The organism is [Scytonema hofmanni] UTEX 2349 (assembly GCF_000582685.1).
GTDB lineage: Bacteria > Cyanobacteriota > Cyanobacteriia > Cyanobacteriales > Nostocaceae > Hassallia > Hassallia hofmanni.
The window spans coordinates 4723870-4833089 of record NZ_KK073768.1 but is presented as its reverse complement, the minus strand read 5'-3'; the positions used below and the strand labels follow the sequence as shown (position 1 = coordinate 4833089).

102 protein-coding genes, 1 tRNA gene and 1 pseudogene are annotated in these 109220 nt (G+C 41.5%); 51 read left to right on the top strand and 53 right to left on the bottom strand.

Features of this window, described 5'->3' with window-relative positions:
- Positions 1-553: IS5 family transposase (locus TOL9009_RS0127095; protein WP_029636268.1), on the top strand; the 553-nt coding region annotated here is incomplete at its 5' end.
- A gap of 309 nt (positions 554-862) precedes the next feature.
- Here the strand turns inward: TOL9009_RS0127095 and TOL9009_RS0127090 are convergent.
- The 3 genes from TOL9009_RS0127090 to TOL9009_RS0127085 form a co-directional block, all read right to left on the bottom strand.
- Positions 863-2509 carry an ABC1 kinase family protein gene (locus TOL9009_RS0127090; RefSeq protein ID WP_029636266.1) on the bottom strand — a complete coding sequence of 549 codons (1647 nt, stop codon included), beginning with the start codon at positions 2507-2509 and terminating at the stop codon, positions 863-865.
- An 83-nt stretch (positions 2510-2592) separates the two neighbouring features.
- Positions 2593-2841 (bottom strand): membrane protein insertion efficiency factor YidD, encoded by a 249-nt coding sequence (yidD, locus tag TOL9009_RS43905; protein ID WP_242055636.1) that lies wholly within the window; start codon positions 2839-2841, stop codon positions 2593-2595.
- A 253-nt stretch (positions 2842-3094) separates the two neighbouring features.
- Positions 3095-4162 (bottom strand): mannose-1-phosphate guanylyltransferase, encoded by a 1068-nt coding sequence (locus tag TOL9009_RS0127085; RefSeq protein ID WP_029636264.1) that lies wholly within the window; start codon positions 4160-4162, stop codon positions 3095-3097.
- 116 nt (positions 4163-4278) lie between these two features.
- On the opposite strand from TOL9009_RS0127085, the gene TOL9009_RS0127080 reads away from it, so the two are divergent.
- The 6 genes from TOL9009_RS0127080 to TOL9009_RS0127055 all read left to right on the top strand — a co-directional run bounded on the left by TOL9009_RS0127080 (position 4279) and on the right by TOL9009_RS0127055 (position 9647).
- Complete coding sequence (locus TOL9009_RS0127080; RefSeq protein ID WP_029636262.1) at positions 4279-5751, top strand: LCP family protein; 1473 nt, start codon at positions 4279-4281, stop codon at positions 5749-5751.
- Between the two features lie 167 nt (positions 5752-5918).
- The gene (locus TOL9009_RS0127075; protein WP_029636260.1) at positions 5919-6425 is read left to right on the top strand and encodes a pentapeptide repeat-containing protein; all 507 of its coding nucleotides are present in this window, start codon (positions 5919-5921) and stop codon (positions 6423-6425) included.
- A 138-nt stretch (positions 6426-6563) separates the two neighbouring features.
- Positions 6564-8180 (top strand): murein biosynthesis integral membrane protein MurJ, encoded by a 1617-nt coding sequence (gene murJ / locus TOL9009_RS0127070; protein WP_029636258.1) that lies wholly within the window; start codon positions 6564-6566, stop codon positions 8178-8180.
- Entirely contained in the window at positions 8180-8506 is a 327-nt protein-coding gene (locus TOL9009_RS0127065) for a hypothetical protein (RefSeq protein ID WP_242055632.1), read from the top strand. The genes murJ and TOL9009_RS0127065 overlap by 1 nt, the downstream gene beginning before the upstream one ends.
- Entirely contained in the window at positions 8496-8750 is a 255-nt protein-coding gene (locus TOL9009_RS49715; protein ID WP_051503043.1) for a type II toxin-antitoxin system VapC family toxin, read from the top strand. Before TOL9009_RS0127065 ends, TOL9009_RS49715 begins: the two co-directional genes overlap by 11 nt.
- A gap of 366 nt (positions 8751-9116) precedes the next feature.
- Positions 9117-9647, top strand: coding sequence for a histidine kinase (locus tag TOL9009_RS0127055; protein WP_029636254.1), 531 nt, complete (start codon positions 9117-9119; stop codon positions 9645-9647).
- 310 nt (positions 9648-9957) lie between these two features.
- Here TOL9009_RS0127055 and TOL9009_RS0127050 read toward each other — a convergent pair whose 3' ends face one another.
- From TOL9009_RS0127050 to TOL9009_RS0127030, 6 genes and pseudogenes are all read right to left on the bottom strand, one after another.
- Positions 9958-12246 (bottom strand): FdhF/YdeP family oxidoreductase, encoded by a 2289-nt coding sequence (locus TOL9009_RS0127050; protein WP_029636253.1) that lies wholly within the window; start codon positions 12244-12246, stop codon positions 9958-9960.
- Complete coding sequence (locus TOL9009_RS43900) at positions 12243-12416, bottom strand: type II toxin-antitoxin system HicB family antitoxin (RefSeq protein WP_072022168.1); 174 nt, start codon at positions 12414-12416, stop codon at positions 12243-12245. Before TOL9009_RS43900 ends, TOL9009_RS0127050 begins: the two co-directional genes overlap by 4 nt.
- Before the next feature lie 145 nt (positions 12417-12561).
- On the bottom strand, positions 12562-14313 hold the full coding sequence (locus TOL9009_RS0127040) for a DnaJ domain-containing protein (protein ID WP_029636252.1): 1752 nt from the start codon (positions 14311-14313) through the stop codon (positions 12562-12564).
- Between the two features lie 94 nt (positions 14314-14407).
- The gene (locus TOL9009_RS42335) at positions 14408-14677 is read right to left on the bottom strand and encodes a WD40 repeat domain-containing protein (RefSeq protein ID WP_260675949.1); all 270 of its coding nucleotides are present in this window, start codon (positions 14675-14677) and stop codon (positions 14408-14410) included.
- A gap of 75 nt (positions 14678-14752) precedes the next feature.
- Positions 14753-14824 (bottom strand): annotated as a pseudogene (locus tag TOL9009_RS43895) (toxin-antitoxin system HicB family antitoxin); the annotation flags it as partial.
- Between the two features lie 1054 nt (positions 14825-15878).
- Positions 15879-16295: a DUF4112 domain-containing protein gene (locus TOL9009_RS0127030; protein ID WP_029636250.1), complete on the bottom strand. Its 417-nt coding sequence runs from the start codon at positions 16293-16295 to the stop codon at positions 15879-15881.
- 276 nt (positions 16296-16571) lie between these two features.
- Here TOL9009_RS0127030 and TOL9009_RS0127025 point away from each other — a divergent pair, with 276 nt between their 5' ends.
- The 4 genes from TOL9009_RS0127025 (at position 16572) to TOL9009_RS0127005 (ending at position 22731) form a co-directional block, all read left to right on the top strand.
- On the top strand, positions 16572-17798 hold the full coding sequence (locus tag TOL9009_RS0127025) for a damage-control phosphatase ARMT1 family protein (protein WP_260675988.1): 1227 nt from the start codon (positions 16572-16574) through the stop codon (positions 17796-17798).
- Positions 17799-18131: 333 nt separating this feature from the next.
- Positions 18132-19490 carry an NAD(P)/FAD-dependent oxidoreductase gene (locus tag TOL9009_RS0127020; RefSeq protein ID WP_038296617.1) on the top strand — a complete coding sequence of 453 codons (1359 nt, stop codon included), beginning with the start codon at positions 18132-18134 and terminating at the stop codon, positions 19488-19490.
- A 522-nt stretch (positions 19491-20012) separates the two neighbouring features.
- Positions 20013-21296 (top strand): FAD-binding oxidoreductase, encoded by a 1284-nt coding sequence (locus TOL9009_RS0127010; RefSeq protein ID WP_029636244.1) that lies wholly within the window; start codon positions 20013-20015, stop codon positions 21294-21296.
- Positions 21297-21372: 76 nt separating this feature from the next.
- Positions 21373-22731, top strand: coding sequence for a (Fe-S)-binding protein (locus TOL9009_RS0127005; RefSeq protein WP_029636242.1), 1359 nt, complete (start codon positions 21373-21375; stop codon positions 22729-22731).
- Between the two features lie 50 nt (positions 22732-22781).
- Here TOL9009_RS0127005 and TOL9009_RS0127000 read toward each other — a convergent pair whose 3' ends face one another.
- Positions 22782-23153, bottom strand: a complete 372-nt coding sequence (locus TOL9009_RS0127000; RefSeq protein WP_029636240.1) for a hypothetical protein — start codon at positions 23151-23153, stop codon at positions 22782-22784.
- A 234-nt stretch (positions 23154-23387) separates the two neighbouring features.
- Between TOL9009_RS0127000 and TOL9009_RS0126995 the strand changes: the two genes are divergently transcribed.
- Positions 23388-23636 carry a ribbon-helix-helix domain-containing protein gene (locus TOL9009_RS0126995; RefSeq protein ID WP_029636239.1) on the top strand — a complete coding sequence of 83 codons (249 nt, stop codon included), beginning with the start codon at positions 23388-23390 and terminating at the stop codon, positions 23634-23636.
- A gap of 95 nt (positions 23637-23731) precedes the next feature.
- Here the strand turns inward: TOL9009_RS0126995 and TOL9009_RS0126990 are convergent, their stop codons facing one another.
- Positions 23732-24760, bottom strand: coding sequence for a D-alanine--D-alanine ligase family protein (locus TOL9009_RS0126990; protein ID WP_029636237.1), 1029 nt, complete (start codon positions 24758-24760; stop codon positions 23732-23734).
- Positions 24761-25035: 275 nt separating this feature from the next.
- Here TOL9009_RS0126990 and TOL9009_RS0126985 point away from each other — a divergent pair, with 275 nt between their 5' ends.
- Positions 25036-26334 carry a cation:proton antiporter gene (locus TOL9009_RS0126985; RefSeq protein ID WP_029636235.1) on the top strand — a complete coding sequence of 433 codons (1299 nt, stop codon included), beginning with the start codon at positions 25036-25038 and terminating at the stop codon, positions 26332-26334.
- A gap of 125 nt (positions 26335-26459) precedes the next feature.
- Here TOL9009_RS0126985 and TOL9009_RS0126980 read toward each other — a convergent pair whose 3' ends face one another.
- Both TOL9009_RS0126980 and TOL9009_RS0126975 read right to left on the bottom strand, forming a co-directional pair.
- Complete coding sequence (locus TOL9009_RS0126980) at positions 26460-26846, bottom strand: hypothetical protein (RefSeq protein WP_029636233.1); 387 nt, start codon at positions 26844-26846, stop codon at positions 26460-26462.
- 142 nt (positions 26847-26988) lie between these two features.
- A complete protein-coding gene (locus TOL9009_RS0126975) occupies positions 26989-28080 on the bottom strand; it encodes a saccharopine dehydrogenase family protein (protein WP_029636231.1) in 1092 nt (363 codons plus the stop codon).
- Between the two features lie 442 nt (positions 28081-28522).
- On the opposite strand from TOL9009_RS0126975, the gene TOL9009_RS0126970 reads away from it, so the two are divergent.
- Positions 28523-29542 carry a tRNA-dihydrouridine synthase family protein gene (locus tag TOL9009_RS0126970; protein ID WP_029636229.1) on the top strand — a complete coding sequence of 340 codons (1020 nt, stop codon included), beginning with the start codon at positions 28523-28525 and terminating at the stop codon, positions 29540-29542.
- 146 nt (positions 29543-29688) lie between these two features.
- Here TOL9009_RS0126970 and TOL9009_RS50595 read toward each other — a convergent pair whose 3' ends face one another.
- The 4 genes from TOL9009_RS50595 to TOL9009_RS0126950 all read right to left on the bottom strand — a co-directional run bounded on the left by TOL9009_RS50595 (position 29689) and on the right by TOL9009_RS0126950 (position 34248).
- Positions 29689-29949 carry a XisI protein gene (locus TOL9009_RS50595; protein WP_398344934.1) on the bottom strand — a complete coding sequence of 87 codons (261 nt, stop codon included), beginning with the start codon at positions 29947-29949 and terminating at the stop codon, positions 29689-29691.
- A gap of 310 nt (positions 29950-30259) precedes the next feature.
- Positions 30260-32182, bottom strand: coding sequence for an Hsp70 family protein (locus TOL9009_RS0126965; protein WP_029636227.1), 1923 nt, complete (start codon positions 32180-32182; stop codon positions 30260-30262).
- Positions 32183-32206: 24 nt separating this feature from the next.
- Complete coding sequence (locus tag TOL9009_RS0126960) at positions 32207-33088, bottom strand: hypothetical protein (protein WP_029636225.1); 882 nt, start codon at positions 33086-33088, stop codon at positions 32207-32209.
- A gap of 404 nt (positions 33089-33492) precedes the next feature.
- Positions 33493-34248, bottom strand: a complete 756-nt coding sequence (locus TOL9009_RS0126950) for an SDR family NAD(P)-dependent oxidoreductase (RefSeq protein ID WP_029636223.1) — start codon at positions 34246-34248, stop codon at positions 33493-33495.
- Positions 34249-34456: 208 nt separating this feature from the next.
- Here TOL9009_RS0126950 and TOL9009_RS0126945 point away from each other — a divergent pair, with 208 nt between their 5' ends.
- The 3 genes from TOL9009_RS0126945 to TOL9009_RS0126935 are packed head-to-tail and all read left to right on the top strand — an operon-like array spanning position 34457 to position 35380.
- Positions 34457-34873 carry a XisH family protein gene (locus TOL9009_RS0126945; protein WP_029636221.1) on the top strand — a complete coding sequence of 139 codons (417 nt, stop codon included), beginning with the start codon at positions 34457-34459 and terminating at the stop codon, positions 34871-34873.
- Positions 34861-35196, top strand: coding sequence for a XisI protein (locus TOL9009_RS0126940; RefSeq protein ID WP_029636220.1), 336 nt, complete (start codon positions 34861-34863; stop codon positions 35194-35196). The genes TOL9009_RS0126945 and TOL9009_RS0126940 overlap by 13 nt, the downstream gene beginning before the upstream one ends.
- On the top strand, positions 35183-35380 hold the full coding sequence (locus TOL9009_RS0126935) for a hypothetical protein (protein ID WP_029636218.1): 198 nt from the start codon (positions 35183-35185) through the stop codon (positions 35378-35380). Before TOL9009_RS0126940 ends, TOL9009_RS0126935 begins: the two co-directional genes overlap by 14 nt.
- Before the next feature lie 28 nt (positions 35381-35408).
- Here the strand turns inward: TOL9009_RS0126935 and TOL9009_RS42330 are convergent, their stop codons facing one another.
- Together TOL9009_RS42330 and TOL9009_RS46245 are read right to left on the bottom strand one after the other, a co-directional pair.
- The gene (locus TOL9009_RS42330; RefSeq protein WP_186227658.1) at positions 35409-36395 is read right to left on the bottom strand and encodes a patatin-like phospholipase family protein; all 987 of its coding nucleotides are present in this window, start codon (positions 36393-36395) and stop codon (positions 35409-35411) included.
- A 179-nt stretch (positions 36396-36574) separates the two neighbouring features.
- Entirely contained in the window at positions 36575-36766 is a 192-nt protein-coding gene (locus TOL9009_RS46245; protein ID WP_144238350.1) for a hypothetical protein, read from the bottom strand.
- Positions 36767-37103: 337 nt separating this feature from the next.
- Here TOL9009_RS46245 and TOL9009_RS0126925 point away from each other — a divergent pair, with 337 nt between their 5' ends.
- The 3 genes from TOL9009_RS0126925 to TOL9009_RS0126915 all read left to right on the top strand — a co-directional run bounded on the left by TOL9009_RS0126925 (position 37104) and on the right by TOL9009_RS0126915 (position 40734).
- On the top strand, positions 37104-37913 hold the full coding sequence (locus tag TOL9009_RS0126925) for an IS5 family transposase (RefSeq protein WP_029636216.1): 810 nt from the start codon (positions 37104-37106) through the stop codon (positions 37911-37913).
- Positions 37914-38166: 253 nt separating this feature from the next.
- Complete coding sequence (locus TOL9009_RS0126920) at positions 38167-39204, top strand: serine/threonine protein kinase (RefSeq protein WP_029636214.1); 1038 nt, start codon at positions 38167-38169, stop codon at positions 39202-39204.
- Between the two features lie 171 nt (positions 39205-39375).
- On the top strand, positions 39376-40734 hold the full coding sequence (locus TOL9009_RS0126915) for a serine/threonine protein kinase (protein ID WP_029636212.1): 1359 nt from the start codon (positions 39376-39378) through the stop codon (positions 40732-40734).
- Between the two features lie 338 nt (positions 40735-41072).
- On the opposite strand, the gene TOL9009_RS0126910 is transcribed toward TOL9009_RS0126915, so the two are convergent.
- The 5 genes from TOL9009_RS0126910 to TOL9009_RS0126890 form a co-directional block, all read right to left on the bottom strand.
- Positions 41073-41471 (bottom strand): helix-turn-helix domain-containing protein, encoded by a 399-nt coding sequence (locus TOL9009_RS0126910; RefSeq protein ID WP_029636210.1) that lies wholly within the window; start codon positions 41469-41471, stop codon positions 41073-41075.
- Positions 41455-41754, bottom strand: coding sequence for a type II toxin-antitoxin system HigB family toxin (locus TOL9009_RS0126905; protein WP_029636208.1), 300 nt, complete (start codon positions 41752-41754; stop codon positions 41455-41457). The genes TOL9009_RS0126910 and TOL9009_RS0126905 overlap by 17 nt, the downstream gene beginning before the upstream one ends.
- A gap of 208 nt (positions 41755-41962) precedes the next feature.
- Positions 41963-42382: a type II toxin-antitoxin system VapC family toxin gene (locus TOL9009_RS0126900; protein ID WP_029636206.1), complete on the bottom strand. Its 420-nt coding sequence runs from the start codon at positions 42380-42382 to the stop codon at positions 41963-41965.
- On the bottom strand, positions 42379-42633 hold the full coding sequence (locus TOL9009_RS0126895) for a FitA-like ribbon-helix-helix domain-containing protein (RefSeq protein ID WP_029636204.1): 255 nt from the start codon (positions 42631-42633) through the stop codon (positions 42379-42381). Before TOL9009_RS0126895 ends, TOL9009_RS0126900 begins: the two co-directional genes overlap by 4 nt.
- 57 nt (positions 42634-42690) lie before the next feature.
- Positions 42691-43476: a Uma2 family endonuclease gene (locus tag TOL9009_RS0126890; RefSeq protein WP_029636202.1), complete on the bottom strand. Its 786-nt coding sequence runs from the start codon at positions 43474-43476 to the stop codon at positions 42691-42693.
- 599 nt (positions 43477-44075) lie between these two features.
- Between TOL9009_RS0126890 and dnaK the strand changes: the two genes are divergently transcribed.
- The 6 genes from dnaK (at position 44076) to TOL9009_RS0126855 (ending at position 54468) form a co-directional block, all read left to right on the top strand.
- A complete protein-coding gene (gene dnaK, locus TOL9009_RS0126880; protein WP_029636198.1) occupies positions 44076-45983 on the top strand; it encodes a molecular chaperone DnaK in 1908 nt (635 codons plus the stop codon).
- 154 nt (positions 45984-46137) lie between these two features.
- Positions 46138-46860 (top strand): acetoacetate decarboxylase family protein, encoded by a 723-nt coding sequence (locus tag TOL9009_RS40620; RefSeq protein WP_084763310.1) that lies wholly within the window; start codon positions 46138-46140, stop codon positions 46858-46860.
- 149 nt (positions 46861-47009) lie between these two features.
- Positions 47010-47969 carry a ribonuclease Z gene (locus TOL9009_RS0126870; RefSeq protein WP_029636197.1) on the top strand — a complete coding sequence of 320 codons (960 nt, stop codon included), beginning with the start codon at positions 47010-47012 and terminating at the stop codon, positions 47967-47969.
- 704 nt (positions 47970-48673) lie between these two features.
- Complete coding sequence (locus TOL9009_RS0126865) at positions 48674-50905, top strand: GumC family protein (RefSeq protein ID WP_029636196.1); 2232 nt, start codon at positions 48674-48676, stop codon at positions 50903-50905.
- A 609-nt stretch (positions 50906-51514) separates the two neighbouring features.
- Positions 51515-52660, top strand: a complete 1146-nt coding sequence (locus TOL9009_RS0126860) for a SpoIID/LytB domain-containing protein (protein ID WP_029636194.1) — start codon at positions 51515-51517, stop codon at positions 52658-52660.
- 203 nt (positions 52661-52863) lie between these two features.
- Positions 52864-54468, top strand: a complete 1605-nt coding sequence (locus TOL9009_RS0126855) for a radical SAM protein (RefSeq protein WP_051503039.1) — start codon at positions 52864-52866, stop codon at positions 54466-54468.
- 229 nt (positions 54469-54697) lie between these two features.
- Here TOL9009_RS0126855 and TOL9009_RS0126850 read toward each other — a convergent pair whose 3' ends face one another.
- On the bottom strand, positions 54698-55969 hold the full coding sequence (locus tag TOL9009_RS0126850) for a hypothetical protein (protein WP_029636190.1): 1272 nt from the start codon (positions 55967-55969) through the stop codon (positions 54698-54700).
- A 206-nt stretch (positions 55970-56175) separates the two neighbouring features.
- Here TOL9009_RS0126850 and TOL9009_RS0126845 point away from each other — a divergent pair, with 206 nt between their 5' ends.
- Complete coding sequence (locus tag TOL9009_RS0126845) at positions 56176-56655, top strand: hypothetical protein (protein WP_029636188.1); 480 nt, start codon at positions 56176-56178, stop codon at positions 56653-56655.
- 107 nt (positions 56656-56762) lie between these two features.
- On the opposite strand, the gene TOL9009_RS0126840 is transcribed toward TOL9009_RS0126845, so the two are convergent.
- Positions 56763-58964: a GumC family protein gene (locus TOL9009_RS0126840; protein WP_029636186.1), complete on the bottom strand. Its 2202-nt coding sequence runs from the start codon at positions 58962-58964 to the stop codon at positions 56763-56765.
- Positions 58965-60041: 1077 nt separating this feature from the next.
- Positions 60042-60113: transfer RNA gene (locus TOL9009_RS0126835), tRNA-Gln, on the bottom strand.
- Positions 60114-60607: 494 nt separating this feature from the next.
- Here TOL9009_RS0126835 and TOL9009_RS0126830 point away from each other — a divergent pair.
- The gene (locus TOL9009_RS0126830; protein WP_029636183.1) at positions 60608-60940 is read left to right on the top strand and encodes a hypothetical protein; all 333 of its coding nucleotides are present in this window, start codon (positions 60608-60610) and stop codon (positions 60938-60940) included.
- 357 nt (positions 60941-61297) lie between these two features.
- On the opposite strand, the gene TOL9009_RS49710 is transcribed toward TOL9009_RS0126830, so the two are convergent.
- From TOL9009_RS49710 to folB, 3 genes are all read right to left on the bottom strand, one after another.
- Complete coding sequence (locus TOL9009_RS49710; protein ID WP_260675948.1) at positions 61298-61426, bottom strand: hypothetical protein; 129 nt, start codon at positions 61424-61426, stop codon at positions 61298-61300.
- Positions 61427-61554: 128 nt separating this feature from the next.
- Positions 61555-62850 (bottom strand): diguanylate cyclase domain-containing protein, encoded by a 1296-nt coding sequence (locus tag TOL9009_RS0126825; RefSeq protein WP_029636181.1) that lies wholly within the window; start codon positions 62848-62850, stop codon positions 61555-61557.
- 1002 nt (positions 62851-63852) lie between these two features.
- Complete coding sequence (folB, locus tag TOL9009_RS0126820; protein WP_029636179.1) at positions 63853-64224, bottom strand: dihydroneopterin aldolase; 372 nt, start codon at positions 64222-64224, stop codon at positions 63853-63855.
- Between the two features lie 216 nt (positions 64225-64440).
- Here folB and TOL9009_RS47805 point away from each other — a divergent pair, with 216 nt between their 5' ends.
- Both TOL9009_RS47805 and menD read left to right on the top strand, forming a co-directional pair.
- Positions 64441-64581, top strand: coding sequence for a hypothetical protein (locus TOL9009_RS47805; RefSeq protein WP_221928655.1), 141 nt, complete (start codon positions 64441-64443; stop codon positions 64579-64581).
- A gap of 4 nt (positions 64582-64585) precedes the next feature.
- A complete protein-coding gene (menD, locus tag TOL9009_RS0126810; protein WP_029636177.1) occupies positions 64586-66433 on the top strand; it encodes a 2-succinyl-5-enolpyruvyl-6-hydroxy-3-cyclohexene-1-carboxylic-acid synthase in 1848 nt (615 codons plus the stop codon).
- Between the two features lie 20 nt (positions 66434-66453).
- On the opposite strand, the gene TOL9009_RS0126805 is transcribed toward menD, so the two are convergent.
- The 4 genes from TOL9009_RS0126805 to TOL9009_RS0126790 all read right to left on the bottom strand — a co-directional run bounded on the left by TOL9009_RS0126805 (position 66454) and on the right by TOL9009_RS0126790 (position 71565).
- Complete coding sequence (locus TOL9009_RS0126805; RefSeq protein ID WP_029636175.1) at positions 66454-67671, bottom strand: M20 metallopeptidase family protein; 1218 nt, start codon at positions 67669-67671, stop codon at positions 66454-66456.
- A gap of 267 nt (positions 67672-67938) precedes the next feature.
- Complete coding sequence (locus tag TOL9009_RS0126800; protein WP_029636171.1) at positions 67939-68832, bottom strand: RpnC/YadD family protein; 894 nt, start codon at positions 68830-68832, stop codon at positions 67939-67941.
- 23 nt (positions 68833-68855) lie between these two features.
- Entirely contained in the window at positions 68856-69536 is a 681-nt protein-coding gene (bioD, locus tag TOL9009_RS0126795; RefSeq protein ID WP_029636170.1) for a dethiobiotin synthase, read from the bottom strand.
- 280 nt (positions 69537-69816) lie between these two features.
- Positions 69817-71565, bottom strand: a complete 1749-nt coding sequence (locus tag TOL9009_RS0126790) for a serine/threonine-protein kinase (RefSeq protein WP_051503136.1) — start codon at positions 71563-71565, stop codon at positions 69817-69819.
- Between the two features lie 782 nt (positions 71566-72347).
- Between TOL9009_RS0126790 and TOL9009_RS0126785 the strand changes: the two genes are divergently transcribed.
- Both TOL9009_RS0126785 and TOL9009_RS40610 read left to right on the top strand, forming a co-directional pair.
- Positions 72348-73364, top strand: coding sequence for a ribose-phosphate pyrophosphokinase (locus TOL9009_RS0126785; protein ID WP_029636167.1), 1017 nt, complete (start codon positions 72348-72350; stop codon positions 73362-73364).
- A gap of 208 nt (positions 73365-73572) precedes the next feature.
- A complete protein-coding gene (locus TOL9009_RS40610; protein ID WP_051503135.1) occupies positions 73573-74223 on the top strand; it encodes an S-layer homology domain-containing protein in 651 nt (216 codons plus the stop codon).
- Positions 74224-74446: 223 nt separating this feature from the next.
- On the opposite strand, the gene TOL9009_RS0126775 is transcribed toward TOL9009_RS40610, so the two are convergent.
- On the bottom strand, positions 74447-75250 hold the full coding sequence (locus TOL9009_RS0126775; RefSeq protein ID WP_029636165.1) for a Uma2 family endonuclease: 804 nt from the start codon (positions 75248-75250) through the stop codon (positions 74447-74449).
- A gap of 345 nt (positions 75251-75595) precedes the next feature.
- Here TOL9009_RS0126775 and TOL9009_RS42690 point away from each other — a divergent pair, with 345 nt between their 5' ends.
- Together TOL9009_RS42690 and TOL9009_RS40600 are read left to right on the top strand one after the other, a co-directional pair.
- Positions 75596-76570, top strand: a complete 975-nt coding sequence (locus tag TOL9009_RS42690; RefSeq protein WP_063628707.1) for a CVNH domain-containing protein — start codon at positions 75596-75598, stop codon at positions 76568-76570.
- Positions 76571-76640: 70 nt separating this feature from the next.
- The gene (locus TOL9009_RS40600) at positions 76641-78329 is read left to right on the top strand and encodes a glycosyl hydrolase family 28-related protein (protein WP_051503038.1); all 1689 of its coding nucleotides are present in this window, start codon (positions 76641-76643) and stop codon (positions 78327-78329) included.
- A 202-nt stretch (positions 78330-78531) separates the two neighbouring features.
- Here TOL9009_RS40600 and TOL9009_RS0126760 read toward each other — a convergent pair whose 3' ends face one another.
- Positions 78532-78753, bottom strand: a complete 222-nt coding sequence (locus TOL9009_RS0126760) for a type II toxin-antitoxin system HicA family toxin (protein WP_029636163.1) — start codon at positions 78751-78753, stop codon at positions 78532-78534.
- Positions 78750-78959, bottom strand: a complete 210-nt coding sequence (locus TOL9009_RS0126755; protein WP_029636161.1) for a type II toxin-antitoxin system HicB family antitoxin — start codon at positions 78957-78959, stop codon at positions 78750-78752. The genes TOL9009_RS0126760 and TOL9009_RS0126755 overlap by 4 nt, the downstream gene beginning before the upstream one ends.
- Positions 78960-79194: 235 nt before the next feature.
- Between TOL9009_RS0126755 and TOL9009_RS0126750 the strand changes: the two genes are divergently transcribed.
- The 4 genes from TOL9009_RS0126750 to TOL9009_RS0126735 all read left to right on the top strand — a co-directional run bounded on the left by TOL9009_RS0126750 (position 79195) and on the right by TOL9009_RS0126735 (position 82162).
- The gene (locus tag TOL9009_RS0126750) at positions 79195-79917 is read left to right on the top strand and encodes a pyridoxine 5'-phosphate synthase (RefSeq protein ID WP_029636159.1); all 723 of its coding nucleotides are present in this window, start codon (positions 79195-79197) and stop codon (positions 79915-79917) included.
- A 68-nt stretch (positions 79918-79985) separates the two neighbouring features.
- A complete protein-coding gene (locus tag TOL9009_RS40595; protein WP_084763387.1) occupies positions 79986-80780 on the top strand; it encodes a SnoaL-like polyketide cyclase in 795 nt (264 codons plus the stop codon).
- 277 nt (positions 80781-81057) lie between these two features.
- Positions 81058-81387: an MgPME-cyclase complex family protein gene (locus TOL9009_RS0126740; protein ID WP_029636157.1), complete on the top strand. Its 330-nt coding sequence runs from the start codon at positions 81058-81060 to the stop codon at positions 81385-81387.
- Positions 81388-81517: 130 nt separating this feature from the next.
- Positions 81518-82162 carry a hypothetical protein gene (locus tag TOL9009_RS0126735; protein ID WP_038296613.1) on the top strand — a complete coding sequence of 215 codons (645 nt, stop codon included), beginning with the start codon at positions 81518-81520 and terminating at the stop codon, positions 82160-82162.
- Between the two features lie 132 nt (positions 82163-82294).
- Here the strand turns inward: TOL9009_RS0126735 and TOL9009_RS0126730 are convergent, their stop codons facing one another.
- From TOL9009_RS0126730 to folD, 3 genes are all read right to left on the bottom strand, one after another.
- On the bottom strand, positions 82295-82750 hold the full coding sequence (locus tag TOL9009_RS0126730; RefSeq protein WP_029636153.1) for a divergent PAP2 family protein: 456 nt from the start codon (positions 82748-82750) through the stop codon (positions 82295-82297).
- A 232-nt stretch (positions 82751-82982) separates the two neighbouring features.
- Positions 82983-83909 carry a geranylgeranyl diphosphate synthase CrtE gene (crtE, locus tag TOL9009_RS0126725; RefSeq protein WP_029636151.1) on the bottom strand — a complete coding sequence of 309 codons (927 nt, stop codon included), beginning with the start codon at positions 83907-83909 and terminating at the stop codon, positions 82983-82985.
- Between the two features lie 226 nt (positions 83910-84135).
- Positions 84136-85014, bottom strand: coding sequence for a bifunctional methylenetetrahydrofolate dehydrogenase/methenyltetrahydrofolate cyclohydrolase FolD (folD, locus tag TOL9009_RS0126720; protein ID WP_029636149.1), 879 nt, complete (start codon positions 85012-85014; stop codon positions 84136-84138).
- Between the two features lie 23 nt (positions 85015-85037).
- Here folD and TOL9009_RS0126715 point away from each other — a divergent pair, with 23 nt between their 5' ends.
- From TOL9009_RS0126715 to TOL9009_RS0126690, 7 genes are all read left to right on the top strand, one after another.
- Positions 85038-85424, top strand: a complete 387-nt coding sequence (locus TOL9009_RS0126715; RefSeq protein ID WP_029636147.1) for a hypothetical protein — start codon at positions 85038-85040, stop codon at positions 85422-85424.
- A 20-nt stretch (positions 85425-85444) separates the two neighbouring features.
- A complete protein-coding gene (locus TOL9009_RS0126710) occupies positions 85445-85882 on the top strand; it encodes an NUDIX hydrolase (RefSeq protein ID WP_029636145.1) in 438 nt (145 codons plus the stop codon).
- A gap of 404 nt (positions 85883-86286) precedes the next feature.
- On the top strand, positions 86287-87420 hold the full coding sequence (locus TOL9009_RS0126705) for an AI-2E family transporter (RefSeq protein ID WP_038296611.1): 1134 nt from the start codon (positions 86287-86289) through the stop codon (positions 87418-87420).
- Between the two features lie 172 nt (positions 87421-87592).
- On the top strand, positions 87593-89320 hold the full coding sequence (locus tag TOL9009_RS0126700) for an ABC transporter ATP-binding protein (RefSeq protein ID WP_029636141.1): 1728 nt from the start codon (positions 87593-87595) through the stop codon (positions 89318-89320).
- 127 nt (positions 89321-89447) lie between these two features.
- Complete coding sequence (locus TOL9009_RS49705) at positions 89448-89576, top strand: hypothetical protein (RefSeq protein WP_260675947.1); 129 nt, start codon at positions 89448-89450, stop codon at positions 89574-89576.
- Positions 89577-89604: 28 nt separating this feature from the next.
- Positions 89605-90606: a hypothetical protein gene (locus TOL9009_RS0126695; RefSeq protein ID WP_029636139.1), complete on the top strand. Its 1002-nt coding sequence runs from the start codon at positions 89605-89607 to the stop codon at positions 90604-90606.
- A gap of 41 nt (positions 90607-90647) precedes the next feature.
- Positions 90648-91247, top strand: coding sequence for a cupin domain-containing protein (locus tag TOL9009_RS0126690; RefSeq protein ID WP_029636137.1), 600 nt, complete (start codon positions 90648-90650; stop codon positions 91245-91247).
- Positions 91248-91594: 347 nt separating this feature from the next.
- Here the strand turns inward: TOL9009_RS0126690 and TOL9009_RS0126685 are convergent, their stop codons facing one another.
- The 4 genes from TOL9009_RS0126685 to TOL9009_RS0126670 form a co-directional block, all read right to left on the bottom strand.
- A complete protein-coding gene (locus tag TOL9009_RS0126685) occupies positions 91595-91834 on the bottom strand; it encodes a hypothetical protein (RefSeq protein WP_029636135.1) in 240 nt (79 codons plus the stop codon).
- A 385-nt stretch (positions 91835-92219) separates the two neighbouring features.
- On the bottom strand, positions 92220-93506 hold the full coding sequence (locus tag TOL9009_RS0126680) for a S8 family peptidase (RefSeq protein ID WP_029636133.1): 1287 nt from the start codon (positions 93504-93506) through the stop codon (positions 92220-92222).
- 466 nt (positions 93507-93972) lie between these two features.
- Complete coding sequence (locus tag TOL9009_RS0126675; RefSeq protein ID WP_029636132.1) at positions 93973-94434, bottom strand: MFS transporter; 462 nt, start codon at positions 94432-94434, stop codon at positions 93973-93975.
- Between the two features lie 37 nt (positions 94435-94471).
- A complete protein-coding gene (locus TOL9009_RS0126670) occupies positions 94472-94846 on the bottom strand; it encodes a c-type cytochrome (protein WP_029636131.1) in 375 nt (124 codons plus the stop codon).
- Positions 94847-95035: 189 nt separating this feature from the next.
- On the opposite strand from TOL9009_RS0126670, the gene petG reads away from it, so the two are divergent.
- Positions 95036-95149, top strand: a complete 114-nt coding sequence (petG, locus tag TOL9009_RS42685) for a cytochrome b6-f complex subunit V (protein WP_063628724.1) — start codon at positions 95036-95038, stop codon at positions 95147-95149.
- Here the strand turns inward: petG and TOL9009_RS47800 are convergent.
- From TOL9009_RS47800 to hisH, 3 genes are all read right to left on the bottom strand, one after another.
- Positions 95121-95321: a hypothetical protein gene (locus TOL9009_RS47800; protein ID WP_186227656.1), complete on the bottom strand. Its 201-nt coding sequence runs from the start codon at positions 95319-95321 to the stop codon at positions 95121-95123. The genes petG and TOL9009_RS47800 overlap by 29 nt on opposite strands.
- A complete protein-coding gene (gene rsmD / locus TOL9009_RS0126655) occupies positions 95318-95863 on the bottom strand; it encodes a 16S rRNA (guanine(966)-N(2))-methyltransferase RsmD (protein WP_029636130.1) in 546 nt (181 codons plus the stop codon). The genes TOL9009_RS47800 and rsmD overlap by 4 nt, the downstream gene beginning before the upstream one ends.
- Positions 95864-95942: 79 nt before the next feature.
- Positions 95943-96578 (bottom strand): imidazole glycerol phosphate synthase subunit HisH, encoded by a 636-nt coding sequence (hisH, locus tag TOL9009_RS0126650; protein ID WP_029636128.1) that lies wholly within the window; start codon positions 96576-96578, stop codon positions 95943-95945.
- A gap of 58 nt (positions 96579-96636) precedes the next feature.
- Between hisH and TOL9009_RS0126645 the strand changes: the two genes are divergently transcribed.
- The gene (locus tag TOL9009_RS0126645) at positions 96637-97149 is read left to right on the top strand and encodes a C15 family peptidase (RefSeq protein WP_029636126.1); all 513 of its coding nucleotides are present in this window, start codon (positions 96637-96639) and stop codon (positions 97147-97149) included.
- A gap of 39 nt (positions 97150-97188) precedes the next feature.
- Entirely contained in the window at positions 97189-98538 is a 1350-nt protein-coding gene (locus TOL9009_RS0126640; protein ID WP_029636124.1) for a DUF3370 domain-containing protein, read from the top strand.
- Positions 98539-98697: 159 nt separating this feature from the next.
- Here the strand turns inward: TOL9009_RS0126640 and TOL9009_RS0126635 are convergent, their stop codons facing one another.
- From TOL9009_RS0126635 to TOL9009_RS0126625, 3 genes are all read right to left on the bottom strand, one after another.
- Entirely contained in the window at positions 98698-100029 is a 1332-nt protein-coding gene (locus TOL9009_RS0126635; RefSeq protein ID WP_029636122.1) for a hypothetical protein, read from the bottom strand.
- Between the two features lie 262 nt (positions 100030-100291).
- Complete coding sequence (locus tag TOL9009_RS40585; protein WP_051503037.1) at positions 100292-100906, bottom strand: cupin domain-containing protein; 615 nt, start codon at positions 100904-100906, stop codon at positions 100292-100294.
- A 30-nt stretch (positions 100907-100936) separates the two neighbouring features.
- Positions 100937-101512 (bottom strand): sigma-70 family RNA polymerase sigma factor, encoded by a 576-nt coding sequence (locus tag TOL9009_RS0126625; protein ID WP_029636120.1) that lies wholly within the window; start codon positions 101510-101512, stop codon positions 100937-100939.
- Between the two features lie 151 nt (positions 101513-101663).
- Here TOL9009_RS0126625 and TOL9009_RS0126620 point away from each other — a divergent pair, with 151 nt between their 5' ends.
- From TOL9009_RS0126620 to TOL9009_RS0126610, 3 genes are all read left to right on the top strand, one after another.
- Positions 101664-102926, top strand: coding sequence for a DUF4331 domain-containing protein (locus tag TOL9009_RS0126620; RefSeq protein ID WP_199341295.1), 1263 nt, complete (start codon positions 101664-101666; stop codon positions 102924-102926).
- Between the two features lie 241 nt (positions 102927-103167).
- The gene (locus tag TOL9009_RS0126615) at positions 103168-104556 is read left to right on the top strand and encodes a tetratricopeptide repeat protein (RefSeq protein WP_029636117.1); all 1389 of its coding nucleotides are present in this window, start codon (positions 103168-103170) and stop codon (positions 104554-104556) included.
- Positions 104557-104580: 24 nt separating this feature from the next.
- Complete coding sequence (locus TOL9009_RS0126610; protein ID WP_029636115.1) at positions 104581-105897, top strand: nickel/cobalt transporter; 1317 nt, start codon at positions 104581-104583, stop codon at positions 105895-105897.
- A gap of 15 nt (positions 105898-105912) precedes the next feature.
- On the opposite strand, the gene TOL9009_RS0126605 is transcribed toward TOL9009_RS0126610, so the two are convergent.
- The 3 genes from TOL9009_RS0126605 to thrS all read right to left on the bottom strand — a co-directional run bounded on the left by TOL9009_RS0126605 (position 105913) and on the right by thrS (position 108747).
- The gene (locus TOL9009_RS0126605; protein WP_029636113.1) at positions 105913-106449 is read right to left on the bottom strand and encodes a GNAT family N-acetyltransferase; all 537 of its coding nucleotides are present in this window, start codon (positions 106447-106449) and stop codon (positions 105913-105915) included.
- Positions 106450-106461: 12 nt separating this feature from the next.
- Positions 106462-106752 (bottom strand): type II toxin-antitoxin system TacA family antitoxin, encoded by a 291-nt coding sequence (locus TOL9009_RS0126600; RefSeq protein ID WP_029636111.1) that lies wholly within the window; start codon positions 106750-106752, stop codon positions 106462-106464.
- A 162-nt stretch (positions 106753-106914) separates the two neighbouring features.
- Positions 106915-108747 (bottom strand): threonine--tRNA ligase, encoded by a 1833-nt coding sequence (thrS, locus tag TOL9009_RS0126595; protein ID WP_029636109.1) that lies wholly within the window; start codon positions 108745-108747, stop codon positions 106915-106917.
- Positions 108748-109220: the final 473 nt, after the last annotated feature.

Sequence of the window (109220 nt, the reverse complement as noted above, 5' to 3'; positions counted from 1 at the left end):
AGAATTTGGGGCAAAATTGTCTGCTAGTTGTTTTGAGGGATATGTATTTTTAGACCATATTAGTTGGAATAATTTTAATGAATCTGGAGACTTAAAAGCACAAGTAGAAGCATATAAAAATTATACTGGCTATTATCCAGAATCCGTTCATGTTGATAAAATTTATCGAACGAGAGAGAATCGAGCTTGGTGCAAAGAAAGAGGTATTATCATGAGTGGACCGGCTTTGGGAAGACCACCAGTAAATGTTAGTAAAGAAAAAAAGAAGCAAGATTTAGAATCCGAGAGAATTCGTAATTGTATTGAAGGAAAATTTGGGCAAGCTAAAAGAAGGTTTAGCCTCAATCGAGTGATGGCGAAACTTTCCCACACTTCTCTTACTGCAATTGCTATTACTTTTTTAGTGATGAATCTTTCTACTCACCTGTCGCGGGTTTTTTATGCTTTTTTATGTCTATTTTTGAAAACTGCACCTTTTATGCAGTTTCGCATAACTGAAAATTATGATTTTGTTATTTATAAACAACAAAAGCTTATCTTTGATTTTACTTGAATAACTAGTCAACCCAAAAGAATTGCTTTTTCATACTTTTTCAGCAAACCCTAATTAGGGCTTGCTGAATGAATGTGTAATCTAGTCCAGATAAGGGGTTTAAGCCTTTTTTCACCAAACAAGTGCACTTGTTTAACATCTAGAGTCTCAAAACCCTTGCACAATCAAAGCGCGATCGCTAGGTAAAGAAAGGAAACTGAGCAACGAAACAACCATTTTGTAACCTGTGTGGCTTCTAGATTCGCTTTAAAGACTTATTCAGCAAGCCCTAATTAAACGGACATGATATAACTCCGTTCCTACCTTGCCTTAGCGTAAACGACCCGATCGCAAGATACTAATAATTAACCACAAACCTAACAAACTGGCTGCGGCAAACAGCACATTGTTCAAAAACGATAATTGATCGCTGCGGGGGTTGCTGGAAATAATTGCGGCTCCCATAATTAATGAACCAACCAAAATACTAAAAGATAGGCGGTTGGCAGCATCATCGAGAGTGCGACGCAAACCGTCTAAACCTCGTAGCGATAAATTCCACTGTAAGGTTTCTGATGTCACTCGGTCTAGGAGCAACTCAATTTGCCGGGGAGATTGTAACGAGAGACTTTTGAGATCCAGCGCTGTTCTTAAAAGCGATCGCACCGGACTATCACCAAATAACTGTCGTCTAAACAAATCTGTCAGCAATGGCTTAATTTCATCAATAAAATTAAGTTCTGGGTTGAATCCCCGCGCTACACCTTCTAAATTCGCGAGAGTTTTCGCATATAAACCCATATTGCTGGGCAAACGGATTTTATTATTGCGGGCAACTTGCAGAACTTCATAAATTATTTGACTGAAGTTGATTTCTGACAAGTTCATGTTGTGATACTTCCGCAACATTCTGTCATAGTCGTTTTCCAGACGCGCTAAAATTACTGGTTCACGCGAATCCGCTAGCTGCAAAGTTAACTGAGCGCACCTTTGAGCATCTAAATCAACGATCGCTAACAACATTTCTGTTAATATTTGCTGAGTGCGGGGATCGAGTCTTCCCACCATCCCACAGTCTAAAAGGGCAATGCGACCATCTCGCAAATAAAATAAATTTCCGGGATGGGGATCGGCGTGAAAAAATCCATCTATGTATAGTTGTTGAAAGAAAACGCGAAATAATAAAGTCGTAATCGCGTTTCGTTCTTCTGTGGGGTCTTCACCATTTTGAGCGCTGATAAAATTCGCTGAGAGTAACGGTACTCCGTCCAGCCACTCCATCACCATTAACTTTTCTGTGGTTAAATCCCAGTTAATTTCTGCAACTACTATTTTAGTGGGATCGTACCAACGACTTTGGGATAAATTGCGCCGCAATTGATCGGTGTAACCTGCTTCTCGCGTAAAATCTAATTCAGCTTCTAGAGCTTTGGTAAATTCTTCAGCGATCGCTTTAATTTCATAGTTTTGCCCAAATTCAGTTCGAGCAACTAAATCGGCAATTCCTTGAATTAAAGCGATATCTTGAGCAATGGTTAAATCTATTCCCGGACGTTGCAATTTTAGTGCTACTTCTCGACCATCTGCTAGTGTTGCCCGATGAATTTGAGCAATTGATCCCGCTGCCACCGCTACCGGATTAATTGTGGTGAAAACTTCTTCTAAAGGGCGTTTCAATTGTTGGCGAATAACTACTTCTATATCTGTCCAAGGAACTGCTGGAACTTCATCTTGTAGCGTTGATAATTCATCAATGTAAGAACCGCTCAGTAAGTCTGGACGAGTAGAAAGTAGCTGACCTAGTTTGACATAAACTGGTCCCAAATCCACCAGGATGTTTTTCAATACTGCCGGTGTGGGTAGCTGGGGATCATCAGCTTTCCCACCGGTAAGTAGCCTTCGCATGTAGTCCCAGCCATTGCGGAATAGAACTTCAACGATATCTCTTTGACGGGGAACAGTTTGAGTGAGGAACATGATTTTAACGAACTGCGAAGATACGTTCGCGTAGCGTCTCCGCTAGGAGAAGGAGAAGGACGCGAAGAAAGAATAAAAAAGAGTTAAAGAGGTAAGCAGCAGGGGATGACAATGCATCTGAAGCCGTTACTGGTCAGAATTTTACTTGCTTGAGTACAATCTTGGAATCTTTGTACTGATGATTTTACAGCTTCTGTCAAACTTTGGTTGGTGAGCATTCTTTTAACGTAATTTGAGCAGGAATCCCCACCGTGTAATAGACGATGGGGACAAAAAAATCCTTTGTGAGGAGAAATATAATTTTGATAGGCAATAATTGAGTTTATTGCCATTGTCTTGGCTAGAGGTTCAAGGCTATAGACTTGCATAACTCTTAGATAAAATAACAGACATTTAAGTTATAATGTAGATGCTAGCTTTTACGCCTCTGCCAAGAGTTTTAACTTTTACACAGGATTGAGAATAAAGGATTGAGGAGAGTGAATAGTTAGGAGTGAGGAGTTATTAATTTCAAACTCATAACTTTACCAGTCCCTAGTCCCTAGTCCCTAGTCCCCAGTCCCCAGTCCCCAGTCCCCAGTCCTTTTACAAGAGTTCGGTAAATCGGGAATCACTCTGTAAGGTTTTGAGGATTTGCTTGATTTCCTGGGTACGGTCTTTTTTGACAATGAGGGTGACGTTGCGATCGCGCACAATCACCACATCCTCTAAACCGATAGTCACGATTACATCATCTGGATCGGTTGCGTAAATAACTGCACCTTTGGTATCTAGCCCTACATGAGTAGCCAGTTCCACATTGGGATTGTCTTCTTTTTTAAGTAAACGTTCGATCGCATTCCAATCACCTAAATCATCCCAACCAAATTCAACCGGTAATACATAGGCTATACTTGTTTTTTCCATTAGGGCATAGTCTATACTCTTTTTAGGCAACTGCGGATAAGCATCTTCCTCACCCTGTTGTTCTAGCGGTTCAATAATTTCCGGAGCGTGGGTATGCAGTTCTTTGAGAACAACCCCTGCCCGAAAAATAAACATACCGCTATTCCAGCTAAAGCGTTTCGTAGCAAGAAACTTTTCTGCCGTTTCTCGGTCAGGCTTTTCAGTAAAGCGATTAACGTGATAAGCTGGCAACTCACCAAAGCTACCAATATTTTCGCCTTCTTCAATGTAGCCGTAGCCAGTTGATGGAAAAGTTGGCTTGATCCCCAGGGTGACAATCGCTTCTGAACTTGCCGCCAGTTGAGTTGCAGCTTGTATTGTACGCGTAAACTCCTCTAGGTCAGCAATCCAGTGGTCAGCAGGGAAAAAGCCGATCATCGCTTCTTCACCGTAACGCTTTTTAATTTCCAAACTTGCCCAAGCGACAGCAGCGGCAGTGTCTCTTCCCTGTGACTCGACAAGTAAATTTTCAGATGGCAGTGATGGAAGTTGTTCTCGGACTCCTTGAGCTATCTGGCTAGAAGTTATTACCCACAAATTGTCCCAACCGTCAGCAATTTGTAGCAGGCGATCGGCAGTTGCTTGTAGAAGACTTCTAGAGCTACCATCGAGACTTAAAAATTGCTTCGGTCGCAAAGCGCGACTCAGGGGCCAAAAACGTTCACCTTTACCACCAGCAAGAATTACAGGGAAAAATGGAGTATTCATTCTGTCATACAAATTTAAGCAACGAACATTACAAGTGTACTGTGACAATTTCTACTGGCAACTTTTGTAGCTTGGATTAACATACGTTTAGGCAGTGGTTGAGTGGGGAGATAATCGTGATAAAACAAGTACAATTTTCAGAAAATCAAGTAACGCCGCATCAAGTAGAACTGCCGGAAAATCAGGTAGAACTGCCAGAAAATCAGCTATTACCTGATGTACAGGATGAAATCGAACTAAAACAGTCGGCAGCAAATCGTAGCGTTGTCGAATCAGTAAGTTCCATCCCCAACGAGCTTTACGATCGCTTGGGTTTAAGTATGCCTCGCTGGTTGTTGTGGATACTCACAGCAGTTTTAGGTATCGTTTTATCTGGTTTGCTCGTTTCCACATTGGCACTGTGGACTCCACTATGGAGCGATTTGGATCGAACCGATGAAGAACTTCTTGCCGCCGGTAAAGATCCACAAAAAACGCCAATGCCGGGAGAGTTGGCAGACAGACTCTCTCAATATAAGCTTTCCCGCCCGATGAATATTTTAATCATGGGCATTGAACCAACTAAAGGCACTGTTGATGGTTCACCCGAAAGCTTTGCAGGCAAAAGCGATACCATGCTGCTGGTACGGTTAAACCCCAGTGACAAATCGATTCGGGTACTTTCAATTCCCAGAGATACGATGACCACCATTCCTGAAAAAGGATTGACCAAAATATCCGATGCTAACGCTCAAGGTGGTCCCGTCTTGGCAGCACGGGTAGTTAGTCGTACCTTGAACAATGCGCCCATCGATCGCTATATTCGCATCTCCACCAGCGGCTTACGTCAGTTGGTAGATCAATTGGGTGGCGTCGAGGTCTATGTGCCTAGTTCGATGGAATACCAAGACTCATCTGGAGAAGCTTCTTTAGTTAGAGGCTGGCAAACCCTCAACGGCGACCAAGCAGACGAGTTTGTTCGATATCGCGATCCAGGGATGGGAGATTTACCGAGAGTACAGCGCCAGCAAGCACTGTTGGCAGGATTAGTCAATCGTCTCAATAACCCCACTGTACTACCCAGGTTGCCGCAATTAACCCGGATGATGCGGAAGTATTTTGATACCAACCTGAAGATGGAAGAAATGATGGCACTGGTCAACTTCTCCGTCAATGTGGATCGAGATAATTTCCAAATGACGATGTTGCCAGGTATTTTCAGCCGCTTAAGCCAAGATCCAAATAGCTATTGGCTGGACATGACTGGACAACAAAGGCTATTGAATGATTATGTTGGGGTGAATCTGACTGGTATTAAACCAGATGTGCGTCCAGTTCAGAACCTGAAAATTACTATTCAAAATGCATCCAATCAACCTCAGTTAACTGAAAAAGTTATCAAATATCTCAAACAAAAGGGCTTTACAAAAATTAACACAACAGCTGATTGGCCCGATACCCAACGCCAAACTCAGATTATTGTCCAAAAAGGAAACCGCCAAACAGGAGTTGACCTACAAAATATTTTAGGCTTAGGTAATATCGATGTCTCCTCTACCGGCGACCTCGAATCTGACATGACAATCCGTATTGGTAAGGATTGGAAGTAGTTATTGGATAATGGTTAGTGGATAGTGGTTGGTGGTTGGTGGATAGTGGTTGGTGGATAGTGGATAGTGGTTAGGAATTAGTCGGAAATTTAACCAACAACCATCAACTATCAACTATCAACTATCAACTATCAACTATCAACTATCAACTATCAACCAACAAATTTATGAAAAAGATTTTGCTTCGCTTTTTGAGTTTGATTGTAAGTTTGCTACTAGCTGCCTTGTGGATAATATTTAATCCCCATCCGGCTTTTGGTCAAGTAAATACAATAAATTACAGCAATATGAGTTTAGAAAACCGTGATTTTTCTAACATTGATTTGACAGGTGTAACTTTTGTGGCAGCGGAGATGCGCGGGGCAAATTTCCAAGGGAGCAATTTAAGTAATGCAATTCTCACCAAGGGAATTTTACTTAGAGCAAATTTAGAAGGTGCAAATCTTTCTTATGCTTTAGTTGACCGCGTAACTATGGATGAGGCAAATCTGAAAAACGCGATTTTTACAGAGGCGACCTTGACAAGTAGCCGCTTTTATGGTGCGGATATTACAGGTGCTGATTTTACCGATGCTATAATTGACCGCTATCAAGTGTCATTATTGTGCGATCGCGCATCGGGTGTCAATCCAGTTACAGGTATTTCCACACGCGAGAGTTTAGGATGTCGTTAAAGGGGATAGTGGTTGGTTGTTAGTTGTTGGTAGATAGTTGGAGCGTTGACGGTTAACAGTCAACAGTCAACAGCCAACAGTTATCGACTATCCACTATCCCCTAACCACTATCAACCAACAAATGACCATAATAATTCGTGGCACAAGAAAAAACATCTCGTTCTCTGACTGGAATAGCTGGCATTGTTGCCGCTGCAACGTTAATTAGTAAAGTCTTTGGTTTGGTACGTCAGCAAGCGATCGCAGCGGCTTTTGGTTTGGGACCGGCTGCTGATGCTTTTAACTACGCTTATACGATTCCTGGTTTTCTGTTAATACTGCTAGGGGGGATTAACGGACCATTTTATAGTGCGGTTGTCAGCGTCTTATCCAAGCGCAGGAAAGAAGAAGCGGCGCCTTTAGTAGAAACGATAACGACGCTGATCGGTGGGATGCTGTTAATCGTGGCAATTATTGTGGTAATTTTTGCACCGCAGATGATTGACATCTTTGCACCTGGTTTGAGATTGGGACACAAAGATTTAGTGAGAGCGATCGCTATTTTACAACTCCAAATCATGGCACCAATCGCACTCTTAGCCGGACTGATTGGTATTGGCTTTGGAGTTCTCAACTCTGCAAATCAATTCTGGCTACCTTCCATCAGTCCGTTATTTTCCAGCATTACAGTTATTGCAGGTTTGGGTTTCCTTTATCTGCAATTGGGTGAAAAAATTAGCACTCTTGAATATGCCAAATTAGGTGGAATTGTTTTGGCAGGAGGAGTTTTAGCCGGCGCAGTTTTGCAATGGTTAGTCCAGGTAATCGTTCAAGCACGGTCTGGTTTGGGTACATTGCGGTTGCGATTTGATTTTAATCAGCCTGGTGTCAGAGATGTTCTTAAAATCATGGGACCGGCTACCTTTTCCTCAGGGATGTTGCAAATCAACCTCTACACAGATTTGTTTTTCGCTTCCTTAATTCCCACTATCGGAGTTGCTGCTGCTTTGAATAATGCATCTTTACTGGTGCAAACTCCTTTAGGAATCATTTCTAACATGATTTTGGTTCCTTTATTACCGATGTTTGCCCGACTTGCTGACCCCAATAATTGGGATGAGTTAAAATTACGCATTCGCCAAGGTTTGTTACTTTCAGGTTTCACCATGCTGCCCTTGGGTGCATTGATGATCACGCTTTCTGTGCCGATTGTCCGCATAGTTTACGAACATGGTGCTTTTGAGAGAAGAGACTCAGCGCTAGTGTCTTCGCTGCTAATTGCCAACGGAATTGGCATGTTTGTTTATTTAGGACGTGATGTTTTGGTGCGGGTGTTTTATGCTTTAGGCGATGGCGATACACCTTTTCGCATCAGTATAATTAATATCTTCTTTAACGCTGTATTTGATTACTTTTTAATTAAAGCTTTTGGCGCTTCCGGCTTGGTTTTGGCAACTGTAACTGTAAATTGCAGTTCAGTATTAATGCTGTTATTTTTTCTGAATCGCAAGTTAAATGGTTTACCTTTGCGCGAGTGGAGTTTACCGTTTTTAGGTTTAATTGCCGCTAGCATCGCAGGTGGAATAGCCAGCTTTGCGACTCTGGAACTTTCTCAGCACTATTTAGGTAAAGAAGGTTTGCTGATTCTGCTGTTTGAGTTATGTGTATCTGCTGTAGTGGGAATTGCCATTTTTGGCGTCATTGCCTCATGGATCAGATTACCAGAGGTGAATGTTTTTGTCTCTCGTCTGCGTCAACGGTTTTTGAAGAAGTAGTGGATAGTGGTTGGTGGATAGAAGTTATCGCAGTTGGGTTTGAGAGTGCGATCGCTCTCCAGCTATGCCTAAAAGTTATAATTAATGATCGTATAACAGGAAAGGCAAAAATGACCGCAAAAGACAAAATCAAAGCTGAAATTGATAGCCTCAACGAAGAATATCTAGATGAGCTATATCTTTTAATCAAAGATTTTGCCCAATCCAAACAACAGTTAAAAAAACCTAGTTTCATGTCAAAGTTAAAACAAATCAAGATTGATGCACCAGAGGATTTTGCTAGTAATATTGATTTGTATTTAGCTAGGGATAAGGGTGATAAATAAGATATTTGTCGATACTTTATTTGTTGTAGCATTGATTAATCAGCGTGACCAATATCATCAGCAAGCCTCAGAATTAGCTGATAGCTTAGAAACTTATCCTTTAATCACAACTGATGCGGTACTATTAGAGGTTGGTAATGCTCTAGCGCGGAACTATAAAGACGAGGCTGTTGAAATTATCGAGCAATTCTTTGCCTCAGATGAAGTGGAAATTGTGCGACTCACACCCGAATTATTTGCATAAGCGTTTACACTTTACAAAACACATCAAGATAAAGCATGGGGTTTGGTTGATTGCATTTCGTTTGTAGTTATGAAGCAAGCAGGAATAAGTCAAGCTTTGACTTTTGACCAGCATTTTATACAAGCAGGCTTTCAGGCTTTGATGAGATAAATTAACCTTGGCAAGATTATTTGCGATCGCGTTGGGTTTGAGAGTGCGATCGCTTCCAGCGGGCGTTCCGCCATCGCAGTTGGTGTGTTCACCCAGTCGGGTATAAAATTTTAACCCATTCAGGCTATCCAAAAGTGCGAGGTTACATTTCGTAAAAAAAGAGATTCTAGTACTAGAGAACATTGATTGAACTAAATCTCTAGTCAGGAAGAACTTATGAAACTCGCAAAATTCGCAACCTCTGTACTCGCTGTTGCTTCTGTTATCTTTAGTGCTGGAATTGCTAGCGCTCAAACTCCTCAAACCGCTGAAACACTTGGTCTAAAAGGAAGCTATCTCGGTGCTGGTGTTTCTGCTGGTGTCACCAACGGCGGAAGACAAAATGATGCAGCTTTGTTAGGTGGTAATATTCAAGGACGCGCTGCAATTCCTAACGCACCTGTTTCAGTTCGGGGTGCTGTTTTGTTCGGTGGTGATGCTACCGCATTTATGCCGTTAGTAACTTACGATGCAGCGATCGCTAAAAATACTAACGTTTACGTTGGTGGTGGTTACTCGTTTGTCACCGATGAAGGTAAAGCTACCCAATTAGGAAACAAGAATACACCTGTAGTAACCGTTGGTGCTGAATCAGAAATTGCTAGAAACACCGTTTTGTATGGTGATGCTAAATGGGGTATTGACGCTTACAGAGACAGCAATGCTGGTGCTTTAAGCTTGCAAACTGGTGTTGGTTTCCGCTTCTAATTTCTATGACTGATATTAAAATGCAGTCATTTCCCTTAGCGGAAATAGTTATTAAAGGACGCGGAACACGGATTTATCATCCGCCTCACCGCGTCCTTTATAATGTAATATGCTTGGCGTTATATCATACAATGTAAAGACGTTCCGGCGGAACGTCTCTACGAGGGTTGCGATATTTTTATTAATGTTAATTATCAGGACATAATATTAAAGATTTTTGGTAGTGATTTTAGACCTGTAGAGACGCGATATATCGCGTCTCTACAGGTCTAAAATGCCCAATAAAAATATTTAACCGAACCGTATTATCTTACCCCTTGGAATTTTTTGCATACACAAACACAGGCACTCTCTTAAAAGCAGGTGTCCCCGATCGCTCTTCAATCGGTGCTTTAAAAATCGCATTTACTTCAGGATAAAACATCAACGCAGCACCCGGACGCACTGCCCCATAAATGATTTCCACATTTTCTAATTTCCCTGCGTTTCCCTGAACCGTAACCCGCTGATGTTCGTGCAATCCTGCCCGTTCTAAATCGATTCGATTCATTAAGATGCAATTCCGATGGGGAATTCCCCGATACTTATCTTCAATTTGATAGACTACAGTATTGTGTTGAGCATAGCTACGCCCTGTCATTAAAGCTACCACAATCCCTTGAGTCTCATCATCAGCGGCAAAGGCTTTTCGATCTGGAAGCGTTAGTTGCGGTAGTGGTGTAACAAACATCTTTGCTTTGCCGCTCGGAGTCGGAAAGTGAGGGGTGGTAAAAATGCGTCCGCTAATAGTAAATTCCTCTTTGGTTTCATCAATTGTCGCCATTTTCTCATATCCAGGAACCGTTTCGGCGATGAGTTGACGGATGAATTTTGTGTCTCGAAGTTGGCGCCAATTTACCGGATATTTACCATGAATTCGATAAGCCAACTCTGTCAAAAAGTCCACTTCAGGAATCAAATCAGCGTCTTGAAGATGAGTTTCACCTTCGTCATTGAAACGTACAAAATTATTGCCCGATTCAACAGTTGTTTTATAAGGATTTTCAAACCGATTTAGTACGGGAATGACAATTGTATTTTGTTTTGCTAACCCGTGAAAGTGTCCTAAATTGGGTTTCGTAGCCAAATAAATAATAGTTTCAATGTTACCTAAAGCCCGTTTTGCCTGAGTTGAATCTGGATTTGCTCCATACAAATTTCCACCCAGACAGATGAGCGTATCTACCTTTTCCTCGTCGGCGGCTTCAATCAGCGCACGAGTATTATACCCTTTAACGGCACTCAGAGAACGCCCTAAAAGCTTTTCTAAGGCTTCTTGAAGTCCTTTTTTGATTTTTTGGGTGGTTACACCCATTGAGCCGAACCCCTGTACATTTGAGTGTCCTCGCACGGGCATTAAACCGGCGCCTTCTCTGCCGATATTGCCACTGATTAATGCAGTGTTGCCAATACTATAAACGTTGTCTACGCCATTATCGTGTTGGGTGATTCCCATTGCCCAACCAAATACAACACCTTTGGCATTGCTGATTATAGTTGCGGCTGCCTCAATTTCGGCTTGGGATACTCCGCAGATTTCAATAATAGTTTCCCAAGGAATCGAGCGAGCATTCTCAACTACTGCTTCCCATCCCTCTGTGTGAGCTTGAAGAAACTCCGTTTTGATGCTTCCTTTTTCGATGAGTGCTTTTTGAATTCCAGTGAATAATACAGAATCGCTACCAGGAATCGGTTGGAGATACAGCGAAGAAATATCAGAACCCGGTATTAGAGATTTGATTGGGAAAGCAGGAGAACCGAATTTAACTAATCCAATTTCCATTATCGGATTGATGACAATCACCTTTCCACCGCGATCGCGCAATTTGATCAACTCATTCATCAAGCGTGGATGATTATAAGCCGAATTTGTCCCTGCCAACACCACACAATCGGCTGATTTCAAGCTCTCCAAATTCACAATCGATGTTTTTGTACCAAGCATCTGCTCAAGTGCGTAAGTCGATGGTGCGTGACACAAATCTGAACAGTCAGCTAAATTATTAGAGCCGAGCGATCGCATCATCAATTGCAACAAAAATGCCGCTTCGTTAGAAGATCGACCCGAACTGTAAGAAGCTACTCTTTCCGGAGTTTTACGGAAACCAGCTTCCGCTATCTGATAAATTTCTAACCAAGAAATGCGTTCATAGTGAGATTTACCCGCTCGCAAAATCATCGGAAAACTCAATCTTCCTAACCGATCTGCTTCCATTGAGGTGAGTTTTTGCAATTCTTGAATGCTGCGTTCCTCAAAAATTTGCGGCTTTATACCTGGTTTAATTTCTGCCGAAATTGCCTCAACACTTTTCATACAGCGCTGAAGTTTTTCTCCTTCCTCATTCGTAAAACCACCTTTTTGTCCTCCCGTTCCCCAAGAGCAAGATAGACAAGCACTATTATGAAGTAGAGTTTTCCAGAGTTTTGGTGCTTCGGCTGAAAGTGTATGCTCTGCCCAATATTTAATCACAGGTAAGCCACCCCCGATATCTGGTGTTTCTTCGTTTGTGTCATTAAACGGGGGAAATTGTTGTGCAGAATGCAAGTTATCTTGACTCATATAGGAATCCTATTTGATTTTTGTAGACAAAGCTCAATAGCTTCTTGAATGCGTTCCATTAGTTCGTCTAGAGATTTAGCTTGCGTGTGACATCCAGCAAGACTAGGTACAGAAGCAACAAAGTATCCATCGGAATCCCGTTCTATAATTACGTTGAATTCTCTAGTCATGTTTAAATAGCGATGGAGATGTATAATTTTAGAGTAGCTCACTCAGAAGGCGATCGCGCTTGGTTTTTTAATTGCGCTAGGAGTGAAAAACAATGTAGAGACGCGATATATCGCGTCTCTACAAAGGTTTCGGGTAACGCATAGTTCATTTTCCTCTATTCAATTGCGCTAGGAACTCTTTATAAGCTTGATTAATTGCTTGCATTGAGGCTTTTGCCGTTGCCGAACTGTTGACATCAGGATGATATTGTCTTGCTAATTGAAGGTAAGCTTGTTTGATATCACTGGGATGATTGCCTGGATTTACGCCTAAGATTTCCCACCATTTCCCAGATAGTATTGGGTTAAAGTCTTGTTTTTGAGACCAAATCTTGATGCTTCCACCGTTACCACCACTTACCAATATTTTACCATCGGGACTAAAGGCAACGGGACTACAACCAGAAAGAGTTTGAGTTTGTAATACTGCCCCAGTTTGTAGGTTCCAAAGTTTGATGATACCATCTCTGCTGCTACTTGCGAGGGTTTGTCCATCTGGGCTGATAGCAACAGATAAAACCGCTGTTGAGTGTCCAGTCAGAGTGTAAAGTAGTTCCTCAGTGTGGAGATTCCACAGCTTAATAGTAGTGTCTGTACTCCCACTAATTAAAGTTTGATTATTAGGACTAATAGCAACTGTATTAACTGCTCCTAAATGTCCGGTAAGAATACAGCGCTGTTCCCAAGTTTTTACATCCCAAAGTCTAATAGTTTTATCAGCACTGCCACTAGTAAGGGTTTTACCATCAGGACTGAAAGCAACAGACAAAACTGCATCTGAATGTCCATTCAAAGTACATTTGAGTGTTCCTGTGTAGCCTCCCCAAAGTCTAATAGTTTTATCGTTACTACCACTTGCAAGAATTTTACCATCAGGGCTAAAAGCAACTGAGTAAACAAAGCCAGTGTGACTGTAGGGAGAATTTAAATAAGAGAATGTACGATGAAAATTTTTTGTTTCTAGCTGCCAACTACTGATTTTACGATCAACACTGCCACTAGCAAGAATTTTTCCATCAGGACTGATGGCAACTGATAAAATTGCCTCTGCTTGTCCAGAGAAAATATAAAGCCATTTTCCAGTTTTTAAGTTCCACAAATTAACTTGTTTATCATTACTACCACTAATAAAGGTATTACCATCAGGACTAATAGCGATCGCATTAACTGCGGCTGAGTGACAATGAAGTGTTTGTACACATCTCCAAGTTTCTTCTTCTTGGATTTTAAGGGATATTATTTTTGTTTCTGGGGTTATAGATGGCGAGGAATTTGATATTGTGGAATTATGTATTTCTGCCTTGAGCGCTTGTAAATCATCTTCGACTTCCAAGGCTGCAAATTGTTGGTTGAGATCCTCACCAGATAAAAATAAATCTAACTCGATAACTGCTGCGGAATAAAAATCCATTTGCAAAACTTTTTCTTCCATCCGCTCAAAAAGCTCTGCCGGAGTTTCACTAATTCCAGATTCGTCTAACAGTTTGGCAATACCATAAGCTGCAAGTCCAACCACTGCACCAATTCCTGCCATTGGTACTGTGCCAATACCAAATGCCAAACCTATTTTTGGTGCTACTAATCCCATACCACCAATGACATTAGAAACCCCAACACCACCGATCGCACCAATTCCCATTGCACCGAAAGCTACAACATCTCCCTGTGCGATCGCATTAATTGCACCATAAGCAGCTGCACCAGCAACAGCACCGGCACTAACCACAGGAACTGTTCCAATTCCAACAGCTCCAAATCCTCCCGCTAATCCCATCCCACCGACAGATGCGGAAACACCAGCACCTGCCAAGCTTCCTCCAGCTATAAATGCTGCACCTGTTCGGTTCTGTTGCGTCACTTGTTTTATTTATAGGTAGTTAAAGTTACTTACAGCATAGACAATGAAATCTTTCTTATACCAATTCTATGTGAGGCTCTTAACATGTTCAAGCTTATCTGCTAAAACCCGTAAAGCTAATGCTTGAACAAGAGCGATCGCTTCTTCCCTTGTCTGCCCATAAGCTAGCACACCAGGAAGTGGTGTCTGTAGTGCCACTAATTAAAGTTTGACCATTAGGACTAATAGCAATTGTATTAACTGCTCCCAAATGTCCGGTAAGAATACAGCGTTGTTCGCAACTTTTTACATCCCAAAGTCTAATAGTTTTATCCCACATTCCGTACTTCAAGTTGAAGTGCGGAATGTGGGTTAGATATGACAAAAACCCGCCACGGTGGACGGGTATAGAGTTTTGGTTAATTAGTTTTTCATTCCTATCCGGTTATAGTGGAAAACTTTAACATGCAAGTTTAAGGCTTACATAGCGATTTAAGCTAACATTTTGCTCTGCCGCTTCTATAGCTAATCTACGGTTTTGCTTTCCCCTTTTTCTCTTGAATGTTTACACGAGGATCTCCAGCCCAAGGGGTTTTATAGACACAATGGCTTGTTCCTTGCTGTCTGGGTTCTCCAAAATAATGATTGCAAACCTTCACTCTTCTCGGTAAAGTTTACGTTCTTAGGGTTGTTCCTTAACTGAGCAAGGATTTTTTCTATTTGTGCCATATATAAATTTATAATAGTATCAATATTAATACTATGTCAAGGGGGATCTTTTTTAGTATTGATGACCGGAAAACCCGAATGTATATAGGTTTTGGCGGGTTAATCTGGCACTGAATACTTTATTTTAGGTACTTTTGGCTTAATGTCGTCTAAACCGTATTTGACGACTTTGCAAATAAAAGATGGTGACAAGAAAAAGTGTAACAAGTACACCAATGTAGGTATAGCCTAATTTCCTCTGAGATATAGTGTATTACAGCAGCTTCCGCTTTCATCGAATAAAAGAGACGTAGCAGTGCTACGTCTCTACAAGGAGAGGGGCTTTATATATGTAAGTAGGTAGGCACAAATAAACCTACCTATGTAACGAAATGTAAAACCCTCGAAACCCTTGTGATTGCTTCACTTCACTTCGTTACGTTCGCTTCGGACGTAGTTAGGTTTTATCGTACTTATCTACTTACTTCATTTACCTCAAATCTGCTGTATGTAGTTTCTAATTTGTAGAAAAATCTTTGTGTGAATAAACCACAAGATTGTACAAGCAACCTGTACTAATGGCGATTTGATAGAGCCGAAATTTATGAAAAGTACGAATTATTAACCCATTTTTTTATGACATAGATCAAAAATGGATAAGTAGGTAAAACACTTAAAACCCTTGCGATTGCTTGTCTGCGACACGCTGCGCGAACGTCGTGCCTCCTCTCTACGAGACGCTCCGCGAACGCAATGACAAAATATAGTTATGTTTTTTAACGCCCTCCTACTTACTAGAGGTAGTAAAATCATTTATCGCTCAGTTCAAGAATTTGAAGGGCTGAAGCCATTACTACGTTATCGTGCAAATTATAGAATTATATATCCACGTATTTTGATGAAGCGAGATTGGTTTCTTCTTCCAAAGCGACTTCAGAGAATTCTGGTTCAACCGCTGTTAAATGCTTTTCCAAAATTGCTAAATTGCGGATGTTAGATTTATAAACAGCATCAAATAAATCACCCACTAAAGGCACTGTTCCAACAACTGCTTCCAAACCAACGTTGAAAATCATTTGCCTTAAATCTTGATTTGAAATACCGACGCGGGTCGCTAAATATATTATATAAGCCGAGAATGCTGTACTGATTAAATCACCAGCACCAGGAACAAGACCAAGAATTGGGTCTAACCCAAAACGAAAGCGCGTCCCAGGAATACCGATAGATGTATCCATCAGACGGCTAAGTTTACGAATGCGGTTGAGAGTAGCTAGGCGTTGAATGGTGTCCATAATTTACAATATTTGCACTTTTGTTTGATGTTTGTCTTATACCGTTAGAAATAGTTACGAGTAGAGACGTTCCGGCGGAACGTCTGTACAATCAAGAGACGTTCAGGTCGAACGTCTGTACAATCAAGAATGTAGAGACGTAGCACTGCTACGTCTCTAGTTGATAAATATAGCTTAATGACTTTTTAACTATTAGGTATATTTTATAATTTTCCAGCGATAATTCTTAAAACAAGGATAGAATAACAAAAAATCAAGAGGGAAAAAGAACTTGTGGTGACAACACCAAATATTCCCAAATTGCCCCTACCATCTCCACTTTTGGGGTCTGAAGTTGGTACTTTTACTGAGTATACAGTAACTCAACGAATGCCTGCGATCGCCTGTAGAGTTATCGCTGAAAATAATTTCCCAGAAAACACTAATGCTTGTTTGAAACAACTAGCCAGTGAGTTACCATCAGAACCTTTAACACCTCTTTTACATGACACTGGTGCTGATTTTTCAGCTTGGGTCAAATATCTAGAACCATTCAAAGGTCAACCTTGGATTGATGTTCCTTGGTTCTTAGCAGAAACTTATTTTTATCGTCTAATTCTGGAAATTACTAATTACTTTCGTCCTGGTGAATTGCAAGGTATTGATCCATTTCAGTTACAGAAAAATAAAGGTTTAGAAACATCTATTGACTCGATAAACTCTTTGTGTATTCAACTTAATCAATGGTTGGTTGATGCACAAAAAGAAGAGAAGTTAAATCAAACAGCCTTGATTGCATTGTTGTATTTTGCGCTGTGGGGAAATCGTGTTGACTTAAGTTTGTGGTCAGCATTGGAAAATGATCGCAGTCGTTTTGATATTCAAAGTCAACAAGGTCAGATTTTAGTCGATGATACCGCCAAAGTCACGGAATTGTTACTTAGTAAGGGTAAACGCATTGACTTTGTAATAGATAATGCTGGTTTTGAACTGGTTTGCGATTTATGTTTGGTAGATTTTCTTTTGGGTAGTGATGTAGCAAATCAAGTAAAGCTACATTTAAAACCTCACCCGACTTTTGTCTCTGATGCCATGATTAAAGATGTGCTACATACAATTGAGTTTTTAGCAGCTTCCAATCATGAAGATGTTACATTATTTGCCAAACGGTTGCAAGAAAATATTGCCTCAGAGCGCTTAATTTTGTGTGAAGATTACTTTTGGACATCACCTTTAGCTTTTTGGGAAATGCCCGACTTACTCAAAAGTGATTTATCAGCCGCGAATTTGATCGTAATTAAAGGTGATGCAAATTATCGCCGATTATTAGGCGATCGCCATTGGGATTTTACCACCAATTTTGCAGATATAGTATCTTATTTCCCCGCCCCCATCGTTGCATTACGCACTCTCAAGTCGGAAGTCGTCGCTGGGTTAAAACCGGAAGTTATTGAACAAGTCGCAAAATCTGACTCTGATTGGCTCACAAATGGACAATGGGGTGTGATTCAATTAGTAGACTAGTACCGCTTCTCCTTCCCTTCGGGACACCTTCGGTGAACGGAGACGCTACGCGAACGCGGAAGTCAAAAGTCAAAAAGCTTGAAATACAAGGTTTTTGGCTTTTTTGAATGGTAGCTTAATCATCACTCTAAACCTATATTTTACCTTGTAGAGACGCGATAAATCGTCGTCTCTACAATATGCATGATTTGCTGGACACGCTATTAAATGTAGCTTTGATTACTTTTATCATATCTTCATCTGTTCAAGCCAAACAGCTACAAATGTGACAAACTTGATATAAGTAAATTTGTTAAGAATAATAACAGCAGCTTGAAAAAGGAAACATTTCTTATGAAATCACTTGACAATCAGCCACCTCATCAGGTAGTAATCGTTGGTGGTGGTTTTGGTGGACTTTACGCCGCGAAAGCCTTAGCCAAAGCTTCCGTAAACGTTACACTGATTGATAAACGGAACTTTCATCTATTTCAACCACTTTTATATCAAGTTGCCACAGGTGCGTTATCTCCCGCTGATATTTCTTCGCCATTGCGATCGGTGCTGAGTAAAAGCAAAAATACAAAAGTGTTGCTGGGTGAAGTCAATGATATCGATCCAGAAGCGCAAAAAGTAATTTTAGGTGATGAAGTAGTACCTTACGATACATTAATTGTTGCTACAGGTGCAAAACATTCTTACTTTGGTAAAGACGACTGGGAAGAATTCGCACCAGGATTGAAAACTGTGGAAGATGCGTTGTTAATGCGTCGTCGCATCTTTACGGCTTTTGAAGCTGCGGAAAAGGAAATTGACCCCCAAGTGCGGCGTGCTTGGTTAACATTTGTCATTGTTGGTGGGGGTCCAACCGGTGTAGAATTAGCAGGAGCGATCGCCGAGTTAGCATATCACACCCTCAAAGAAGATTTTCGCAACATTGATACTTCCGAAGCGCAAGTTTTGCTTCTCGAAGGCATGGATCGCATTCTCCCACCCTTCGCACCAGAATTATCAGCCGAAGCAGAAGCATCTTTAACACGGATGGGTGTCACAGTTCAAACAAAAGCATTGGTAACGAATATAAAAGATGATGTCGTTACCATCAAACAAAATGATAGGATTACAGAGATTGCCGCAAAAACGGTATTATGGGCAGCAGGTGTCAAAGCGTCGGCAATGGGAAAAGTTTTGACAGAACGCACTTCTGCGGAATGCGATCGCGCTGGACGAGTTATTGTTGAACCTGACTTGAGTATCAAGGGATATTCTAATATTTTTGTAGTTGGCGATTTAGCGAATTTTTCTTATCAAAATGGTAAACCCCTACCCGGTGTTGCACCAGTAGCTAAACAAGAAGGAGAATACGTAGCTTCGCTGATTCAACTAAGACTTAAAGGCAAAACTTTACCACCGTTTCACTACATTGATCGCGGTAGTTTAGCGATGATTGGGCAAAATTTAGCCGTTGTGGATTTAGGCTTTATTAAACTTACAGGTTTCTTCGCTTGGCTATTTTGGCTATTAATTCACATCTACTTCTTAATTGAGTTTGACAACAAATTAGTAGTCATGATTCAGTGGGGCTGGAACTATTTTACTCGCAATCGCGGCGCAAGATTGATTACAGGTAGAGAAACACTCCAGGAAATAGAAGTTGAAGACATTAACGGTTATTACAAACAGGATAAAAATATACCGACAGTTAATGTTTAGATAAAAAATTAGTGGTTATTGGTTAGTAGTTGATCGTGTTTTATTTACAGCTAAATGACTAGTCAGAATCCCGGTTTATTGAATAAATCGGGATTCTCTTTGCTATCTATATTTAATATCATGACAGGTTTATTACATATAATGTAGAGACGTAGCATTGCTACGTCTCTACAAAGATTTCGGATTTTTTATTAATATCAATTAAACGAACATAATCTAAAACTAGATATAGCAATCCTAGATAAAAGCGTGAAAATTGGCGGTGTTCAGATTCCCGACTTCTTTAAGAAGTCGGGAATCTAACTTTTCAAGCTCTCCCGATCGGATTGCTACAGCATATTTCAGGTTTAGGAGGTACATGCATAAAACCCAAAACCCTGTAAAGACCTTCCACATGCTTCGTCTCTACGTGTATTCAATAAAAACGCAATCTGCTGTATATGCCCAATGCTGTGTTTTAATTTATTACTTATTTTTTGGTGAAAACTAGTACATTAGATTTAGGGATTCAAAAATAAACTGATGAAAGCAAAAGCCTCTAGTTTTGCATCTATCGTGGGGGAAGAAAATGCTGTTTGCCTATGGGAAAATATCGAAATTAGTCGCCAAGAGCGTATTCTACAGGCGATAATGCCTGGAAGCGTTCCCAGTTGCATTGTAATTCCTCACACTACCGAAGAATTAGCACAAGCGATCGCCCACGCTCACCAAAATAACTGGCGCGTTTTAACTTGCGGTAATTGTAGTAAAATCAATTGGGGCGGTTTAGGAACTTGCGTTGATGTCGTCATCAGTACCGAACGCATTAACAAACTGATTGAACATGCAGTTGGAGATTTGACTGTCACCGTAGAAGCGGGAATGAGATTCTCGAAGCTCCAAGCAATTTTAGCCGAACATCGGCAATTTCTCGCTCTCGACCCCAGCGCACCAGAATCAGCAACTATTGGTGGAATTATTGCCACAGCTGATACAAATTCTTTGCGACAACGTTACGGCAGTGTGCGAGATCAACTTTTGGGTATTACCTTTGTCCGTGCTGATGGACAAATTGCCAAAGCTGGGGGACGTGTGGTCAAAAATGTTGCCGGCTACGACTTGATGAAGTTATTTACGGGTTCTTACAGCACACTTGGAATTATAAGTCAAGCAACTTTTCGAGTTTATCCGTTGCCGGAGATGTCGGGGACGGTGGTGCTAACTGGTACGGCTCTTGCTATATCTCAAGCTGCGGACATTCTGCGAGGTTCTGCGCTGACACCAACTCAAGCTGATTTGCTTTCAAGTCAACTGGTGTCTAATTTAGGTTTGGGTAATGGTTTGGGATTAATCGCTTGTTTCCAAAGTATAGTTGAAAGTGTGAAGGAACAGTCAAACCGACTTTTGCAAGTAGGGGAAAAGTTGGGTTTACAAGGAGCAATTTACTCTGCCGCAGATGAAGCTGATTTATGGCAGAAATTGCGAGAGCAAATGCATTCTGATGTGACAGATTTAATTACTTGCAAAATCGGAGTGTTACCTACTGCTGCGGTGGAAGTTTTGACTTCGGTGGAGATGGGTTTGATTCATATTAGTAGTGGTTTAGGAGTGTTGCGGCTTGAGGGTGAAAGTGAGGTTTTGAAGATGCGATCGCTCTGTGAAAGTAATAGGGGTTTTCTCACTATTTTGTCTGCACCAATTGCTGTAAAACAAAAGGTAGATGTGTGGGGATATTCGGGTAATGCTTTGCAGATTATGCGGGGTATTAAGGAACAGTTTGATGGTAAGAATATTTTAAGTCCTGGTCGTTTTGTGGCGGGGATTTGAGAAACGTAGACACGAAGTGGCTTGCCGCAGGCTACCGCAGAGGGGCAGAGAACACAGAGATAGAGAGGGGAGAGGTATGCAGGTTTCAGATACTAATTTAAAGAATAATACGGCTAGTTTGAAGAATTTGAAAGGGTTTGATGAAAAGAATCCACCTGAGCCGAAGTTGATTGATAGTTGTGTGCATTGTGGGTTTTGTCTTGCGACTTGTCCGAGTTATAGGGTGCTTGGTAAAGAGATGGATTCTCCGCGAGGAAGAATCTATTTGATGGATGCAATTAATGAGGGTGAAATTGCGCTAAATGAGGCATCGGCGGAACATTTTGATTCTTGTTTGGGATGTCTTGCTTGTGTGACTACTTGTCCTTCTGGTGTGCAGTATGACAAGTTAATTTCGGCTACTCGTCCGCAAGTTGAAAGGAATTATCCCCGCAGTTTGCCTGATAGGTTATTTCGTCAATTGATATTTTCTCTGTTTCCTTATCCGAATCGTTTAAGATTTTTACTGGTTCCATTGTTTGTTTATCAAAAATTAGGTTTGCCAAAATTTGTGCGTTCTACTGGTTTACTTGAACGCATATCTCCCCGATTGGCAGCAATGGAATCAATTTTGCCGGAAGTTACTTTAAAATCTTTTCAAGATAATTTGCCAACTATTATCAAGGCAAAAGGTGAAAAACGTTATCGTGTAGGGGTGATTTTGGGTTGTGTGCAACGGTTATTTTTCTCGCCGGTGAATGAAGCAACGGTGCGAGTTTTAACAGCAAATGGTTGTGAGGTTGTGATTCCTAAATCTCAAGGTTGTTGTGCAGCGCTTCCCGAACATCAAGGACAAAGTGAACAAGCGAAAGCTTTAGCGAGACAGATGATTGATAGTTTTGCTGACACTAATGTGGATGCGGTGATTATCAATGCGGCTGGTTGCGGTCACACTTTAAAAGAATACGGTCATATGTTAAAAGATGACCCAGAATATTGCGAAAAGGCAAAGGAATTTGCTAGTAAGGTAAAGGATGCACAAGAGTTTTTGGCGACGGTTGGTTTAACGGCGAAACTGTCACCAATTACCGAGAAACCATTGAATTTAGTTTATCAAGATGCTTGTCATTTATTGCATGGGCAAAAGATTAGTGTGCAACCGCGTCAGTTATTGCGGCAAATTCCAGGGGTGAAGTTAAGAGAACCGATTGACGCGGCTTTGTGTTGTGGCAGTGCGGGAGTTTATAACATGCTGCAACCGGATGTTGCTGATGAATTGGGCAAGCAAAAGGTGCAGAATTTGTTGAATACCGGCGCTGATTTAATTACTTCTGCAAATCCTGGTTGTACGTTGCAAATTACTAAACATTTAAAGTTGCAAGGTAAGGAGATTTCTGTGATGCATCCAATGGAATTGTTGGATTATTCGATTCGGGGTGAGAAGTTGGAAATCTAATATAAAAAGCCCGCACCCTAGAAGGGTGGGGCTATACGAACCAAGCCTGCCTACGCAGGCTTTTTAGCAGAACGATCAAATATATCTATCAACCATATCATTCTCTCTAGTTTGAATTCGTCATTACTTAAAGCTGTAAATGTTATTCTTTCTTGCGCTTTTGTATCAATATCTAGCTCAAAAATCGGTGTCGCTATTTCTGCATTATCAACAATCATTTCTGTAGTTGCTGCATCCCCAACATCACTCACAGTCTCTGAATCCTGCAACTGCCTTTGCAAAGCGTAAACTTGCGACTGCAAAACTTGTAAAGGGTCAATTTCTGAAGGCTGATGAAGTTGTTGTTTTAAATCTTCTAACTGGCTTTTAAAGCCTACAAAATATTTATATAGGGCTTTATAATTTTGTTCTAACTGTTCCATTTTGTAAATTAGGGATATTTACATCTAGTTGAGAATCTGAGTCATTCATTTATCGTTCACTGAGGTGTACTTACTAATACAAAGTTGACTTGTGTGCAACTCTGTATTTAAGTTGCCCTAAATCATGCCTAAAGTAACAATATTTACCATCTGCAACTTTGTTAGCTTTTTTAATGGCTATTAAATACACACTAAAGATGTGTAGAATGAAAGTACAGCAAAAAATAAAAAATTATGCATCGCAGGCTGAATATCACTTTGCCAGAAGAGACGATTAAACTGATCGATCAAGTGGCAGAAAAAGGCGATGCCGAGTACGTCACGCTTCTCTTCGAGAGGCTCCGCCAACGCGATCGCAGTCGATTGATCAACGAAGCCGTGCAATATTATATCGAGCAGAAAGCGTTAGCTGACCTTAGAGAACAACTAAAAGAGGGAGCCATTTGCAGGGTTGAACGCGATCTTGGTTTAGTGAATTTTTAAAGCGATCGCTTATATTAAATCAAACATGACGCCGATCGCACAAGCACTAAAGCTTTTCAAGTCACAAAAAAGCTAAAGGGGTGATTTGCGATATATCATGTCATGCCCAAGGTTTCATTAATCGCCATCATCAATAACTCATTTAAAGGGATTCCCGCAGATGCAGCCATAGAGGAAATCACACTTTTGGGAGCAAAAGAACAATACAACCCAGCTTCTAAGAACCAAGGTTGTCCCTCTGGATCGATGCGGAAGTCAAATAAACTGTAGTGACGGCAACCCAAAGCCTGATGACACTTCTTAGCCACTTGCTGAACCTTTTGGGTCATCGGGTCATTAGGGTCTACAATCCAAGACTTGATATTATCTTTAGCGGCAAAACGTAAGTTGCCATCATCCGTTTGTTGCAGTTTATCAGCATGGTTGCGAATGGGTTTGGAATGGGGGTCTAACAGATACTCTTCAAGGGGTAAACCGATTAGTTCCCCGTCTTTGACAATGATGCCGCATCTGACTTCTCGACCGAGTTCGATGAATTCTTCTACAATGACCTCCGAAGCATATTCAAATGCTTTCTTCAGGGCAGCGTCATAGTCAGTAGCCTCTTTGACTAAATCCATCCCTAAAGAGTTGTCGGAACTTACGGGTTTGACGATCGCTGGAGGTCTAATTGTCGGAATGTCTGCTTTCAGGAGTACTTCTCCACGAGGCACTTTCACTCCTGCTGCTTCGACAATTGCCTTGGTTCTGGCTTTGTGGCTCGCTATTGCCATGATATCCGGAGTATTGCCTATGTAAGGTATCTTAAGCAGGTCGAATAGTGCGCGGTAGTGAGTCATTCCAGGGATACAAAACATTTGTGGTAACACGAGGTCAATGTTTTGCGCTGTTATAAACTTAATGGCATCAAACAGAGGAATCGGTTTGGTGTCAGCAATATCTTCAGGGCTGAGGGAGGGAGGAAATCGCCACTGGAGATCGGGTGTGATGTATGCAATCTGAAAGTCATAGCGCGATGGAGCTGCCGTTGCTACCAGACAATCTTGAGCGTAAAGGCGTGACAAATCACAGTAAAAATCATTGTGTGCAGACCCAACTAAATGAAGGATACGAAGTACTGTCATGATTCATCTTCCTAACGTTAATTATAAGTCTTTAAGCGGACATTATATTATTCTTTGCGTCTTTGCGTGAGGCAAATTTATATTTGCATAGCATCAACGCCGTTTATTTGCTACCTTTTACCCCAGAAATTTCTCAAGGACTCCACGCACCCAAACAACGCAGAGATAAAAATAAAATTTATATACTTGTCAGAAATCTACCATAAGGTATCTATAACCAAAAGCGATCGCCTCTAAACTAACAAAACGAAGTTTATTTTTTTATACAAATCGTTATGGTAGATGTTTATATTCTCGATCTCCTTTTCATTGGTCTACTTTTGCTAATGGTTACGCTAGGTTCAGGCTGGATTTCGCGTTTACCTCTTTCCTTTGCCCTCATCTATCTAGTGGTAGGTATTTTGGTCGGACCTTATGGTTTAGGGCTGATTAAATTGCGTCAAGGAGATGGATTCAACGCTGAGGTATTGGAACGAATAACAGAGTTTGTGGTGATTGTTTCTGTGTTCGGTTGCGGCTTAAAAATCGTTCGTCCGCTACATTTAAAAGCTTGGGATATTACGACGCGGTTAATTGTATTTTTGATGCCAATTTCCATTTTTGCGCTAGCTGTAGTAGGCAAATTGTTTTTAGGAATGAATTGGGGAGAGGCAATTTTATTAGGAGCAATTTTAGCACCAACTGATCCTGTTTTAGCATCAGAAGTACAACTAACAGATACAAACGACCAAGATGAGTTGCGCTTTGGTTTAACTTCTGAAGGTGGTTTAAATGATGCTCTAGCTTTTCCCTTTGTTTATTTTGGCATTCATGCCTTAAAAGATGATAATTGGAACAACTGGTTTAAACAGTGGGTTGCAGTTGATTTAATTTGGGCGATCGCTTCTGCTATTTTCATGGGAATTATCGTTGCCAAAGCAATAGTTTGGATTGATAAAAAAATTCAAAAACGCCGTCGTGCTGATGAATTAATGGAAGATTTTGTTGCAATCAGCACGATTTTGCTAACTTACTCCTTGACAGAAATTGTTAACGGCTATGGATTTTTGGCAGTATTTGTGGCTGGATTAGTTGTACAGCGTAGTTACATAAATCCTGAGAAACCATTGCAACAATTAGAATTTGTAGAGCGAATTGAAAAGCTGTTGGAAGTCGGGACAATTTTAATATTGGGAACGATATTATTATTTAAACCGATGCTTGATTATGCTGGTCAATCTTTATTAGTGATAGTATTTTTATTCTTTGTGATTCGACCTGTGGGAGCCTGGATTAGTACAAATGGTATGCGATCGTCTTCCTCGCGTCATCGAAGAATGGACTCACGAACTCGCTGGCTATTTGGTTGGTTTGGTATTCGCGGTGTAGGTTCTTTATATTATCTTGCTTATGCATTTGGTAATGGTTTAAAAGGCAAACTTGGTGAACAAATTGGCTGGATTACTTACACAACTATTGTTGTTTCAGTAATTGTACATGGAATTAGTTCAACACCATTAATGAATTGGTACGAGCGCAAAATTGCCAAGCATGAAAATGCAACTCTCCCCGCTACAGTTGATGAATTTGAGTGAGGGAGGGGGAGAGGGAGATAAGGGAGATGGGGGAGATGGAGGGAGATGGGGGAGATGGGGGAGATGGGGGAGACAACAAAGAGGAAAAGACAAACTCCCCCTCATCCCCCTCATCCCCCATTACTCTACTTCCCTGTCACCTTTTCAATCACTTCTTTAACTTTTTCACCGAAACCCTCTGGGAAATTTTGTGCTTTTTCAGCTTTTACATTTCTTTCGTAAGCCTTTTCCATCGTATCAAGGCTTTCACCGTCTTTTATTGCTTGTTCGTAAGCTTCTTCTCGCTTTTCTTCGCGAAAACCTGCCGCTTCGTTACGTTCGTAAGCGCGGTCAATTTTTTCTTGTGGCGTTGGTTTATACTCTGGAGGTATCAACTTTAATTCTTCTAGTGTGGTTGCATAACTAGGCTGAACCACCATCATTAAACCCGACAAGCTGATAAAAATCATCAAACCAAAAACCAACATACTTGAAAGTAGTACTTGTTTTAAAGCTAATAAAATTCTAAGCATGAAAAAAACCTCCTAATTTTCTGTTATAAGCCTTCAATTGGCGTAAATAAAGACAATTACTTACACCATTTGCAAGGCTCAGAGAAATCCTAAGTGTTTAAGTACAGCTTTACCTTCTATCGGAGGATACATTAATTTTTTGCTATAACCAATTGTGATAAATGTTAATTCCTCGGCTTTGCATGGTAGATTCAAATAAATCTGTTGTTAGGGCTTCTTCTACAGGAAAAACACCTGGTTTATTCAATTTGCCCTCTAATAATAATTGGGCAATACTACCCGTGCCAGAACCAGAAGCTATTGCCGTATTTTGATGCAATAAGTCTGAGCAAAAAATTCTTGTCTCACCGTTTTTTTGCCCTGTAACTTCTGAGCGTACTGCTACCCCAATACCAGTAAAGTTATTAGTCACATCGGTCATAAAATGACTTACATGAGCCAAAAATTCGATAGTGCCACGCTTCTGCATTAACCATTTTGGAAATACATGAGCAGTGATCCAAGTCATGTGATTGTAAAAATCGGGTACTGAGCCAAACTTAGTAATTACGGTTTTGATTGATGGGAAAGCGTGGGGTAGTGTAAAAGTTTCTGGCATATCAAACCAGTAAACTCCAGTGCGTCCATATGGGGGAAGAAAGTTAATAGCTTCTCGTTCACTATAAGGCTTAACTGTTTGCCATTTGCCATCTATCCAAGCATCAAAAGGATATTGCAACCCTAGAAATGTTGTCCGCATGACGGTGACACCAGCACCACCAGAACCAGATACCAAATAACTCAAATGTATCTTTTCGGCTGTATCGAATTGCTCGACACCTTGACGTACCATGCTGTTAGAAATACCAGGAAAAATACCAGTATTAACAATTGCCGTAACACCAGCAGCGATAGCTTGTTCATGATATTTTAAAGCTTTGCTGGTATATGAACGGTGATCGCTAACATCTACATAGTTAACGCCTTGTTCAATGCAAATTTTCAGAACATTGGCATCGCGGTAGTGAAATGGACCGGCACAGTGGATGACTAAATCGGTAGACGCGATCGCACTCCGCAATTTGTCAACCTCCGCTAAGTCTAAAATCAGAAATTTCCGAGGCATATCGCTAGTTTCAATATCTGGCGATCGCCCAGTGATGGTAATTTCCGCTTGCGTGTGTGTGGCTAGATCCTGGGCAACACTACTGCCGATCCGTCCCCGTCCTCCAAGAATTAAAACCCGATTTATCATTGCTCCAGAATTGGCAAAAGTACCTTGATTACATCAATTTTCCGTTATCTTTGTCATCAATAACAAGTATGGATATCACCTACCCAAGAAGGAAGATTTTTAAATCTTACGCTAATACTGCTTCACTTTAAAATTGATAAAATAGACCGCAAGTGAGCCTGACTTTTCACGGGATCTGGAAAACCTCTCTCTAAATCTCTCTCCTACAAGGAGAGAGACTTTGAATTTCCCCCCTTCCCGTTTCGGGAAGGGGACTAGGGGGTTAGGTCAATCGTTAGCTTTTCCACATGACGTGAAAAGTCAGCAAGGGAGCAGGACGCTTTCTTGCGGGGGAAAATTTGTATCAAGCATTTGGTGAAATGGTATAATACACCAAAATCTTAAATCTCCTTAACAACCATTTTTTGATAGAGTGATGCTTTGTTAATCGCTCTTCATCTCTATGTCCCAGGTATCGCTCCCAAAATCGCTGCATCCAAACTTACCCCTCACTGCTCTGGCGCCGATGCAGGATGTGACAAATCTGTGGTTTATGAAAGTTATTGCCCATTACGGCAGTCCTGACTACTTCTTCACCGAGTATTTCCGCGTGAATGATACTTCACGCCTTAATCGTAACATTCTGGCAGCAATTACCGAAAACGACACGGGTCGCCCTGTTTTTGCTCAAATGATTGGCGAAAGCATTCCCGACTTAGTAAGAACAGCAAAGGAACTCTGCAACTATAATATCGCTGGAGTGGACTTGAATATGGGCTGTCCCGCACCTAGAATTTATCGCAAAAATGTTGGGGGTGGATTGCTGCGAGAACCCGAAAAAGTGGATCGGATTTTGGGAGAACTGCGTTATGCTGTGAGCGATCGCCCTTTAACGGTCAAGATGCGCGTAGGCTTTGAAAATACAGATAACTTTTACCAAATTCTAGATATAATTAATCGCCACAGCATTGACTTGCTCTCTTTGCATGGTCGCACGGTGAAAGATATGTACCACGGGGCAGTAAAATATGATTTGATCGGTGAAGCGGTCAGACGGGTCGATTGTCCAGTGCTTGCTAATGGCAATATCCACTCTGCCACAACTGCTATTGAAGTGCTTTCTCAAACCGGTGCGGCAGGTGTGATGGTGGGACGCTGGGCGATCGGGAATCCTTGGATTTTTAATCAAATTCGGCAGGCTTTGCGAAAAGAGGCGATCGCACCGGTTCCTTTAGTGGAGGTACGCAACTATATTGATCGTTTATGCCAAACCCCCACAGCCGCAACTATGCCAGTGCGATCGCGTGTCGGCTACCTGAAAATGTTCCTCAACTACATTGCCCTCTTGGTTGACGCTGAAGGTCATTTCCTGCGGCTGATGCGACACACGCAGACTGAGGTAGAACTACTTAATCTGTGCGATCGCTTTCTTCTTGTCGAAGAAACGAAAACTTTTGCCCTAGCACCTTACTCAGGTCTGTAACTATGGCAACTTAGTACAGTTTTGCGTAAGTTCGTAGCGTTTTTTAACGCAGAGGAGCGCGGAGGTAAGCGCAAAGTAACGCAGAGTTTTTGTGATAAATTTTCGTCATGAATTAATGCAAAGCTGTACTTAGTTTGGCACCGTTTCTATGCTAAAGAGTATCCTGTATACTGCCTAAGTTCAGGTTCTCGAAAACCTAATACAATGTGGTCTTTAGGAATTCCGGCTCCTGTCAAGTCATCAGCTATACCATGTTCGGTTCCGTCGCGCTGAATCCAAACTTTGCTATTGATGATGTCGATATGAACGATACAACCATGAACTCTTCGTTCTCCATCGCATCCTACATTTACCAGTAAATAACGGTTATTTATACTATCAAAAACGACTTCGCTTTTCCGCGCAATTATCCATAATTCATGAAGAACCCCTCCCCAACCCTCCCCGCAAGCGGGGAGGGTGCCACAGGCGGGTGGGGTTCTTTTATTATGGCTGTTTGACCGTACATATCAGGACTTACGCAAGCGTCACAAAATAATGTCAACTGGCACAGATATTGAAATTTGAGGTTAATGCTTGTAAGTATTGATTTATAAACGCTAGAGCCAAATTAATTCAATGTGACAGTTCTCAAATAAATGTGCCAGTTGCGTAAGTCCTGATGATATTACTTCAGATCAGCAAATTAGGAAGATAGCAGACAACTACATCACCGCGTTATTGAATCAAAATTATTGCCTCTTCAACCTTCGTGGAAAGAGCTTTTTGCAATCCTTGCCCAACTTTCTCAATTAGTTGGTCAAAAGCCTCTTGATTCGCTGTCAGTTGTTCTCGAAGGATATTCTCTAATTCAGGCTTTATGGAAACGCACATATCATCAATTTTCTTGTCGCTCAAAAAAGTAGAACGCATCCAACCTGGGACATCAACATTTGTCTTAATTGCCTCTTTCACACTTTTGCGATTTAACTCCATTCCTGCTGCCATTACTGAAGCTCCATACACCAATGCGATCGGCAAAATCAAGTGTCCCGTTAGTATTAGAGTAATGATGCTAGCAATAGTGCCTCCACCAATTACTACATTGATGATAAATGCTACGGTGTCGGCAAGGATAGTATCTCCAATTCGTAATTCTGGGTTGACAAAAGCTGGATCAATACTATCCTCAAATCTTAAACTGCTTCTAGGTATCTGATACTTTCGACATATTGGATCGGTTTTTGCAGCTAAGTCGGGTTGGATTTTATTGTTAAACCAAGAAGTGCATTGATGGTTAATTATCTGCTGAACGGAATCGCTTTTTAACCACTCCTCTGCCCGACTTTTCATAGATGTTTCCAAATCGGCTAAGGTTCGTATTTTGTTTTTCTGCCAGCCTTTTAAACCTTGTTTAACAACGTGTTCAATCAAATTATCTGCTAACGGCTTAGTTAACGATTCAATTAATTCCGGGATATGTTTCTCAATCAAATTTTTAAGCAAGTTTTCATCAAATAATTTGTTGACTTCTTCTTTGAAAGCAGTGGCACGCAAATCCCATCGTCCGACTCGCGCTAAACCCAGCGCAATACACCTTTCTGGTTCCGGATCGGGTCGAAGAAGCGTTTCTGGTTCAGAAAACATTTCTTGACAAATTTGGTGGGTAAACTTCATCCGGGATGCACCACCGGTCATCAGCACAAGTTTCGGCACGAGGTCAAGTTTTTCCACCTTTTCTTTTGCCTCGCTGACAGCTTCTTTAAATGACTGAATCCAACTTTTTTGCTCCAATTCGAGTAAAGGTTGATTCAATATTTCTTCCATTAGAAATTTGTTAACTTGGGGAATAAAATAAATTTGTTCGTTAATAGACTCGAAACCACGGGCAAAAGATTCAGGATCGCTGTATAGTTGTTCATTAGAAAAGTAATCTTCCTTAGCTTTGCGGCAGGCAATTTCACAACGAGCTTGGTGATGTGGATATTCCGCAAATACTTTTTCTAGTAACGATGATTGCTCGTGTTTGGCAACAGTGTGGGCAAAAATAGCCTTGTCAATTAAAGATGCTCCCAGAGCGTTACTTCCGAAATCTATCGGCACTTCATGTAAGCTCTTAACCAGGGTGAAATCTGTGGTTGAAGAACCAATATCGACAATTAGCACCGATGATTTGAGTTTGTCATACTCCAGCTTCCCAGCTTCCTTAGCTTGCATGAAAGCAGCTCGCGATTCGGGTACAACATTCAACTGGGGAATGCCAGCTTCTTGAAGTAGCTTTTGGTATTCTTCTCGTTCGCTAAGAGACCATCCTGAGGGGCAACCAACGTAAAAATAGTTACTTTTTCCACCTTCAATTTGTCTGCTTTCTTTCAAAAGGTGATAGTAGGTTGCCAGAAAAGTGGTAATTGTTTCCCGATATTTTGGATCGTTGTTTGGTTTTTGCTTGAAAGAAATTTTTAACTGGGTAACACCGGCTTGGATTAATGCTTGTTCTCCCACAAGATAACCGAGTTTAGGATGCCAACCAAGAGCCGTAATTTGATTTTTCTTATTATTAATCTCCAGCATCTCTGGGGGTTCGATACTCTCAACTATAGCTTTAGCTACAGCTGTTTCACCGTGTCCTAAATCAAAACCAATTGTTTCTAAAATTTCCATATTTTTAATATTATTCTCAATTATTTAGTTGGACGCTGGCTCAATTACCCGTCCGCGTCTCAGCAAGCGATCGCCTTTTAATAAAGCGGGAGTTATAGTCACGTAATCTTTGGTGTCAGGGTCGATACTTGGCTCGAAGTCAAAATACTCGCGATCATCATTTGGTCGATAAATTTGAGCAACAATTCCCTGCTCCATTAAAATTTGTGGCAGAAGTTTCGTTAATGCGATCGTCATTTCCGGTTTATTAAGTTTTGATGCACCCATTAGCCTTTGAATAAAATTTAATAGCTCTGGTAGTTCTTCTATGGTGCGATCGTCTTCATATTTATTTTCTTCTTTCACTCTAACAACTGCTAAATCAATAGTGTTGAGAGCATCAGCAAGGTTATCTAAAAGGACTTTGCTATCAACTCGTAAAATAGGTTGGGGTAATTTTAATAGCTCAGATGAATTGTTTTCGTACTTGTCTTTTTCGAGTTGAAGCACAACTTCCAGCCCTATAAGCACAGAGGTTAGCAAGATAGCCATCCATGCCAAAGGGGTAGTTTGAGTTAAGGAAAATAACGAACTTAAAATACCTATATAAATTAGTCCCTTTAGCAGTTTTAGGATTAACCTGTTAGGGGAAAACTTACTAATTTGGTTAATAATTTGCTTTTGCTCTGTGGGAGCGACTTCAGGAAAGTTAGCCGCAGCAAGAGTAGCGATCGAGTGACGTAGTGTATCCAAAAAAAAGGAAGCCAGACGTACTTGAGCGACATTTAACTCGCTGATGTAAATTCTTTCAAAATTATCGAGTCGGTTCTGAACCAGCTTAACTACCTGCTCGACGCTGATTATTTTGTCAATATCTGTCTGGAGTTGGTTGCGTTCTTCGCTAAAAAGTGTAAGTAGTGTTTTCATCGCATTCAGAAGACTTTAAAGTTACTCACAGTAGAACTTGATATTATTCCAAATCGTCAATATTAGAACGATCAACTAAACTTTTAATTTCAACTGCTATTTTGCATTGTGCATTTTCAGCAGCGATGAGTTACTCTGCTTGTAGATCAACATATAAATTTTTTTGCCTTACTCAAGTTTAAAAGTGTTGTGGATAATCGTTCATCTATCCTTGAGTAGGGTAGTTCTCCTACACCCTTAACTCCCTAATTGCTGACTACAACCAAAAATAGGAGCGATCGCACTTATCAAGTTGCCAAGACTTTCTTATGTGATAATTTATGCAGATATTTTGGGAATTGCAAATGTGGCTTGGGTAGCAGGCGATCGCATCAGTCAACTTACAACTTGATAGCTTCAACCAATCAACGAAGACCACCTGTAATGTACAGCGTTTCGCCGGTGATCCATGCCGCATCGCCTGACGCAAGGAAGACAACGGCAGGTGCAATGTCTTGCGGTTGTCCGATGCGCCCAAGGGGAGTTTGCGCTTCAATCTGTTGGCGACTTTCGCTCTCGGCTACAGTCAATCCCATTGTTTGCGTTCCCTCTGTTTCCACCATGCCGGGATTGATTGAGTTGATGCGGATGTGGCGCGAACCCAATTCCTTAGCCAGGGACTTAGTTAGAGCATCGACTGCTGCTTTAGTAGCGCTGTAGACGGAAGCATTTGGAGGTGCGAGGGTACTGACGACCGAACTGATATTGATGATGCTGCCACCCTCTGAAGTAAAGTGCTTTGCTGCTTCCTGGCAGGTGAGGATCAGTCCCAGCACATTGAGATCGAATTGCTTGTGGAAATGCTCTTCCGTAATGCCTTCGAGGGGGGAAAACTCGTAAATACCGGCGTTGTTGACCAAGATATCGACCTTGCCGAATGTCTGCTTCACTTGTGCAAACAAATGTTCGATCTCTACCTTTTTCGCAACATTTGCTTGTACCGCAATGGCTTTTCCACCCGTGCTTGCAATTTCGGCGACAACGCGATCGGCTCCTTCTTTACTGGAGGCATAGTTGACAACTACTGCCGCACCTTCATCTGCTAGATGTTTGGCAATAGAGGCACCAATCCCTTTGGATGCGCCGGTGACAACTGCGATTTTTCCTTCAAGTTTTTTCATTACTTTGAATGCTGTGGTTGAGTCTTGAGAATTAACCATCTTCAGTAATTAGCACTTTTAAACCTAGTATTTTTACTCCTTTAGGCAGATTTTATAAATCAAACAATTGTGTAAGTAGGGATATTTAGTCAAGCCGTTAGGCGAAGTGAAAGAGTCACATCAGGTAGCATAAAAAGAGTTGTACACTGCGCGTTAGCCAAGCTTACCGATGTCTGCAAAAGACCTATTCCATGAAGCAGTAAAACGAGGTTTAGAAAAAGACCAATGGATGATCACCGACGATCCCTTAGAATTGGAATGGGAAGAAGTCAAGGTCAAAATCGATCTAGCGGCTGAACGGTTGATTGCAGCAAAACGAGGTGAAGAAAGAATCGCTGTTGAGATTAAAAGCTTTATTGGGACTTCAGCAATTAGCGACTTTCATACAGCTTTAGGGCAATTTCTTAACTACCGCATTATGCTGGAAGCAAAAGAACCTGATCGCCAACTTTATCTGGCAATACCGCTAGAAACCTATGATACTTTCTTTCAAAGCCAATTTGCTCAAACGGTGAAAGAGAGATATCAACTCAAACTAATTGTTTACGAACCTTTAAATGAGGAGATCGTGCAATGGATAAACTAGAACATTATCGTTCCTGCATCCAAACCCTTTTGGAAAAGCATAGCCAATATAAATCCCGTGACGAAGATATAGAAAGCGCATTATTTTTTGACCCAGTACGCGATCGCTATCAACTCATGCGTATCGGCTGGAAAGGCTTAAAGCGAATTTATTACACCGTTCTACACTTCGATATCAAAGAGGGCAAAATTTGGCTTCAGCAAAATACCACTGATATCGATGTTGGTGAAGAACTATTGGAAATGGGTATTCCCAAAGAAGATATTATTCTGGGGTTGCATCCTCCCTACAAGCGTCCTTACACCAACTATGGTGTTGCTTAAAACCGATTCACGAAAGTTCAATCTCTTTATAACTGCGATCGCCTTTCTGCAACCAAAAACAAAAGCGATCGCCCTCTCATCTCCAAACTCAACTAAAAAGCGATCGCCCCCTCATTCTCAAGCTCTACTAAGTGCGATCGCATCTGGTGGGATTACAGGTGATAGCCAATCTAAAAAGTTTTGATGAGCCAAAAATAAACTTACCGCTACCCTCAAAGTAAGCCGCAAATTTCCTGAATTTTTGCATGATTTAGACGAACGTAATAATCTCCTGTTGTTTGCAAAAACTCAATACTTTTGGTATTAATACCATCTAGTTGAACTTCTTTCTTTCCTAACTCAGGTTGAAGTCTATAATAAGTAAGCGGTAAAATACCCTCTTTTTCAATTGACTTTAACTGATTATCAATTGCCAGATCGCCACCGTACATCATGATATTAAAAAGAGCACCCTTTCCATCAAAAACTAATCCCTCTCCCGATGCCAACCATCCATAAAGTCCTGAATTAATACAGGACTCATAGGAAAAATTTGCTCGCCCAGATCCAAGCGAAACAAGTACGTATTGCTTCGCATCAGGATACTGTTGTTTAGCCAAAAATAGAAGTTGCAAAGATGGATTATTCATATAAACTCCACCATCAACTAAAACCTTATTCTGAATGGATTTTGCTGGAAAATAAGTGGGAGCAGCAGATGTTGCCCTCGCTGCCTCCCATACAAAACAGTTAAAACCATCAAGGCTTTTGCTACTGATATACTGTAACTGATTATTTCGGATGTCAAAAGCAAAGACAACTACAGGTTTTTCTATTTCTGACATTGCCAAAGTGCCGAATTTAGACTTCAAAAAACTTTCAATTCCTTCAGCCTTATACTGTGCAGCTTTAATTCCTGGACCTGTTGTAGGAGGAAAATGATTTTGAACCTGAAAAATATCTTTGGCGTTTTCAGTATAAAAACTTAGAAGATCAGATGGAGTATAACGAACAGTTCGATTATCAATTTTTGGAGTTGCACAAAGTCCCAAAGCGATTATTCCACCAGTTGATGTTCCACCAATCAGGTCAAAGGCACTAGCAATGTCTTTTGGCTGTAACTTTTTAAGTTCACTATCCATAGCTTGAAGTATCTTTGCAGGTAAAATACCGCGAATACCACCACCATCAATTGATAGGATTTTAACAACATCAGGCATGAAAATATCTCCTTTTAACAATAATGTCACTGTCTCGCTCACAATTGCTTCAACTGGGGCATTCTCCTGGGACATTTCCCCAATTGCCCAGGACTTACGCAAAAACTCTCTCGCTCCTCTTATTCCTCTGTGTTCTCTGCCTCCTCTGCGGTTCGTTTTTTGGTCATCTTGCGTAAGTCCTATTGCCGACTCAGTTGCTGCCAAGGTTGGCGTAACAGATTTATCCGTATCAGTCCCATCCACTTGATGCAGCAACCGTAAAGTTCATCTCGATACTGCTGCCATTGCAGCCAAAACCCTTTCCCTAAATCTTCGGAATTATCCCGCAGGTAAGACGTAGCCGATACAACCACTGATTGAGAATTTGACATAACTCCTGACTTGGTAGTGTACCCTGTTAACGCAAAATTAATGCCTTCAATTCCTGATGTGCTTGGCGTTCGAGTATCAAATGTGGTCTGAAAGTCGAATGATAAAGTAGTGATGTTCGCAGCAAATCTAACATCCCATCTTTTTGGCTATCCTCAGTGAAATCACTGGACTTGATTAAAGAATATTAAATTACATTATTCTCTTTTAAAATGAATTTAAGACTGATTTCTACACATCCCTGAGAGGGTGTTTATAAATAAAAAGTAAAGAGCACCGCAGTCATTCTCCAGGACAGGTATTTTAAAAAAGACAGTTGTCATATTTGAATTAGGTGACATGAGTCGAAAACCTTATCCCACAGACATTTCTGATCCGGAATGGGATGTGATTAAATCCATGATTCTGGCAGAACGTAAACGAAAACGTGGAAAAAAGCGTGAAGTCGATCTGCGCGAAGTGGTAAATGCAATTTTTTACGTCTTGCGTGCTGGCTGTTCGTGGCGAATGATGCCGCATGATTTACCAGCATGGCAAACTGTATACTCGTATTTTCAACGTTGGCAGCGCAAAGGCGTATGGCAAAAAATCCATTCAGCTCTGCGATCGCAGCTCAGGGAAATCTCTGGACGAGACGCAGAGCCATCCGCCGGAATTATAGACTCTCAAACCGTAAAAATGACTGAGAAAGGAGGAACCAAGGGCTATGATGCCGGAAAAAAGATTAATGGTCGTAAACGCCATATCCTTGTTGATACGATGGGTTTAATCTTGATGGTTGTTGTGCACGCAGCTTCAATTCAAGACCGTGACGGGGCAAAGCTCGTATTCGATAAAATTTTTCATGTGTTCCCAAAGTTACATTTAATTTGGGCAGATGCTGGTTATGCTGGCTCGTTAGTTGATTGGGTTAAATATTTTATTGGTTGTGGCCTCGAAATTGTTAAACGTTGCGATCGCACAGACGGTTTTAAAGTATTGCCCCGACGTTGGATCGTAGAGCGTACCTTTGCGTGGCTTGGTCGCTACCGCCGTCTGAGTAAGGATTATGAATATCTTCCGCAAACGAGTGAAACCATGATCTACGCTGCTATGACACATCTGATGTTACGTCGATTAGCCCGTAATCATCGTTGCTCAACTGCTTAAGATTTATTTTATAAACACCCTCTGAGAGTGTCAATTAACATAATTCCTTGCTAATTTTCTGACGGTTGGGGATTTTATTGCCTAAGTGACCAGAGCGCGATCGCACACTTGAGTAATCCCGTAGAAGACGTATGCAATAAAAAGCTTTATGAAGATTGGATATTTGCTCTTTGGCTGAAAAGCGATCGCACCTCTCAAGTTGCCAAGACTTTCTTATGTGATAATTTATGCAGATATTTTGGGAGTTGCAAATGTGGCTTGGGTAGCAGGCGATCGGTTGCAAGGTGGAAGATACACCATTGAAAAAGAGTTGGGAAGCGGACGCTTTGGCATTACCTATTTGGTAAGAAATAGGAATAGCGATCGCCAAGTCATTAAAACCTTAAATGATGTCTTGGTCAATTCCCTTAGCTCATCTGAACGCGAACGGCTAAAGACAATGTTTTTACGGGAGGCGTTAAAACTTCAAAAGTGTAAGCATAAGTATATTGTAGAGGTTACAGACTCCTTTGAGGAAGCAGACCGTTTGTGTCTAGTAATGGAATATGTGGACGGGGTAAGTTTGGCTGATCGTCGTCAACAAAAACTTTCAGAACAAGAGGCACTGCACTACATTCAGCAAATTGGGGAAGCTTTGATAGTTGTGCATGAGAATCGGTTGATTCATCGGGATGTGCATCCAGGGAATATCTTTTTGCGGGTACGAGATGGACAACCTGAAGCGGTGCTGATCGACTTTGGTTTAGCTCTGGATTTTGACCATATTTTAACCACAAACCGAACTAAGGAAACTGCTGAGGGATTTACACCACCTGAGCTTTACGCTAAAAGTATACCAACTGGGGCTTATAGCGATATTTATTCTCTGGCAGCTACTTTATATGTGCTTTTAACTGGACAAACACCAGTCAGTGCGCTGAAACGTAAGATTGACAAGGCTCGTTTAGTGGAACCGAAAGTTTTGAATAATCTGATTAGCGATCGCGTTAACCGAGCAATTTTGACGGGGATGAAACTAGATCCAAAGGAGCGATCGCACTCCATGCGGGAATGGCTCGATTCTCTAGGATTAACTGGAGCAACTCCCCAACCTTATTCTACTGTAGTTCCTAACACCAACTTAAATGGGGAGAATAAAATCAATTGGACACATGTTATAGCTGCGATCGCTGCGATCGGAGCCTTACTCTCAGGCATTGCTGCTTTAATTCCTATTTTGAAACCATTTCCGCCACCTAGCCCACCGTCACTGTCTCCTAGTCCGTCATCTACCAAAACACCGTATAATTAGCTAAACTTTCATCATAATCAGTAATTTAAAAAAAATTAAGTAAATGGATAACCATGTCATTGCGAACGGAACGGAGTGGAGTGAAGCAATCCCAAACCCTTGCGATTGCTTCCCTTCGCTCGCAATGACAACTATATTTGTCCACCTATTTTCTCTAATTTAGAGGTATTCATGCCTTGGACAGCAGGACAACGATTGCAAGGTGGCAAATATGTAATTGGTGAAGTCCTGGGACAGGGAGGATTCGGGATTACTTACAAAGCATTGCATGTTGAGCTAAATCAGACAGTTGTGATTAAGACACCCAATGAATATCTCAGCCATGATCCGGAGTATGACAAGTATATAGAGCGATTTATCAAAGAAGGGCAGACACTAGCACGCTTATCTGAAGATCCTCATCCTCACATTGTAGGAGTGATTGACCTGTTTAAAGAAGGTAGTACCCACTGTCTGGTGATGGATTTTGTGCCGGGAGAAAATTTGTTTCAGGCTGTGAGACGCAGGGGAGCGTTACCAGAAGCTGAGATTGTACCTTGTATCCGCCAGATTGGGGAAGCTTTGATGGTAGTGCATCAGGCAGGGCTAGTACACCGAGATGCCCACCCCGGAAACATCATGCTGCGGAGTAATGGCAAAGCGGTTCTGATTGACTTTGGTATCGCTAAAGAACTTTTACCTAGAACTTTGAGTTCAACAAATAAGGCAGGTAATCATGGGTTTGCACCTTATGAGCAGATACATCGAGGCAGTCGGGAGCCAACGGTTGATGTTTACTGTCTAGCTGCTACACTTTATTATGCGGTGACAGGTCAAAACCCCACAACTTCTCTGGTTCGCAAGCTCGATAATGCTCTTTTGACTCCACCCAAACGAATTATTTCAAGGATCAGTGACCAATTAAATCAAGCAATTCTCAAGGGGATGGCGCTGGAGGCAAAAGACCGTCCTCAGTCGATGCAGGTATGGTTAGCAATGTTAAAAGCGTCAAAAGCGACGCCCCCACCACCTGTTGAGCCAGTTCATAAAAGAGAAGTTGTTGGTCTCACAGCCAAGCCAAACTCAGAGGAAATTCGAGATAAACCAGCTACTAAATCACCTAGAATTATTCCCTGGGGCTGGTTGGTTGGTGTATTGTTAATTTACCTATTGACAGGCTACTTTTTAGCCGCGTGTAATGCCAACACAATAATTTGGGCTGGGGCTGTGGCTGTGGCTGGGGCTGTGGCTTGGGCTGTGGCTTGGGCTTGGGCTTGGGCTTGGGCTGTGGCTGGGGCTGTGGCTTGGGCTGGGGCTGTGGCTTGGGCTTGGGCTTGGGCTGGGGCTTGGGCTTGGGCTGTGGCTTTGGCTGTGGCTTTGGCTGGGGTTTGGGCTTGGGCTGGGGCTGTGACTTGGGCTGTGGCTTGGGCTGGAGAGGAATTACAACAATCTTTTAGCAAGTTTCATACTTTTCTAATTTTAGCTAGCACTTCTAATCTAGGCTTGGCTTTGGGATGGTTAGGACATAAGATTTTTAATACAGCTTCATAGCCTTATCATCTGAAGTGAACTGGCAAAAGATTTTGTAGCTGTTTAAACCAATACGGTTCGGTTAAGATCCCCCCGCCTGCGGCGATCCCCTTAAAAAGGGGGTAAAAGATGGTTAAAAGCCCTTCTTTTTAAGGGAGTTGGGCGATCTTCAGACATATTAGAACGTTAACCAAACCGTATTGACTGTTAAACAACCGTCCGAATTCAAGAAACGATCGCCCGAATTCAATAAGCGATCGCCCGAATTCAATAAACGACTGCCCGAATTCAATAAACGACTGCCCGAATTCAATAAACAACCGCCCGAATTTAAGAGCGTTGTTGTTATAGAAGATAAACTAAGTAAATAAACTAACATTTACATGAAAATAGTCTGCCAGCGCTTCTGCTTGAGTTTTACTAATAGTGCGATCGCCATTAACAATTTGCAAAGCAACTTCCAATGAACCAATTACCTCAGCTAATGCTTCAGTCGTCATATCGCGTGCGTCCATCAGATGCATTAACATCGAATTGGGTGTACCTGGGAGAATTGGGTAATGGGTTTCTTCAAACTGCTCAATTAAAGTCAGCAACAGTTGCAACAGCATCTCTTCTTCTGGTGTCCGATTGGCACGATGTTCTAAACTTAATGCGAGTGCGATCGCTTGTTCGTTTTCTTCTTCCGTGGTAATTATTTTTGGCTGATGTTCGGCTAGCAATTTACCATAAGATTCTGGATTAAAAGTACGGGTCATTTTTCCATTTATCCTTATCATATTCCGCGTGAGTTAAAACATATTTAATATAAATTCTTTGAGTTTCGTAAATAATATCAACAATCAAACGGTAGTTGTTTCCTTTAATATTAAACACGGTGAAGTTGCCAACGGCTTCTGCTTTTGGATAAATAGCTTGAAGTTCAAGCAGATTTTTCCATTCAGCTTTAGTTGTTACCCTATACCAATCATAAAGTGCATCACATACATCTGCGTGTGCCTCACAAAATTCCCGCAGAATTCTGCGACTAATAACGTGCATTTAAATTTACTCTGATTACGACTATTGAAATTTTCTCTAAATTAAGGGCTTCACAAAGCTTTTAGAACTGGGTTATTTTTTCATTGGGGCAAAATGTTCTTGTAGTAACCTAAGGATCTTAGGTGGTTATCTAACGCAAAAGTGATATAGTAGCGACAAATCACTGCGCGTCTACACCATATTTCTGTAAAACTCAGGCGATCGCTATCTAAATATTCTCCACCCATAGAAGATTACTTGCGTAGCTACTGGTTTTAAGAGCATTATAAAATTTTTCGTCTGCTGTTACCATCTGGCATTGTTGAGTTACGGCTAACACCAGGTAAAAACAATCATACACAGTCTGTCCCAGTGCAACCGCCATATCAACAGCAGTTTCTAATAAAGGTTCCGAGGGGTAAATCTGCAAGGTTACAGCTTTAAATTCTTGCAGAATTGTGCGACTAGTTTCTACACTAATTTGTCCACGCTGAACTTTTTTCCAAAGGATATTACCAAACTCAGGTAATAACAAGTCTGGAGCGATGATTTCGTGGGTTCCATCCAACAGACAAGCAGCCGTTTCGCTATGGACTTCTGGAACATACCACTTGATTGCGACACTTGCATCCACGACGTACAGAGTCACCGTTCTCTGTCCTGACGTATCAGTTCAGTGCTGTCGGTATGGCTAATGGTAGCTAACTGTTGTCTAATTCCCAAAGCTGCCTCTCTAGCTTTCGTCATGTCGCCGGCACTGTAGGAATGTATCGATTTTTCAGATGCTTGTTGTAGGATGTGCTTTAATTCTTCTTGCAAAGACCGACCGTGTTGTTTGGCAATAGTTTCTAGCTTTTCTAGAATCACAGGATCTAAGTTTTCAACTAAGATTTGAGCCATAATTAAAGAGTGATTTTTGGCGTTGCTGATATTTTAAATTTTAAGGTAGTTAAGCACCTAAGCTTCTGGTTCAATACCAAGCGATCGCAATTGGGCAGTTAGGCGATCGGCTCTTTGTCTTTCCTGTTCAGCCCGTTGGGATTCCTGTTCAGCCCGTTGGGATTCCTGTTCGGCACGTTGGGATTCCTGTTCGGCTCTTTCCTCACCAGTCAACAACAAATTACCTTGCAAATCCCACCAGCGTAACCAAGGTAATTCTGCATTCTGATATTCTCCCATCCTTATACCTAACTCAACTCCCAAGGGGGCAATCGGATAATGTCCGCGTTCATTTGCTGTTAATAACTGATATTGTCCACCAATTAATTTATAAACTTCTACACTGGCTTTATTTACTTCATAAATGCCATAAAAAGCCGGATGAATTACTTGCTCATAAATCCAGAATTTACCCGTCCAAGGGGTTTTGTCTCGTTCCTCGTTACCATTGCCAGAGACAAATTCTAATGCAATTGATGGGGCAATATGCTCTCGCCACAATACATAAGACCTCCGCGTTTGTCCATCAAGCAAAGGTGGTACATTTCCTACATAAAACCAATCTGGTGCCTCTGCGCCTTTCTCTGGGGGGTCTGTCAAGCGCCAGTAAATACCTAAGTCCTGACCTATACAATATTCACCATCGGGATGTAATTGTTTGAGGACAGGTGTAATCGAATCCGTCAGTAAAATGCTTTGAGGATGCTCTTGCCAGTTTTTCACGAAAGTACCATCAGACTCTGGTAGCTGCGTATGGTCGGGGAAAGGAGTGAGGGCAGTGGATTGGTCAGTTGCAGAGGTCATAAGACTACCTTTGCAGGAGTAAGGGTTGTTTTTTAGTTTAGCAATCAATTGGCAGAGGAGCGCGTTTATGCACCTGTAATATCATCTCCATTTAATTAACAATAAAAACCTACCTACCGTCGTAGAGACGTTCCGCCGGAACGTCTTTACAATAAATTGGCAAAGGTGATTTTTCCTTTGCGATCTAGTGCATCGCAGTGAAATTAAGCGATCGCTCAATTATGCTGGTAATTTTCTTTATTTAAAACTGAAAGGGTCAAAAGACGGCAAACACCACTATATAGTTACGGTTCACCCTAATTACTGAAAGTACTTATTCTCATACATTAGACGAAGTGAGAGCAAATAAAACAATGAGCCGATTAGACAAGCCTTGAAGCAACCGTCCCAAACAAGGTTCGGAAAACCCTCCTTCATAGACTGCCTGGACAGGCTCAGTATATATATCAGCATAGCCTGGGATTAAAACCCCCTTAGGATTGCCAAAAAAGGTATTCATGCTGAACTAGCTGCTTTCTTGACTCAGTTGGTTCAAAATTTAGTCCTAATTCTCCCATTCATTTTCATTCGTTTGTAGTTATACGGAGCCAGCACTTAAAATGGCAAAAGTAGTAGGAATTGACTTAGGTACGACAAACTCCTGCGTCGCAGTAATGGAAGGTGGTAAACCCACAGTTATTGCCAACGCAGAAGGATTTCGGACAACGCCTAGTGTGGTAGCATTTGCCAAAAATGGCGATCGCTTGGTCGGACAAATCGCCAAGCGTCAAGCGGTGATGAACCCGGAAAACACGTTTTACTCGGTGAAACGCTTCATCGGACGCCGTTACGACGAAGTAACCAAAGAAACTACTGAAGTTTCTTACAAAGTCGTCAGCAGCAGCGGCAATGTCAAGATAGAATCTCCAGGACTTAACAAAGCCTTTGCACCAGAAGAAATTTCTGCCCAAGTTCTTCGCAAACTAGTTGAAGACGCAAGTAAATACCTTGGTGAAACTGTCACTCAAGCTGTAATTACTGTTCCCGCTTACTTCAACGACTCGCAACGCCAAGCCACCAAAGATGCTGGTAAAATTGCGGGGATCGAAGTTCTGCGGATTATCAACGAACCTACCGCAGCATCACTCGCATACGGATTTGACAAAAAGAGTAACGAAACCATCTTAGTATTTGACCTTGGTGGTGGTACTTTCGACGTGTCTGTCCTCGAAGTTGGTGACGGTGTATTTGAAGTATTAGCCACATCAGGTGATACTCACCTTGGTGGTGACGACTTTGATAAAAAAATCGTTGACTATTTAGCTGACCAGTTCAAGAAAGACGAAGGTGTCGAACTTCGTAAAGACAGACAAGCTTTACAACGTTTGACAGAAGCCGCAGAAAAGGCAAAAATTGAACTTTCTAGCGTCACCCAAGCAGAAATCAACTTGCCATTTATCACCGCTACCCAGGATGGTCCCAAGCACCTGGATATGACGTTGACTCGCGGTAAGTTTGAAGAACTGTGTTCTGACTTAATCGATCGCTGCCGCATTCCTGTTGAAAATGCGCTGCGTGATGCTAAATTAAGCAAAACCGATATTGATGAAGTCGTCTTAGTTGGTGGTTCTACCCGCATTCCCGCCGTCCAACAGATAGTGAAGACTGTTTTGGGTAAAGAACCTAACCAAACCGTTAACCCCGATGAAGTTGTCGCCGTTGGTGCAGCTATTCAAGCGGGTGTGCTTGCTGGTGATGTCACGGGCATTCTCTTGTTAGATGTATCACCTTTGTCCTTGGGTGTAGAAACCTTAGGCGGTGTGATGACCAAGATTATCCCTCGCAACACCACCATTCCTACCAAGAAATCGGAAGTCTTCTCTACTGCCGTGGATGGTCAAACCAACGTGGAAATTCACGTTCTCCAAGGGGAACGCGAGATGTCCAACGATAACAAGAGTTTGGGAACCTTCCGACTTGATGGTATTCCCCCAGCACCTCGCGGTGTACCTCAAATTGAAGTTACTTTTGACATTGACGCTAACGGTATTCTCAACGTTACCGCTAAAGACAAAGGCACCGGTAAGGAACAGTCTATCAGCATTACAGGCGCTTCTACCCTCGACAAAACTGATGTTGAGCGGATGGTAAGAGAAGCGGAACAAAACGCTTCTACTGACAAAGAGCGTCGTGAGAAAATTGAACGTAAAAATCAAGCCGACTCGTTGTCATACCAAGCTGAGAAGCAGTTGCAAGAGTTGGGTGATAAAGTTCCCGAAGCTGACAAAACCAAAGTTGAAGGTTTGGTAAAAGACTTGCGAGATGCTGTCTCTAAAGAAGACGACGAGCAAATCAAGAAGCTGATGCCAGAATTACAACAAGCGCTATTTGCTGTTGGTAGCAATCTTTATCAACAAGGTGGTGCTGGTGCTACTGGAGGTGCTGAACCTCAAGATGGTGGTTCTACCTCTTCTGGTAGCGGTAGCGGTGATGATGTCATTGATGCTGATTTCACTGAATCTAAGTAAGTTTAGCTAATCGCTAATAACAAAACCATCCAAGGATAGACCTTGGATGGTTATTTTTGTTAATTAATTCGTAGTGAGGGCTTCAGCCCTCGAAAGCCTTGCTATGAGAGGTAAACCGCTCACTACGATTCAATGCTGAGTCAGGAGAGAAAAAGTGGGATATCCACAATACACACCTTGGACGCTGAAAGGCTACGCTATCTCAACTGTGCATTTAGTCGATGTTGACAAGGTGCGCCACCTGATACCATCTGAGTTAAATATTATCTCAGTATTACCTGGTAAAACTCTGAGTGTAGTATATGTATCTCATTACGGTGCGGGTTCGGTGTTGGAATATAGTGAGTTAATTGTTGCCCCGGCTTTGGTTAGTTATCAAGGTAAATTTGGTGGTTGGGTTTCGCATATCTATGTAGATAATCCTGATTCTATGGCTGGTGGTCGAGAAATTTGGGGACTTCCAAAGGAAATGGCTGAGTTTACCTGGGAAGATAATAAACGTGTTATTGTTCGTCAGGGTAAGAAGATTTTATGTAGTCTTGATTACAAGCAACAAAGCTTGGCTTGGCGACAGTGGTTAGGCGGTTCTGCTTTTAGTACGATGGGTAATGATTTGTTGATGTTTGGCGCCCAATTTGAGTCTCGCTTGGGTTTGATTGGTTCTAAGTTAGAAGTCCCTGCTGAAAGTCCTTTTGCTGGGATAAATTTAGGTCAGCCTTTTTTAACCGTGAGGTGTGAAAAGATGAGTTTGCAGGTTGCTGCACCGCAACTTGTGGGACAAACAAATGATCTAACGATTTGCCAACGCGTAGCGTCTTTGAAAGGAGAAAACGCCAATGACACCTTCGCGCAGCGTCTCCGTAAGGAGAAGGAATAGGAGTTTGAGAGAATTTTTGGGTTCATTCCTGACTTATTTTCCCAGTACAACCAGTCCCCAGTCCCTAGTCCCCTTTTTTTAGTTAAACGTGCCACTATAGGAAATATAGCGCCAACCAAATTCAGCAATAGGAAGGCAGGCATAACGTAGTGCAGATAACATTTTTAGGGACGAGTTCTGGTATACCCACGCGATCGCGCAATGTTTCTAGCGTTGCTTTGAGATTACCACAAAGGGCGGAAATGTGGTTATTTGATTGTGGCGAAGGTACTCAGCATCAAATTATCCGGAGTGAGCTAAAAATTAGCCAACTCTCCCGAATTTTTATCACTCACATGCACGGCGACCATATTTTTGGTTTAATGGGTCTTCTGGCTACTTGCGGTTTAGCCGGCAATGTAGACCGAATTGATATTTATGGTCCACCGGGATTAAATGAATATTTGCAAGCTGCCTCGCGCTACTCTCATACTCACTTTTCTTACCCATTAAAAGTTCACGCGGTCCGTCCGGGGATAATTTACGAAGACGATGAATTTACCGTTAGCTGCGGTCCTTTGCACCACCGCATTCCCGCTTTTGGCTACCGCGTCGTCGAAAAAGACCGTTCCGGACGCTTTGATATCGAAAAAGCGAAAGAATTGCAAATTCCTCCCGGTCGAATTTACGGTCAACTCAAGCGGGGTGAAACTGTTACTCTAAGTGATGGGCGAGTTATTGACGGCACTCAGTTGTGTGGACCGACAGAAATTGGACGCAAAATTGCTTATTGTACTGACACAGTTTTTTGTGATGGTGCGGTGGAGTTAGCACACGATGCAGATGTCTTAATTCATGAAGCGACTTTTGCCCATCAAGACGCAGATATGGCTTTTAAACGGTTGCACTCGACAACTACAATGGCAGCGCAAACAGCTTTAGGGGCAGGGGCACATCGACTGATTATGACTCATTTTAGTCCCCGTTACGCTCCAGGAAATTCCATAGAGTTAAAGGATTTACTTCAAGAAGCCCGTGCTATTTTTCCGAAGACAGACATGGCTTATGATTTTTTCACCTATGATGTACCCAGACGGCGGCAAGTGGAGTTAAGCAAGCCAGGAGTTTGAATTTTGGATTTTGGATTTTGGATTGAATTGTAGGGGCAGGCAAACCCCGCCCTTATGCAATAAATATACTAAAGTTTTTGACACTTTTTCAAAAACGACGGGTCCATATTATCACAATTTTTAAAGCAGCCCCATCCCTAAATAAACAGAGCGATCGCTGATTATTCAAAATCTATTCGCAAGAACTGAATAGCGATCGCATACTAGACTCCGCACCCCAACAGACATAGCACTGCTACGTCACAATAATTCTTTTTCACTTTCGCGTGTCTATTGGATTTGACTCAGAAGATGCTTACAGTCATGTTTGCTTATCCAGGACTTACGCAATGAAATTTATCCTTGGGAAAATAACTTTTCAAATTTCTCTGCCATTTTGGCAAGAGATGTCATATTGTAATTGTTAAAATTAGTCATGAATAGGACTTACGCAACTCCCACATATATCTTCTGTTATTGGCAACCTTTAAAGGAAAAAATATGACACTTGCGTAAGTCTTAATCAATACAAAAAACGTTGTATCCTGAATGTTAAAATTTTCCCCACTTAAAAAAGTAAAAATTAACACTCTCGTTAATTAATTTACACACAACATATTTTTTCTAGGAATCATAAATGCATCTTGTAGCGTCATCAATTTAGTAAAATTAATATTACAAAAGTTTTCTTGCTCAACATCTGTCGAGATTAAAGGACTTTAATAGTGGCTAATACAGGTCTGAATCAGGGGCAATTAATTACTACTTCCCCACAAAGCGCAGTTAACATCAGGCAACTATCGACAATTTTGTTTCGTCGATGCTTTCTCATCCTTGGTGTTTCCGGCTTAGTTATGTCCGTTGCGATTTTTCTAGCAACAATTGCCAAACCAAAATACCAAAGCTCTATGCAATTATTGGTAAATTCTAATTTGTATGAGGGCTTACAATCTAGAAATATCCAAGGAAATACAAATAGCCAATTTACCGATCAAAATTTTCAGTTTGTTGATTACACTGCTCAGTTAAGGCTAATGCTGAGTACTAAATTAATCCAAAAAGCTGTAGATTTACTGCGTCCGGAATATCCAGATATTAAAGTAGAAGATATTTTAGGTAAGAAAGGTAAACAAGCTAAACCAGGTTCTTTAGTTGTGTCCCAACTAGAAGCAGAGACAGGAGTGAATAAAGTTCCCAGTCAAGTATTTGAAATAACATTCAAAGACCAAGATCCAATTAAAGCCGTAAAAGTACTACAAGCCTTAAAAAAAGTTTATCAAGATTACAACATAGAGCAACAAAAGCAACGTCTGAATAAAGGACTTTCTTTTGTTAACGATCGCCTACCGAAAATTAAACAAGAGGTGATTAAATCTGAGAATAATTTAAAACGGTTTCGACAAAAACATAACTTACTCGATCCCGAAGCACAAAGTAAAATTCTCCTCGATTCTCTAGCCAACACGCAAAAGCAGCTAGAAAGCACCCATGCCCAGCTTCAAGACGTGCGCGCTCGCTACAATAACTTGCAGCTGAAAATGGCAGCCTCACCGCAAAATGCGCTTATTTCCTCTCGTTTGAGTCAATCAACTCGCTATCAAACGCTATTAAATGAGATTCAAAAAACAGAATTAGCTCTCGCTCAAGAACGATTGCGCTATACAGATACCTCGCCGGCGATCGCCAAATTAACACAGCAACGCTCCAATCAAGTATCATTATTACGACAAGAAATTGAGCGAACGGTACCAGACAAAGCATCCACCACACCTCAAAGCGGAAAATCACTTCTCACACAAGGGCAAATGGGAGAAGTTGACCTCAAGTTGTTGGAAGAATTAATAGAGGTACAAACAACTTCTGTGGGATTAGTTGCTAATGAACAAAGTTTAGCTAAATCAGAACAGCAACTTCGCTCAGAGTTAAGCAAATACCCCACCTTAATCGCAGAATACAATCGGCTGTTGCCAGAGATAGAAACTAATCGCAAAACATTAGAACAACTTCTGCAAGCGCAACAGTCTTTAGGACTAAAAATTGCTCAGGAAGGGTTTGATTGGCAAGTCTTAGAAGAACCCCAACCGGGAATTTATATGGGTAGTGGTAGAACATTGCGTTTAGTTGGGGGAGCCATAATCGGACCTATTTTAGGTATTGCGATCGCCCTGATTTGGGAGATGTCTAAAAATGCAATTTATTCTTCACAAGAGCTACAAAATTTAACAAATCTGCGTTTACTTGGCAGAGTTCCAAAATTATCTTTATCCCTCAGGAAAAAGCGTCTCTCATCGCTGTTTTTGCGAAAGGGCAGCTTAAGTTCTGCCTATCGTGACAAACAACTTAGTGTCTACACTCAGTTGCCCAGCCACGAAACTTTCGATATGATCTACCAAAACATTCAAATATCAAATCCCTACGCTTTTAAGTCTTTGATGGTGACTTCAGCACTACCAAAAGAAGGTAAGACAACTATAGCGCAAGGGCTGGCGCTGAGTGCGGCAAGAATGCATCGGCGAGTTTTGCTAATTGATGCCAACATGCGCGATCCCAGTCTACACAACATTTTGGAGCTTTCTAACGACTGGGGACTATCTCTGCTATTACTTGATGAGACAAATAACGGAGTTCCCGATTATATCCAGCCAATTCACCCCGCGATCGATATTTTGACCGCAGGACCGACACCAGAAGATACAGTGAAATTACTGAGTTCTCGGCGGATGAAAGAACTAATCCAGGTCTTTGAGCAAACCTATGATTTAGTATTGATAGATGCACCAACAATTTTGGGCACTGTTGATGCCAGGATTTTGGCAACATACTGTCATCAGATTGTGTTGGTGGAAAAAATGGGTCAAGTGACTAGAACTGAATTGATTCAAGCTACAGAGATTTTGGGCAAGTTGAATGTAGTTGGCATCATCGCTAATGAACCGAATAATTCCGCAAAAGCCTAACAAAAGACCTATTCTTGTAGAGACGTTCCGCCGGAACGTCTTTATTATCATATTGGTAGGGTAATATCATGTCCGGTTAATTAACACTAATAAAAAAAATCGTAACCAACCCAAGAGACGTTCCACCGGAACGTCTCTACAATATATATAATTTGCCTTTTATGATATAAAAAATTGTTTTTTTAAATATAGGACTTACGCACTCGTTACCAGAAAACAAGACTTTGAGATTGCTTCCTTGCGTCGCAATGACGGAAATACGTAGTCCGTGCGTAAGTCCTGAAATAAAATAAAAATAAACCAAAGACAAACATCAATATAGCAATTCTAGATGATTTGTGAAAATTCGCAGTGTTCAGATTCCGGACTTCGCATAAGAAGTCTGGAATCTAACTTTGTCCTTATTTATGCTTATCTATGATACCGACTTAAACCATAAGCAAAATGCATAATTAATAATTGGGCAAACTTGTATTGCTAAAAACCGCGCCAAAGAAACTTGATAGTCTAAGGTAGTTCATCTATATTTAGTGAGGTGGCGATGCAATCTCCGGGAAACTACTGTAAAGCCGAATTGTAAACCTATATAAGTATGAATAAATTATCAGCATGAAGTTTCAACTGTTATTAGGCTCTTTATTTTCCCAGATTAAAGTCCGCCATTGGTGGATAGGCATTCTTTTTTGGATTGTTTTGGTAGCACCAGCTCAAGCATCTGTAATATTGCGTGTAGCAATTGAAAGAGGCGTTAATCAGGTAAAAGTCGGCAGTTCCACAACTGCCATCGTTAAAGATGGTTCTGGTCGCACTTTAGGACAATTACCATCTATGAGTTCCTATTATGCCCAAGCGATTCCTGGGGGAGTTGCTTTGGATCGATGGCGATCTGGTTTATTTTGGATTGAACCAACAGGTAAGGGTTTCGTTTATATAGGCGATCGCTGGTATCGAGGCAGAACTTTGGTTGTCCCCACAGACAAAGGTGTAACCGCTGTTAACTGGGTTGATATCGAAGAATATCTTTACAGCGTTCTCGGTGGCGAAATGGATGCCAGATGGCCCCAACAAGCGCTACAAGCACAGGCGATCGCCGCTCGTACCTATGCCCTCTACGAACGGGAAAAACAGCGCAGTAATCCCATTTACGATGTCGGCGATACCCCCGATCGCTGGCAAATTTACAAAGGCGTAATTAGTGAATCCGGTGGGACTTATAAAGCCGTCGATGCTACAGCCGGACAAGTATTAACTTATAGAAATAAAATTATTCTTTCAGTTTTTCACGCTTGTTCTGGCGGACACACCGAAAACGTTGAAGATGTTTGGGGAAACACCCTCCCTTACCTGCGTGCAGTTCAAGACTTCGACCAAAATATTAGCGAGTGCAGTTGGGTGAAAACTTTCTCAAGCGCCCAAATCAGCGCGATGATTCCTTCTGTGGGCAATGTCAAAGATATGCTTCCAGAAGCGTTCTCACCTTTCGGCAGCGTTAAAACCTTAAAAATTGTCGGCAATAAAGGTACTAAAGTATTACAAGGCGAAGAAGTGCGTACAGCGCTAAAGCTGAAAAGTACTCGCTTTCGGGTCAGCAAGGGAACAGGTGGTAGTTTTGTACTCCAAGGACTCGGCTACGGTCATGGTTTAGGTATGAGTCAATGGGGAGCGTATAATTTAGCTCGGCGAGGAGCAAACCATTTACAAATTTTGGGGCATTATTACCAAGGTGTAGCCTTAACCCCAATTCGAGTAAAGTAGTCAAAAAGGGTAGAGGAGTGGGGGAATTAAGTACAACTTTGCATTAATTCGTAACGTTTTTTAACGCAGAGGAGCGCGAAGGTAAGCGCAGAGTGACGCAGAGTTTTTGTGATAAATTTTCGTCATCAATTTATGCAATATTGTACATAGCGCAGTTTTTTGCTGCGCCCTGACCATACCATTTTTATTACCACTATAATATTATGGCGCATCAAAAAGCCCCTGCTCTTATCCCACATTCGGCATCCTCGAATACGGTAGATAACAAGTATCCAACAATTGGACTGATTGAAGTTCCAGCAACGGGACTATACGATGCAGAAGGGAATAATTGGACTTCTTTATATAGACATCGTTCCTTAATCAGCAAGCAAGTTTTGATTCCTGACTTGCAAGCAGGAGGATTTGATGCCCGATTGGTCAACCTCAGAGATGATAATTATAGTGAAGAATTTGGGGAGATTGTCTGGAAAGGGATGACCTTGCGGAAAACATATGTAGGGGGCAAAATTTCCGCTCTCGATCCTCACGCCTTCGATGCTTGGGGAATTACAGTGAATTTCTCCCAAGATCGTCAAGTCACTTGTATGGTGATTGAGCATCTGGCTAAGGGAGGTCGTCCCATTGTCGTTGGCGGCTCGGATGCTTTCGCTGAACCGCACCATTATTTGAAGGCTGGCGCAGCAGCAGTCGTTCAGGATAAATCCGGGGCAGCGAATTGGGCGATTTTTGACTATGTACTCGGAAAAACCCCACGGGAAGAACTCACGGGTGTCATTCTCGCAGATGGTAAACAGTATCCCAGGAAGAGTAAAGCCAAAAGTCCAGAGGAGTGGGCACTACCCTCGGTGGAAGTGGCACGGGAGTGTTTAGGGACACTTCCCAATGTCCAGGGATCTGTACCCGTTGGTTCGTTAGTGGCTGACATTGGTTGCGATCGCACCTGTGATTTTTGCATGACACCCACCTACGGCACTGGCTTTCGGAGAATGTCCCCAGAAACATCCCTCAAATGGTTGGCGATTCAGAAAGAAGCGGGGGCTCGTTCGATCAATATCGGTTCCGATCAATTCCTCGCCCGTGGACTCTTTCCTGAGGGGCGACAAGAGATCCTCGACATTACCAATGGTGCGCGGGAGATGGGAATAACACTCATGTGGCCCAATGGTTTAGAACTGAGGAAAACAACTCTCGGAGCTGGGCGTAACTACGAAAGCAGCGACCTCAGACCTGACGAAGAACTGATTGAAGCACTGTTTGGCTGGGATGGCAAAGTCGGTTGTCCTTTGGCTTATATCCCTGCCGAACGTCCCGTTTTTGGACGAGAAGCTTACAAGAAGTTGTTGCCTTGGCAAGAGCATTGTACCTTGATGAAATCTGTGGTCAGAACTGGTGTACCTGTTATTGCTTATGGCATCATTATCGGGCTACCCGATGATGACCATGAGGACTTGTTGCGTCTTGAGGAAGCCATCTCAGAATTGGTCGATGAACTCGTAGAGATTAACCCTCAATTGGAATTTCAGACTTCGTGCTACAGCATTATTCCCTTGCCCGGAACTCCGCAATCTTATAACTTACGGAAATCAGGAATGCTACAGTTTGAAGACACCTGTCTGTGGGGGGTATGGACAACGACTTCCAATACTAATCACCTTACCTACGAGCAGGTTTCCGATTGGCAAATTCGTCTATCTAATATTCGTAGATCTCCGTCTGAATTTACCAACTATAACGGCGAATATTCAGGGATGGTTAGTGACGCTTCCTCCGACGACTCAAAGGTTGTGTTGGCAAATTTGAAGTGAACACTGCCCTTTTGGGCTGCCCCTACTGACAGAGGACATATCGGGCAGATATCCTGGAAAGGGATGAATCTGCGAAAAATAGCTGTCGGTAGATGAGGTACATACGTAAAACCCTATAGAGACTTAGCATTGCTACGTCTCTACATGTATTTCATGACAACGCAATCTGCTGTATTTTGTGACGCTTGCGTAAGTCTGTGCTTAAAGAATAGCGACTAACAACCAACAACTAACTCCCCTCGTCAAGACGCCGTTGCCATTCAGCATCCTCTTGTTCTAATAAGTCAGTTTCTGTGGTGTATGCTAAATCTTCATGTCCAATGACTTTTTCAGCCGCAAACTGATGAGCATAGTCGATTTTATTTTGCAAAGAAGCATCAGCCGAAGCTAATAGTCTGGCACGCTGAAGGCGATCGCGGTTACGTGCGACAATTTTCTTATTGCGCCATTGAATCCAAAAATAACGCGCGATCGGTATCCCCAAGAAACCGATTCCGTAAGCCAACAGCAACCAATAAATTCCTTGGACAAAAGCGACAAGTCCACCCAGTTTTGCAGCAACAATACCACCTCGCAACAAACTTCCCAACACCAAAGCACCAACCAAATTTACTCCACCCAACCCAGCACTGAGCAGAATTTGTCCGGAACTTGCCGCACTAAAACGCCAAGGAAATTCCTCCAGGTACACCGATTCTGACTGAGGACGTTTTTTTGCAGCACTCACCTGCAACTCAGGGAAGTAATAAACAATCTCTCCTTGGGGACTTACCGCTGGTTGCCCATTAAAGCGAGTGAGAACAGGCAACATATAATCTTCGTATTCTTGTTGATATTTCTCACCGATATTATCTAGATAGGGAGAAATTTGTTCAGCTACTACTGCACCACGGTTGTTGCGAATTACACCTGCAATTTCTCGCCAGCGGCGTTCATCTAATTTGGTGTTAGGATTGCCATCACCAAACAAAAATGAAAAAACAGCTTCAAAGAAATTTAGATCGCTTTTCGCTCGCCGCCGTTCTTGGTAGTGAGTGCGATAATCTGGGCTAAAATACCAGAATAAATCGGGAAAATAGAAAAAGCCCCAACCGCCGCCATGACTGTTAGAATTACCTCCACCGTTACTGTCGCGATCTGAGTTGAGCGCAGTAATAATGATGATCGTGGCGATCGCTATCAAGGCAATGGAAGCAATTAAGAAAATTGCAAAGGAAATGCGAATTAGGTAAAATAGGATACTCCAGACCTTTTTCCACCATTCCTGCAATCGCAACTGAAAATACTTGTTACGTAAAATTACCCGAAAGTTTTTTGGAAATAGGTAAACAATATCACCTGTTTCCGCTACCTGCAAATGTGCACCAGTTTCACTTGCAAAAGCTAATAAGCCCTGATTCGCCTCCGCAACATTCAATCCTGCCTGGGTTGCCACATCACCAAGGGTGACACGATAGCCCAATTGTTCCACAGCTTGCATAATGGTGGGATTGGGAGCCATTGCTCTTCCCTCCTATGAAAATTTATTCTCCCTTTTTTAGTATAAAGTTTTATTTTTGCTACTTTGTAAACTCTGCGGGGCGACTGCCTCAACTTGAATGCAAAATGTAAAATTATTTTGGGAATTTTTAATTAACGTCTTGTTACTGACTTCATGTTAAAATAATTTGCCTCGGCTTGGTTAACCAGCAACTTTTTTGCTTAGATATGGTTCAGTACACTCTTGCTCAAAGCCCAGAAATCATTCTCACTGTTCCCGGTAAAGATTCAGCTAAAGCCCGTGAGAAAGCGATGGATCAGCTGATGGAACTAATGGAAGCAGGCAACCTACCTACGGAATTAGAAGAAGGGTTTGGTGTTCAACAATTAATTGAGGTGAAAGAAGCATCAATTGACACTGGTAGTGGTGAGGACGCAATTACACAAGCTGTCCAGGTTTTGAGCAATCTTGCTACACTCAAGCTCAAAGTTCAAGATTCTCGCGCTGAAGCATTAGAAATTCGCAAAGCAGTTGATGTCCTCTTTAGCGATCAGTCAGTGACTGAGGAGGAAATTACCCGTCTTAAGGAAGGTTTTAAAGTTCTGAAAAATTTTGCCCAAGCTAATATGCGTTATCAAGAAGCCCGAGCTAAAGCAGAACAAGCAAGGCAAGTTCTCGATCAGGCTCTCAAATCGCCGGAGAAATAGGGACTGGGGACAGGGACTAGGGACTGGGGACTGGGGACTGGGGATTGAAAAGAATAATTCCCATTGCCCATTGCCCATTGCCCTATGCCCATTGCCCATTGCCCATCCTAACGTCGTTTTATATTTGTCATTGACGCAGAATTAGCGGTGTCTTCATCTGTATCGTCACCAACTCGTTCAGCACTCATGCTCTGTCTGTAATACTGCTGATAGTGGCTATAAGACGATGGTGTGGAATCTTTAGATTTATTAGCGATTAACCCTAAAATGGCAGTGCCAGAAACTTGAATCTCTTCTAATGCTTGTTGGAGTACAGTACGTTTTAGCTTACCCAAACCAGCAACTAGCACCATACCGTTGGTATTAGCCGCTAGTAAATAGGCATCTGCAAAGCCCAAGACTGGGGGTGTGTCATAGATTACCAAATCGAAACTGGCTTGCAAATCGTCCATTAAATCTTGCATTTTCCCAGATGCAAGTAACCTTACCGAGTCTGGGGGAATGGGACCAGCACTCATGACAAAGAGATTTTCTTCGTCATGCGATCGCTCAATTACATTACTCCACTCTAAATCTTGGGAAATTACATCGGTCAAGCCCTGAATATTCATTAACCCGACTCGATTGTGCAAAGTCGGACAACGTAGATTCGCATCGACTAATAATACACGTTGCCCCATCGCTGCTGCTGCCTGGGCTAACTGTATAGCCACAGTAGATTTACCGTCTCCCTGTCCTGCCGAACTGATTACAAGAGAGCGAATTGGCGTATCCGAACCCAAAAGAAGAATATTTGTGTAGAGAGAACGAAACACCTCAAAAAAGGAAATGCTACTTACTGGTTGCACTCCTTTAGATGCATTTTCTTTAGTTGTCAGTCCTAGTTCTTTTCTTAAGGGAACTACGCCTAACAAGGGCAGTCTAGTCGCTTCTTTGAGTTCCTTAGAAGTATAAAAGATATTGCTGAGTTTATCTACAACTAAAGCTGCCCCTACACCCAACAGCAAACCTAACATTCCCCCCAATGCCAAGTTTTTCTTGGCACTGTCTGAAACAGCATCAGGTTCCGTTACTTTAGTCAGTTTAGGATCGAGTAACTGCCAAGGTTGTTGCTTTTGGGCTTTATCGAGCTGCAACGCTTGTTCTTTGGTTGTAAATTGAGTCAGACCTTGAGTGGCAACTTGTAGTTCCCGCTGAATGTTATCGTAATTACGGGTAATAATTGCCAACTTTTTGACGTAATTATTTAAATTATTGATTTTTACACCCAATGCTCGATCTCTAGCTTGCAGTTCCTGGATGCGGCTTTGAAAATCTTTCTGAACCCGAACTTCTTCGGCTGAAAGCAATGGGAGTAAGTTGTTTTTTCTATCCTGTAAAGTCCCTATGGTCGGGTTGAAATCCGTAAATTTGGCTGACTGTTTTTTAATCTCAACATCCACTTCCTGGATCTGATCGAGTATCTTTTGGTAGCGAGGATTTTCACTCAGCACTAAATTACCAGCCCTCTCACCTGGTTGTTGCGCTAACTCTGTTTGCAAATCTTGATACTTAGCTACCATTTGTGCTAACTGTACCCGATTTTCGAGTTGTTGTTGCGTCAAAGTCGTAATATGAGTAGATACCTCTGTAGCTTTCTGGGTTGGGTCTATTAAGTTATTTTCTAATCGCAGGTTTCCCAGTTCGTTTTGCCATGATATGACCCGCCGCTCTATGGGCTGTTTTTCTTGCTTAACGAACTTAATTGCCTGAGCTACTTCTGCTTGACGCTCTGCCAAACTATACTGCAAAAAAGTTTTAGCAAGTGCTTGGGAAACTTCGATAACTTCCTTTTGATCTGCATCTAGATATTGGACTTGTAAAATACTTTCCTGCTCGGGTTGAATAGTTAAGTTCTCAGCAAGTACTTCGTAAGTCAGCTTTGGATATTTAGGTTGAAGTTCTTCGACAATCGGATCTAGGACTTTACGACTTTTTAAAACTGCGATCGTGGTTTTTGTTGTCTCCGCATTTGCTCCTGCTATGTTCAGTTGGGAACCCAGAGTTTGAGGAACATCGGCTAGAGCCTTACTCTCACCAGTCAAAGGCTTAGTTAAAATCTCAAATTCGCCTTGATATACTGGAGGATCTTGTTCTGCCTTCAACACAGCTGCTGTTGCTACTATGCCTGTTAAACCAACAATCAAAAATATTCGGCGACGCAAAGCAGATCCAACTTGACCCAGGTTCAATCCACCTTCTTCAACATCATTTAACTGTGCCGTATTCGCTTGTGACAAAGGGTGAGGATATTTTTCTGACTTCAGCATGGCAATGGTAAATTAAATTACTAACAGTAATTACGCAAGTTTATGTCTTGATTAAAATTTGGCATCTGGAGTTTCATTTCTCCTTCACTGCGCTACGTTTCGGCACTCCTGGTTAATTACTGAACTGACTAATCTCATAGTCCAAAGAATCTCAAGCCGAACTTGAGTATTGCTTCATACCAACCTGATAGACTCATTACCCTGGAAGACAGTATTTACGATCCGATCTTTTTTGGAGCGATGCACTACAACTACAGTAACATTACGCACGATAAATTGCTTGGCTAATTATATATGTCTCCACTGGATAATATGTATAAATTAATACAATTAATTGAGTCTTCAATCTAAGCTAATTAGATTCCCATAAAGTTAACACGTTTAGTATTTAAATCCAAGTGTTGAAGGTTGCACTAATTTGTTTAGTCTTACTAATTAACTTTAAACTTTTCCGGATAAAACAAAAAGGACAAAGATTTTAGTTGAATTACAGCAGATTGCGTTGTTATTAAATACACGTAGAGACGTTCCACGGGAACGTCTCAGAGCGGGTTTTCGGTTTTACGCAAAGTCGAAAATGTCATACTTAGGACTTACGCAAACAGACCAAAAAACGAACCGCAGAGAGCCCAGAGGAAACAGAGGAATAAGAGTTTGAGAGAATTTTTGCGTAAGTCCTGATACTGAGCGAAACGAAGTGTAGCGTTCGGGTTTCTGAAGCCTCTCGTTCGCGAAGCGTCTCCGAAGGAGAAGAGAAGTATCTCGGAGATTCTTCGTTCCGAAGATCGCTACACTCACAAATGACAGTTTATCGTTAAAATGCGTAAGTCCTGACTTTGTTTAAGGCGATCAACCTTTAGGCAAACTGTAACTATTATTCAGCTACTGATTCAAAAAAATATACTCAGCATCTTGTAAATAAACCTCAGCTACATGAAGCTATCAATTTCAAGTGAGTATTAATCATATTACGCATCGCCACACCTAACCCTCAAGCTCTGATTAATCTTCGCTTTACTTGTGGTTTAAATACAATATCAAACAGAATGTGGTACGACTAGCATTTATACATACAAACTGGGGCGCTAGGATTCGAACCTAGGAATGGCGGGACCAAAACCCGCTGCCTTACCACTTGGCTACGCCCCAACGATTTTACTTCAAATAGTATAGCACTCACTCATAGGGTAATGTCAAGTGCTTTCAAATCAGATTTTGGACAAATGACATCCTTGCCCTTCACTAAAACCAGATAATGACTATCCACTGTTTATAAAGTCCTTTCTAGTACCGCAAGGCGGAAGTCACGCATTCAAAAGTCACGCATTCAAAAGTCATATGGAGCAAGCTTTTTAGCGATTGAGAATGGTTGGTTCTCTTACAAAGTTTGGCGGGACGGTACAGGCAACCGCCAACTTTGCGCTATTTACGCGCCCGCTGTACTAGTCTTGCATCTTAAACTTGTTTGTGGTGGTATTTTAGGTATTTAAACCTTGTGAAATAGGAATACTTGATTAAAATAATAATACATTTGGGTTAGAAGTATCCATAATTATGATAAATAACCCAAATTGAAGGGGAGCTAATTATCAGGGCAAAAGAAATTGCTTATCTGTTTGCAAATTATTGTTTTTAATTTACTTATGTCTTCTACCAGGTCAAGCATGAACCTTAGGGTTGTTTTTTCATCGCTGTTTAGCTTTTTATTAAATAAACCCAAACAGCAGCCGAATAAAACTTATGATTATACCCGATACGTCAACGGACGTGACTATGTATTTGAATCTGTAAATGACTTGAAAAAAGGTTATATGACAGGACAGGGTAAAGGTATTAAGCGTGGTGATTATATTTTTTTAAAAAACGGCTCTGACTCTTGTCGATATCAAGTTGAAGAAATTGATTACTACTCTAATCCAGCAGATATGTGGATAGCTTTACTCAGCGAAGCAATCGTTGATCAACCTGAGTTGTGACCAGCCCCCTTAAAGGGGCGGCGGGTGTGGGGAAAAGAAATAGCCCCGACAACCATCTTGGATACAAGCCCCGTCGAAGAGCGACGAAGCGCGGAAAGTCGGAGTTCAAGCTATTGAGCATCAGCCGTCTTCCCCACACCCTACCCCCAACACCCCACACCCTTCTTTGTGACTAGAATCTCATTCCTGACATCTAAACGAACATGGTATATAGCAGTCCTAAATCATTTGTAAAAAGAAATTAACCGCAGAGCCGCAGAGAACGCAGAGAGAGGACTCGGAAATTTTCACGACTCATTTAGGATTGCTATATATATTTTTCAGATGCGTCTTTAGTTATAACCACTGCGGCAGCGCTTAACCTCGATGCAGGTGAAAACCCACTGCCGTCCCTCCCCCCTCATGAGGCAGGGACGGCTTTTTGATGGGTGCGTTGCCGTGCGTCAGTGCGATCGCGATCGCTCCTGTGTTGCCTGACTTATGCATCGCGTCCGATAAGTCGTAACCAAAAACTAAAAAGCCCCGCAAAACTTACGACGATATGGGTGGCTTTTGTTGCTAGAAGCAACTAAACGCTGTGGGGATTCTAGATAGTCATCGTCAACTAACAACTATCAATTCATATCTTCATCAAATATACTATAACGAGCCTTACCTTGTTGCTTGGCGTGGTACATGGCTGTATCAGCATCTCGTAGCAGACTTTCTGGTTCATTATGCTTGCTACCACTAAAAGCTATACCAATACTGCCTGTACAAATTATGTCATGTCCATTAAAGTTAAGTGGCAATGCTAAAGACTCATGAATGCGTTTGGCAATACTGGTAGCATCGCTAACGTCTTTAATTTCTTCTAAAAGAAAAGCAAACTCATCGCCGCCAAATCGAGCGACAGTATCGCCACTACGCAAGCATGATTCTAATCGTTTAGCGATCGCTACTAAGAAATTATCTCCCATTTGGTGCCCAAAGCGATCGTTAATTGCTTTGAAGCCATCTAAATCCAAAAACAAAACCGCAAAATGATAATCGTTGCGTCGGTTGCTTCGCTCAATTGCTTGTCTCAGTCTATCTGTAAATAAAATGCGATTTGGTAGTGTTGTTAGCCCATCATAAAATGCATTGCGAAGTAGTTGCGCTTCTTTCTGTTTGCGTTTAGTGATGTCTTGAGAAACTAAAACCGCACCAGTTATTTGCCCATCATCATCCCGGATAGGTACAACACTATCCCCAATCGCTATTTTTCTGCCATCTTTAGCAATCAGAGTACAGTTTTCTGGTAAATTCAAAACTGCATTCGCTTTTATTGCTTGTTTAGCTAAATTCTCAATTGGCTCATTCGTCTCGCTGTCAATCAAACTAAAAACTTCGGTTAAATCTTTACCAATTGCTTCATTTTGCTTCCATCCAGTTAGCTCTTCTGCTACAGGATTCATAATTTGGACACAACCATTTGTATCTGTCACAACTACGGCACAGCCCATACTATTAATAATTGCAGTTAATTGCTGATGTTTTTTCTCTAATTTCTTTTCAATCTCCTGTTTATAAATAGCCATTTCTACCGCAACATGTAAGTCTCTTTCTGCAATTGGTTTAAGAATGTAACTAAAGGGTTTAGTTAACTGCTGTTTATGTAATGTATGCTCTAATAAATACTTAGTCAAGTATAGCATAAGTAAGTCGAAACTATTCAGAATGATTTCTGCCACTTGCACTCCATTGACTTTTACTGACAAGCAGATATCAATTAACACTAAATGTAGACGAGTTTCTGCTACTTTTTTTATTGCTTCCTCACCAGAATTAGTGATATGCGAAACAGTATATCGTAAGTTTTGTAATCTGTTTCTAATATCTACGACTAGGACTTTTTCGTCCTTAACAACTAGGATTTTCGGACTGTCCATGCTAAAATAATCGGTTGGCGAAAGCTCAGATGTTGTTGTCAGTGTCAACGCAATCTGAAACAGAATAATCCTATAATATCAATCTCTAAACTAACTGCGTCATAGCTTCATAAAAAGCTGAATAATTATTACTCTAATTTGTGTGGAAATGCGGATTATCGAGGTTGACTCAAGTTAATTGGGTGTTTATATATGGTTAGTATCAAGTTATTTGTGCATGATATAAATTGCCCTCAAATTACTAAAACTTAAAGGCAGTTTTTTCTATCTAAGTAACTAATTGATTAAAAAAAACTACGTTTTGGTAATGTTTACGCATGTGTATAAAATTGTTTCAAGCTTAATAAAATCACATGGAAGTCGAAAATTTAAAAACAAACAACTAGCTGTTCCAAGCATTTAGCATAAAAATGTTACACAAGAGTGTAATATTAAACACACTTCTATTAAAAATATTACATAAAACTGTAATATGAAACACATTCTTTAGATAAAAAATGTTACATAAAGTTATCATCTCAAATATACTGTTTTGGTGATGATTTCCCCGATTTTGATGAAGCTATAGTTTTAAATCTCTCGAAAAGACGTAGAGATGTAGCATTGCGAGGTCTTTACAAGGGTTTCGGGCAACGCATAATTAATTTCTACGCCTATATCTAATAAAAAATAGGGGGAAATACAGTGGTTCTCATTTGAATCACATACCGATTTTATATGAAGATGCATATAATTTAGCCTGCGTGTGCCTGCTTTGTTTCTGTAGCCCCAGGCTTCCAGCCTAAGGGCGTTAATGTGCAGCCTCACATAGAATTGGTATTACGCATTTGTTACGAGAAAACAAGACTTTGAGATTGCAACCGAAGGGTCGCAATGACGGAAGTACGTAGTTCGTGCGTAAGTCCTGATACATGTTCAAAAAATAAAAAACTCCAGCCACAATTCGATTGAGTTTTTGGGCATGGGGAAAATGACGACTTTTGGGTAACTTTGTCTAGGTTTCTATGAGCAGTTAGACTTACTTCTAGTCAGTTCAATGGTAATTTTGCCGCCAAAGTCGGGAATAGGTGCGGCAGGTTTGCTTAAAGTGACTTGCACTTTCAAGACGCGATCGCATTCAATGAGAATAGAATCGGCGATGGTGGCTACTAAACGTTCTATCAAAGCAAACTTAGATGTCTTTACTAGATGTTGCACTTTGGCGATGACACTGCGATAATCCACAGTGTCTTCAATCGCGTCAGTTTTAGCCGCTGTGGAGATATCTAGCCATAACTTCACATCCACCTCAAACCATTGTCCTAACACCTGTTCCTCAGCCAGATAGCCTGTATAGCCATAGCAGCGAATTCCTGTTAAATGAATCGAGTCCATGAAATTTCAGTCTCAAAATGAATTTTGCATTCTGGGTTTTATAGTGAATTCTCCCATACAAAATCTAAAATTTAATATTGTCTTTATCAGGAATTGGGGACTAGGGACTAGGGACTAGGGACTAGGGACTAGGGACTAGGGACTAGGGACTAGGGACTAGGGACTAGGGACTAGGGACTAGGGACTAGGGACTAGGAAGAATTTATCCAATGCCCAATGCCCAATGCCCAATGCCCAATGCCCAATGCCCAATGCCCAATGCCCAATGCCCAATGCCCAATGCCCAATGCCCAATGCCCAATGCCCAATGCCCAATGCCCAATGCCCAATGCCCAATGCCCAATGCCCAATATTTGAATTAATGCCGATCGCTTTTAACAATACGAATCAACTTTGTTCCTTTATCTTGGCGGAAACACTTTCCCGCTTAGGATTGACTTGTGCAGTAATTTGTCCTGGTTCGCGTTCCACACCTTTAGCATTCGCCTTTGCCAAAGCATCATATAATATTGAAGCGATTTCTATTCTTGACGAACGTTCCGCTGCTTTTTTTGCTTTGGGAGTAGCCAAAGCAACCAAACGTCCTGTAGTATTGATTTGCAGTTCGGGAACTGGGGGAGCAAACTTTTACCCAGCAGTCATAGAAGCTAGAGAAAGTCGCGTCCCTTTGTTGATATTAACTGCTGATAGACCGCAAGAATTGCGAGATTGCCACTCTGGACAAACCATAGACCAATTGAAGCTATATGGAAATTACCCAAACTGGCAAACAGAGTTAGCTTTACCTTCATCAGATATGCAAATGTTAGCTTATCTGCGACAAACGGTAATTCATGCATGGGAAAAGTCGCTTTATCATGTCCCAGGTCCAGTACATCTAAATATACCTTTTCGCGATCCCCTCGCACCAATTCCCGATGCAAGTGTAGAGACGCGACGCCAGTCGCTACAACGGGGGGAACCCCCGCAACGCGCTGGCTCAAATTTCGCGTCTCTACAATTTGACCAGGAAGAATTCTTTTCTGGAATAACAACTTTTTCCCCCATTCCCCAATCCCCAATACCCATACCCCAAGAATGGTTACAATGTCAGCGAGGGATAATAATTGCCGGTGTTGCTCAAGTGCAGCAGCCAAAAGAATATTGTAGTGCGATCGCGCAACTTTCCCAAACCTTAAAATTTCCGGTTCTTGCAGAGGGACTTTCCCCAGTCAGAAATTATGCTGACCTCAACCCCTATTTAATATCTACCTATGATTTAATTTTGCGAAATGAGAATCTTTCGCAGCAGTTAGCACCAGAAATAGTAATTCAAGTTGGGGAACTTCCCACTAGTAAACAACTGCGTACCTGGCTAAATACTACACAACCCAAACGCTGGATAATTGACCCTAGCGACCAAAACCTTGACCCCCTTCACGGTAAGACAATTCACCTACGAGTAGCGATTGAACAGCTAGCGCAGGGAGTGGGGGAGTGGGGGAGTGGGGGACAAGGGGGACAAGGGGGACAAGGGGGAATTATTGCTACTTCCTCATCTCCCTCATCTCCCTCATCCCCTTATCTTCAACTTTGGTGTGATGCGGAAGCGCAAGTTCGGTCAAATGTTGATCAAACTATGGTGACAATGAATCAGTTAGTGGAAAGTAAAGCTGCTTGGTTGCTTTCACAGATTCTACCACCGGGAACGCCGCTATTTATCGCCAACAGTATGCCGGTGCGCGATGTAGAATTTTTCTGGAAGCCGAATAATTTAGGAGTGCGATCGCATTTTAATCGAGGTGCCAATGGTATAGATGGTACACTATCCACTGCTTTGGGAATCGCCCATCGTCGTCAAAGTAGTGTCATGTTAACTGGAGATTTATCTTTATTACATGATACCAATGGCTTTTTAATTAGAAATAAGTTTGTTGGACATCTCACGATTGTGTTAATTAATAACAATGGCGGTGGGATTTTTGAAATGTTACCCATAGCTCAATTTGACCCACCATTTGAAGAATTTTTTGCCACTCCGCAAGATATTGATTTTGCTCAATTGTGCGCTACTTATGGAGTAGAGCATGAATTGATTACTTCTTGGGATAAGTTGCAACAAAAGTTAACTTTCTTGCCAAGTAAGGGAATTCGGGTTTTGGAATTGCGAACAAATCGGAAAACAGATGCGAAGTGGCGTCAGGATAATTTACCTAAGTTTGCGGAGTAAGGAAAGCGCTGAAGCGCTTACTACGGTAGGAATTTTTCGACGCAGCGGACGAAGATTTCTACACCCATTGGTAAAGCGGTTTCGTCAAAATCAAAGCGGGGATGATGATGGGGATATGCTAGGTCTTTGTCGGGGTTCGCAGAACCAAGGAAGAAATAACAACCGGGAACGGCTTGTAAGAAGTATGACATATCTTCGCCGCCCATTGTTTGACATTCTGGGACAACTCCGAGAGGAGTTTCTATGACTTGTTCGGCTTGCGATCGCACAAATTCTGCCATTCCTGCATCGTTGATAGTTGGTGGGTAAAGTTCACAGTATTCTAAGTCATAATTCGCACCAAAGGATTGACAAATGCCGGCGATAATTTGCTCAATTCGCTTTTTGAAAAAGCCTTTTAAATCAGGTTTAAAATAACGTATTGTCCCACTCATTCTTGCTGTATCGGGAATAACATTTACCTTGGTTCCTGCATGAAGTTCGCCGACTGTCACCACTGCCGAATCGATTGGATCGACGTTGCGTGAGACAATAGTTTGTAAAGCGTTGACAATTTGAGCCGCAACCACGATAGAATCAACCGTTTGATGAGGCATTGCCCCATGTCCACCTTTGCCCAAAATCGTGCATTTAAAGCATTCTACAGCTGCCATTAATGCTCCAGCGCGGATACCAACAGTTCCCAAAGGCAAATTATTCCACAAATGCAAACCGATAATTGCATCCACATCAGGGTTTTTCAGTACCCCAGCTTCAATCATCGGCTTTGCACCTCCTGGTCCTTCTTCCGCTGGTTGAAAGATGATTTTTATAGTGCCGGCGAAGTTTTGGCGATTTGATTGCAGATAATAAGCTGTACCTAAAGCGATCGCTGTATGTCCATCATGACCGCAAGCGTGCATTACCCCATCATGTTGTGATTTGTATGGCACTTCGTTGAGTTCTTGAATTGGCAAAGCGTCCATATCTGCCCGAATTGCCAAGACTTTCCCACTATCAATTTTATCACCTTTTATTATTGCCACAATTCCAGTTTGGGCAATACCAGTTTGATGCTCAATTCCCCATTCCTGCAACTTCTGTGAAACAAACTCAGATGTGAGTTTTTCTTGAAAACCTAACTCTGGTTGTTGATGCAGTTGTCGTCGCCATTCTACCAGTTGAGGTTGCAATGAGCGGATTTCGAGACGAACGCGAGATAAGTCAACACTAGATGGATGTGGGAATGTGGAAACCATTGTGAAGAAAAGCTAGTTAAACACAGCTGGCGATCGGTTATTTTCCTTATTTTAGCGATCGCTTGCCCTCAGCACGGCTGTATCATTCCACAATTTGGAAGAGTTTGTCAATATTGTTGCCAATACTGCTTGGTTAAGATCATAAATTAATCTAAAATCCTTGTATAGACGCGAAATTGAACTTCGTCCCGCTTCGCTAACGCGTCTATACATTGTTTTCCAATGCTATGTCTATTATCTAAAATGCGATTTTTGGGTAAAAATAAATTACAAAATTTGCCGCAATTCCTCAACAGTCTTTGCTAAAACTACACTTCGTAAAATCCCTTGCAGTTGCTCTAAATTAGATATTTGAGAGATTTGAGGCATCAATTCCAACCCCTCGCTACCAAATTTAGCTTCCAAACTCATTTCTATATTAGAAAGCATTTGTTCTTGGCGTCCCTGCGCTTCTCCTCGCGCTTCTCCTCGTGCTTCTCCTCGCGCTTCTCCTCGCGCTTCTCCTTCACGTAAAATCTCTTGATACCAGGGTGATTCACGTAACACAGCCATATCCCACCTCATGATTTCTTGAACTAACGCACTCTCTAACACAAAAGTAGCAAAAAAAGCTAAAACCGTCTCCAATTGATTTAAGTCTTCATTCCCACGCAAAATTTGTAATGCTTCTCTAATAGTTGATTCATCATCCCCTCCTTTAAGAATTGGTACAAACGGAAGTAGCGATGGTAACGATTGTTGAAAAGCGATATTCACGTCCACTTCCCACAAATTAATCACGCGATAATCTTGAATCGCTCGTAATCCGGCAACATTTGATGCAAAAGAAGTAGGGATTGTCTCATCATTTGTTGGTAGAATATTAATGAGTACCGGATAAGTTGATAAACCATACTTTTCTTCTGCCAGTGCTGCATAAGAACGCATTCGACGGGGCATTTTGGCGCTGTAGCGTAATTGCAATTCGTTTACTACCAAAAATTCTCCCTGCTCAGGACTATTAACACGAATTAATACATCATTCTCTCTACTGATCCATTGAAATTCACCAGAAAGAATTTCCAAAGCCGTAATATCTGGAATCTCTGTTATCCATCGCACCCAATTATCAGGTGCAAGACTAATTAGTTTTTTGATACCGACATCTGCGGGTTTTGCCATTGTTATAGATGCACTTGATATTTTCAAAACTGCAAGATATCAGCTAAATCTAAATTTGATATGATTTGGGCAAGTTTATCCAAATCATCTGGGTGATCTAGATAAGGTAAGCAACCTAAAACCCGGATATTAGTGAGTGATTGAATTAAATCTGGTGGTGTCCAGTCAGCGATTTCGGCATCAGTGCGGGGTTGGACGCAGTTAAGAACAATCCCTTTCAGATTCACTTTTGTTTGTCTAGCTAATGCTACATTGGCTACAGCTTGGGCGATCGCTCCCAATTTCACAGGTACAATCAATACCGTCGGCAAACGCCATTCCCCGGCTAAATCTGCTACCGTCAACTCCGGAGTGATGGGTGAACCTAATCCGCCCAAAGCTTCAATTAAAACAATATCATGGCGCGATCGCACTTTTTCCAAAGTTTGCCACACCAACCCCAAATCTACTTCTCGATTTTCCCGTGCAGCAGCAATCGGTGGTGCCAGAGGTGCTTGAAAATACAAAGGTGTAATTTCTTCTGAAGATTGCGAGAGCGAAAACAGCCTTTCATACCATTCGCGATCGCCTTCACCAGATTGAATCGGTTTCATAATTGCCAAGCGACGTAGCGGGTAATATTTTTGCGAATAAGCTGCTAACGCTGTTGTAAAAACAGTTTTCCCCGCTTCCGTATCAGTTCCCGTAATTAGTAATGTATTCATTTACAACTATTGGTGATTATCACTTAATTTACCCTATTAGACATCTCCAGAAAAGACGTAAATACGTTCCGTCCGAACGTTTCTACAAGGGTTTCAGCAAGCCCTAATTAATTATTGGAGATGTCTATTTAACTTCGACAAAATAGTATATCTAAATCATACCAAAAACTCTCTCGTTTCTCTTCCTCTGCGTTCTCTGCGCCTAGTAAGGTTCGTTATTCCAAATTCTTCTCTATCAATCATATAAAACTAATCAAATTAGTAAATAGCCCCATTTAACTTATGGAGAATTTGTGGGATTAGGAACAGGATTTGTTTGCTCAACAGGCGGATTTTTATTTTCTTCTTGAGGAGAAGACGGAAACTCCGGTGGCTGTAAAGAAGGAAGCGTAGGCGAATTATTAACAGGTGGTGGAAACGTTGGATCGAGTGTTGGCGTAATTGTCGGTAGCGGTGTCGGTGGCTCTGGTGTCGGCGTAAATGTCGGCTCTAATGTTGGCGTGATTGTCGGTGTCGATTCTAAATTTTCTAATCCAACATTAAGAACATAATTGCTTTCTGGAGCTTCTTGCGCTGAAGTTAACTGAATAACATATCTGCCCCTTCTAGGCAATATTCCCTCATAGGATGTGACTTGCTGTGCCGAATTATCTATTATTTCTCGATTGGGAGATAAAACTGTTAGCAAAACATTCTTACTTTCTGGAGAAAGCGATGCAGTTAATTTGGAACCTTTTCTGCCAAAAAAGCTGTATTCAACTGTTTCATTTGCTTTAATAGTACCATCAAGATTTTGTTGATTTGGAGTGACAAAAGTTAGGCGTTTCTTAGTAATAATAGGCTCAATATTGCTAGGTGTCGGTGTCGGTGTCAGTGTCGGTATCGGTGTCGGTGTTGTCCCACCTGTAATAACCGGCGAAGGAAAAGTTTGTGGTGGGGTTTCTGGTGCTAATGTTTTTGGTTGACTGCGGATAGAACTTACTATTGCCCAAGAACCCACTCCTGCTAAGATAATTACAGCAATGCCAATTGCACCCAGCGCCAAGGGATTATCTAAAATAGAACTGCTGGACGGAGGATCGGGAATTACTGGATCTAATCTTTTAGGTGCGACAGGTGGGATTGGATCTGGACGACGACCGACAGCAACTGTTTGCATGTTGGACAAAGGCGGATTTGACTGGTTTGGTTGCGCCAAAACTTGTAATGCTTGGGTAAGACCGGCAACACTAGCAAAGCGATCGCTTGGTGAATGACACAACATCCGATTTAATATTTGAGCAAATCGCGGATCGACTTTTACGAACTTTTGCCAATTCCAAGTTAGTTGATTTTCATCAAATAGTTCTTGTGGTTCTTTAAGCGTCAGCAAAACTAGCACTGTGACTGCTAACGCATACAAATCACTACTGGGGTAAGCCCTTCCTGTTTGCATTTGCTCACTGGGCGCGTAGCCTAATTTTCCCACAGTGGTAACGGGCGTTGACACATTTAAAGATTGTAATTTAGTTGCCAGTTCTTTCACGACCCCAAAGTCAATTAAAACAGGTAGGCGATCGCTTTCTCGCAAAATAATATTTTCCGGTGAAATATCCCGGTGAATAATTCCGCGATCGTGAATATGCTCAAGCACTGGTAACAAAGAACGCATCAGAAACAAAACTTCCGCTTCTGTGAAAGTTTGACCAACAGCCTTACGCTCATCTAGCATTGCACGATAAGTCTTACCCGCTACGTAATCTTGCACCAAAAATAAGCGCTGGTCTTGTTCAAACCTTTCTCTAAATTGCGGTATTTGCGGATTTTGTATTTGGTATAAAATTGCCGCTTCTCTGGCGAAAAGCTCTTGTGCTTTCTCCCAAGCGTCAGTCCCCGTGGCAGTGGGAATTAATTCCTTGATCGCACAAAGTTCATTAAATCGCCTTTGGTCTTCTGCCAAATAAGTTCTGCCAAATCCCCCCTGACCGAGAATTTGAATTATGCGATAACGGTTTTGTAGTACAGTACCAACAGTAATGGGTGGTTGCATCATTGATTAATTGAGTATGGGGCAATTTTGTTGAGGAGAAAAGGGGAAAGGGTGAGAAAGAAAAAATATTTCCCCCTGCTTCCCATGCTTAAGAACGTTCCCCCAGTCCCTAGTCCCTAGTCCCTAGTCCCTAGTCCCTAGTTCCTAGTCCCTAGTTCCTTATCCTTTATTTTTCACTTTCTACGCTAGCGTATGGCATAAATAAACGCTCCTTAACGTAGTAACGGCTACCCTCCGGCAAAGCTCGGCTAAAAGCCGTTAAAATTCTTAGCGACGAGCGGTAAAGCGCTCATTACGAAGAGCGGAGAATATTTTACATTTAATTTCGCCCAGTTATACTTAATTAGATTTAAAAGCTGAAATTAAATCTGCCATTTGATAAATTTGCCGCTAGTATCATAGAATATTCAATTGCCCCTTAGATTTTTATTCACAGGTGTTTCTACTTAACGAGTGCCTACTGAAATATCACTTAATTTGTAAATCCTTAGCGCTCAGTTATAAATAAGGTGGGTAGAGGTAAATGCTCTACCGAACCAACCTCGAAGGAGTTGGTTTTTTTTTACCTCAAGCAAAAATATCTAAATAATCCATCTAGTTGAAAAACTTAATGTCAGTTAAGCTGTCTATGGTTGATTTGCCAGAATGACAAACAAAAATGACAACGCGGTCGTTTTATGGAGGAATATTGAGAGTTTTTATGAAAGCTTCAAAAAAACCTACAAATGTTTTCTAATGACTATCTCGGTTAAATCTGCTAAATATCTGATCATAATATTGCCATGAATCCACATAGAGGATCTGCTGTACTCAGTTCTGCAAGTTTAAAAGTGCAACCAGCAGCAACAGCACTGACTGAAAATCATCGCCTACGGCTGTTCTCTGGTTCTGCCAATGTACCCCTGTCTCAAGAAGTTGCTCGTTATTTGGGCATGGACTTGGGACCAATGATTCGCAAAAGATTTGCGGATGGAGAACTTTATGTTCAAATCCAAGAATCGATTCGGGGTTGTGATGTTTATTTAATCCAACCATCGTGTCAACCAGTTAACGACCACTTAATGGAATTGCTGATTATGATTGATGCCTGTCGTCGTGCCTCAGCGCGACAGGTAACGGCAGTACTTCCTTATTATGGCTATGCCCGCGCCGATCGCAAAACCGCTGGACGAGAGTCAATTACCGCCAAGCTGGTTGCTAACCTAATTACCCAAGCTGGTGCAAACCGAGTTTTGGCAATGGATTTGCACTCGGCACAAATTCAGGGCTATTTCGATATTCCCTTAGATCATGTTTACGGTTCGCCAGTACTGCTAGATTATCTGGCAAGTAAGAATCTACCTGACTTAGTAGTAGTTTCGCCAGATGTTGGCGGTGTAGCGCGGGCTAGAGCATTTGCGAAAAAACTGGGTGATGCCCCCTTAGCAATTATTGACAAACGCCGTCAAGCTCATAATGTCGCTGAAGTTTTAAACGTTATTGGCGATGTTAAGGGCAAAACGGCGGTGTTGGTAGACGACATGATCGACACTGGCGGCACAATTGCGGCTGGGGCGCAGTTATTGCGTGAAGAGGGGGCGCGTCAGGTTTATGCTTGTGCAACTCATGCGGTGTTCTCTCCACCTGCAATTGAGCGGCTATCCAGTGGTGTGTTTGAGGAAGTGATCGTTACAAATACAATTCCGATTCCGAATAGCGATCGCTTTGAACAACTTGTCGTGCTTTCAGTGGCTAATCTACTCGGAGAAACCATCTGGAGAATTCACGAAGATACCTCTGTAAGTAGTATGTTTCGTTAGCCTTTGAAAGACTGTCATCCCCGTTACAGTCCTGCCAAATAACAGACAAGATGAAAAAGAGGGGGAAGGGGGCTTTTTGAAGAGGGGGGAAAGGCGGAAGAAAATATTATGAGTAATTACAGCCGCTCTTTATTCTCCGTGCCTTTCCCCTTTACCCATTGATGTTAATCAAAGTACCGCATTTGCATTGAAAAAAATGGTTAAAATCATGCAGAAGCTACTAAGTACGATTACGATAGTAGCAATACAATATTTTCCGCTGCGTGTTAACGCGCAAATTGCTATACCATCCGATTCAATTCAGATGGTGCTTGCAGCAAAGTTAATGACCAACTTTAGCGACGGAAAATTTTATACAGAAAGATTAATTAGTCGTGCCGAATTAGCTTCAATTATGGTGAAAGCTTTTCGACTAGATAAAAGACAGGCTATTAGTAAACCGAATTTAGTAGTTCCCGATGTAGCACCGTCAAATCCAGCATTTAATGATATTCAAATAGTCTTAAAAACTGACATTATGAAAGGTTATCGTGGAAATTTGTTTTTCCCCAACCAAAAAGTCACAAGAGCAGAAGCTTTAGCGATTTTTGCCCAAGCGTATGGTGTGTTTCAGTTTCCCGACGATACAGTAAATGAAATTCTTGCTTCGCATCCAGACGCGCTTACTATTCCTGATTGGGCAAAAAAGGCGATCGCCACTGTCATTAGTGAAGGATTCGTCAACACAGACCCACAAGGTAATATAGCCCCATTAAAACCGATGACACGCGGGGATATGGCATATGTATTAAGTAAATATTTGCTCTTACAAGGAGTTGACGGGAGCGAGAATAGTTCCAAAAACCATAGTCAAATATAGTCAGACGTATGCTTTTTTGGCTTTAAGCAACCCTACAGGAGCGCATGGACACGCTTAAATAGTGGAGTTATCCGCCTTGGATGTACTACCTGACACCCCCTATCCCTTAGAATAGACTTGAGAGAGTCAAAGCCTTCTTTCCTTACTTTTTCTGACGTTATATGTAACGTCTCCACCTGCGATCTATTTACCCGAAAATTGCTGTAAACAAATCAAAAATCCTTCACAACACATCTGGATTTTCCCCCAACTCTCTTAATCTAGCTGCTAAACGTTCGGCTCGTGCATTTGCTTCCTCCTCTCGTGCAACTGCTGCCTCCGCTTGTGCAACTGCTGCATCCACTTGTGCAACTGCTGCATCCGCTTGTGCGACTGCTGCATCCGCTTGTGCGACTGCTGCCTCCTCTGGTAACAAAACCAGATTGCCAGCCACATCGTAAAACCGCAACCATACCGCTGTTTCTCTATCTATCGTTCCTTCCCAAGTCCCCAACCAGAAACCTAAACGTCTACACCATAGCCAACTCCGCTCATTTGGGGTCAAAGACTGGTATTGTTGATTATCATCTAAATGCCATCCTTGCAAAGAATTAGGGTCAAAGGGATCGTAGACAAAATAATCTGAGGTATGAAAAGTTTGTTCGTAAAGGTCTTTCTTAATACCCTTGTCTATTGCTGCGGTAGATGGTGACATTAATTCCACAATTACATCGGGATAACGACCATTTTCTTCCCACACTACCCAGCCTTGTCTAGAGTTGTTGCCGTCAACATTGAGGACAGCAAAAAAGTCTGGACCCCGGAAATCACGGTTACGAACCTGGGTGCTGCTGTAGTAAATAAACATATTGCCCCCCGTAAAATAATCATTGCGGTCAGCCCAAGATTGCTGCAATGACCGAATTAGGACATTCATCGCAATACGGTGTCTATTTGATTCCAAGGGTTCACCATCATCAAAAATTAAATCTGTAGGTGGCTTATGGGATTCCCAGTCCACAATGGCTAGATTGTTTTCGGTAGTCATGAGGGATTATCGCCTTTCCTATCAAGCCTGAAATTTCTATCATAATCTGGACAGGGCTTGCTGAAAGTATTTTATCTGGTTACTAAGTGCGGCGAGCGCATAAGAACGAGCGCGTTTTTTAACGCAAAGGAACGCGGAGGGAAGCGCAGAGTGACGCAGAGTTTTTGTGATAAATTTTCGTCATTAATTTATGCAATATTGTACTAAATGCGGCTGCTTTACTTTGCGTTTTTATACTGGTGCTTTGAGTTAGCCGGAAAAATTGATTAACATAGTTTCCGGAAAATTTAAATGCTGTTTGTAGTTACTGCATAATTAAAACAGAGATTCTACGGGCGCGAGAAAATGAATAGCGAGACTCCGGCGAAGAAAATCTTAATTCTGGCAGCGAATCCGAAACAGACATCACGTTTGCGTTTGGATGAGGAAGTGCGCGACATTAAAGAAGGTTTGCGGCTTTCGCAACAACGTGATAAATTTATTTTGCAACAAGAATGGGCGGTACGTCCAAGGGATGTGCGTCGTGCGGTGTTAGATTTTAGACCAAACATCATCCATTTTTCGGGACATGGTGCGGGAAGTACAGGATTATCATTTGAGGATGAAACCGGCAAAGAAAAGTTAGTTACAGGAGAAGCACTCGCTGGGCTTTTCGGGCAGTTCGCCAAGCAAGTAGAGTGTGTGGTATTGAATGCTTGTTATAGTGAAGAACAAGCTTTGGCGATCGCTCAACATATTGATTATGTCATTGGCATGAATGCTGCGATCGGCGATAAAGCCGCGTTGGAATTTGCCGTTGGCTTTTACGATGCTTTAGTAGCTTACGATCCACGATACGATACTTATTCGCGCATAGAGTTTGCTTTTAACATTGCTTGCAATGCGATTCAGTTTGCTGGGGTTTCTGGTGACTCTATCCCAATTATGAAAAAGAAGCCGCATTTGGGTAAGGTTGAGGAACAAGCGATCGTTAACCCTGTAGAGGAATCTCGATTATCTATAGATAGTAGTACTTACCAATTAACATGTCAAAACATTTCTATTGAGGGAGATAAGCTATTAGCAACTTGTCGTAAAATCAATGGCTCATACAACCCAACATCAATTCGGATTTTGGGAATCGAAAATAATGATGGTGAGTTAAAATATAATAGCAACCCTTTTAGTGAAAGTACTTACCAACATACTTGTAAAGACATTTCTATCAGTGGAGATAAGCTATCAGCAATTTGTCGTAAAATTGATGGCTCATTCAGCCCAATTGTATCAAGTATTAAAATTAGAGGAATTTCAAATCAAGATGGAAATTTAAGTTATTAGGTTCTCACTCCACAACCAGCATTTCCGGTAAATTTAAGTTCTGGAAACTTTGTATAAGGAAAAACTAAGGTTGCCGAAACTCAACATAAACTTTAACTACATCGCCATCATCCGACAAGCACGGCAAAAATTACAAATATTTTGCCAATTTATATTAACTGCTGCAATCATCATTTTTATCAATAGCTGTAATTCTCAAATTTTCCCTAATCAAACTGTTAATTCTCAAACCATCACTCAATCGTCAAAATGTGGCAGTCCTACCAATGCACCTCAAGACAATCCCATTGCGGCAAAGTATAAAGATAATGCTTTTCCTTGGACTAACAATATTAAATGGAATTGCGTTTATAACATTAAAGATTTTCCAGCTTCCAGCATAGATGCTAGCTTTAATGCTGCACGCGATGCTGCATCTGCTAACGGTGGTGGTGTTGTCTATTTCCCTAGTGGAACTTACAACTTTGCAGATAACATTTATTTAAAAGATGGTGTGGTTATCCGTGGAGATACACCGACACAAAATGATGCTAAATCTAGTTCATATAATCCATCTACAAAGTTAGTTTTTCCGCAGTATAAACCGAGCTTTTATGGTAGCGGTACAGCGAATAATACAGCTTTTAAAAAAATCCTCACAACCAACTTAAATAAAGATACCAATATCGGTGTAGTTAATGTAGATATTAATCGAGCCGCAATTGATTTTTCGTCACCCGAATATTCTGATAAAAATACTAACCAAAATATTATCATCTTTGGAGTTAGAAGTAATAACGTAGCTACTCCAGAACCTCGCGTTCCCGAATCATTTCAGAATCCTTGGCAGCGATTTTCTCACATGTTTGCCGCTAATATACAAATTCAAGCTTTTGCTAATGTTTTAATTAGTAACAATCGGCTTAATGATGCGGTAACTGATAATTTTAACCAACCAAATTATATAATCAAACAACTCCGGGGAAATTCAACAGTTACATATCCAGAAGGTGAAAAAGCTAAGTTTAACTATACAGACCATTACGGCATTTCCCTAAATCGCTTCAGTTCACCTAAAGAATTACCTAACGATCCAAATCGCTTTGCGAACTTCTTTCGCAAAGGTTTAGTAATTCAGGACAATTGGGTTTATCACACTATGCGAGTTGCTATTCATGCAACTGGAGATGGTTTGATAATTAGAAATAATCAAATCAAAGATGAAAAAAATAAGCAAGTTTGGGTAGATCCCACTGGGACAAAACAACCTCAAAATGCTGCTACTTTTGAAAATCGTGCGATTGATTGGTCTGGTTGGAATGTCACCATTGACGGCAATGATTATGAAGTTTACCGTCATAAAATATCGGGTGGTAACTATGAAAGTATTGATGGAGAAGGTATTCTGATTCAAGAATGTTGTGGAGGAACTAGCGTTAATGGCGTAAAAATTAGCAATAATACGGGTAATTCCTATATCGGTATTTACAAAGTTCCCCAAGTCAAGAATGTGTTGATTGCGGGAAACAAAATCTTAACTAATATTACCAATACTCCAGCTATTTATGTTGATGCTGATACGAATGGAAGCAAAAATAGAATGGATAATGTCAAGATAGAAAATAACACGTTAAGTAATGGAATTTTAGCTAGAGCGAGTAAGGGTGGTTCTGATAATTTGATTGAAGGAAATCGCAGTAATAATGGTGATTTATCTTCTTCTTGTGGAATTAAGGTAGAAAACAATGTTGGCTTTGCAATTAAGCAATGTGGAACATAAGCATCCCAATGAAAGCCGCAATACCCTAGAAGGGTATCGCTATACGGACAAAGCCTGCCTTTGCAGGCTAGAATACTTATAGCCTGCAAAGGCAGGCTTTGTTTATTTAGCCCCAGGCTTATACCCTGAGGGCTTTTGCAAAATGTTGATTCACCTTTGAATATGCTCTTTGCAAATCATAAATTAGAAAATATTCCTTCAATCACAGCAATTCGATAAACTCATCTACACTTAACCCAATCTGTCGAATAATTGCCCGTAATGTTCCTTTGTCCAATTCTTGATGATTTGGTACAACAACTTCAGCAAATGGTTCATCCCGACGTAAAATAATGTGGCTTCCACGTTGTCGCAAGTCGCAGAAACCAGCTTTTATTAATGCTTTGATGCAATCCTGACCAGAAATTATTAGCAACTTGCTCATACATCGACTAAAACTGTTTCTAAGCGATCTTCTGGAATCGGGCGACCTTCTTCTTTTAAGATTTCAATGTATAATTCAATGGCTTCTTTAATGTTGGCAATAACTTCTTGCTTCGTCTTTCCTTGGCTGATACAAGCAGGTAAACTAGGACATTCAGCTACCCAAAAACCATCTTCTCCTGGATAAATAATTACTTGCCGTTTCATCTATTCATCCTCTACAACTTTGTATATCTATTTCGATTTTTACACTTGTCACTAGATCCACTTTGACGGATAATATCATCTCTGGTAAATTATTTACAATGTAAAGACGTTCCGCCGGAACGTCTCTACGGCGGTAGGTAGGTTTTTATTAATTAAACGGACATGGCATAACTCGCTTTGCAATCAACATTTGGGGTAAAATCAAGTCCTGAGGATGCAAAGGGGAGTAATTAGGGTGCTTACACTCGGCGTAAATATTGACCACATTGCTACTATTCGGCAAGCACGGCAAACGGTGGAACCAGATCCGGTAGCAGCTGCGGTGCTGGCAGAATTAGCTGGTGCTGATGGTATTACTGTACACTTGCGGGAAGATAGGCGACATATTCAAGATAGGGATGTGCGTCTTTTGCGACAAACTGTGCGATCGCATTTAAATCTAGAAATGGCAGCTACTGAAGAAATGTTAGCGATCGCTCTCGATATCAAACCCGATTATGTAACTTTAGTACCCGAAAAACGCCAGGAAGTCACTACCGAAGGCGGTCTTGATATCGTCGGTCAAATTGCTAGAATAGGTGAGATAGTTGATAAGTTGCAAAGCGCTGCTATCCCAGTTAGTCTCTTTATTGATGCCGAGCGTGCACAAATTGAAGCTTCTGTCAAGGTGCAAGCAAAATTTATTGAACTGCACACCGGGCAGTATGCTGAAGCTAAAGATGAAACAAGTCGCAAGCAAGAATTAGCTTTGTTAGCGTCGGGTTGTGAGCAAGCGATCGCTTCAGGATTGCGCGTCAATGCAGGTCATGGACTCACTTACTGGAATGTTTATCCTGTGGCTTGTCTTCCAGGCATGGAAGAGTTGAATATTGGTCATACTATCATCAGTCGGGCAGCTTTAGTTGGTATAGAAAGAGCAGTCCGCGAGATGAAACAAGCCATGCGAGGGAATTTGTAAAGACGACATTAGAGGGGATGTTGCTGCGAAATCCACACAAAGAGTCAAATCAACAAACTAAGACTTTTATGAGCGCAACACAATCTAACAGCCTTCCGCTTTGGGTACAAGGCAGAGATAAAGTAATTGCACAAAGCACTGATGCAGAGTGGCGTTACCAAACACCACCAGATTATACTCGGTCAAAGGAGAATCTCGCGAAAGAAAGTATATGCAATCACCCTGAGGGTTCATTAGAAGCGATCGTGCAGAACTTGGTGAGAACTTTTGAAATGGAGGTATCATTCAAAAGCAACCCTCAACAATGGTTGTCGGTTGTGAATGAGAAGTTTCGCGTCAGTACTAATGGTGGAGTAGAATACACAGCAGCAGAATTAGGAGTTGCTGGTACTTACAATTTATTTATGGCTGATTCAGAACATTATAAAGCTTCTGAAGAAGACTTTGAATCGTCTGGCAAAATATTCCACACAACATTTCCTCAAGGATTTCCTTGGGAAGTACTAGAAGTTTTTTCTGGACCACCAAACGTCACATTTAAATGGCGGCATTGGGGACATTTTAAGGGTCAATACAAAGATTTTACACCTACTGGGGAAACGGTGGAAATTATCGGTATGAGTATTGCCCGCGTCACGGATGATTTGAAGATAATTTCCTTGGAACACTATTTCGATAACACCTTGTTTTTAGATAAGCTGACAGCAGGTGGAAATACGGCTACCGGGCAAGATAAACCAACATTTTTGGGTATCATCAAGCGACTTTGGAACTGGAAAGGAAAAAGTGCGATTAATGAACCCCAAGGGAGTCGTTGTCCCTTCAGAACGAGCATGGGCATAAATAAAGGCTCTTTAACGTAGTAAAGGCTTTAGCCGTTAAAATCCCGACTCGATGAGCCGTAAAACGCTCACTACGAAGAGGGGAGAATATTTGAGGTTTAATTTCGTTTACTTATAGGACTTACGCAAAAAGACCAAAAAACGAACCGCAGAGAGCGCAGAGGAAACAGAGGAATAAGAGTTTGAGAGAATTTTTGCGTAAGTCCTGACTTACTTAATTTAAGTTTAATTAATAGATAGGGGTACAGTGGTTGACCTGTACCCTTATGATTATTCATTAGCAACGCTCATAATGAACATGCAAACATATTATTACGTTTTGGCAAGTGAACGCTTTCTCGTACAAGAAGAACCAATCGCCGAAGTTCTCAAAGAACGCACTCGCTACTACCACGAACAAGAACAAGAAATTGATTTTTGGTTAGTTGAGCAACCAGCTTTTCTAGAAGCACCGGAAATGGCTGAAATCAAGGCAAAGTGTCCCCAACCAGCCGCAGCAATTATTTCGACAAATTCCCAATTTATTACCTGGTTAAAACTGCGATTGGAGTATGTGATTACAGGGGAATTTCAGTCACCTTCTGAGACGATTCCTGAAGCTGTGGCATCATTTGCCAACGTTTCCTGATATAATTTAGCCCGCAGTTGCGATCGCTCCCCCTCTAATGCCTACATAGGGGCAGGTTTGATACTTGCCCCAAAAAAGGAATAAAACATATTTTGAGGAAATGTTTTGAAAAAATTTAGAAAAATTAATTATGTCTCAAATGATGCGTAGATTTACGACTTTATCAAGTGCTGTGGTGTTAGCGATCGCCAGTTTGATTGCTGCGAAGATCACCTCAGTCACCGCTCAAAAAAACATTCCCGTTTGTCAACCACCAACTGCGGGTGAGTATCTTTTATTGGTAGTCAGCCCCACACAAGATAATCAAACTCAGTTGCGTCGCACTTTGCCCACTGAAATAAAAACCACTACCTGTAGGTATCTCAACGAAACAGTAACTCGCATTGGTGGGTTTAACAAGATTGACGATGCCAATCGTTGGGCAAAGTATGTCAACGGTATTGTCGGCTTGTCTGCTATCATTACAACTCGACCGGCAAACGCGCAGCAGCCTCGTTCTCAAGTAGCAAGCTATAATCCTCAATCACTAGGAATGGGTTATGCCATCTTAGTGGATTATTTCAACCGTCCAGAAGTGGCTACTCAACTGCAACAAATCGTAGAAGGTGACGTGGGTTTTGTTTCTTATGGACAACGCCCTTACTTGCTAGCAGTTTACACCACTAACCAAAAGGAAGCATACAACACATTGCAAAAGCTGAACGAACGCGGTTTTTCCACCTATTTGGTAGACAGCCGAAAGGTGTTGCTACTGCGTTCAGTTGTGCGATTATAGTTGTTGGTTGTTGGTTGTTGGTTGTTAGTGGTTAGTGGTTGGTAGTTGGTAGTTGGTAGTTGGTAGTTAGTTGTTGGTTGTAAAAAAGAACCGCTATCCACTATCCACTATCCACTATCCACTAATAACTAACTAATAAGCAAACCTAGCTAACCAAGAAATGGTTATACCCAAAGCTGAACCGACTATCACCTGAACAGGTGTGTGTCCTAGTAATTCTTTGAGACGGTCTTCGTTAAATTCTGGATGTTCGCGAAACAATTCGTCAATCATTTGATTGAGAATACGAGCTTGCTTACCGGCAGCTTGACGAACACCTGCTGCATCGTACATGACGATGATGGCAAAAACTACAGCGAGTGCAAACTCTGGAGATGCCCAACCCAGAGTTTGCCCGACACCGGTTGCTAAAGCTGTAACTAAAGTGGAATGAGCGCTGGGCATTCCTCCAGTGGTGACTAAAACACTAACATTAACTTTACGATTTTTGACTAGTTCAATTATGAGCTTTAATGTTTGGGCAATTAAACAAGCAATAAGGGCAACTAGCAGCACCCGGTTGTTTAAGATGTCGCCTATGTCCTGCATGGTATTTTAAGCTTTGTTAGTCAATATTAGCAGGGGTTGTTATTTAGGGAAATACTTTAATCCAACCCACTCTAAAACGTCGGCATTTTGCAATAAATTGGATGCCATTCTTGCAAGTTGCCCTGCGTCTACGATATAAGACGCAGAGCGATCGCGCAAAGGGCGGCACTTTTTGTCATATCATTATCCCAAATATCCCGTAAGCGCGTTTTAATCATCCTCTGGGGTTGGGTTAGCGATCGCGATTGATGATATATTGGGCGATCGCTATTAGCGGTTTTGCTTGATCGCCAAATGAATCTAATTCCACACAAGCTGCTTCAATTAGCTCTTGAGCCTTAGTACGCGATTCCTCTAACCCCCAAAGCTTAGGATAAGTGACTTTGTTGGCTTGTTGGTCTTTACCAGCGGATTTGCCCAATTGCTCCCGCGTCGAAGTGATATCCAAAATATCATCAATAATCTGAAATGCTAGCCCAATATTTTGAGCATAACGAGACAGACGTTGCAAATCTTCAGACGAAACCCCAGACAAAACTCCGCCACAAGCAACACAAGCTTCTAAAAGAGCGGCTGTTTTGTGATTATGAATGAAATTCAGCGTTTCTAGTGAAATGTCCGGCTTTCCTTCCGATTCTAAATCGACCACTTGACCGCCGACTAAGCCAGCTGCTCCCAGCGCACGCCCCAAACGAGCAATTACTTGCAATACTCGCTCTGTTGGCACATTCTGGGTGTTAGTGGCGACATGTTCAAAGGCTAAAGCTAACAAGCCATCTCCAGCCAAAATCGCAATATCTTCGCCATAGACTTTGTGATTTGTCAGCTTGCCGCGCCGATAATCATCATTATCCATCGCCGGCAGGTCGTCATGAATCAACGACATAGTGTGAATTATCTCTAAAGCACAAGCCGTTGGCATTGCCATTTCGATTGTTCCACCAGTCATTTCACAGGTAGCAAGGCAAAGAATGGGACGCAGACGCTTGCCTCCTGCTAACAGCGAGTAGCGCATTGATTCATAAATTGTCTCTGGGTAACGTATGGGAATTGCGTTATCGAGAGCAGTTTCACAGAGCTTTTGCCGCTCTTTTAGATAAGCTAATAGGTCAAACTTAGCTGACTCAGGAGTTTTGTGAAGGTTATGCGCTGCTACCATCCTTAAATTCCTTACATTTTTTAACTTTTGTCATATAAGTCACAATTTTACGGGTATTTGGAGCTAAAAGAGTTAGGAGTTAAGAGTTAAGAATTAAAAATTTATAACTCATAATTTATTTGGGATGGGGAAAGGAAAAAAGGGGAAAGGGAAGAAGCAATTCAAGACCAATCGACTAATTTCAAACAACTCCTACCTTTCCCCTTTCCCCTTTCCCCTTTCCCCTTTACCCTTCCTTCTTCATGGAATAGCTATAAACTGTATTTTGCAACAATATAGCGACTGTCATCGGACCGACACCACCAGGAACAGGAGTGATAAATCCTGCCACATTTTTGGTTGAGTCAAAGTTGACATCGCCAACTAAGCGGCTATTACCACTTTCATCGGTGATACGATTCATTCCCACATCTACCACAACAGCGCCCGGTTTGATCATTTGCGCGTCGATCAGATTAGGACGACCTACTGCTGTAATGAGGATATCAGCATTTGAGGCGATCGCTTTTAAGTCGTGCGATCGCGAATGAGCGATGGTGACTGTCGCATCAGCTTCTAAAAGCATCAAAGCCATTGGTTTACCCACCAAAATACTACGTCCCACCACCACCGCTTGTTTTCCCTTCAAAGAAATTTCATATTCCTGCAACAGCCGCATAACTCCATATGGAGTGCAACTGCGTAAACCAGGTTCTCCCCGCACTAGTCGTCCCAAATTAAGCGGATGCAATCCGTCGGCGTCTTTGTCGGGATCAATTTGATGTAGTAAAGTGGCAGCATCCAAATGATCTGGTAAAGGAAGTTGTACAAGAATGCCATCCACTCGTTCATCAGAGTTTAACGCAGCAATAACCGACTCTAGTTCGGCTTGGGTGGTTTCGGTCGGAAAATGCTGACCAAAAGAGGCAATTCCCACTTTAGCGCAAGCCCGTTCTTTGCCGCGTACATAAGCCGCAGAAGCTGGGTTATCACCAACCATCAGCACTGCTAAACCTGGTGGACGCCCAATTTGGGGTTGTAATTTTGTAATAACAGCAGAAAGTTCTGTCTGAATTTTTGCTGCTACCGCTTTACCATCGATAAGTTTGGCAGTTTCTCTTTCCATAATTCCCTCAACACATAGCTGTGATGCAACAAACAAAAAAAATTAGTTTTTACTACTGCTGGGGGTTGACATTTGTATGCTTATCTGCTTTAACTAGCTGTGGTTACTCCGAGCAGTCTGGACTGAACGGCGTTAACTTTAGTATTGGTGTCAATGTTACCCCGATTCGGGAACTGAAACCACAGCAAGAGAAAGCCACCGTTTACATCCAAGGTAAGGTCAACTCATCAGTTCCTCTGATCAAGCAGCAGGTTTATCAAATTAATGACTCAACTGGCAAAATCTGGGTTTTAACCAATCAAACTGGTTGGAAAGAGGGACAGCAAGTGGTAGTTAAGGGTAAAGTTAATTACCAAAGTATCCCTTTAGCGGGCAAAGAGTTTGGGGAAATTTATTTAGAGGAAGAGTAATTATAGTTACTTCAAATTTTATGATTAATCAACAGGTACAAGTAGCGATCGCTATTCTCTACCAAAAAGACAAGTTTCTTATGCAATTGCGAGACAACATCCCCAATATTCCCCATCCTGGTCAATGGGCATTGTTTGGTGGACACATGGAAGCTGGAGAAACTCCAGATATAGCAGTAAAGCGAGAAGTTTTAGAAGAAATCGGCTATAATTTACCACCAACATTTGCTTACTTTGGCTGTTATCCGGATGAAAGGGCAGTCCGCCATGTCTTTTATGCACCTCTAGAAGTAGAATTCAATCAACTGGTTCTAAATGAAGGCTGGGATATGGGATTATTGACACCAGAAGATATTCTACAGGGAAGTTGTTATAGTGCGATCGCACTCGAAGTCCGACCTCTAGGAATAATACCTCAACGAATTATGCTGGATTTTATCAAAATGGTTAATGGATAGTGGTTAGTGGATAGTTGTTAGTGGTTGGTGGTTAGTGGTTGGTGGTTAGTCGATAGTAGTTCTTTTTTACAACCATCAACCAACCACTAACAACCATCAACCATCAACCAACAACCATCAACCATCAACCATCAACCATCAACCATCAACCATCAACCATCAACCAACAACTAACCACTAACAACCAACCACTAACAACCATCAACCATCAACCAACAACCATCAACCATCAACCATCAACCAACAACTAACCACTAACCACTAACAACCAACCACTAACAACCAACCACTAACAACCAACCACTAACAACCAACCACTAACAACCAACCACTAACAACCAACCACTAACAACCAACAACTAACCACTAACAACCAACCACTAACTATTATCAATTCCCCAATCATGCAAACAGCAAACAAACTGCCACGATGGTTAAGTTTAGGATTGGCATTTCCCCTTGCCATTCTTAACGGTTGGCTCTTCATCCAGGTTGTAAAATATTTTCAACCTTTGGTAAGCGTTTTTCTTGCTGCAATTTTGCTAGCTTTTGTTTTGGATTATCCAATTCAGTTTTTACAGCGGCAAAGAGTAAAACGCAACTTGGCTATTGTAGTAGTTTTGCTCTTGAGTGTGGTGATTTTAGGAGCTTTGGGTATCACCTTAGTTCCCCGAATTCTCGGACAACTCAACGAACTAGCTAACATTTTGCCCAGTTGGATTGATTCTGGAACCCAACAACTCCAAGCTTTTCAAGATTGGGCATTAAATCAACAGCACCTACCGTTTAATTTAAGTGGTTTAGTTAACCAACTACTTGAGCGATTATCTAGCCAACTTCAAACTTTTACAGGTCAAATTCTTGGCTTTGCTGTAGATACGATCAATATTCTTGCCAACGGGCTACTGGCGGTAGTGCTGACTATCTATCTAGTGTACAATGGCGATCGCCTTTGGGATGGACTTTATCAATGGATACCATCTCGCATTGGCACACCAGTACGGCAATTACTGCGCGAAGATTTTCACAATTATTTTATCGGTCAGGCTACCTTGGGCGCTGTACTGGGAGTAGTAATTACTCTGGTTTTTTTAGCTTTGCAAGTTCCCTTAGCCTTACTTTTTGGAATTGTAATTGGCTTTTTCTCTTTGTTTCCCTTTGGTACGGGAATCGGTATCAGTATAGTCAGTCTTTTGGTAGCGTTGCAAAATTTTTGGTTAGGGGTAGAAGTTTTAGGTGTTGCTGTAGCGATCGACCAAGTAAATTCTAACTTCATTGCGCCCCGCATTTTGGGTAATTTGACTGGTTTAAATCCCGTGTGGGTGGTAATTTCTTTATTGTTAGGTGCTAAATTAGGCGGATTATTAGGTTTATTAATCGCTATACCCTTAGCCAGTTTTATTAAAGATGTCGCTGACAGTTGGCTTGCCGGGGGATTTCATAAAGTTGATGATATTGAATCAGAACCTGCAACAGTAATAGAGTACCCGACGACTGAAGTCGCGACTACACAAACGAAGTCCGCCTGCGCGGACTAAGATGATATTCTCTAAGTTGATGACGAAAATTTATCAGAAAAACTCTGCCTCACTCTGCGCTTACCTCTGTGTTCCTCTGCGTTTAAAGATGATTATGAGAACTTTGGATTTGTGAAACTACATAAAAGCTGATAGCGTCAAACAAAGAAAGTATTTGTGTGGATGTGACAGTTTGAAAACGCGCTCTAATTACTGGCAACTTTTACCGTACATTCAACCCCAATGGCACAACATTGTCAAGGGTTTTATTGGCATCTTCGGATATGTATTAGCAACTTTAGCTCTGATTACGCTGGCGCGTCAATTTGCAAGTGTCTTTGGTGGGAGAAATTTATCTGCGATCGCTCTGGAAATTGCTATGCTGGCAGCAGTATTTCTTGTCAGAGGGTTTTTTCAGTCTGTGCAAGATATCTACATGGCAAAAGCCGCTCTGAGAGTCGCTTTTAATCTTCGCAAATATATCTACACTCACTTACAAAAGCTGAATCTCAGCTATTTTGAAACTGCAAAAACAGGTGACTTATCTTATCGATTGACCGAAGATGTTGACCGAGTTGGGGAAGTTGTCCATAAACTCTTTCACGACTTTATCCCCTGCATTTTGCAGTTGGTGGCAATTCCGATATACATGATTTGGTTAAATTGGCAATTAACTTTAGCTATTATTATAGTTGCGCCGTTAATGGGCGTTTTAATTGGGTGGTTTGGCGAACGTTTGCGTATATATTCGCTGAAAAGTCAAAGTCATGTATCTGATTTATCGGCAATTTTAACTGAGGTTTTCAGCGGAATTCGGATTATTCAAGCCTTTGCAGCCGAGAAGTACGAAGTTGCCCGCTTTAGTCGAGAAGCCGATCGCACGATGAAAGCCAAGTATTCAGCAGAACGTCTCAAAGCAATTCAGATACCCATCATCGGATTTTTAGAAGCTGTTAGTATTTTAATTTTACTTTTCGTCGGTGGTTGGCAAATTGCTACTGGTAATTTGACGGTTGATAAGTTTGTCGCTTTTTTAACGGCAGGCGCTTTATTAATTGATCCGATTGGTCATGTTACCAATAATTACAACGAATTTAAACAGGGTGAAGCTTCTGTAGACAGGGTTTTTGAGTTATTGGCAATTCAACCAACGGTAGAAGAAAAATTAAATGCGATCGCTCTACCTGATGTCAGCGGTAAGGTCGAATATTCTCATGTTTCCTTTGCTTACAAAAAAGGCGAACCTGTAATTAATGATATCAGTTTGTTAGCACTACCAGGAGAGGCGATCGCTTTAGTTGGTGCTTCTGGTGCCGGTAAAACTACTTTTGTGAATCTTTTACCCCGTTTTTACGATCCCGAAGCTGGTGAAATCTTAATTGATGGTGTTGATATTCGTGATGTGACGCTAGATAGTTTGCGGCGTCAAATTGCTATAGTTCCTCAAGAAACTATCATGTTTTCCGGCACAATTGCCCAAAATATCGCTTTCGGACAAGATGCTTTTGAGATGAAAGCTGTGGAAGAAGCAGCGAAAATTGCTAACGCGCATCAATTTATTAAGCAACTACCTTCAGGTTATGATACTTGGGTAGGTGAAAGGGGCGTGAATTTATCTGGTGGACAAAGACAAAGAATAGCGATCGCTCGTGCTGTTCTGCGAAATCCGAGAATTTTGATTTTAGATGAAGCGACATCTGCACTAGATTCAGAATCAGAAGCTTTGGTACAAGAAGCACTGGAAAGATTAATGGCAGATCGGACTGTATTTATTATTGCTCATCGGTTATCTACGGTGAGAAGATGCGATCGCATTTTAGTTCTGGAACGCGGGCAAATTGTCGAATCTGGTACTCACGAAGAATTATTAATGCTAGAGCATCGCTATGCGCGATTTTATGCCCAGCAGTTTAGCAAATAATAGTTATATAGAGTCTGCTTGATGTAATTTCGTAAATTCTGAAAGTACCCCTGAGGGTACTAAAATTACTCCGAAATAGCGTGGCTTGTTTGCGTATCTAGAAATGTAGTTTTTCAAGGTTACATTTATGCCACGCTTAAGACTAATTTCTCTATATTGTCAGACCACTGAAGACAATACTGGAGCAGATGAAGCCTATTTAGCAGTTAACGGCAGACAAGTTGGCGGAGTAAACAGTATTATATTTATTATATAAAACTCCATTACACTGAGGAATTGAGTTTATGCTGGATTTATTAGCTCGGAATATACAATTCTCTATCACTATATTTTTGTTAATAGCTTCATTGTTAGTACTGATAGCAACTATCATTATCACTAAAGGAGAGCAAAATAACTTATTATTTCTCATCGGCATAAGCATATCTACCTCCATGTTGGCAACTAGTCTTGTTCAAATTATTGAATTAGTTACAGAAAAAATAGAAAAGCGTTCCAATCAACGTAGTTTTTTGAGACTTTTTGGTTGTGATGATAAAACTAATGGCAATGGCTCTATAGCAATTATTATTCCAGCGTTTGTTCTTAACCAAAATAACTCACAGCAAGCTGGCAATACTTTAAAGCAGCAGGCACAGAATCTAGTTTGGAGGCTCTCTAGTAATGCAGCTATAAAAAATGATGTTACTGCTGCTTCATCCTTCGTGTCAGCTTTCTCGAGACTTGGTCTTCCTGTTCCTCAAATAAAGTGGGATGAAGAGATAAAACTTAATGATGATGATGGAATTAAAACTTATATACTTATAGGTCTTTCAAATAATGTCATTCAATTCGTCAACCAATCTACTGAAAGATATTTCTCAATTAGCCAAAATTTAGACAAGAATAACAACTTGTCAGAAATTTTAATAAAAGCTGGGTTTTTTGACAATTATAAACAGCTTGTAGATGAAACACGGTGGATATCTAACTCAGTATTACTTGATTCTACTTCTCATCCCAAAAATGATGTTGATTACGCTTTGTTTGGAAAATTTCGTATAAATAGTAAAGTCTTTGTTATATGTGGAGGAGGCACGGAATGGGGTACTCATAACATAGGAATACATATGAGTGACAGTGGATGGAGACGTGTCTACTACGACCTCAAGAGAGAAAAAGGCGATCATCTTACTGCAAATGAAGCATTTGCAGTTGTTTTTCAAGTACCTATAAATAAGCCATCAGAACGCATTTCGATTGTCCACAAATGCATTAGAAGAAAAAAAGAACTGACTAGACCATGATTTTATCGTAAATAACTGAATATTTCATTGATTTTAGTTAAATGAATTTGGAAACCTTTATTAAAGATATTTTTTCTCACAATATTTCTCCGGAAAATTTCTCATTATATGTTAAAAATATATGGAAAAGTGAAGAGGGTTGTGTGATGTGCTATCATGACCCTGGTTCTTTTTGTCTCGATATTTGGCATCTATCTTTTGATAAATTGATTACAGAACACGGTCGTCATGAACAGCCATTGTCTATTTCCCAACATTTATTTGGTGATGAGAATCATGTCTCAGCGCGTTTAGTGTACGATCCTCCGCCAAAACAGGATAATCAAGCTCCTTTAGAATATCATTCTCACCCAGTTGATACAGTGATTGTTATTGTCAGCGGTTCAGGGATCTTTTCTTTTATTTGTAATGATAGTAAGCAGCCGATTGATATAGACCTCAGACCAGGTAAAACCTTATTTTTTCCATCGAATACTGTTCATACAATTAAAGAAGTTGGCAATGAAGGCTTGGAGACATTGAATATAACTAATCGATTAAATCAACCAAGCTATCGTACCGAACCTATCAATGATAAAAAGGATTTATTAGTAAAACCTTCAGAAGATTTTTGCCAAAGTTACGATCCAAATTTTTCCTGAAAGCATTATAGTTTCTCAAATAGTAAAAAATAAATAGTTGTACCCCATTATATAAATGAGGTATAAGCACTATTCTCCTAAGGTTCTATAGTCTCGACCGACATCGCTTGACTTTTAAGACAGTCGCTACTATGCAGTTTTCACCTTCTCATCTGATGCTTGCTCTGCAACATTTTTCAAGCGACTCGACCTGATTTTGCGGATGCGCTCCCATAAGTTGAGAGACCGCTCTGAGCAGCAACTTTTGCTTAAGTAAGTACCATATCCACCCTACGACTGCCTTATCTCAACTACAAATATTTACACCGACCCACTTACAATCCCATACAATAATATTGAGTATGAAATTATTGAATATCAGAGTTGGGAGGAGCTAATTGGTAACTTTGTTGAGATTCAACGTTTTGTACTCCCTCAATCTGAGAAATACTATTAAGCCGATCTGATTCAATTGAACCATTTATAACGCCAATACTCGATAAAGTTTGCTCCACATTCATCCCAGATGACTGCAATTGCTGGGAAATTTGCTGGATTTGAGATAAATGAGCATTGTCAACAGATACAGTTACTTGAATTTGGGACATCTTAGTACCTCGAATGAAGAGTGAATTTTGGGTAGATAGATCGCTTGATAAGTAAATAGTTACAGCTAAACATAATATCGCCAACTTTTTACTACCCAAGAGTTTCCAAGAATTATAATTCAACTTGTCTTAACTCCGATAAAAGATGGGCTGATTTTTGTCTTTTTTATATCTACCTACTTACTATCCTAGCAAGATTCAATCTGACTTTTCACTGTCAGTTCTCAAGCCCAAAAAACCGTGATTTTTCTACAGCTTAATTCTCAATAGCATTGAGTTAATGAAGATAGCTAATGGAAAAATCACGGCTTGGGAAACCCCAAAAATGACATGAATCCACATACCGTGAAAAGTCAGAATTGAATCTAGCCTAACTTACGTTATGTTAAACGGGTGCTTGAACCAAACCAATTCCCACGTCAACTGAAGGTAGAGCTAATCTTTGAGCATTTTGCATCAACAAAGCCCATAATTCAAATCCAGTTTTTCCAGTTGCTTCTGCATAGAGGGCTGCAATTCCCGCTACGTGAGGCGTTGCCATGCTAGTACCATTAATTGCGATATATCTTGATGGTCCTAAACCATTAGGTGGTCGAACTGTCATTGGATCTGTTGACCAAGTAGAATAAACATTTACACCTGGTCCTGCAATATCAATCCCTCCGCCATCAGGATTAATTGAACTGTTGGAGAAAGAAGCAATTTGTAATTGGTTGTCTACAGCAGCTACAGCTAAGATTGAGGGACAATTAGCGGGACGACCTACGGGATTAGCAAAACCAGGTCTACTACTCTCATTTCCCGCAGCAGCAATAATTAAAGTGCCTCGACTGAGGGCGCGTTTTGCAACAGCCTCATAAATCTGCGAGTAAGTATCTCTAGGACGGGTAGGCGCACCTAAAGACATTGAGATAATTTGACAACCATTACTAATTGCCCGATCAATACCAGTTAAAATACCTCCATCAGCCCCTGAACCTTCGTTACTCAAAACTTTACCGACAAATATTTCTGCATTATAAGCAATGCCATAACGCATAGGAGAAGATGGGTCAGGTGGATTTAAAAGTCCACAAGAAGTTCCAATACAGTGAGTTCCGTGACCGTATAAATCTTGAACTGTTTCCCCTGGGATAAAAGATTCACTGGTAATAGTGCGACCAGCAAAATCAGGGTGGGTTAAATCTAGACCTGTATCAAGAACTGCAATTTTAATACCTGAACCAGTATAGCGACTACTGACAACTTTAGTTGCTTGTAGTCCCCAGGTTGTAGCACCATCGGAAAATGCAGAAGTGGTAAGTTCTTTTCCTGGCGTAACTGCACCATTACTCAAACTATTTACTAGATTGGTTACACCCTCTTTGTAACCTTGAAGATAGTTAGCGGTATCTCCGTTAATTACAATGCTTCCGATCGCATACATAATCTGTTCTGGTTCGACAGCTAATATAGGCTGTGGACCAGCTACAGCAGCATTAAGAGACTGTAATTGATTTGGATCTAGTGTAACTATGGCAACCCCTATATTACTAAGGGCAGAATCGTCAATATCTCTGACCCCCGTTGAGTCAGTTAATGCTCTGATTCCAGAACTTGCTCCTCCTTCGGGCAGAAGAACCAAATAACGACCTGTTGTTTCTATGGGATGTGTTGATGAACCATTACTCATGATAAATTTTCTCTTGGTAAAGTTATTACTCGTTGCAATTCTTATTGCATGAAAGTTTGAGGTTAGTTGTCATAAAATTTAGCAGATCCATACGAATCTAGAAACCACCTCTGTTAAGCAAAAATTTATGAACTGCTACTATTTGCTCTTCAAACTCAAAAGGATAATTTTCCCTAAACAATACAAAAGTTCACATTAGACATAGGAGTAGAAATTAATTATGCGTTGCCCAGAACCCTGGATTAGACGTAGCAATGCTACGTCTCTACATCTTTTTTGGAGATGTTTATTAAGAAGCAGGAAAAATTACCCAGGCTCAGTTAAGGTGAGTTCCAATACTGCTCGGTTAAGGAAATCGTAGGTTGGGTTGAGGCTCTGCGAAACCCAACAAAGCCCCCCAAATGTTGGGTTTCGTTCCTCAACCCAACCTACACGGGTTAAGGTTTTTGGGCTTAACCGAGCAGTATTAAGGTGAGTTCGACGGGGTGTCTTGCGGCTTAATCATCAACGCAGCAACGATCGCACTAATAATCGCTAGTCCAGATGCAATCAGCATAACTAAACGAAAACTACTTACAAATGATTGAGCGATCGCGCTTTTCAATACCGAAGCAACCGCTTCACTTAATCCAGGTGGAATTTCTGCTCCAGCTAACATTTGTTGGACTGATGGTGGTATTTGTAGCTGTGTTAAACGAGTATCAAGAGCAGAATTAAAGGTATGGGAAACGATGAGACTAAAAATGGCGATCGCAAGTAAACTCGCAGTGCGAGCAACTGCATTATTAATCCCCGAAGCCGTTCCAGCTTGCTCTACTTTCACCGCTCCGATGACTGTAGTAGTTAGTGGTGCGACGCTGATTGCCATACCAAATCCCAAGACAGCGATCGCAATCAAGTTGGAAGCCCTCTGAACCGGGTAGTTCATTTGAACTGCTATATTAAACAGTCCCCAGCCCCTAATCTCAAAGACTCTCCAAATAGTTCAACAGATCCGCCATTTCTTTGACGCTCGGCTTGAATTTTGGCATTGGTGGGGTGTCACCGCTGATTACTTGGTGAATCAGCCCATAACGTGACTTTCGCTTGGAAACGGCTTGCAAACTCGGACCCACTCGTCCAGAACCTTCTAAGCCGTGACAACCCGCACAGTTTATTTGAAAGATAGCGTGTCCTTGAATTCGGTCTCCTGTCAGCGATAGAACACTTTTAACATATGGATCGGACGCTCTGAGGGTGCGAACAGCAAAAATGCCCAAAAGGATTGCTAGCAGAATCGCTACGGCAAACAAAGCGATCCGCTGAATCAGAATTTCAGGTTTAGTAATCTGGTTATCCAAAGGGTTTGCTGTAAAACTATAAGAAACTTTTCATTTCATACACATAGCTTAAAAGTTCTTGATTGTGTCTGCAAGCACAAATTTAAGTTTTGTCATTTTCTTTAGCATCCAAAAATGCAATTCAATTGGGCATCAATCCCCAATTTGGTAGAATTGAAAGCAGAAAACGTTAATTATAGGAGACTTACAGTGGTTGAACCCCTGCTATCAGGCATTGTTATTGGTTTGATTGTTGTCACCCTGGCTGGCTTGTTTTACAAGGCTTACGAGCAATTCAAACGCGGCGATCAACTCGGCTTATAAATTGGGCATTGGGCATTGGGCATTGGGCATGGGGCATGGGGCATTGGGCATTGGTAATTCTAACTCCCCCTGCTCCCCCTGCCTCCCCTGCCTCCCCTGCCTCCCCTGCTCCCCCTTGTCTCCTTGTCCCCTTGTCCCCCCTCTCCCCATCTCCCCCTCTCCCCGTCCTCATTCTCGAATCCTGTAAAATGTCAAAGCGGTGTTGCCGTAAACTTTCTCGCGGCATATTTCCCAAGCTGGAATTATTGGGGCTATCCAATTTTGCGGACTATGTTCTGCTGCGATTTCGCCGCTAGAATCTAAAAGCTGACCTACCGCGATCGCTTCTAACACTGCTTGATATAATCCACTGGCATAAGGCGGATCGAAATAAATCTTATCAAATTGCTTACCGGATAAGTTTTTTAAGCGCTGCAATACGTTTCCCCGCAGCACTTGAAATTCCTGATCTTCCTTTTGTACTTGCTGCCAGTTCTGTTGAATAATGGCACAGGCTCGGCTCGATTGTTCAATGCCAACTACTAAGCTGGCTCCTCTAGATAAGGCTTCTGCCCCCATTGAACCGCTACCGGCGCACAAATCCAGCCAGCGACAACCAGCTATTTCTCCCTGCCAAATATTAAAAACTGCTTCTCGTACCCGCGCACTAGTGGGTCGGGTATCTTGTCCAGGTAAAGTTTTTATCTGGCGATTACCGTAAATTCTCAGACTCATTTTTAATTGGTCATTCGTCATTAGTCCAATGGATGTGAGGACTAATGACTAGAGGCTAAACATAAAACTCACATTTATATTATGCAGGAATTTTTTCGCGGACTTGAGAAACAAAATTAGAGAGGATTTGCAGTCCTATATTAGAGGATTTTTCGGGATGGAATTGGACTGCCATGAGGTTATCGGTTGCGATCGCTGCTGTGACGGTTTGATTACCGTGGGTAACTGTGGCAGCGCGGACTTGGGGGTCAATTGGGTCAACATAGTAAGAATGGACAAAATATACCCAAGGCTGATAAGGCAAATGCTCCCATAAAATACTTTTTGGCTGAGTCAATTGCAGTTGATTCCAACCCATGTGGGGAATAGTAATTCCGGGTTCGTGAATAAACCGTCGCACTTTTCCTTTGATAATCCCCAGTCCTGGTAGTTTGCCTTCTTCACTAGATTCAAAAAGAATTTGCAATCCTAAACAAATACCTAAGAAAGGTTTGCCGCTAGCGATCGCTTCTTTTATTGGTTGTTCTAAACTACGCGCTCTTATATGTTGCATTGCGGGATCGAATGCTCCCACTCCTGGCAAAATAACTGCATCTGCTTGTTGTAAATCTTTTGAAGAGTGAGTAATCTTCGGAGTTGCCCCTGCTTTTTCCAAACCTTTACAGACGGAATGCAAATTTCCCATCTCATAATCTATGACTGCAATTACCGGCATTTACTTGCTCCTTGTAAATTTATTAGGGAGACTTTTTATATTCTAAATAAGTTTTGTTATGAAGAAAAGAATTCTATTAACTTCTTTTGACATTTGGTTGCCTCATCAACAGTCAAATTCCTCTGATGATTTATTGATCGAAGTCGGCAAACTTAACTCGCTTGCTTATAATTTGACTTTTTTGCGACAGTTGCCAGTCGATGTACAGCTTGCCAGCTCTCAGGTTAAGGCAAAAATCCAAGTTGTTCAACCAAATTACATCATCCTTTGTGGCATGGCAGAAAGCCGTAAACAATTGAGTGTTGAAAAAATTGCCAGTTACGCAGAAAATATTTTGCAGACAACGGTAGATTTAGAACAACTAGTCGCGGAAGCAAACACAATTGAGATTAGCCATGACTGCGGCAAATTCGTCTGCGAGGCTCTTTACTATTCAGTCTTGGACTATTTGAGAGAGCAGCAACTCACAATTGGTTGCATCTTTGTTCACGTTCCCGTTTTGACTCAAGAAAATTTGGAGGGAATTTTTGCTGATTTCTTATTGATTGTTGACAAATTGGCACTTCTATAAAATTATTTGCGTCTGGATAGTGAACAAATATGTAGATTTATGTTGCCTTTTTTACTAATTTTTCCCATCGCTCAAACAACTCTTCCAGCACAACCTGAGGAAGTGGTACAACAGCAAGAAGTGCGTCCTTTATCCGGACAGTTAGATAATGTGCCTGTGTTTAACAGTAATAGTCCAGAATTAGTTTTGAAGGAAGGGATTTTACTTTCTACCTTTCCTTCATCTGGGAAAAAAGTGCCACAGGCACATTTGAATTTTCCTTTTCGGGGAAGATTTGATATTTTCGCTCATCATATTGCCAGAGCCGAACCTCCAAATAATTTGCGGACATTGTATTTAGGGATAATTCTGCACAACCCAACGAAACAATCGGTGAAGGTAAATGTTTTACCGGGAGCGAGTTATTTAAGTCAACCAGATGCACCGTTTATACAATTGCCATCTATTATTGATAATTCTTTAGGTACAGTTTTCGCAGGTCCAGGCGATCGCGTCATGAGTGATATTCTAAGAAAACTGCGACAACCAATTTTACCAGCGCAAATTGTCATTCCGCCTGGGCAAAGTCAGATGTTGTTAAATCAGCCAATTCCCGTTAAGGACTTGACACCGCCTTTAAATGGTCGATCAACATTGATACATCTACAGAGTAGTGGTAGAATTTATGCAGCAAGCCTTGCAATGTTTGCACCGATAAATTCTGATGGTAGTGAGCGATCGCCTTCTCTGCAAGAATGGCAAACTCTCCTAAATAATGGTGATTTAGCAGGACCCCGTGATAAAATACCCACTGAGCCAAATAGTGGTAAACCAATAATATATGGTCGTGTCGCCGGTGTTGCCCAAGGTTCTGAGTGGAAAGCTTTATTAGTAGATCGTCCCCAAGCTAAATATCTGACTATTCCCCAACCCGGTCAAGCCTTTTCTTACGCTCTGAGTACAGTTGAGGGTGGTAGCTTGGGAACTAATCAAATTCAAAGTGCGCCGATGTTGGTACGCTATCCTGATACCGCATATCGCGCTCACGGCAACTATGGAATTAAATATAGTCTCAAATTGCCACTATATAATAATACTCAAAGTCGGCGCATTGTAACTATATCAATGCAAACACCACTGAAGGAAGATAAACTAGTAAATCGAGGCTTACGCTTTTTGAGCATACCCGGACCGCAAGTGTTCTTTCGCGGTACAGTGCAACTACGTTACAAAGATGAGCAAAGTAAACTACAAACTAAACTTATACATTTAGTGCAAAAAAGAGGTCAACAGGGTGAAGCATTAGCAGTGGTAAACTTAAAAGCAGGCGATCGCACCGACATCGAATTAGACTTCCTCTATCCCCCAGATGCCACCCCACCCCAAGTATTAACAATCACAACCCGCTAATAAAATGCCTAACGACTGAAGTCGCGGCTAAATAAACAAAACCCGCCTAAGCGGGTTTCAAATCAAACGCCACGTACTAATATTGATATCATGTAGTCCGCCTAATCGCGGACTTCGTTTGTATAGCCCCAGACTTCCAGTCTGAGGGCAGACGGTTTGTTAACTTCGTTGAAAACCCTTTGCAGTCGGCTTTTTACCCTTATCCTTAGACTTAGATTTATTCACATCTGTCAAAGCTTCCTGAAACAAGTTATGCAGATGTAAAGGTACACTAGCGATTTCTGGTAACTCTGGCTCAATCAGTTTATTAAATTCTTGCAAAAGCGGCTTCAAATCACCTTCCAAAGCAAAATCAGGACGCTGTAAATAACTTTGCAACACCTTTTCTAATTGAGTTGGGTATTGTTCAGCTAACCGATACCAAACGAAAGCATTAATACTTTTATCTTCTAGGAAGTAACGAATTAGTTTTTCTGAACCTTCAATATTCTGCACATCAGCTGATAAAAGCGCTTTTAGTTTACCATATGTGGGTAAAAACATTTGTCCCCAACGAGGATGAGAAAGTGCCGTTACTTGTTCCGCTTTTCTCAGTTCCGCAGGTAAATCAACCTTTGGCATCACCATTTTATTATTGGCAGATTTATTGTTAAATACCTGAGAAACTACTTTGGAATCAGCACCCAATTCTTCCGCTGCTGCTTTGATTTCCTCTTCGTCGATACCTGCGGCTTCAGCAGCTTCAGCGAAAGATTTAGAAGTATCAATCCCTGCTTCTGTCAAGCGTTTCTCAGTCATTAACTCTTGGAATTCAACTATTTTTTTGTTAAGTTGATATCCCGACAATGTGATTTCATCGCTGCCAAAAAAGTCAACAAATTCCTGATGATACTTTTCGACTGATAGCCAAGCTTCTTCTAACAAATCTGGGGCATCACCGTAAAGATTATTTTTGTAGTTATCCTTGAAATTACCGATCGCTACTGCTAATTTTGGTTTACCTAGTTTACCCAAGAGTGTATGGGAACCAAAAAACATCCATTCAGTATCGTTTAGGGGAGCAATTCGAGTTAAGAAAATTTCTCCTACTTTAAACCGCAACGTTTCTTGAATTGTTATTGCATCAGTTGGCTTGACAATATAGTGTTTCTCTGTCAGCCAATTCACTAATTCAAAGCCATCAGGTAAAATTTGAACTACGGCAAACAAGCCTATAAAACTCCGCTGCCAACTGCGAATCAGGTTGCGTTCTGTATCTGGTAAATCTGGATGACTGTCTAAAAACAAATCAAGCGGTGTTTTATCACCAACTTTCCCTTCGATGACAAAACTATCAATGATGAAATCTTGCTGTTTACTATCCCCAGAACCACGACGCGATTGTTCTGCTGCATAGGTTTCCAGCGCTGTAGCTAGTTCCCCTTCAGCATCAACCACAAAATCGGTTAAGGCTAGTTTTAATTCGTGCGATCGCTCTAATATTACATCCACAAGGAAATTTCTCGCTTAAATAGATGTTAAATTATAGCTGTTGAGGGAATTTTAGCATCTAGCGATCGCTAGATTTACAGCATTCGGGTCAATACCAAGCCAATACTGCTCGGTTAAGAAAATTCGATAACGCAAAAACCTTGTAGAGACGCGAAATTTGGCGTCTCTACATGCCTAGAATCACCAGAAAAAATCCTTAACTGAGTAGTATTGAATACCAAGCGATGTCTAACGACAAGCTGCTTCTCTACGAGACGCACGGTTATGGGAAGCGCCTAAAACGATCAAACACCCTAATCCATATTACGGCTAATTTGTACAGTGCGTAAGTCCTCTTATCAAAGGAAGTTTTGACAAACAGCAAACATCCCTGTTGGGTTTCTGGTTGATGTATAGTATTGGGAAGGGAGTAAATGCGATCGCCAGTTGTATACAATTGCCCATCAATAACTAAATCGCCTTCTAATACTACTATCTCTTCACGACCGGCGTGTTGATGTTTGGGAAAGCGGATATTAGCTTCACAACGGATAAAACAGCTAATTTCCCGCTTTTCTCCATCCAAATTTAGCGTACCTCGCATTATCCCAGGAATCAGATAAGGTTGCCAACTCACTTGAGTTGCTTGTTCCTTTAAAGCTTCAATGGTGGTGATTTCGCTGTTAATACGTTGGAATAAACGCTCTTTTAAATCAGCAGCCATAGGAACATCAGGAACACTATAAGCGATCGCACCCGCACTATTACGAAATTCTGCTAATTCCATTTCTAACTCAGGAAACTCTAATATCGCTTCCTCAACTAAATGACAATCTGACTTGTCGAGGATATCGAGAACATATAAAGCTGCTAGTTCAGAGAAATTTTCGGGTTTCATTTTTCACTTTTTCTGATAAAACTATCCTAGCTAGCTGGAATTTAAATCGCTGAGGACACCACGCAATTTACTTAATCCCAAACGAATGCGAGTTTTAATTGTACCCAGAGCAACACCAGTTTGAACCGCAATTTCTGTATGAGTGAGTCCTTTAAAATATGCCAACTCAATCACCTGTTGTTGTTCTGGTGGGAGTTGCTCAATAGCTGCCATCACCAAAGTCCGACGTTCAAGCACTATCACATCTTCAGCTGGATTGCTACCGAGCGCTTGTACTTCCATATTTACAGCATCTAAAAATACTTGTTGTAACCGTGAAATCCGTTGCTTAGACCGCAGTTTATCCAGCGCTCGACTGCGAATTTGCATAAATAGCCAAGTATCCACTCGTGCTTTTTTAGGATCATAGCGTGCAGCAGTCCACCATACTTGCTGAAAAACATCCAACACTACTTCTTCAGTTTCTTCTACTGTACCCAAGATTTTAAACGCTACACCATACAAAACACTTGCATAACGGTCATAAAGTGTAGCTAGGGCAGTTTGGTCTTGCTGGGCAATTCTAGCAACAAGGGCAATTTCGTCAATGCTTGGTTTTGCAGTCATTTAAAGTTGGTATAAAGAAATTCACTACATAACTTTAATACTATTGCGAAAAAGCACTCGTATATTTCAGTAATAAAGATTTTTGTTCACCAAGAGATCCAAGCCGCAAATCTGGACGTATATCTATGTGAATATGTCAGGAAATATCAAGATGACAGATACAACAGCAATTGTTGCTAAAAAATCCTTGCATCATTTGAGTTTCAAAAATATGAATCTGAAAAAAATTATCGGAGCAAGTGTACTAGCCTTGGGTTTAGCCGTTGGTACAGTAACAGTTATCCCAGTATTTGTTAATGCTTCCGACCATGATGACGGTGAGGTGGATACAAAAGGTCGCAACCTGAATTTAACTGATTTATATGTGTTCCGGGAAAAAGACCAAAACCCCAGTGCGAGTGCAGATGACTTGATATTCGTGATGAATACCAATCCGCGATCGCTTGCTCGTCAGCAGTATTATTTCAGCAGCAATGCCCTTTATGAATTTAAAATTACCCGCGTTGCTGATAAAGATGCAACCCCCACAGGTCAAGAAGATGTGATTCTGCGGTTTCAATTTGCAGAACCCAACAGCCAAGGGGAACAACCATTTAAATTAACTGCGATCGCTAACGGTAGAAGAATTGGTGAAGATGAAGCTAAAACTACTCCCTTAAGTGCAGATAATAATAACCCAACTCTTAACGAACTAAACTTAGGAAACTCCAAAGTTAGTGTATTTGCCGGACTGCGGGAAGATCCATTTTTCTTTGATGTGGAACAATTTTTCCGAGTTCGTGCTGGTGCTTTAGGTATAGGACCTGCAGTTGGTTTTCGTCCCACCAACCAAGCCCTTGACTTTGCTAAAGGATATAACGTTAATGCGATCGTTCTTAGAGTACCACGCTCTTTATTACAAGGCAAGACTAAAGCCACAACTTTTGACGTGTGGGAAACCATCTCTGTCAGAAACCCCCGCAATCAGAAATTCCAACAAGTTGAACGTCTTGGACGACCGGGTATTAACGAAGGCTTAATCGTTACTAACGATTTTCTGAATGCCTTTAATAGTATTCCCCCCACTGCTGACTTAAGTCCTGCTGCTGCACCGGTGGGAGCAGAAGCGAAAACTACCCTTAAAGCTCTGGGGAATGACGATACACGAGCTAACGCTTTACTGGGTGCATTCCTTCCCGATGTGATGCGAATTGATACCAACCAACCAAGTGGTTACGGCAAAGCCCTCAATGCCCAAGGCAGCCCCATCACCGGACGTTTGCTATTAGATGATGTAATTGATACAACTTTAAGTGTACTTACTAACGGTGCAGTCACCACCGATAACGTTTCCTACGAAGGTACTCCTGATAACCCAGCTCAAGGTCATAAACCCTTAGAAACACAATTTCCTTACTTAGCACTACCAAACTAGAAGAACACAAGAAGACTAGTAGTTCATGTCATAAGTTTTGAGGGGTTTCAACTTAGCAAAATAATTGATTTTTAAGGCTTTGGAAATTTGATTACCCATCAGAATTAATGACATAGACTACTAGGGGAAAGCAGACTGTAGTGAGCGATTTATCGCTCAAAAAACTAGAAGCACTCTTCGTGCTTACTACGAACTCCTTTCCCCTCCTTTTGTATGGTTCAAAAAAAAGGAAATAACCGCAATGACAGAAGCTATTTACAAGCACAAACTCAAACCTCTTTGGCTGTTACTCCTAGCAGTCCCCATCGCAACTACCCTTATAGTCTCATACCTCAATTCCCAATCTTCCCAACTTCCAGCACCTTATCGTTACTCTCTTTCTCGCTCTTTACCAGGTACTGACAATCGTCGAGCTACCATCCTACAGGAAATCAGCCTTTACCAAGAAAAAGTTCGCCAAAATCCGGAAAGTGGCTTAAATTTAGCTTCCTTAGCTCAAGCATATTTCAATATGGCAAAGGCAACTGGTGAAAGTAGCTGGTATTTACTCGCAGAACAAGCAGCTAAACGCTCCCTCTCCAGTTTACCTTTCAATAACCAAAGCGCGGTGATAGTTTTGGCTCGTGTTGCCCAAGGGAGACATGATTTTACCGAAGCCATACGGTTATCCCAAGAAGTATTAAAAATTCAACCCCGCAATCAAAATGCCCTGGCTATCTTGGTGACATCTAACTTAGCAATGGGTAAACTACAAGAGGCAAAAACCGCTGCTGATACCTTAGTAAACAAACTTCCCACCCAAGGAAACTTAACTTTACAAGCTTTGGTACTAACAGCACAAGGACAAGAACAAGCTGCAATTGATACTTTTAAATTTGCCCTATCTATGGAAGAAGCCGGGGAAACAGGCACTTCTGCATACACGCGGGTATTACTCGGTCAGTTTTACTACAAACATGGAAAACTGGAACTAGCAGAAAACTTATATAAAGAAGCCCTACGAATTATACCCAGGTATCCCTTAGCCCTACTGCATCTGGCAGAACTGAAAACCAGACAGGGAGACTACAAAGCAGCAGAGAACCTTTATGCCCAAGTTTTACCCAACTCCCAGAAATCATCCACAACTTACGATCATGCTGTTTTTCGGGGTAAAGCCAGATTAAAACAACTGCAAGGTGAACAACAACAAGCAGTAAAATTATTAACCGAAGCCGAAACCTTACTTAGACAAGAAAATGCTACAGGACATGGTAACGGTTCCTTTGGACATCAGCGAGAGTTAGCACGATTGTTATTAGAAAAGAATCGTCCTCAAGATACCGCTGAAGCCTTATCCTTGATGCAAGTAGAAATCAAGATTCGTCAGGATGCTCAAACCCTAGATACTCTTGCTTGGGCATTATCTGACTCTGGACGCATCAAAGAAGCTCAACAAGCCATCCAAAAAGCCTTACAACTGGGGACAAAAGATGCTGCTATATTCTACCGTGCAGCCATGATTGAAAAAGCATTGGGAAATAACCAGCAGGCTTTAACTTACCAAAAATTATCTCAACAAATCGATCCCACTTTTGACAAACAAGCGCGATACGCATCAGGACTGGGATTAGAGAACTTTGGATTTTAGCGTTCCTCCAAACCTTCAAAAAATATGAAAATACACTGGCGTAAAATTAGTATTATTTCCTTCTTCTTATCACTGCTGTTATCAATTAGCTTTAGCGCACCTAGCCTTGCACATTGGGCAGATTTGTCAGTTGCAGAAGTTACGGTAGGTGAAAAAGAAACTGCAATTACACTGACTTTTCCCACTGGGTTAGTAGCTTTTAGTGATGATAACCGGGATGGACAACTTTCCCGTGAAGAAACTGCAACCCATAAAAGAGAACTTGAACAGTTTTTAGGCGATCGCATCTTTTTATCCAATGAGCAAGGTAAAAAAGGCACTGTAGCGATCGCACCTGTGGAAACAAACAATTTGCTACCAACTCTAAAAGTTAACACCAATACCCACAGTACTTTACAACTAAATTACTCTTGGTTACAACCAGTACAAAACCAGAGAATGCATTATGATTTATTTCTCACTGAAGCACCCGCAGCTCATTGTCTAGCAACAATCTTTCACAAAGGAAAAGTCCAAAATTTTATTTTTAACCGTCAAAACCGGGATTTTTGGTTAATTTCTGGTGCAGTCGGGCAATTTGGCGGTAGTCTTGCGATCGCGTTACTGGCTGCTTTTGTCTGGGGTGCAATGCACGCTATGTCACCCGGACATGGTAAAACCATAGTTGGTGCTTATCTGATGGGTTCAGAAGTAAATGCTCAACACGCTCTGTTTTTGGGACTAACAACAACTCTCACCCATACTATCGGCGTGTTTATCTTGGGATTGGCGACTCTGTTTGCTTCCCAATTTATCTTACCAGAACGAGTATTACCTTGGTTAAGCATCTTATCTGGTTTTATGGTGTTGGTAATCGGTTTAAATCTATTTATTAGCCGTCTGCGGAATCACGACCATGAACACCATCATCATCACCACGATCATGATCACCACCATCACCACGATCATGAACATCACCATCACCACGATCATGAACATCACCACCATCACTTACCCTCAAACACCCCTGTAACGATGCGAAATTTACTCGCGTTAGGTGTTTCTGGTGGACTTGTACCTTGTCCTTCAGCTTTAGTTTTGTTATTAAGTGCGATCGCTATCGGACGTGTGGGTTTTGGACTAATGCTGGTTTTAGCATTTAGTTTGGGACTAGCAGCAGTACTAACAGCATTGGGATTATTGCTAATTTATGCCAAACAATGGTTTGAGAAACTACAGTTACCAAAACCAAAGCGTCTCCACAGAATTTTGCCCGCACTCAGTGCATTTTTAATCTCGCTGATCGGCTTGGGAATTACCACGCAAGGATTAATAGAAGTAGGAATAGTACGACAGATTTAAAAAGCTTATTTTTGCTTAATTTTTTGGGAGTAAACCAAAAGTTTGAGCAATGTTTTTCATGGTACGGAACAGCTTGTAGGGTTGGTCAGGAAAAGTTTGAAACTCAAACCTTTGGTAAAACCTCACCGCTTCATCGTCAATCGCATCTACTACCACTGCAAAACAACCAGTCCTTTGGCTGACTGCGAGACTTCTGTATAAAGCGTCCATAATCAACAACTTTCCCCAACCATATCCCCTGTAATCATGAGCCACCGCTAATCTCCCAATTAAGGTCACGCCAACAATCGGATATTTTGGCAACTTTTTAACAATACTTTGAGGTAATTGTTCGAGATTTATGCCACTCATGCATAGAGTATAGTAGCCAATTATTTTTTGGCGATCGCGATCAAAGATAGCGTAAGGAATTGCAATATTTCTCTTTTTGTCTTGGGTGACTGCGGAGTGCAAGTAGCGATCCAGTTGTTCGTTACCGCAGCTAAAACTCGCCCTATCGTGATGTTTTTCGAGTTGTTCTATACAAAAATCAACGGATTCTGGGTTTAACACTAATATGCATGATTATTTATTCATCACTTGCTTGTACCATTGGGCATCAGCATAAGCTGTCTCGCTAGGAGCGAGGGGATTTAACAAGGCATCGGCAAATATGGCGCGATCGCGATCGGTTAATTCGACAAATTCCCGATCTTTAATGATTTGCGTAGCCGCATCAGCTAGAACTGCCACCATGAATTCAGTCAAGTTCTGTCCGCGCAAATAAGCAGCCCTTTCCATCAGTTCTTTTTGCTCTGCTGTTACACGAGCTTCCAACCGAGCATTTTTTCGGATTTTACTTACTTTTGTATCCATGACCTAGAAATTATGTGCTTTGAAAATATTATGACATATAGTACGCGTTACAGCCGTACATTATTCAGATACCTAGAAGTTATCTCCAGAAATTTGCATTATCCACAACCCTTGTAGAGACGCGATCAATCGCGTCTCTACATTCTTTTTCACACAAGATGTCTAGAAGTTATCGAAGTTAGCGATCGCTTCCTTCATCTTCTCCATCACTTCCGAAACAGGTATACTTCCCAACTCCCCTGAAGCTCGTGTACGAATACTCAAGCTGTTGCTTTCAACTTCTTTCGCTCCTACTATCGCCATTACGGGTATTTTTTGTTTCTCTGCATTGCGAATGAGTTTAGCTAGGCGATCGCCACTCAAATCGACTTCGGCACGGATACCTAAAGTTTGCATCTTCGCTGCTACTAATGAAGCAAAAGGTAGAAACTCATCACTCACCGGCAACAATCTCGCTTGCAACGGTGCCAACCACAAGGGGAAATCCCCGGCATATTCTTCAATCAAAATACCAATTAGCCGTTCTAAAGAGCCAAAAGGCGCACGGTGAATCATCACCGGACGTTTGCGAGAACCATCTTCGGCAACATATTCCAAATCAAAGCGTTCCGGCAAGTTATAATCTACTTGCACCGTTCCGAGCTGCCACTCTCTATCTAAAGCATCGCGAACGATAAAATCTAGTTTGGGACCATAAAACGCCGCTTCCCCAATCCCTTCAAAGTGATCCATCCCCAAGGTTTCCACAGCACGACGAATCGCACTTTCAGCTTTGTTCCAAGCTTCATCCTCACCAATATACTTGTCTGAGGCTGGATCGCGGAAACTGAGACGCGCTTTAAAATTCTGATCTAATTTCAAAGTCTTAATCACCGACAGAATCAAATCCACCACATTCAGGAATTCGCTGTCTAACTGTTCTGGTGTAACAAATAAATGAGCATCATCTTGAGTAAAGCCGCGCACTCTAGTTAAACCGCCTAATTCTCCAGATTGTTCGTAGCGGTAAACGGTACCAAATTCCGCAAAGCGTATCGGTAATTCCCGGTAAGAGTGCAACTCACTCTTATATATTTGAATGTGGAAAGGACAATTCATCGCTTTGAGAACAAAGCCTTGCTCATCTGCTGCTGCTTTCTCATCCTCCGCCATCATCGGAAACAAATCTTCTTTATATTTCTGCCAGTGTCCGGAGACTTTAAATAAGTCTACTCTACCGATGTGGGGCGTAACCACAGGCAAATAACCGCGTTTTAGCTGTTCTTGTTGCAGAAAGTCTTGCAGAAGAGTCCGTAACAAAGTTCCTTTGGGTGTCCACAAAGGTAAACCGGGTCCGACTAAATCGGAAAATACAAATAATCCCAGTTCTTTACCCAATTTCCGATGATCTCGCCGTTGCGCTTCTTCTTTACGTCGCTTGTATTCGGCAAGTTGTTCGGGAGTTTCCCAAGCGGTAGCGTAAATGCGTTGTAGTTGCGCTTTGGTTTCATCTCCACGCCAATAAGCGCCGGCAACGCTTTCTAATTCTATCGCTTTCGGGTTTAAATCGGCGGTGTTTTCTACATGAGGACCGGCGCACAAATCCCACCATTCATTGCCCAGGTGGTAAATTGTGATTGGTTCGGATTTAATATCTTGGAGAATTTCTAATTTGTAAGGTTCGTTAATTTTCTTAATCCGGCTTTCAGCTTCTTCACGGCTAACTTCTTCGCGAATTACGGGAATTTTGCGATTGATGATTTTCACCATCTCTTTCTGGATGGCTTTCAAATCTTTGTCGGTAAATGGTTCGGGACTGTCAAAATCGTAATAAAAGCCGTTTTCAATCCACGGACCAATTGTAACTTGCGCTTTGGGAAACAGCTTTTGTACTGCCATTGCCATGACATGAGAGGCTGTGTGGCGGATCTTTCGCAAATTTTCCGATTCGCTGCTACGCGGTAAGTACATTTTTTCGAGTTGTTCTGCTTGATTAGAAGATGATTGTGGCGGCATTGGCTGTTAAATTATTGGCTAAATATTTACTTTATGATGAGAACGCGATCGCTCCAGTTTCAAAAAATCTACCCAAATATAACAAGGGCTTCTTTTCTGTACTTTGTCGAGTTGAAAGCTATCATGGATGCACTTTAACATTACGGCTCAATGTACATCGATAAATTTAACGTATTCTAGAGACGTTCCGGCGGACTAGAGACGTTCCGCCGGAACGTCTCTACGATTTATCTTATAGATTTACTTCGCAGGATTAAATATATCTTTCTAAAGAAGCGTTTTTACTTTATCTGTGCAAAGTATGAAGGATAATTTTTTAACTGGCTGTATGATTATTTGTTTTCATAAAGTATATCAAAAATCTCTTAATATACCATATTTATCATAATTAAACTTGAATATAATAATTTTTTTGCCACTGCATCTACCTTATACCAATTTAATATCGAAGACCCATAGAAAGAACCCCACCC

Coding starts and splice junctions, on each gene's coding strand:
- TOL9009_RS0127090 (WP_029636266.1), bottom strand. CDS start 2,509: ATGTTCCTCACTCAAACTGTTCCCCGTCAAAGAGATATCGTTGAAGTT.
- yidD (WP_242055636.1), bottom strand. CDS start 2,841: ATGGCAATAAACTCAATTATTGCCTATCAAAATTATATTTCTCCTCAC.
- TOL9009_RS0127085 (WP_029636264.1), bottom strand. CDS start 4,162: ATGAATACTCCATTTTTCCCTGTAATTCTTGCTGGTGGTAAAGGTGAA.
- TOL9009_RS0127075 (WP_029636260.1), top strand. CDS start 5,919: ATGAAAAAGATTTTGCTTCGCTTTTTGAGTTTGATTGTAAGTTTGCTA.
- TOL9009_RS0127055 (WP_029636254.1), top strand. CDS start 9,117: ATGAAACTCGCAAAATTCGCAACCTCTGTACTCGCTGTTGCTTCTGTT.
- TOL9009_RS0127050 (WP_029636253.1), bottom strand. CDS start 12,246: ATGAGTCAAGATAACTTGCATTCTGCACAACAATTTCCCCCGTTTAAT.
- TOL9009_RS43900 (WP_072022168.1), bottom strand. CDS start 12,416: ATGACTAGAGAATTCAACGTAATTATAGAACGGGATTCCGATGGATAC.
- TOL9009_RS0127030 (WP_029636250.1), bottom strand. CDS start 16,295: ATGGACACCATTCAACGCCTAGCTACTCTCAACCGCATTCGTAAACTT.
- TOL9009_RS0127020 (WP_038296617.1), top strand. CDS start 18,132: ATGAAATCACTTGACAATCAGCCACCTCATCAGGTAGTAATCGTTGGT.
- TOL9009_RS0127010 (WP_029636244.1), top strand. CDS start 20,013: ATGAAAGCAAAAGCCTCTAGTTTTGCATCTATCGTGGGGGAAGAAAAT.
- TOL9009_RS0127005 (WP_029636242.1), top strand. CDS start 21,373: ATGCAGGTTTCAGATACTAATTTAAAGAATAATACGGCTAGTTTGAAG.
- TOL9009_RS0127000 (WP_029636240.1), bottom strand. CDS start 23,153: ATGGAACAGTTAGAACAAAATTATAAAGCCCTATATAAATATTTTGTA.
- TOL9009_RS0126995 (WP_029636239.1), top strand. CDS start 23,388: ATGCATCGCAGGCTGAATATCACTTTGCCAGAAGAGACGATTAAACTG.
- TOL9009_RS0126990 (WP_029636237.1), bottom strand. CDS start 24,760: ATGACAGTACTTCGTATCCTTCATTTAGTTGGGTCTGCACACAATGAT.
- TOL9009_RS0126985 (WP_029636235.1), top strand. CDS start 25,036: ATGGTAGATGTTTATATTCTCGATCTCCTTTTCATTGGTCTACTTTTG.
- TOL9009_RS0126980 (WP_029636233.1), bottom strand. CDS start 26,846: ATGCTTAGAATTTTATTAGCTTTAAAACAAGTACTACTTTCAAGTATG.
- TOL9009_RS0126975 (WP_029636231.1), bottom strand. CDS start 28,080: ATGATAAATCGGGTTTTAATTCTTGGAGGACGGGGACGGATCGGCAGT.
- TOL9009_RS0126970 (WP_029636229.1), top strand. CDS start 28,523: ATGTCCCAGGTATCGCTCCCAAAATCGCTGCATCCAAACTTACCCCTC.
- TOL9009_RS0126965 (WP_029636227.1), bottom strand. CDS start 32,182: ATGGAAATTTTAGAAACAATTGGTTTTGATTTAGGACACGGTGAAACA.
- TOL9009_RS0126960 (WP_029636225.1), bottom strand. CDS start 33,088: ATGAAAACACTACTTACACTTTTTAGCGAAGAACGCAACCAACTCCAG.
- TOL9009_RS0126950 (WP_029636223.1), bottom strand. CDS start 34,248: ATGAAAAAACTTGAAGGAAAAATCGCAGTTGTCACCGGCGCATCCAAA.
- TOL9009_RS0126945 (WP_029636221.1), top strand. CDS start 34,457: ATGTCTGCAAAAGACCTATTCCATGAAGCAGTAAAACGAGGTTTAGAA.
- TOL9009_RS0126940 (WP_029636220.1), top strand. CDS start 34,861: ATGGATAAACTAGAACATTATCGTTCCTGCATCCAAACCCTTTTGGAA.
- TOL9009_RS0126935 (WP_029636218.1), top strand. CDS start 35,183: ATGGTGTTGCTTAAAACCGATTCACGAAAGTTCAATCTCTTTATAACT.
- TOL9009_RS42330 (WP_186227658.1), bottom strand. CDS start 36,395: ATGCCTGATGTTGTTAAAATCCTATCAATTGATGGTGGTGGTATTCGC.
- TOL9009_RS46245 (WP_144238350.1), bottom strand. CDS start 36,766: ATGTCAAATTCTCAATCAGTGGTTGTATCGGCTACGTCTTACCTGCGG.
- TOL9009_RS0126925 (WP_029636216.1), top strand. CDS start 37,104: ATGAGTCGAAAACCTTATCCCACAGACATTTCTGATCCGGAATGGGAT.
- TOL9009_RS0126915 (WP_029636212.1), top strand. CDS start 39,376: ATGCCTTGGACAGCAGGACAACGATTGCAAGGTGGCAAATATGTAATT.
- TOL9009_RS0126910 (WP_029636210.1), bottom strand. CDS start 41,471: ATGACCCGTACTTTTAATCCAGAATCTTATGGTAAATTGCTAGCCGAA.
- TOL9009_RS0126905 (WP_029636208.1), bottom strand. CDS start 41,754: ATGCACGTTATTAGTCGCAGAATTCTGCGGGAATTTTGTGAGGCACAC.
- TOL9009_RS0126895 (WP_029636204.1), bottom strand. CDS start 42,633: ATGGCTCAAATCTTAGTTGAAAACTTAGATCCTGTGATTCTAGAAAAG.
- TOL9009_RS0126890 (WP_029636202.1), bottom strand. CDS start 43,476: ATGACCTCTGCAACTGACCAATCCACTGCCCTCACTCCTTTCCCCGAC.
- dnaK (WP_029636198.1), top strand. CDS start 44,076: ATGGCAAAAGTAGTAGGAATTGACTTAGGTACGACAAACTCCTGCGTC.
- TOL9009_RS0126860 (WP_029636194.1), top strand. CDS start 51,515: ATGAAGTTTCAACTGTTATTAGGCTCTTTATTTTCCCAGATTAAAGTC.
- TOL9009_RS0126855 (WP_051503039.1), top strand. CDS start 52,864: ATGGCGCATCAAAAAGCCCCTGCTCTTATCCCACATTCGGCATCCTCG.
- TOL9009_RS0126850 (WP_029636190.1), bottom strand. CDS start 55,969: ATGGCTCCCAATCCCACCATTATGCAAGCTGTGGAACAATTGGGCTAT.
- TOL9009_RS0126845 (WP_029636188.1), top strand. CDS start 56,176: ATGGTTCAGTACACTCTTGCTCAAAGCCCAGAAATCATTCTCACTGTT.
- TOL9009_RS0126840 (WP_029636186.1), bottom strand. CDS start 58,964: ATGCTGAAGTCAGAAAAATATCCTCACCCTTTGTCACAAGCGAATACG.
- TOL9009_RS0126830 (WP_029636183.1), top strand. CDS start 60,608: ATGTCTTCTACCAGGTCAAGCATGAACCTTAGGGTTGTTTTTTCATCG.
- TOL9009_RS49710 (WP_260675948.1), bottom strand. CDS start 61,426: ATGCATAAGTCAGGCAACACAGGAGCGATCGCGATCGCACTGACGCAC.
- TOL9009_RS0126825 (WP_029636181.1), bottom strand. CDS start 62,850: ATGGACAGTCCGAAAATCCTAGTTGTTAAGGACGAAAAAGTCCTAGTC.
- folB (WP_029636179.1), bottom strand. CDS start 64,224: ATGGACTCGATTCATTTAACAGGAATTCGCTGCTATGGCTATACAGGC.
- TOL9009_RS47805 (WP_221928655.1), top strand. CDS start 64,441: ATGCCCAATGCCCAATGCCCAATGCCCAATGCCCAATGCCCAATGCCC.
- menD (WP_029636177.1), top strand. CDS start 64,586: ATGCCGATCGCTTTTAACAATACGAATCAACTTTGTTCCTTTATCTTG.
- TOL9009_RS0126805 (WP_029636175.1), bottom strand. CDS start 67,671: ATGGTTTCCACATTCCCACATCCATCTAGTGTTGACTTATCTCGCGTT.
- TOL9009_RS0126800 (WP_029636171.1), bottom strand. CDS start 68,832: ATGGCAAAACCCGCAGATGTCGGTATCAAAAAACTAATTAGTCTTGCA.
- bioD (WP_029636170.1), bottom strand. CDS start 69,536: ATGAATACATTACTAATTACGGGAACTGATACGGAAGCGGGGAAAACT.
- TOL9009_RS0126790 (WP_051503136.1), bottom strand. CDS start 71,565: ATGCAACCACCCATTACTGTTGGTACTGTACTACAAAACCGTTATCGC.
- TOL9009_RS0126785 (WP_029636167.1), top strand. CDS start 72,348: ATGAATCCACATAGAGGATCTGCTGTACTCAGTTCTGCAAGTTTAAAA.
- TOL9009_RS40610 (WP_051503135.1), top strand. CDS start 73,573: ATGCAGAAGCTACTAAGTACGATTACGATAGTAGCAATACAATATTTT.
- TOL9009_RS0126775 (WP_029636165.1), bottom strand. CDS start 75,250: ATGACTACCGAAAACAATCTAGCCATTGTGGACTGGGAATCCCATAAG.
- TOL9009_RS42690 (WP_063628707.1), top strand. CDS start 75,596: ATGAATAGCGAGACTCCGGCGAAGAAAATCTTAATTCTGGCAGCGAAT.
- TOL9009_RS0126760 (WP_029636163.1), bottom strand. CDS start 78,753: ATGAGCAAGTTGCTAATAATTTCTGGTCAGGATTGCATCAAAGCATTA.
- TOL9009_RS0126755 (WP_029636161.1), bottom strand. CDS start 78,959: ATGAAACGGCAAGTAATTATTTATCCAGGAGAAGATGGTTTTTGGGTA.
- TOL9009_RS40595 (WP_084763387.1), top strand. CDS start 79,986: ATGAGCGCAACACAATCTAACAGCCTTCCGCTTTGGGTACAAGGCAGA.
- TOL9009_RS0126740 (WP_029636157.1), top strand. CDS start 81,058: ATGCAAACATATTATTACGTTTTGGCAAGTGAACGCTTTCTCGTACAA.
- TOL9009_RS0126735 (WP_038296613.1), top strand. CDS start 81,518: ATGTCTCAAATGATGCGTAGATTTACGACTTTATCAAGTGCTGTGGTG.
- TOL9009_RS0126730 (WP_029636153.1), bottom strand. CDS start 82,750: ATGCAGGACATAGGCGACATCTTAAACAACCGGGTGCTGCTAGTTGCC.
- crtE (WP_029636151.1), bottom strand. CDS start 83,909: ATGGTAGCAGCGCATAACCTTCACAAAACTCCTGAGTCAGCTAAGTTT.
- folD (WP_029636149.1), bottom strand. CDS start 85,014: ATGGAAAGAGAAACTGCCAAACTTATCGATGGTAAAGCGGTAGCAGCA.
- TOL9009_RS0126715 (WP_029636147.1), top strand. CDS start 85,038: ATGCAACAAACAAAAAAAATTAGTTTTTACTACTGCTGGGGGTTGACA.
- TOL9009_RS0126710 (WP_029636145.1), top strand. CDS start 85,445: ATGATTAATCAACAGGTACAAGTAGCGATCGCTATTCTCTACCAAAAA.
- TOL9009_RS0126705 (WP_038296611.1), top strand. CDS start 86,287: ATGCAAACAGCAAACAAACTGCCACGATGGTTAAGTTTAGGATTGGCA.
- TOL9009_RS49705 (WP_260675947.1), top strand. CDS start 89,448: ATGCCACGCTTAAGACTAATTTCTCTATATTGTCAGACCACTGAAGAC.
- TOL9009_RS0126695 (WP_029636139.1), top strand. CDS start 89,605: ATGCTGGATTTATTAGCTCGGAATATACAATTCTCTATCACTATATTT.
- TOL9009_RS0126690 (WP_029636137.1), top strand. CDS start 90,648: ATGAATTTGGAAACCTTTATTAAAGATATTTTTTCTCACAATATTTCT.
- TOL9009_RS0126685 (WP_029636135.1), bottom strand. CDS start 91,834: ATGTCCCAAATTCAAGTAACTGTATCTGTTGACAATGCTCATTTATCT.
- TOL9009_RS0126680 (WP_029636133.1), bottom strand. CDS start 93,506: ATGAGTAATGGTTCATCAACACATCCCATAGAAACAACAGGTCGTTAT.
- TOL9009_RS0126675 (WP_029636132.1), bottom strand. CDS start 94,434: ATGAACTACCCGGTTCAGAGGGCTTCCAACTTGATTGCGATCGCTGTC.
- TOL9009_RS47800 (WP_186227656.1), bottom strand. CDS start 95,321: ATGAGGACGGGGAGAGGGGGAGATGGGGAGAGGGGGGACAAGGGGACA.
- rsmD (WP_029636130.1), bottom strand. CDS start 95,863: ATGAGTCTGAGAATTTACGGTAATCGCCAGATAAAAACTTTACCTGGA.
- hisH (WP_029636128.1), bottom strand. CDS start 96,578: ATGCCGGTAATTGCAGTCATAGATTATGAGATGGGAAATTTGCATTCC.
- TOL9009_RS0126645 (WP_029636126.1), top strand. CDS start 96,637: ATGAAGAAAAGAATTCTATTAACTTCTTTTGACATTTGGTTGCCTCAT.
- TOL9009_RS0126640 (WP_029636124.1), top strand. CDS start 97,189: ATGTTGCCTTTTTTACTAATTTTTCCCATCGCTCAAACAACTCTTCCA.
- TOL9009_RS40585 (WP_051503037.1), bottom strand. CDS start 100,906: ATGAAACCCGAAAATTTCTCTGAACTAGCAGCTTTATATGTTCTCGAT.
- TOL9009_RS0126625 (WP_029636120.1), bottom strand. CDS start 101,512: ATGACTGCAAAACCAAGCATTGACGAAATTGCCCTTGTTGCTAGAATT.
- TOL9009_RS0126620 (WP_199341295.1), top strand. CDS start 101,664: ATGACAGATACAACAGCAATTGTTGCTAAAAAATCCTTGCATCATTTG.
- TOL9009_RS0126615 (WP_029636117.1), top strand. CDS start 103,168: ATGACAGAAGCTATTTACAAGCACAAACTCAAACCTCTTTGGCTGTTA.
- TOL9009_RS0126610 (WP_029636115.1), top strand. CDS start 104,581: ATGAAAATACACTGGCGTAAAATTAGTATTATTTCCTTCTTCTTATCA.
- TOL9009_RS0126600 (WP_029636111.1), bottom strand. CDS start 106,752: ATGGATACAAAAGTAAGTAAAATCCGAAAAAATGCTCGGTTGGAAGCT.
- thrS (WP_029636109.1), bottom strand. CDS start 108,747: ATGCCGCCACAATCATCTTCTAATCAAGCAGAACAACTCGAAAAAATG.